The sequence below is a fragment of the Azospirillum sp. ST 5-10 genome, assembly GCF_051225715.1.
Lineage (GTDB): Bacteria > Pseudomonadota > Alphaproteobacteria > Azospirillales > Azospirillaceae > Azospirillum.
In genome coordinates, this window is sequence record NZ_JBPJSP010000017.1 from 54,992 (window position 1) to 142,519 (window position 87,528).

The window sequence follows — 87,528 nt, forward strand, 5'->3', positions numbered from 1 at the left end:
GGTGGCCGATGATCGCCGTGCTCGGCACTTTCTCCGCCGGCAAGTCGACCTTCATCAACAGCTACCTGGGGCACCCGCTGCAGGGCACCGGCAACCAGGCGGTCGACGACAAGTTCACGGTGATCTGCTACGGCGCCGACACCAAGCACGAGGCGCTGCCGGGCACCGCCCTCAACGCGGACCCCCGCTTTCCCTTCTACCGGATCTCCGACGAGGTCGAGAAGGTGGCGGCCGGCGAGGGCAAGCGCATCGACAGCTACCTGCAGCTGAAGACGCTGAAGAGCGACCGGGTGCGCGGCAAGATCATCATCGATTCGCCGGGCTTCGACGCCGACGACCAGCGCCGTTCGGTGCTGCGCCTGGTCGACCACATCATCGACCTGTCGGACCTCGTGCTGGTGTTCTTCGACGCCCGCCATCCCGAGCCGGGGGCCATGCAGGACACCCTGCGCCTGCTCGTCTCGAAGACGGTGCGCCGGGCCGACGCCCGCAAGTTCCTCTACATCCTCAACCAGATCGACACGACCGCCAAGGAGGACAACGCGGAGGCGGTGTTCGGCGCGTGGCAGCGGGCGGTCGCCCAGGCCGGTCTGGTGAGCGGCCGCTTCTACGGCACCTACGACCGCCGGTCCGCCGGCGCCATCGAGGACGAGGCGAAGCGGGCCCGCTACGAGGCCAAGGCCGACGCCGACCTCGCCGAGATCTACGGCCGCATCTCCGAAGTGGAGATCGGCCGCGGCTACCGCATCGTCGGCATGCTCGACGCCCTCACCAAGGAGGTGGAGGGCGAGCTGGTGCCCTACGTCCAGGCCGCCGTGGCGCGCTGGCGCCGCCTCGTCCTGTGGGGCGACGCCGTGTGGGCCGGCCTGCTGGCGCTGCTGGCCGGCCTCGTCGTCTATCTCGCCGGCGCCGACGCGCTGCCCGCCTTCGGCTCCTGGCTGGTGGAGGAGCAGCCGATGTGGGCCGGCGGCCTGCCGGTCCGGCTGCTGGTGGCCGCCGTCCTGGTCGCCGCGATCTTCCTTGCCGGACACGTCTGGCTGCGGCGGGTGGTGGCCCGGCGCATCGCCGCCGGCCTGCCCGACCGCATGGGTGAAGCCGACCTCAACCCCCGCAACGCCTTCCTCAGGAACACCGGCCTGTTCCGGTCGCTGTTCCGCAAGACCCCGGTCGGCTGGGGAGCACGGGCGCGCAAGCGGATCTTCGGCATCCGCCAGGCGGTGGCCGGGCACGTCCAGCGACTGAACGACCTTTACACCGACCCGGCCGGCCGCCGCCGTCCGACCGAAGGGCCGGGGGCGCCGCTGACGGCCGGCGCGCCGGCGGCGGAGTAGGCGGAGGCGGCCGGCACCACACGGCGACGCGTCAGGAGACAGCAGCGATGACCGATCCGAACCGGGACGACAGCAAGGCCGGATCAGCCACCCAGGCTGACGAGTCCGCCAAGGGCTTTCCGCAGTTCATCATAGCCCCGCCGGGAGCCGAGCGCATCGGCGCGCCGTTCGAGCCCGCCGGCCCCTACGCCGTCGCTCCCGAGCCGCCGCCGCCGCCCCCGCCGGCCGCGCCGCCGCGCCGGGACGCGCGTCGCGAGGCGCCGCCGCGGGCGCGCGGCGGCCGGCTCGCGGTGCTGGCGGCGCTGGTCGCCCTGGCGGCGGCGGGCGCCGCCATCGCCGCTCCGAGCCTGCGGCCGCTGCTCGCGGAATCCCTGCGTCAGCAGTTCGGCGACCACCGGCTGATCGCCGTCCTCACCGGCACCGCCGACACCAGGCCGCCCGGCGTCGTCGAGCTGGACCTCCAGGCCTTCGACCAGCGGCTGGAGACGTTGGCGGCGGCCCTGCGCGACACCCCCGCGGGACAGCCGGTCGATGCCGCGACCCTGGAGCGGTTCGTCGCCGCCACCAGCGACGGCCGTCGCGTCGCCGACCTCGAGGCCGCCCTGCGCCGCGCCGAGACGCAGGTGACGACCCTGTCCGACGCGCTGGGCACCCTGGAGGGCCGGCTCGCCGAGATCGGCACCCGGACCGAGCGGCTGGAGGCGACGGACGGCACCTTGACCGGCCGCATCGAGGCGGCGGAGGGCGCCGCGGGCGCCCTGGAGCCGAGGGTCGCCGCCGTCGAACAGGCGGGCGTTGCCACCGCCGCCAAGGCCGACGCGGCGGCCGCCCAGGCCGGGACGCTGGCCGGCCTGCTCGACACGCTGGGCGCCACCGCCGCCGATCTCGGCGGCCGTCTCGCCGCCGTCGAGGCGCGGATGGCCGAGCTGGCGACGGCGATCCAGGGCAACGCCGATGCCGCCGCCGCGGCGGCCGAGGCGGCCAGGACCAACGCCGCCGCCATCCAGTCCGCGGCCACCGAAACGGCCACCACGACGCAGGGGCTGACCGAACGCCTCGCCGCGACGGAAAGCGCCGCCGGCGCGCTGACCGACCGTCTCGCCGCCGCGGAAGGCGCCGCCGGGACGCTGGCCGGGCGGGTCGACGCGGCGGATGCGGAGCGGGCCGCCGCCGCCGAGCGCCTCGCGCAGCTCGGGCAGGCGCTCGACGGCACCCGCGGCGAGCTGGCCGAGACCGGGAAGGCGGTGGCCGCGGCAACGACCGAGCTGGCCGCCCTGACGGCGCGGACCGGGGCGGTCGAGGACCATCTGGCACGGGTCAACGGCGGCACCGCCTCGGCGCTGCTCGCCCTGTCGAGCCGCATCCGCCAGGCCCTGGAGGACGGCGAGAGCTTCACCGGCGAGGTCGCCGCGGTGCGCGCGCTGGCCGGCGGCAACAGCGAGCTGACCGGCGCCATCGACACCCTGCAGCAATTGGCGTCGCGCGGCGGGCCGACGCTGACGCTGCTGCGCCGGGAGTTCAACCTGGCGGCGCAGAAGATCATCGAGGCGGAGGAGGCCGCGGGGCCGGCCTGGTACGTCCGCACCGTCTCGACCATGGGGGCGCAGGTGACCTCCTGGTTCGGCTGGGTGCAGCCGCCGATGCCGAGCCCCGGCGAGGAGGCGCGCGCCATCGTCACCGAGGCCGCCAAGAGCTTCACCCTCGGCCGGATCGACGACGCGGTGGCGGTGCTGAAGACCATCTCCGGACCCGGCGCCGCCGCGGCGGAACCGTGGATCCGCCTCGCCCAGGTGCGGGTCGACGCCGAACGGGCGCTGCGCGCGCTCAGCGACGCCGCCCTCGAGCGCCTGTCCCACGCCCCTTGAGCCGTCGGGAAGCATGACGGCCGCGCGCCTCTCCCCTGCGAAAGGGGTGAACAACGCGCAGGCCTGTCGACGGTAAGATGAGCAACGCACCGGGGCCGGCGCGGCCGGTGCCGGTGCCGGTGCGTTTGCGGAGGCGGCCATGCTGGCGACGGGGTCGGCACGTCTTCGGCGCTGGATCATCGCGTACGCCGCCGCGGCGATGGCGGTGATGAGCGTCGCGGTCACCGCGGTGGTCGCCCTGCCCATGCAGCGGCACATGGCGGCGGCGGCCGACCGCGGGCTCGCCCACAGCCTCGATCTCCAGGTTCTTGCCATCGGCGAGGCGCTGTCGCGCCTGCGCGACCTGGCGTCCCAGGTGACCAGCCGTTCGGCGATCCGCGACGCGCTGGGCGCCTTCAACCGCGGCGCCATGACGGGCGGGGCGCTGCGCGCGTTCACCGAAGAGAAGCTGGCGGACGCGTTGCGCCTGGCTCCGGAAATGCGCGGCATCGTCCGCCTCGACCGCGACGGCCGCGCCGTCGCCGCGGTCGGCGAGTCGCCGCCCCCGGAGGCCCTGCGGCCGGGCGACGGCGACGCGCCGCGGATCGGCGCCCTTTTCGCCGCCGCCGACGGCCGGCCCCGCCTGACCGTCGCCGCGCCGATCCTGGCCGCCGGGGGCGGGCGCGAGGGCACCGACGTGATCCTGTTCGACGCGTCGGCGATCGCGACGCTGGTGCGCGACGGCGCGCGGATGGGCGAGACCTGGCAGAGCGCCCTGCTGGTCGACGGCGGCGGCCGGCGACGCGCCGTCGTGCCGGCCGACCGCCCCTTCGCCGAGGCGGTGGACGGGACGGTGACCATGGCCAGGGAGGTTCCAGGAACGGACTGGCTGGTGACGGTCCGGATGGATGCGGCGGAGCTGTACTACGACGTCGACCGCCTGCTGGTGCGGGTGGGCGGGGCCGCCCTTGCCCTGACCGGCCTCGGCACCCTGGGCATGGTGCTTGTGCTCCGGCCGCTCACCGGGCGCCTGCTGGTGCGGGCCGACACGCTGGCCCGCCAGGTGGAGGAGCAGGGCCGCACCCTCGCCAGCCTGCAGCGCGCGCAGCGCACGCTGCGGACGCTGTCCGGCGGCAATCAGGCGCTGATCCACGCCGAGCGCGAGGAGGGGCTGCTCGACGAGATGTGCCGGATCATCGTCGAGGTCGGCGGCTATCCCCGCGCCTGGGTAGCGCTCGCCACCGGCGACGGGGTGGCGATGGCGGCGCACCGGGGACGGGACGGGGCGGCGGCCGCCGCCGACCTTTCCCGGCTGGCGCCGCTGATCGCCGCCGGCGCGGCGCCTCCCGCGCCGGCCGCCGGCGCGGCGGGTCTCCTGCTGTTGCCGCTGCTCGACCCGCAGGGCGCTCCGCTGGGGGCGGTGGGTATCCAGCCGCGGGACGCTGGCGGCTTCGACGACCAGGAGCGGGCGCTGCTCGGCGAGATGGCCGGCGACCTCGCCTTCGGCATCCGCGGCCTGCGCGTGCGCGCCGCCTGGCGGGCCGACCAGGAGCGGCTCGAGCGGGCGCTGGAACGCACGATCCAGGCGATCGCCGCCGTCACCGAGGTGCGCGACCCCTTCACCGCCGGTCACCAGCGGCGCGTCGGCGAACTGGCCGCGGCGATCGCCCGCGAGCTCGGCATGGGCGAGGAGCGGGTCAAGGGCATCTTCGTCGCCGGCATCATCCACGACATCGGCAAGATCGCCGTGCCCGCCGAGGTCCTCAGCCGCCCCGGCCGGCTCAACGGGCTGGAGTTCGAACTGGTGAAGGCCCATCCCGAAGCCGGCGCCGCCATCGTCGCCGGGGTGGAGTTTCCCTGGCCGATCGCCGACGCCATCGCCCAGCACCACGAGCGGCTCGACGGTTCCGGCTATCCCCGGGGTCTCGCCGGCGACGCCATCGTTCCGGAGGCGCGAATCCTCGCCGTCGCCGACGTGGTCGACGCCATGAGCGCCCATCGCCCGCACCGGCCCGCCGCCGGCCTGGACGAGGCGCTGGCGGAGATCCGCCGGCACCGCGGTGCGCTCTACGACGCGGCGGCCGTCGACGCCTGCCTGGCGCTCGCGGCGCGGGGGGCGTTGCCGGCCGTCGCCGCGCCGCCGCAGCGCGCCGACGGGACCGTTCGGTGAGCGAGCGGACGAATACGGATTGCGGCAGCCCGCGGCCTTGCCCTCCCGCAACAGCGTGCTATAAACGCGCGTCTTGACCCCGGAAGAGAGCGAGGGCAGCGGCCCGTGGCGAGCGACGCGTCGATCCTGGTCCTCAACGGACCCAACCTGAACATGCTGGGCATGCGCGAGCCGCACATCTACGGTGCGACGACGCTCGACGACCTGGAGACGATCTGCCAGGAGCATGCCGAGCCGCTCGGGCTGTCCGTCGACTTCCGGCAGTCGAACCACGAGGGCGAGCTGGTCTCCTGGATCCAGGAGGCGCGCACCGACCACGACGGCATCGTCATCAACGCCGGGGCCTACACCCACACCTCCATCGCCATCCTCGACGCTCTGAGCGCGGCGGAGCGGCCGGTGGTCGAGGTGCATCTTTCGAACATCTTCAAGCGCGAGTCCTTCCGTCACCACTCCTACATCTCGGCGGTGGCGCAGGGCGTGATCTGCGGCTTCGGTCCGCACGGCTACCGCATGGCGCTCGACGCCATGGCGCAGATCCTCGACCGCGACTGAGCAAGCACAGGATTCCAGGAGACATGGCGAGCTTCGACATCGACGGCGACCTGATTCGCAAGCTGGCGGACCTGTTGCGCGAGACGGGCCTCAGCGAGATCGAGTTCGCCGAGGGCGAAAAGCGCATCCGCGTGACCCGTGGCGCCGCGGCGGCGGCACTGGCGGTGCCCGCGGCGCCGCTCCCGGCGGCGCCGGCCGCCGCTCCGGCGCCGGCCGCGCCGGCCAAGGGGGCGCCGGCGGCCAACCATCCCGGGGCGGTGACCTCGCCGATGGTCGGCACCGCCTACGTGGCGGCCGAGCCGGGCACGCCGCCGTTCGTGCGGGTCGGCGACACGGTGAAGGCGGGGCAGACCCTGCTGATCATCGAGGCGATGAAGGTGATGAACCCGATCAAGGCGCCGCGCGGCGGCACCGTCACCGAGGTGCTGGTGTCCGACGCCCAGCCGGTGGAGTTCGGCGAAGTCCTGATGATCGTCGAGTGAGAGGGGCAGCCCGTTGGCGATGTTCGAAAAGGTCCTGATCGCGAACCGCGGTGAGATCGCGCTGCGCATCCACCGCGCCTGCCGCGAGATGGGCATCCAGACCGTGGCGGTGCACTCCACCGCCGACGCCGACGCCATGCACGTGCGGCTCGCCGACGAGAGCGTGTGCATCGGCCCGCCGTCGGCGCGCGAGAGCTATCTCAACATCCCGGCGATCCTGTCGGCGGCGGCCATCACCGGCGCCGACGCCATCCACCCCGGCATCGGCTTCCTGGCCGAGAACGCCCAGTTCGCCGAGATGGTGGAGGAGCACGGCTTCTGCTTCATCGGCCCGACGCCCGAGCACATCCGCATCATGGGCGACAAGGTCACCGCCAAGAAGACGGTGAGCGATCTCGGCCTGCCGGTGGTGCCGGGCTCCGACGGACCGGTGACGTCGCTGGAGGAGGCGCAGGCGATCGCCCGCGACGTCGGCTACCCCGTGCTGATCAAGGCCGCCGCCGGCGGCGGCGGCAAGGGCATGAAGGTGGCCCGCAACCCCGAGCAGCTGCGCGAGGCCTACCAGCTCGCCCGCGGCGAGGCGCGCGCCGCCTTCGGCAACGACGAGGTCTATCTCGAGAAATACCTGGGCCGGCCGCGCCACATCGAGATCCAGCTCCTGGCCGACCTGCACGGCAACGCCGTCCATTTCGGCGAGCGCGACTGCTCGGTGCAGCGCCGCCACCAGAAGGTGATCGAGGAGGCGCCGTCGCCGGCCCTCAACGCCGCCCAGCGCGACTTCATCGGCGACCTCGCCGCCCGCACCACCCGCGGCATCGGCTACCGCGGCGTCGGCACCATGGAGTTCCTGTTCGAGGACGGGCAGTTCTACTTCATCGAGATGAACACCCGCCTGCAGGTCGAGCACACGATCAGCGAGATGATCACCGGCATCGACCTGGTGCGCGAGCAGATCCGCGTCGCCACCGGCGCGCCGCTCGGCTACACCCAGGCGGACATCCGCTTCCAGGGCCACGCCATCGAGTGCCGGGTCAACGCCGAGAATCCGGAGACCTTCATGCCGTCGCCGGGCCGGATCGACGGCTATCACGCGCCGGGCGGCCTCGGCATCCGCGTCGATTCGGCGCTCTACGACGGCTACCGCGTGCCGCCGCACTACGACAGCCTGATCGCCAAGCTGGTGGTGCACGGCTCGACCCGCAACGAGTGCCTGATGCGCCTGCGCCGGGCGCTCGACGAGTACGTCATCGGCGGCATCGACACCTCGCTGCCGCTGCACCAGAGGATCATCGCCGAGCCGGACTTCATCAACGGCGCCTACGACATCCACTGGCTCGAGCACCTCATGGGGATGCGCAAGTAGGCCGCGCCGCCCGGCCCCCCGTCACCCCCGTCGGCCCGGTCCGTTCTCCCTCGGACCGGTGGCCCCCGGGCGCCCGGGTCCGCGAAAGTTGTTCCTCCGGAAATCGTTGCGATTTAGAATGAGTCGACGACCATCGCAGCGACCGACGAGGAGAGCACCCGAATGAGCCGGCTCCGCGACGTGAGGATCGCCACCCGCCTGATGGCGGGGTTCGGCGGGGCGCTCGCCCTGCTGATCGTCCTCACGGTGATCGCGGTGGGGGAGGTTGACCGCATCAACGCCAGCCTCACCACCGTCAACGACGTCAACGCGGTCAAGCAGCGCCACGCCATCGACTTCCGTGGCAGCGTCCACGACCGGGCCATCAGCCTGCGCGACGTGACGCTGCTGGCGCAGCCGGACGCGCTGGCCGCCGAACTGGCCCTGATCGAGCGCTTGGCGGCCAGCTACCGCTCCGCCGCCGCGGCCCTCGACGCGATGTTCGCCAACCGCACCGACATCAAGCCGGAGGAGCGGCGCATCCTTGCCGGCATCAAGGAGATCGAGGCCCGCACCCTGCCGCTGATGGCCGACGTCATCGGCCGTCGCCAGTCCGGCGACGTCGAGGGCGCGCGCCGCGTGCTGGTCGCCGAGGCGCGCCCCGCCTTCGTCGAATGGCTGAAGCGCATCAACGCCTTCATCGACTTCCAGGAGGCCGAGAACGGGGCCATCGCCGCCGAGACGCGGGCGGTGGCGCAGCGCTTCAAGCGGCTGATGATCGGGGTGTGCGCGGCGGCGCTGGCGTTCGGCGCGGCGCTGGCCTGGTGGTCGGTCGCCTCGGTCCGTCCCCTGCGCCGCCTGACCGGCACGATGCTGCGGCTGGCCGAAGGCGACCTCGCGGTGGAGCTGCCGGCCGCCCGCGGCCGCGACGAGGTCGGCGAGATCGTCGGCGCGGTGCGGGTCTTCCGGGACAACATGATGCGCAGCCGGCAGCTCGAGGCCGAGGCGGCCGAGGCCGAGCAGCGGGCCGAGGAGGCGAAGCGGCAGACCCTGACCGGTCTGGCCGACGGGTTCGAGCACAGCGTCGGCGCCATCGTCGGCCGGGTGGCCGCCGCCGCCACCGGGCTCGAGGACACCGCCCAGGGACTGAGCGCCGCCATGGGCGTCACCAACAGCCAGGCGAGCGCCGTCGCCACCGCCGCCGGACAGGCGACCGGCAACGTGGAGACGGTGGCGCGCGCGTGCGAAGAGTTGGCCGCCTCGATCCGCGGCATCGGCGACAAGGTCCGGCAGTCCCTGGAGATCTCCGGCCGGGCCGTCCATCGCGCCGAGGACACCCAGGGCACCGCCGAGGGCCTCGTCAACTCGGCCCAGAAGATCGGTGAGGTGGTGAACCTGATCAACGACATCGCCCAGCAGACCAACCTTCTGGCGCTGAACGCGACGATCGAGGCGGCGCGCGCCGGCGAGGCGGGGAAGGGGTTCGCCGTGGTCGCGGCGGAGGTCAAGAACCTCGCCAACCAGACGGCCAAGGCCACCGAGGACATCACCCTGCAGATCGACGACATCCAGGCGGTGATCCGGCGCACGGTGGACGCGATCAAGGAGATCGCCGGCGTCATCGGCGAGAGCAGCGACGTCGCCGCCACCATCGCCGCCGCGGTGGACGAGCAGAACGACGCCACCCAGGCGATCGCCCGCAACGTCCAGCAGGCGTCGGCCGGCACCTCGGAGGTGTCGGACGCGATCCTGGCGGTTTCCCGCGCGTCGGCCGACGGCGGCGCCGCCGCCGACCGGGTGCTGGCCAGCGCCCGCGACCTGTCCGGCACCGCCGCCGCGCTGCGCCGGGAGATGGAAGGCTTCCTGCGCACGGTGCGGGCGGCGTAGAGTGAGGCGCCCGGCGCCTCCGGCGCCGGTGTCCGCAACCGCCATGGCCGGCTCATGATCGAACTCAACGCCCAGCTCCTCCTGCGGGCCTATGCGGCCGGCATCTTCCCGATGGCGGAGAGCGCGGAGTCGACCGACCTCTACTGGTTCGATCCGGAACTGCGCGGGGTGCTGCCCCTCGAGCGGTTCCATGTGCCGCGGCGGCTGCGCCGGACGGTGCGCCGCGGCCTCTTCGAGGTGCGGGTCGACGGTGACTTCGGCGCCGTCATCCGCGCCTGCGCCGAAGCGACCGCCGACCGGCCGAAGACGTGGATCAACGGCGACATCGTCCGGCTCTACGGCGAGCTTCACGACGCCGGCTTCGCCCACAGCGTGGAGTGCTGGCGGGACGGGGAGCTGGCCGGCGGCCTCTACGGCGTGTCGCTGGCCGGCGCCTTCTTCGGCGAGAGCATGTTCAGCCGCGCCACCGACGCCAGCAAGGTGGCGCTGGTGCACCTGGTGGCGCGCCTGCGCGCCGGCGGCTACACCCTGCTCGACACGCAGTTCGTCACCGAGCATCTGAGCCAGTTCGGCGCCCTGGAGATCCCGCGCGCCGAGTACCGCCGCCGTCTCGCCGACGCCCTCGGCCGGCCCGCCGATTTCCGCGGCGTCGACCAGGTGTCGGCGATCGCCGACCTGCTGGGCGCCGACCTGCTGGGCGCCGACCCGCCGGGTGCCGACCTTCCGAGCCGGGGCGACGCCGATCAGGCCGGGTCGTCGCCGCCGCGGCAGGACAGGACCCAGACGTCGTAGATCGCGTTCTCCATCGCCGACAGGGCCGGGCTGGAGGCGAACATCCAGCCGCTGAACACCGTCGCCGGCGGCTCGCCCGGGCGCACCTCCTCGACCTCCAGGAAGGCGGCCGATTCCGGCGGCTCGATCGGCGGGTTCTCCTTGCAGGCGCGCAGGGTCACGCGCAGACCGCCGAACAGCTTGGTCTCGCCGACGGCGATGTCGAAGGTCGAGGTGCGGGCGGTGACCTTGTCCAGCCCCTGCAGGCGGGCCACCGGCCGGTCGATCATCTGCTCGGGAGCCGGCGCCGCCAGGACCGGCCCGCCGACCGCCGCCAGGGCGGCGACCAGCGCGGCACGAAGGAATGGGATGTTCGTCACGTCGATGGGTTTCCCATGCCGGGCGTCATTGCCATGCCTTCCCTTACCTCGGAACGGCGCGGCGCGTCCAGTGGGGCAGGGCCGGCGATGGCGCGGCGCGGCGGCGCCGCTGGCGTCAGCGGGCTTCCGGGCTCGGGAAATCGCACCGACCAGCGCGCCCCCGGTGCCGCGTTCGCCACCGCGAGCTCGCCGCCGAGCTGGCGGGCGAGCGTGACGATCACCCGCATGCCGAGGCTGCCGCCGGCGCGGTGCGGGTCGAAGCCGTCCGGCACGCCCCGGCCGTAGTCCCGCACGACGAGTTCCAGGACGCCGGGCGCCACCGTCGTCAGGGCGACGTCGATGATCCGTCCCGCCCCGGCGGCGCCGGCGTGCTTCACCGCGTTGGTCACCAGCTCGGTGGCGATCAGGCCGAGCGACACCGCGGTGTCGGTGGGCAGGCGCAGGGGCGGCACCTCGATCCGGCAGACGTGGTCGGGATTGGTCGCGGTCAGGTCGCCGCACAGCGCGCGCAGATAGGAGGCGGCGTCGATGCCGGTGACGTCGTCGGTCTTGTAGAGGCGCTCGTGCACCTGAGACACCGCCTGGATGCGCCCGACCGCCTCGGTGAAGGCGTCCTTGGCCTCGGCGTCGGCGATGCGGCGGGCTTGCATGGTGAAGAGGCTGGCGACGAGCTGCAGCGAGTTCTTGACGCGGTGGTTGATCTCCTTCAGCAGCAGGTCCTTGCGCTCGTTGGCGGCGCGCAGCCGCGCCTCGGCCTCGCCCCGCGCCGCCACCTCGCGCCGCAGGCGTCCCGTGGCGCGGGCGACCAGGACGAGGTAGCCGATCGCCGACGCCGTCAGCAGCAGCCCGAAGAGCAGCGCCCACAGCGCCTCGCCCGCCATCGGAGCGGGCAGGGCCGCGGCGGTCGGCGTGAAGGCCAGCACCCAGGGCCGTCCTCCCCAGGTCACGGTGCGGCGCGGGGCGCCGGCGGGAACGGCCGCCTCCGGCGCCTCGGCGTCCGACGCGGCGACGGTGAGGACCGGGCCGGCGGCGTCCGGTGCCGCGGGGTCGAGGAGGTGGACGTGGAACAGCCCGGTGGGGTAGGGCGCGAACGCCGCCCGCGCCACCGCGTCGAGGCGGAAGACCGTGGCGATGTACCCGCGCAGGGCCGACCGGTCGCCGTGCACCGGCGCCACCAGCACCACCTCGGATGCGGCGCCGGGCGCGGTCAGCGCCAGCGGGCCGCTGGCCGCCACGCGCTGGTCCGCCGCCGCCCGCCGGAGGACGGCGCCGAGGCCGTAAACGGACGCGGCGTCGAGCCCCATCAGCGCCTTGCCGGCGGCGGCGGGCTCGACGGCGACCACGGGGTAGAGGTCGTGGTCGAACAGGGTGGTGTCGATCCGCCCGCCGCCCGGCGCCAGGATGCCGGCGATCGCCGGATCGAAGGCGCGCAGGGCGTCGGCGACCTGCCCCGCCTGGGGCGGCGTGGTCCTGGGAAGCCAGGCCAGCGCAACCATCCCCGACTGGTCCGAGGCGATGAGGTCGGCGTAGTTGCGCAGGCTTCCGCGGTTGACCACGCTGCTCGCGCTGTACATCCCGGCCACCGCGCCGGTCACCGCCTCGCGCCGGGCGAACTGGTCGCGCAGCAGGCCGGCGTAGAGGTCGGCCGAGCGGCCGAGCAGGCTCAGGTGCTCGCGCTCCTCGTACCGGGCGACGGTGTGATAGGCCAGCAGCGACAGAACGATGCCCACCGCCGCGACGGCCAGCACCTGGAAGCCTCCCGCCAAGCGCCGCGCCGTCTGGCATTTGACTCGCATGCGTCCTTTTAGCATGTCCGGCCGGTCGGCGCACCCTCGGAAGCACATGATCTTTGGAGGGCATTGGCGGTGCATGCGGCCATCGCCGCCCCGGGGTTGAACATCGGTGGCGCCGTGGGCAGGATGGCGCCGGCCGGCCGGCGCATCGGCTCGGCACGAAGGGAGGGAGCGCATGGTCGGAACACGCGTGGCGCGCCTGTGCGGCGCGTCGATGATCCTCCTGGCCGCGGCCGGCGCCGCGGCGGCCGAACGCTGTCCCAAGCCGCCGCTGCCCGCCATGGAAGGCCGCTGGGCGCTGGCGGTCAACTGGCAGGCCGGCTTCTGCCAGACCTTCGGCCGGAATCGGACGCTCCCGGCGGAATGCCCGGAGGCGTCGCGGCTCGACCGCTTCACCCTGCACGGCCTGTGGCCGCAATGGCAGGAGTACTGCGTCGATACCCTGCCGGCCGAGACGCTGGCCGCGGCACCCGCCCTGGCGCACGCTCCCTGCCGCGTCCGCTGGTCGGAGCTGCCGGAACTGCCCCTGCCGGCGGCGCTGCGGGAGTCGCTCGCCGCGGCGATGCCGGGCGTGCGGTCGCGGCTCGACCGGCACGAGTACGTCAAGCACGGCACCTGCTCCGGCATGCCGCCGGGCGAGTATTTCACCGTCGCGATCGCCTTGCTGGAGTCCCTGAACGCCACCGCGCTGCCGCGGTTCGTCGCCGCCAACCAGGGCCGGGAGGTCACCTTCCGCCGGTTCTGCGAGGCCGTCGGCGAGGCGCTGGGCGGGGCGGCGGCGGCGGCGGTGGAGGCCGACAGCAAGCGTTTCCGGGGCCCCGACGGGAAGCAGCGCCACTACCTCACCGAACTGCGGTTCTGGTTGCGGCCGGTGGATGGCCGACTGGCTCTGGCGGCGGACAACTTCGTTCCCGTCCCGGCAGGCGCGCGGACGCTCGGCCCTGAGCGGGCCGACCCGCTGTGCGACGACCATCTCGACGACCGCACCCTGTACATCGACCGGCTCGGCATGGAGGAGTGAGGGGAACGCCGGACGACACCGGCCGCTTGACTTTCGTCAAGGGCCGGAGGGCCCGCCACAGCGGTGCTTCTGCGACTCCGTTGCAATCGCATCGGCGGTCTCCGGCGGCAGTTCCGCGCCGGGGACGCCCGATCCGGAGGACTCCGCCGATGGAACGTCTGTCCCGCCGGACCGCTCTCGCCGGCCTGGCCGCCGCCCAGCGGCTGCCGGAGCTGGTGCTGCGGGGGCCGCCCGCCGGCCCGTCGATCACCCTCGTGCACGGCGTCCGCTCGCGGTCGCTGCACGCCCTGGCCGACCGGGTGGCGTTCCGGGCCTGGCGCAATCCCGACGCACTGCGGGCCGGGCTCACCTCCTGGACGATGGAGCTGTTCGCCCTGCCGACGGTGGTGGCGGCCAACCCCCACGACAGGGGGCTTGGGGTGCGGCTCGTCAACGTGCTGACCGAGAGGCTGCTCCACCTGCCCTCGCCCGACCGCTCCCTCGGCACCGTCGCCGCGCTGAAGGGGCGGTCGGTGGCGGTTCCCTTCCGCAACGATCCCGTGGAACTCGTCCTCCACCGTCTGCTGGCGGCGGCCGGCCTGACGGCCGACGTCAGCAGACGGCCGCGGTTCACGGGCACGCCGATGGAGGCGGGGCAGCTGCTGTTCGCCAGCCGGGTCGACGCGGCGCCGCTGCCGGAGCCGGCGATGACCGCGGCGATCCTGTGGGCCGGCGAGGCCGGGCGGGAGGTCTTCCGGACCCTCGACGTGCAGCGGGCCTGGGGGGAGGCGACGGGGCTCCCCGCCGTCCTGCCGCAGGCCGGCCTCGGCGTGTCGGCCGCGTTCCTCGGCGCCCGCCGCCCGGCCGTCGCGGCCGTGCACCGCGCGCTCGTCGAGGCGGCGGCGGTGGTCGCCGATCCGGTGCGGGTGGCGCGGCCGCTCCTCACCGTGTTCCTCGGCGTGCCGCCGGTCGCCCGGATCGTGCTGACGACGCTCGGGCTCCGCCACGCCGCGGCGTTCCTCTTCCCGGCCCTGACGGTGGCCCTGGGCACCGCCTCAAGGTCGCCGTGGTGGCCCGAGCTGCTCGCCAACACCGGCGGCACTGGCGGCGCCCTGGCGACCGCCCGGGCCAACCTCGCCGTCGCCGGGGCGCTGGCGTGGGTGCTGATCGCCGTCGCCGGCCTCGCCGTCGTGAAATACGCGCTGATGCATCCCGTCCGTGCCGAGGTCGAGCGGTGGCGCGACGCCGCCCGGCCGCGGGGCGTCAACCGATGACCCGCCCCGGTTTCGGTGCCGCCGACCAGGCGTGCCGGCGCGGGGTGCCGCTCCTCGCCGGACTCGGCGATGCCGAGCTCCGCGCCTTCGTCCGTCCGGGTCGGGCGGAGGTCCACGACGCGGGCCGCCGCCCAGCCACCGCATATGGGAAACCAAGTCGCATTCGCTAACATGCGCGCGGCGTCCCGCCCGCGCTCCGGAGACACGCTCCATGACCACCGCCTTCGGCCGCCTCCGCCGCCCCGGCGCCGCCGTCCTTCGGTCCGACGGCGGCACGCCGCCCCTGGCGCTGTGGGGCGGCGTCGCCGCGACGCTCGCCGTGCTGGCCCCGGCGTCGGGCCATTCCCAGTCGGCCGCGCCGGGGGCGGCGGTCGTTCTCGACCCGGTCACCGTCGAGGGGGCGGCCGACACCGCCGAAGGCGAGGCGCGCCGCCGGCTGGAGGCGACCCCCGGCGGCACCGCCGTGGTCGCCGGGGAGGATCTCGCCGGCGTGGCGGACGTCACCATCTCCGACGCGCTGAAGGGCGTGCCCGGCGTCGTCGTGCAGGACTTCTTCGGCGGCAACGACCAGCCGCGCGTCCAGATCCGCGGCTCCGGCCTGCAGCAGAATCCGGTGGAGCGGGGAATTCTCGCCCTGCAGAACGGGCTGCCGCTCAACCGCGCCGACGGGTCCTACGTGGTCGGCCTGGCAAACCCGCACCAGGCCGAGATCACCGAGATCTACCGCGGCTATGCCGCCAGCCGCCTGGGCGCCGCCGTGATGGGCGGCGCCATCAACCTGGTGTCGCCGACGGGGTCGTCGGCGCCCGGCGTGGCGCTGGGACTCGAGGGCGGCAGCTTCGGTCAGTTCACCACCACCGCCCAGGCGGGCGGGCGGTGGGGCGACGCCGACGCTCTGCTCCAGCTCCACCGCAGCCGGCGCGACGGCTTCCGCGACTACAACGGCTCCGAGCGCACGGGCTTCGACGCCAACGCCGGCGTGGCGCTGACGGAGACCATCAGCACCCGGTTCTCCGCCGGCTACGCCGATCTCGCCTTCGACGTCGCCGGCCCGCTCACCGAGGCGCTGCTGGAGAGCCGGCCGGAGAGCGTCTACGGCGGGCCGACGGTCGTCGGCGGCGGCGCGGTCGGGCCCGGCCCCAACGTGCTGCGCGACCGGCCGCAGCGGGAGACCCGCCAGGTTCGCGTCGGCAACCGCACCACCGCGCGGTTCGGCAGCAGCCTGGTCGACGTCGCGCTGGGCTACACCCGCACCGACGACCGCTTCCGCTTCCCCATCTCCGTCGGCATCCGCGACACCGAGGGCGGCGACCTCACGGCGGTCGCCCGCTACGCCTACCGTCCGGACGCCGGGCGGCCGCTGCCGCTGTTCGAGACGACCGTCATGTACGTCGTCGGCTCGGCCGACCGGGAGGATTATCTCAACGCTGCCGGCCGCCGCGGCGCCCTGTTCGGCCGCAGCGAACTGGACGCCTCGACGCTGTCGGTCCACAGCGGCTTCAACGTGCCGCTCGGCGGCGGCGTCACCGTGTCGCCGGCGCTGGCCGTGGCCCACGCGACGCGCGACAACGACGACACCTACGGCGCGGCGACGCGGCCGACCATCGCCTTCAACCCGGCCAACCCGACGCGGGCGCTGCCGGCCGGCGCCGTCCCCGCCGGCGACACCAGCTACGACCGCTCCTACACCGGCTTCAGCCCGAGCCTCGGCCTGAGCTGGCGCCCCGCCGACGACCACATGGTGTTCGCGGCGGTCAGCCGCAGCTTTGAGCCGCCCACCCACGACGACCTGCTGGCCGCCGTCAACGGCACGCCCAACAGCAGCGCCGGCCGCCCCAACCCGGCCAATCCGGCGCTCGCCGCCGCGGCCTACCGGACGCCCGACCTGGAGGCGCAGACGGCGACCACCGTCGAGGCCGGTTGGCGCGGACGGGTCGGCCCGGCGGCGGTGGACGCCGTCACCTACTATTCCTGGGTCGAGGACGAGCTGCTCAGCCTGCGCGACGAGACCGGCGCCTCCCTCGGCGCGGTCAACGCCGACCAGACGCGCCATTTCGGCGTGGAACTCGGCGTGGCCGCCTTCCTCACCGACGCGCTCAACGGCCGTCTCGCCTACACCTTCCAGGATTTTCGCTTCCGCGACGATGCGGTGCGCGGAAACAACCGCCTCGCCGGCGCGCCGCGCCACGTCATCAACGCCACCGCGCGCTACGACGTCACCCCGGCCTTCTCCGTCCAGGCGGCCGTCGACTGGTACCCGACCAGGACTCCCGTCGACAACATGAACACGCTCCACGCCGATCCCTTCGTGACGGTCGACCTGCGCGCCAGCTACGCCGTCGACGAGCGGATCAGCCTCTATGGCGAGGCCCGCAACCTGTTCGACGCGACCTACGCCTCCTCGGCCCTGATCGTCGACCAGGCGGCGCCGAATCAGGCGGTGTTCCTCCCGGCGGACGGGCGCGCCGTCTACGTCGGCGTCAAGGCCACGTTCTGAAACGGAGACCCCGCCATGCCCCTCAGCGATCCCTGCCTGTCCCTGGAGCAGGTCGGCCATGCCTATCTCGGGCGCGCCGTGCTCGACGGCATCGCCGTCGCCGTGCCGGCCGGCGCCGTGGTCGCCCCGGTGGGGCCGTCGGGCTGCGGCAAGAGCACGCTCGCCCACATCGCCGTCGTCCTGTGGGCGGCCGCCTTCCTGGTCTGGCTGCGCGCCTACTGGCCGATCCTGTCGCGCCTTCCCGGCGACGGTCCGGCGGAGGGGTGAGGGAGCGCGACCGACGGGGGCATCGGGGCCGCGTTGCGCCGCCCCGGCGCCGATTCTACCATGGGACGGCCGGCGGGTGTCACCAGGCCGGGGCCCGATGACGATGCGGCAGGGAGGGTGTGGAATGCACACGCGGTCGATCGAGCGTTGGCGGCACGATCACAGCTTCGGCCAGGACGCCACGCGCCCGGGGGAGAGGCGCACCCGCGTGGTGGTGGCGCTCACCGGGGCGACCATGGTCGTCGAGGTGGCTGCGGGCTGGTGGACGGGCTCGATGGCGCTGCTGGCGGACGGCGTGCACATGGCGTCGCACATGCTGGCGCTGGGCATCGCCATCTTCGCCTACGCCTTCGCCCGCCGGCACGCGCACGATCCGGCCTTCTCCTTCGGCACCGGGAAGGTGACGGCGCTCGGCGGCTTCGCCGGCGCCCTGATGCTGGCGGTGGTGGCCGCCGGCATGGCGTGGCACAGCGTCGCGCGCCTGCTGCAGCCCGAGGCCATCGCCGTCGACGAGGCCGTCGCCGTCGCCGTCCTCGGCCTGATCGTCAACGCCGCGAGCGTCGTCGTCCTCGGCGGCCACGGTCACGCGCACGGTCACGCGCATGACGACGATCACGACCACCAGGGCGAGCACCATCATGATCACCACCATGGCCACGAGGACCACAATCTCCGTTCGGCCTATCTGCACGTGCTCGCCGACGCGCTGACGTCGGTGCTGGCGATCGTCGCGCTGCTCGGCGCGAAGTACGCCGATGCGGGATGGCTGGACCCGGCGATGGGGATCGTCGGCAGCCTGCTGATCGCCCAATGGTCGCGCGGGCTGCTGCGCGACACAGCGCACGTCCTGCTCGACCGGCAGCTCCCCGAAGCCCTTCAGGCGGCCATGCGCGCGGCGCTGGAGCAGGGAGACGATCGGGTGGCCGACCTGCACGTGTGGTCGATCGCCCCCGGCGGGCATGCGGCGATCGTCTCCATCGTCACTTCGGACCCGCGTCCGGTGGAGGAGTATCGCCGCCGGGTGCCAGCGGGCCTCAACATCCTCCACCTCAGCGTCGAGGTGCATCGCTGCGGCTGAGGGGCGGTAATCAGCCGTTCCGCTCCGGCAGCCGGACGTCGATCGCGCCGCGCAGGTCCGCGTCCCTGAGGTCGGCGTCCCGCAGGTCGGCCATGGTCATCACGGCGTCGGTCAGGCTGGCGCCGCGCAGGATGGCGTCCCGCAGGTTCGCCTGCGTCAGGTCGCCGAAGGTCAGCAGCGCGCCGGTCAGATCGGCGGCCGTCGCGTTGGTGCGCACCAGGCGCGCCTTGCTGAAGTTGGTCGGCCAGCCCTGGCCGCTGCGCAGCTCCATGGGGCAGGCCACCACGTTGGTGAGGTTGGCCTCGTTCAGGGCCGCGCGTTCGAGGGACGCTCCCCGCAGGTCGGCTCCCGACAGATGGGCCCCGCGCAGGTCGGCCATCGACAGGTCGGCCATCGCCAGCACCGTGCCCGACAGGTTCGCGCCCTTCAGCACCGCCTGCTTGAGGATGGCGCCGGACAGGTTGAGGTTGGCCAGGTTCTGGCCACTCAGGTCGAGCGCCGAGAGGTCGCCGCGCTGGCCTTTGCGGCCGTTGCTGAGGATCCACTGGCGGTGGCCGCGCAGCGTCTCGCCGACCACGCCGCCGATGTCGTCGAGGCGGCGGACCATCTCGGCGCCGCTCAGGTTGGCGAACGACAGGTCGACCTCGTCGAGGAGCGCCCCGAGGAGGCTGGCCCTGGACAGATCGGTGTTGCGCAGCACGGCCCGGGTCAGGATGCTGCCTTCGAGCTTCGCCCCGGAGAGGTTCGCCTCGGAGAGGTCGGCGCCCTCAAGGTTGCAGCCGGTCAGGTCGGAGCCGCTGAGGTCGGCCCGCACGAAGACGGCGCCGCGCAGGTCGGTGTCGCGCAGGTCGGTCTGCACGATGAAGGCGTTGGACAGCTTGGCGCGGCTGAGATCGGCCCGGGTCAGCGTGGCCTCGGAGAGTTCGGCGCCGCTGTGGCCGGGGGCCATCGGGGCGAGCTCGCCGTTCTTGGCCCGGATCAGGTACCCGTCGCGCAGGTCGGCCTCGGTCAGGACGGCGCGCGGCAGGCTGGCGCCGCGCAGGGCGGCGCCGCGCAGGTCGGCCTTGGTGAGGTTCGCCCGGGCGAGGCTGGCGCCGCGCAGATCGCTCCCGAACAGGTAGGCGCCGCGCAGGTCGGCGCCGTTCAGGTTGGCCCCCGCCAGCTTGGCGCCCGTCAGGTCGGCGCCGATGAGGACGCGCCCGGCGAGCGCGGCATGGGCGAGGTCGACGAACTTCAGGCTTGCCCGGGCGCCGCCCCGCTGCCCCAGGGCATAGCGGTGGTGCAGGTCCAGGACCCGCTCCAGATCCGCGGCCGCGAGCTTGCGGTGTTCGATGGGGCAGCGGTCGATCGTCTGCCGCGCCGCCGCGCCGTGACTGCCCGCACCCGGGGTGGCGGCGCTCATGCGAACGCACCCGGCCGGCGGCGGCCTCGCCGAACGGTCCACGCTCGCCGCCCCGGCGGCGCCATCCCTTCGGCAGACTTGCCGGCCATCCGATCCGTTGCTCCAATGTTCGTGATGGAAATATTTAGAACAAGAAAGATCATCGCGGGCGCCTGTCGTCGAGGCAGCGAGATTTTTTTAGTGAAGCAAGAAATTACTAACAGAGTATTTAGAGAGTGGAATGGTCGGTAACTGCAGTTTGCATTCGGATTTGCAGTCGACCGCGCGCGCTTTGCGGGCGCGACCGTTGGCGCAATGGGCATCGGGGGAATGGGGCATGGGGCCGTGTCGCGATGGGGCCGGGACCGGGAGGCCGATGTCCCGGCGGAGGCGGCTGATGCCGGGCCGCGCCGGAGGCTCGCGATCGCCAATTCGCTGGTCCCTTTCGGGATGACGTTTCCGACCCGGCCGGTCGGCGCCGGATGGGCCATCGCCGGCATCGAGCCGACGCTGTCGTGGACCTCCGCGAGGTTGCCGACGGCGACCTCCAGCCGCGCCAAGGATGGCGTCGGGACGGCTCACCGGCCTGCGTTCACGCACGAATGGCGCGTCGACGTCGTAACCGGCGGCGCCAGACCCAGGTGTGATGCCGCAGGGCAAGATGACAGCGACGACGCACCGGGCCGCTCCCAGGGTCGGGGAGGCGGTGCGTTGCAGCCCTGGGCCACAGGTCCGGGCTACAGCGCCGCGCCTCCCGCACGAAGCACGGGGGAACGCGATCCAAAATGTTGATTCCGAAGCGAAATCTGGAGAGATGGACGACGGGTGGACCCCACAACCAAATCCGGTAACATATTGGTCTCGTTCGCTTTACGCTTCGTGATCGTCAACGTGTGGTGGGTCTGTGGTGTAGGCAGGGGCGAGCAGAACGGGCTTACGTTCGAACGAGCCAAGCTGACACAGTGCGCCCCCCGCTGCAAACCACATTGCCTCAGAGAATTTCGGGTCGGTTCACCACAAACTGACCGCCAAAAAACCTGTTTATACTCCGCCGCGGCGCGGCAGAACGTCTGACTCGGCACGTGGAAGGCCACCGGCGCGCCGCTCCGTCGGATCGTCGTGTACACCGGCCTGAACATCTTCTACGGTGCTCGTCGCGCGGTCTGGCCAACGCCAATTTTCTTCGGAGCTCAAATTGCGGTTGAGCGATGTGCAACGTCCCTATGATCTGTTCGTAAGCCTGGGAAGTGCCTGCGATCCGGCGGCGTACTTGCGGAATCATCACCTCCGACGGTTCAGCATGCCGCTGGACTGGGTGTACGCGGGAAACCTTGGCGACGTGGCGCGGCTGCTGAGAAACCGCTTCTCCGGGTTCATGGACCGCGCGACGCTGCGCCCGGTCGACGGATTCGCGACCCATTTCGACGAAGAAGCCTTCGAAGACGGACGTACGAGCGAACACAGTTCCTATTTCATCGAGGACACAACCTACAACATATTGTCCGTGCACGATTTTCCTGTGGTGGACGGCCAGCCTTGGGACGAGACGTACCCGGCGTTCAAGGACAGGCTCGAACGCCGCACGAGCCGGCTGTTGACGGCGTTCGCGGAAGCCTCGTCGATTCTGCTGGTGCGCTGGAGCGGCGATGTCTCCGCTGCCGTCGACGCCCGCTCGGCCGTCTCCCTCAGCACGGCCGGACAGGTCGACGTGCTGCTGCTCCAACCCTCCGACGACGCGCCGGATGTGCGGGACCGCGAAGACGACACGGCCGGCGTCTGCTGCGTCGAGGTGCCGAACCGGCCCGGCGATCCGGAGATCTGGCAGCGGGTGCTTCAGGGAATGTCGCTGCGGCCGGCCCCGACGGAGCGGTGGGCCGACAGCCGGACGGACATCTGATGCGCATCCTTTGCATTGCCGTCTACCGCAGCAACCATTGCGACCGCCACGTGAACCTGCTGGCGCGCCATGGCCACGACGTCCACCTGGCCGTCTTGTGCGGTGGCGCGGACGAGGTGCCGCTGCACGCCGGTGTCACTGTGCACGCCGGGGCGGCGGGGCGTCCGCCCGAAGCGGATGGCCCCGTCGCGGCGGACGGGGGGCTGGCCGACCCGGCCATGCTGGAGGTCGCCAAACGGGCGATGTTCAACCGCGATGCCGGGGAGGCCGCCGCGTGGCTCGCCGGCGTCATCGACACGCTGCGGCCCGACGTGCTGCACAGCTTTTCCCTCCATCAGACGAGCTTCCTGACGCTCGCCGCCCGGCAGCTCTGCCGTCAGCCCTTTCCCCCCTGGATCGTCAGCAACTGGGGCTGCGACATCCATTTCTTCGGCCGCGAACCCGACTATCGCGCCGCCATAGAGGAGACCTTGCGGGTGGCCGACGGCTACTTCGCGGAATGCGCGCGCGATGTGGCCCTGGCGCGTCGCCACGGATTCCGCGGCGCCACCTTGGCGGTGCAGCCCATTGGCGGCGGATTCGATCTGGAGTGGTTCCAGGCGCTGCGCAGCCCGGGAGCGACGTCGCGGCGGCGCCTGGTGATGGTGAAGGGCTACCAGTCGTCGGTCGGCCGCGCCGACACGGCGCTGGAAGCGTTGCGCCGGGTCGGCACCGCGCTGTCCGAATACCGCGTTGCGGTCTACGCGCGCAGCCCGTCCTTGTCCGACGCGCTCGACGCCTTCGAGCGCGAAACCGGGGTTCCGGTGGTCAGGCTGCCGTATCTCTCCTTTTCCGACCTGATGCGTCTGCACGGCATGGCGCGCTGTTCCGTCGGGGTCAGCCTGAGCGACGGCATCTGCACCTCGGCCATGGAGGCGGTGCTGATGGGAAGCCTGCCGATCCAGTCGGACACGAGTTGCCTGACGGAATGGACCGGCAGCCGATCCGTGCTCACCGCGCCGGCGGAGGATGTCGACGCCCTGGCGGATGCCGTGCGGCGCGCCGTCACCGACGACAGTCTGGTGGACGGAGCCGTCGCCCGCAATGACGCGGTGTTGCGGGAGCGGCTGTCCGAAGCGGTCGTCAACCCCAGGATACTCGCGATGTACGAGCGTGCCGCCGCCATTCGGCGCTGACCGAGGCGGCGTACCGTGGCGCCGCGACGGGCACCGCCCGGCCCAGCCCCTACACGCTCCGGTTCTTCAGCGAGCGTTCCAGATGCCGCAGGATGAGATCGGGATCGTAGGCACTGTTCTGCCGGACGAGAAGCTCCCAATGGCCAAGAAACGGGATGCGCACGGGGTTTTTGTGCAGCAGGTCCCGCTTGATGAAAGGGAACTCCATGTTCGCGATCATCACGTCCCAGAAATAGTGGCTGCCGTTCAGAGGGATGCCGGACAGAAGGCAGGAGAGCACGCGCCCCAGATACGCCTTGCGCGCGTGGTCCAGATTGTCGTCATCGAGAAGCCGCTGGTCGAGCACCGTATCGGTGATGCGGGTGGCGATCTCGCGGTAGCGGAACAGGGCGCGGCAGCGGAATCCGCCGCGCTGCAGATGCCGCGTCAGGCCCACCTCGTACCGGCGCACCGCCCAGGTCTTGGACTGGACGCACCGCACCGTCCGCCAGAACGCGGCGAAGCTCTCCGACGCCAGCGCCTTGTGGTGGAGGAGGAGGAAATAGCTCTGGAGATGGAAACTGATCTCCCAGCTGTCGGTGGCGCCCCAGACATCGGCGACGCCGCTGTCCATCTTCTCGATCATGCGGCCGAGATCGTGGATCGGGCCGTAGACGCTGTCGTTGGCGAGGATCAGTGCGTCGAGCGACCGCAAATCGGGAATGGCCGCGATCCCGTCCTTGTACGCGGCGAAATCCAAGCCGACGTTGTCGCGAACGAGGATCAGGGCGCACAGGCTCTTGAGCCGCTCGAGGTCCGGCAGCCGGATCGCCCGTGAATTGCTGACGAGGACGATCCGGAACCCCGCGTCGACGATCGACCTGAGGTAATAGAACACATAGTCGTCCACAACGCCGTGGCGGTCATAGTGAACGAACACGGCGACCCGCCGCGCCTCCTTCAGGCCGGCCGCGCCGGCATGGCGGGCGACGACGTGGCTGCTGGAGCGGAAGAAGCTGGACCAGTACAGTGCATAGGATGCGGCGATCCGCATCCAGGTCAGCACGCGAAAGACCGCCTGGCTGAGAAACCTGACGACATTCACACCGAGCGGAATCTGCATTCTGGCGACTTTGTTCAGGCGAGGTGATGGGCTTGGGCGAGGGCGCGCATCTTGTCCTCGACCGACCGAGGCAGGGGCGGCAGGTCGTCCCGGCCCGACAGGCGTGCCAGTTCCGAAGCCGCCGACGAGGCTTGGCGGGCGTCGCCCGCCAGCACCCAGGCGAGGGCCTGGTGGTACAGCGACTCCCAGACCAACGCGCCACCGCCGTCGCGTCCGCTCCGGACGAGCCCGCGGCAGATCCGGTGGGCGCGGGCGAACTCCGCGGCCGCTCGCGCATACGAGCGGTGCGCGTTCAGCCCGAGGATGCCGCGGACGAAGCTCACCAAGGCGTCGGTCAGGCCGCACATCTCCTCCGGCACCGTCACGACGGCGGCCGACATTCGCGTCGCGTGCTCGTACTGGCCGCGGTTGACCAGCGTAACCAGCACCTCGCCGGCGGTTTCGTGGACGAGGTCGGGCGGAACGGGCTCGTCGAGCAGCGGTCCGCGCGACCGGCCGAACGCTTCCGCCAGCTCCACCGCCTCCGCCGGGGCGGTCCAGGCGGCGAGCCGGACCAGGTTGGACCGCGCCCGCCACACCAGGTGATCGGTTTCGCCGTCGTCGCTGCCGATCCGGCGCAGCAGCGCCCGGAGGCGCTCCCCCGTCCGCGCCGCCGCTGCGAAGCACGCGCGCGCCGCCGCGAGATCGCCGGCGTGCTGCCACGCCAGAATGCCGAGGTGGTAGGCCGCGCTTGCCGCGCAGAACGGCACCTCGCGGTGGAGGGCGGCGAGGCCGTCGGGCAGCGGCGATCCCTCAGGTGCCAGCGTCGCCGGGTCGGCCGGGTCGGATGGCCAGCCCCGTTGCCAGGCCTCCCGCAGATCGGCGGCGGCGACGGCCGCGTCGGCGTAGGCGCCGGCATTGACGAGTTCCTTGACGTGGCGCGCCCGCAGGCCGATGCCGAGGGGCGTGGCGCCATCGACCTCGGCGCACCGTTTCGCCAGGTAGGATCGGAAGAGCCCTCGGTCGAGCGGGCGTTGGAGCCTCGGCGTTCCTCCGGCACTGGCGACGAGCGTCGACCCGCGTTCGGTCACCGTCACGGCGTCGAAGCCCGCACGGCGCAGCACCAGCTCGAGACCGCGCGGGCTGTACAGGATGACGTGATAGCCGGGGCTGAGCACGGGAAGGAGCACGCCCGGCGGCGTGTCGGGGCGCACCGCCTCCACGCTGGGCGTGGTCAGGAGCAGCGTGCCGTCCGCGGCCAGGGCGGCGCGCAGCGTGGCGAGAAAGGCATCGGGGTCGCCGATGTGCTCGATCACCTCGGAACAGAGGATCAGGTCCGGGCGCTCGGCGTCGGGCAGGGCGTCGCTCAGGTACTCCGACCGGATGTCCAGGCCGAGCAGATCACGCCCGGCGCGGGCGTTGCCACCGGGATCGATTCCGCACACCCGCCAGCCGTACGCCACCCGCGCGAAATCGAGCGAGAAGCCGAACCCGCACCCGATCTCCAGGTAGCGCGCGACCGTCGTCGGATCGACCGCGGCCAGGGGCGCCACCATGACGTCGATGCCGGCGCCCTGTTCGAGATAGAACGCCAGGGCGGTCGGGTCGGCGGCGTCGACCGCGTACTCCACCGCGGGGGCATCGGCGAAATAGCCGGTGCCGCAGGCCGGGCAGCGGCGCAGCGACAGCGGTCGGTCCGCGGGGCCCGCCGCCACGTCCAGCACATGGTGCTTGGGCGTATCGTCCTTGCACACGGGACAGAGGTCCGGCCCGGTTGGGCCGTTGTGCCAATTGATGTCCATCACCGCGTTCCGAAGTCCAGGCACAACCTAAGGTTAAAGCAGACTGCCCCCAAAGAGGATCGAAAAGGAGGTAATCAATGCAACTAACATTCTAATGGCAAGGTGCCGGACGATACAATGGCAGAATGCTATGGCGCGGCGCGCTCGCGTCGTTGTCGGAGGGGCATCGCGCAAGGTCGTTCTGCCCGGCTTGCGGGAATGAATTTGGTCGACGACCAGAATAACCGGCCCTGCGCCATGGGCGCTTCCGACACGGTGCCCGAAGTCTGGGTGACCGCGGCGTGCATTTGTCATACGACCACCCCGGGAGCCAGACGAAATACCCGACCGACATCCATAAATCCCTACAGCCAGTAGGCGATTTTGCCGCGCAGGCGGACGTACACGGCGAAGGTCACCGCGCTGCCGAGAACCGCGGCTCCCACGGTCACGCTCCAGTTCAAGGCGCTCGGTGCGGCGCCGAGGAGCGGCGCACGGCAGGTTTCGAGAACGTGGTACAGTGGATTGGCGGTGATCAGGTGGCGCTTCTGGCCCAGCGTCTCCGGCTTCCACATGATCGGGGTGACCAGGAAGAACAGCTGCAGCAGGTTGGTCATGATTGGGGGAATGTCGCGGAAGCGTGTGCAGGCCGCCGCGAGGAGAAGGCTCATCCAGGCGATGTTGACCAGCAGCAGCGCCATGCCCGGAACGAACAGCAGGGCAACGGAGCCTGGCCAATTCCCGAACAGCGCCATGACCGCGATGAACACGACGATGTTGTGGAAGAAGACGATGATGTTGCGCCACATCGAGCGGAGGATGTAGGCGAAGTAGGGGATCTTCACCTGTTTGATCGTGTGCTCGGCACCGAGAAAGGCCGTGCAGCCGTCGGTCAGCGACGACGACACCAGCGACCACACGGCAAGGCTGATGCAGAGATAGCCGAGGTAGTCCCGGACGCTGATGTTGAAGAGGCTGCCGTAGACCAGTGCCAGGCTTCCGGCGAGAATGGCGGTGCTCAACGTCAGCCAGAGCGGGCCGAGCAGCGAGCGCCGGTAGCGGTTGCGGACATCCTGCCAGGCCATGGCGCCCCACAGGCGCCAACAGCCGATCCCGTCCACGAGGTCGTCCCAGGCGAGACGCCGGTGGCTCGAACGGTGGGAGTCGAATTCGACGAGCATTGGCGGTCCTGGTCAGGCTGCGGGCCGGGGCGCGTCGCCCTGACGGCCCCCGGCGGCCGCAGCGGGCGCGAAGGTCGGCGCGAGGTAGGCGTCGATCGACAGGGGCCGCGGCGATGGCGCCGCTGCGCCGGAGCTGTGCGGCGGCGGTCGCTCGTCGGAGGCGGCCACGCCGTCGGCGTGAAGCGCAAGGAAGCGGCTTAGCCACGCCTCGGCCGGGCTGTCCGCCGGCAGCAGCCAGGTGTGGGGCCGGCCCCCGCACTGGCGTGCCACCACGGGCAGGTCGGTGGTGACCAGCGGAAGGCCGAGATCCATGGCGAAGCAAAGCTCCGCCGTCCACGCGTCGGCGCGGCGGAAGGGCAGCCAGGCGGCGTGCGGGGCCACCGCGGCCACCGCCTCGATCAGGGGGGCGGTGCCGCCCGGCTCGGGGATGACGACCCGGTTGCCGGCCCCGTCCTTCCGCTGCGTCATCGAGGCGATGCCGCCGAACAGGTGAAAGCGGATGGGCAAGCCGCGTTCGGCGACGGCATCGGCCACCTCGGCGATCGCCCGGGCGTCCTGCCCGTCGCCGGCGTCGCCGAGCAGCAGAACCCGCAAGGTCTCGCCGGTCCAAACGCGCGGCCGGAAGGTATGCCGCGCCGCCGTCCCCCAATGGCCGTGGGCTTCGGCACGCACCGCCCCGGCCATGCCATTGACCCGGTCGGCGATGTCGGGCGAGAAGGCGATCACCCGCTGCGCGCGCCGCAGGTGGAACGGCGGCGCGGCGGCGGACGGCGGCGGGACGAGCTGGGTCACGTCGAACGGAAGGGCGAGTGTGGCAAGAACCGTTTCGGCCACGACCCCCAGTCGCACGGTGGCCAGGACGTCGACCCGTGTGACGCCGACCCCGGCCACGAGGGCCCGCAGCGCATCCGCCTCGTGCGGAAGGGCCAGCGTGAGGCCGGGGTGCTTGCCGGTGTGCCCCGCGCTGATGCGCAGGCGCTTGTCGCCGTCGGCGCGCGCCACCACGCACCGCACCCGGCCGTCGATCCGGGCGGCGAGCCGGTCGAGATGGATGCGCCCGCGGACGCTGTCGGCATCGACCAGCAGCAGCAGGGCCGGGCCGCGACCGGCCCACGCCCGGACGGCGGCGGCGACCGCGTCGTCGTCGCCGTGGTTCTCGTCGTGGCCGACGGCCGGCCCGTCGTCGACCGGCATCGGCGCCCCGTGGGCGCCCGCCGGCGTGCGGAGGTGGAGGCGGCCCCAGTCGACGGCGCCGTCGGGATCGACGGCGCCCGCCAGCGCGGGAAGCGCACTCCAGCGCATCAGCAGGCCGCCCAACGGCCAGTCGCCGCCGGGCCGGGCCGGGGGCAGCACCATGTCCGCGCTGCCTCCGACCACGTTTGCCATGGCCTGGTGCAGGGTGTCGAGGCAGGGCGTGCCGTCGCCGGCGACCCAGAGCACCGCATCCGATGGATCGGGCGGCGTCACGCCGGCCGGCATCGGCCACCCGCGCCACGTCCCGGCGCCGCGCAGCTCCGCCAAGCGGGCAATCTGATCCCTTGCCCGTTCGGCGCGGGACAAGGTGTGGACGTCGACGTGGGGCGAGAGCCCGGCGAGACGCGTGCGCAGGTCGGCGGCCCGCGCCGGCCCGTCCGGCCCGTCGGGGATCACCGCGGTGATCCGCACGTCGCGCAAACGCATGGCGATGCGGAAGTCGACGTACGCCAGCGCGGCCGGATAGACGGCCATGTTGGCGCGCAGCCGCGACAGGAAGGCCAGTTCGCTGCCCTCGTAGGCACACATCGTCGCCGCGGGTGTGCGGTCGAGCAACTCGGCATAGAGGCGCCCAGCCTCATCGAGGTGGGCATGCTGGCGCGAGCCCTGCCCGGGGTGGATACGCTGGCGCACGCCGACCCCGGGGCAGTGGAGGAACGGAACCTCCCGGGCCATGCGGTACCAGAGTTCGTAGTCCTGGGTCGTCGGCAGGTCCGGACGGAAGGTGCCGACGCGGCGGAACAGATGCCGGGGAACGAGCAGCGTGCAGCCGTTGATCAACCCCCGGAACACGGCGTCGAGCGGCCGGGCGACGAGGTTCCATCCGGCCAGGGAATGGGTGTGCAAGGCGTTGCCGCCGGCATCCATCAAGGCGAAATCGCCGATGACGATGCAGGGCCCGCCGAACGACCGCATGGCCTCCACCTGGCGTTCGATCTTGTCGGGCATGTAGAGGTCGTCGTGGCTGAGCCAGCTGAACAACTGGCCCCGCATGGCGTCGATGCCGCGGTTGAGGGCGGTGGCGACGCCGCCGTTCGCCTTGCGTATGCACCGTATGCGCTCGCCATAGCCGCGGACCACCGCGTCCGTCGCGCCATCGTCGTCCGAACCGTCGTCGATCACGAGGATCTCGACGGCCGGATAGGTCTGGGCCAACGCGCTGTCGATCGCCGCGGCCAGGTAATCGGCCCCGTTGTAGACGGGAATGACGATGCTCACCAGCGGGCGTTCCATCAGCCCGCCCCGCCGCCGTGCAGATCGGAGCGCCGCCCGCGCCACCACGCGACGGTCCGGCGCAGACCGTCGTCGAGCGTCACCCGCGGCGCCCACCCGAGAAGCGACCGGGCCAGGCCGCAGTCGAGGCAGAACCGGTCGCCATCGCCGACCGGAACCTCCGGCGCGTCCTGCTCGCGTCCGCACAGGCTCAGGATCCGTCCCGCGAGCTCGGCGATGGAGACCGCCGTGCCCGAACCGATGTTGAGGGTGCGTCCCGCCGCCTGCGGCAGCCGAGCGGCCAACACCAGGGCGTCGACCACGTCGTCGGCGAAAACGAAATCGCGGCGCGGCCGCAACGACCGCACCGCAACCTCGGCGTCGACGAGCGATTGCCGCACGATGGTGGGAATGATGGTGTCGGCCGTCTGTCGGGGGCCGTAGATGTTGGCGGGCCGGACGATGGTGACCGCCGGCCCGTGCGCGGCCTCGTAGGCCCGCGCCAGCGCTTCCGCCGCGACCTTCGTTGCCGCATACGCCGACCGCGGCGCGAGCGGGGCGTCCTCCGGCACGGGCAGGCGGTCGGTATACCCGTAGACGTGGCTCGACGACACCAGGACGATCCGGGCGGCACCCCCGCGCCGGGCCGCCTCGAGAGTGTTCAGCGTGCCGACAATGTTGGTGATAATCGCGGCGCCGATCCTCTGCGGATCGTGGTCGGCCGCGGGAAGGGCGGCGAGGTGATAGATGGTGTGCACCCCGTCCACGGCGCGGCCGATGCTCTCGGCGTCGTCGAGGTCGACCACCCACCGCTCGATCAGCGGCGAGGCGGGCAGCGGCGCGTCGGCGCGACGGACCAGGCAGCGGGTCCGGTGCCCCAGCGCCACCAGACGCTCCACCAGATGGGACCCCAGGAATCCTGCGGCTCCGGTGACCAGGACGGTGTCGGCGGGAGCCGCCGCTCCGGCCATCTTGGCCGCCGTCATCGCGCGGCACGTCGCGGGTGCGCCGCGGCGCCATCGGGCGTCCCGCCGTTCCACGCGGCGTAGCGTTCGAGAACGTCGTCGACCGGACCGAACGCGACGGCCTGGCCATGATCGAGCCAGAGGGCCTTGTTGCACATCCCCCGCTGCACCGTCTCCAGATGCGAGGCGACGACGAATATGCGCGTGCGACCGACGAACGACTGGGCACGCTGCTGGGCGCGCTCCACGAAGCGCGCGTCGCCGACGCCGATCCACTCGTCCATCAGCAGGATTTCCGGGTCGAAGGCGGTGGCGGTGGCAAACGCCAGGCGAAGCTTCATCCCTTCCGAATAGGTCCGCATCGGCCGGTCGATGTGGTCGCCGAGCTCGGCGAACTCCACGATTTCCCCGATCCGGCGGTCGACGTCCGCCGGCGGCACGCCGAGATACGCGGCGCGGATGCGTACGTTGTCGAATCCCGTGGAGTCCCAGTCGAGGCCGAACCCGACGTCGAACAGCGACGTCGCGCGACCGGCGATCCGCACGCGCCCGCGCTGGGGCTCGTAGATCCGCGCCATCACGCGCAGCAGTGTGGTCTTGCCGGCACCGTTGCCGCCCACCAGGGCCAGGCGGTCGCCATCGCTCAGGTTCAATGAAAGGTTGTCCAACGCCCGGACGGGGACGCTGCGGGCGCCGGTGCGCCCGATGGGCGAGCCGATCATGCGCAGCACGGTCCGCCGCAGGGACTGCGCACCGTGCTGCTGCACGGTGAACGTCACGCTGACGTTGTCCAGGCGGATGTGTGCCATCGTCGGCTCGGCTCTTGTGCGGAAAACGGTTGCTACCATGGCGATTGGCTGGTGGTGCCGGCCGTCGCTGGGCAACCTCTTCCATAGCACAGTTTTCCAACGTGGTGCTATACGGCGCAGGAGGCGGTGCAACACCGCATTTACCGGGGGATCATACCCGAAAATCCCTAGAAAAAATCGGTATGTCTCGCGGTTGTTACTTATGGTATTGCGTCGTTCTCGGCTAGGATGGCGGCATGTCACTAGAGGCGCAGATCAGATGGATGTGTTGGTGCTGGGTGGGGATGGGATGCTCGGCCATCGGTTGGTGCTGCACTTGGCGCGGCGTCTCGGAGTATCCTACACGGTGCGCGAACACGCAGCCCATGAGAGACTTCCCTCTGAAGGATGCAACCCCGGGGTGGACATCCGGAGCCTCGGCGCGGTGGCAGGCGTTCTGGCGACCGTGCGGCCGGCGGTGGTCGTCAACTGCGCCGGCCTTGTGAAGCAGCGGCCGTCGGGACAGGCGGTTGTCGACGCCGCCGCCACCAACAGCATCGCCCCGCATCAGATCGCCGGACTGTGCCGCCTCGCCGGCGCCCGCTTCATCCACATCAGCACGGACTGCGTGTTCTCCGGGCGGCGCGGCCGATACACCGAGGACGACGCGCCGGACCCCGTGGACACCTACGGCATGACCAAGCTGCTGGGCGAGGTGACGGGGCCGCACTGCCTGACGTTGCGCACCTCGATCGTCGGCCGCGAGCTGAAGACCAAGCTCAGTCTTCTCGAGTGGTTCCTGGCGCAGCGGGCCGCGGTCAACGGGTATCCCAACGCCATCTTTTCGGGCGTGACCTCGGTCGAGCTGGCGCGGGTCATCGAGCGGCTCATCCTCGACCACCCCGACGCCTCCGGCCTCTATCATGTGTCGGCCGATCCCATCGGCAAATTCGAGCTGCTGCAGCTGTTCGCCCGCTACTACGATCACCCCATCCCCGTCCTGTGCGACGAATCCGTGGTCATCGATCGATCCCTGGATTCGACCCGGTTTCGCCGTACGTTCGCCTACCAACCGCCCGCATGGCATGAAATGTTGGCGGTCGCCCGCGACGAGGAGCAGGACCTATGGGGCTGACGGGCAAGGCCGTGCTGATCACGGGCGGGACGGGCTCCCTGGGGAAGACCCTGGTCGACCGGATGCTCGCAGGGGGGGCGGGGCTTCCCCGCAAGGTGATCGTGTTCTCCCGCGACGAGGCCAAGCAGCACGAGATGCGGCTGCGCTACTTCGGCGCCCGCCCGCCGGGCGACCCGGCAACGGCCAAGGCGGCCATCGGCAGGCTGGAGTTCCGGATCGGCGACGTGCGCGATCTGCACAGCATCGCGGCCGCCATGCGCGACGTCGACATCGTCGTCAACACGGCCGCGCTCAAGCAGGTCCCGAGCTGCGAGTACTTTCCGTCGGAAGCGATCGCCACGAACGTCGGCGGGGCCGAGAACATCATCCGCGCCATCCGCGACCTGGGCTGCCGCGTCGAGACGGTGGTCGCCGTCTCCACCGACAAGGCGGTCAAGCCCGTCAACGTGATGGGCATGACCAAATCGATGCAGGAGCGCCTGTTCATCGCGGCCAACCTCGGATGCCCGGCCACCCGGTTCGTCGTCGTGCGCTACGGCAACGTCCTGGCCTCGCGCGGGTCCGTCATTCCGCTGTTCCACCAGCAGATCCGCGACGGCGGCCCGGTGAGCATCACCAGCACGGACATGACGCGGTTCCTGCTCAGCCTCGACGACGCGGTGGACGTGGTCTTCGCCGCGCTCGCCGACGCCCGGCCGGGCGAGATCTACGTGCCACGCGTGCCTTCGGCCCGGGTGGTCGACATCGCCCAGCAGCTCATCGACGGGCGGCCGATCCCGACGGAGCTCATCGGCGTGCGCCCGGGGGAGAAGATCCACGAGATCCTGGTGTCCGAAGAGGAGGGGCATCGCGCGTACCGGCACGAGAACGGATACATCGCCGTGCGCCCCATGCTTCCCGAACTGTGCGACGACGGCGCGCCGGCGGCGGCGGCGTCCGGCGAATACAGCTCCGCCGACGGGGTGATGACGCCGGCCGAGGTGCGTGCTCTTCTGATCCGCCGCAACCTCCTCGTCGAGACCGCCCCGGAATTCGAACGCGAGCTTCTGCGATGAAGATCCTCACGCTGCTGGGCACCCGCCCGGAGATCATCCGTCTCAGCCTCATCATCGAGAAGCTGGACCGCCTGTGCGACCATGTCGTGGTGCACACCGGGCAGAATTTCGACGCGGCGCTCAGCGACGTGTTCTTCGCCGAACTCGGCGTGCGGGCACCCGACGTGTTCCTCGGCGTGCGCGGGACGTCGGCGGCCGACCAGATCGCGCAGATCCTGGTCGGCTGCGAGAGGGTCTTCGCCGAGCGGCGGCCCGACCGTCTGCTCATCCTGGGCGACACCAACTCCGCGCTCGGCGCCATCGTCGCCAAGCGGATGGGCATCCCGGTCATCCACATGGAGGCGGGCAACCGCTGCTTCGACGACCGGGTGCCCGAAGAGACCAACCGGCGCATCATCGACCACAGCAGCGACATCCTGCTGCCCTACACCGAGCACAGCCGGCGCCATCTTCTGCGCGAAGGCATCGCGGACCGCCGGATCTTCGTCACGGGCAACCCGATCACCGAGGTGATCGAGCGCTGGCGGCCGCGCATCGCCGAGGCGCCGGTGCTGGCGACGCTCGGCTTGGAACCGCGGCGCTACCTCCTCGTCACCATGCACCGCGCGGAGAACGTCGACAGCGAGGAGAGGCTGCGCATCCTGGTGGAGTCCGTCGTCGCGCTGCAGGCGCGCCTGGGCGTGCCGGCGATCGTCAGCACCCACCCGCGCACCCGGGCCCGCATGGAGGCCTGCGGCCTGGCGCCCGACGCGGGGGACGTCCGCTTCCTCTCCCCGTTCGGCTTCGTCGACTTCGTGGCCCTGGAGGGCAACGCCCTGTGCGTCCTGAGCGACAGCGGCACCGTCCAGGAGGAGTGCGCGATCCTGGGCACCCCGAACGTCACCATCCGCGACACCACGGAGCGGCCGGAAACCGTCGACTGCGGCAGCAACATGATCAGCGGGGTGAGCCGCGACGGCATCCTCGCCGCCGCCCATGTCGCGCTGACCCTGGAGCCGGACTGGCAGGCACCGGAGCTCTACCGGAAGACCAACGTCAGCGGCACGGTCGCGCGGATCGTGCTCGGCCACCACGACGGCCTTCCGGGCCCGCGGCCGGCCGGAGCCGCCCCGTCGCCGCGATGATCCACCTGTGCGCACCGTGCCCCCGTCGGCCGGCGCGGCGACTTCCGGCGGGCCCATGACACAGCCGCAACCGTGCGTGTCGGTCGTCATCCCCGTCTACAACGGCGCCGCGTTCCTGGCGGAGGCGATCGACAGCGTCCTGGCCCAGACCCACGGCGCGGTGGAGCTGATCGTCGTCGACGACGGCTCCACCGACGGCGGGGCGACGGCGGCGATCGCCGCCGCCTTCGGCGACCGCATCCGCTATTTTTGGCAGCCGAACGCCGGGGTGGCGGCGGCGCTCAACCGCGGCATCGCCGAAATGCGCGGCGAGGCGTTCAGCTGGCTGAGCCACGACGACCTGTACAAGCCCGAGAAGATCGCGGTGCAGGTCGCGGCTTGGCAGCGCTTCGGACGGACCTGCGTGGTCTGCGGCGACTACGAGATCATCGACGAGACGGGCGCCCCGCAGGGCGTCGTCTCGGCCGGCGATTGCGATCTGCTGGCGCGCCCCCTCGACGGCGTCTACACCGGCGTCCTCAATGGCTGCGCCATGCTCATCCCCCGCGAGGTGTTCGAGCGGGTCGGCACGTTCGCCACCGGCCTGCCGGTCACCCAGGATTACGAGCTGTGGTTCCGCATGGCCCGGGCCGTCCCGTTCGTCCGCAGCCCCGGCGTCCTGGTCAGTTACCGCAGCCATCCCGCACAGGGGTCGCGCCGGCGCAGCCACGCCGACCAGACCTCCCGCCTGTTCGCCCACCTGGTCGACCAGACCACCGACGCGGAGATGGCGGCCTACGACGGCTCGCCGCTGCGCTTCCTGCTGCGGGTGAAGAGGCACTGGCAGGCCCTCGACGGGCTGGCGGACTTCCTCTCGGGGCGCGCGGCCCCGCTGCTGGAGCACGAGGCCGTCGCCGCGGTGCTGTTCGCGCCCGGCGCCGCCTCGTTCCGCACGGCGACGGATGCGCTGCTGGCCGCCCGACCGCGGCCCCACGCCGTCGTCCACATCGCCTTCCGCCCGGCGGTGCCGCTGGACGGCGCGGAGTGGGCGACCCTGGTCGAGCAGGCGGCGGTGGCGGCCAGCCAGCCGGTGCTGGCGTTCCACGCCGCCGAGGACGGCGGCGCGCCGGCCCTCCTGCGGGCCGGGCTGGAGGAGCTGGTGCGGAGCGGGGCCGCCGTGGTGCGCCCCGGCGATCACGCCCGCAGGCTGTCCCTGCTGGACGGTCTGGTGATGCGGCGCGCCGCCGTTCCCGCCGTGTGCGCGGCGTTGCGCGCCGGCGACCTCGCCCTGTCCGGCCTCGCCGGCGGGGACTACACCCCTCCTGCGGGTGCCGGCGCCGCGGTCGCCGCGGCGCTAAGGGGCATCGGCGCGTCGCGCTTCGACCGGATGGACCGGCACGACGCCGTCGCGGTCACTCGCACCCTTCTCGGCGGCACCCTGCCGGTCGTTCTGGTGGTCGGTTCGTTCGGCAACCCGGACCGCGCCGTCGACGCCCGCGCCCTGGCCGCCGCCGTGGCCGGCCGGGCGGCCTGCCTGTTCCTGCAGTCGCAGGGCGGCGGCCACGTCACCCTGTCGGCGGTGCCCTGCGAGGACGGCCGGGGGCTCCGCTTCGACCTTCCCGCCCGGTTCGACGGGCTGGTCGAGGTGCTGCGGGAGGTCGGCGTCGTCCGCGCCGACGTGCGCGACGCGGCCGGCTTCGAGGACGTCGTCGAGGCGCTGCTCGACGCCCTCGGCGTTCCCTACGACGTCACCCTCGCCGACTACGGACTGGTGGCCGGCGACCGCAATCTGTGCGACCGCGACGGCCGCTACGTGGGGCCGGGGGGCGGCATGGCCCGGGCGCTGCTGCCCCGTCTGCTCCGCACGGCCGGCCGGGTCATCGCCGGCTCCCACGCGCTGGCGCAGACGGTGGCGGCGATGCACCCCCACCTGGCGGTGCACCCCGCCCCGCCGGTGCCGCGCCCGGCGTCGCGCACCCGGCACGTCTTCGTGCCGCGCCTCGACGGCGGGGACCGGCTGCGCGTGGCGGTCGTCGGGCCGGTGGGCCGGCGGGAAGGGCGGGACGTGGTGCTGGCGGTGGCCCGCACGGTCCGCGACCGCGGGCTGCCCGTGCAGATCCACGTCCTCGGCGACCTGGTGATCCCGGCGGCGGAGTGGCGGGCCTACGGCGACGCCCTGGTGCCGCACGGGACGGTCGAGGACGACCACCTGGGCGAGACCCTGATCGGGCTTGCCCCGCACCTCGCCTGGTGCCCCGTCCAGGCGCCCGAGGTCGGCCTCCACGCCCTGGATCGCATCCAGGACTTCAGCTATCCGCTGGCCGCGTCGGCCATCGGCTCCCTGCCCGAGCGCTGCGCGGGGCGTGCGGCCACCTGGCTGCTGCCGTGGGACAGCCCGGCGGACGCCTGGATCTCGCTGTTCCTGACGCTCCACGCGTCAGGCCTGCGCGACCCGCCGGCCCGGGTGCCGCCGGCGGCGCCCGGGTTCTATCCCGACGCATATCTTGAGCCGGTGACGGGGGGGCGGCCAACGCGGCCCGGCCAGAGCGATCCCGCACCTTCATTCAGCCGAGCCTGAGGCGAATCCATGGCAGACGTCAGCGCCGACCCCACCCTGTGCCCGGAGACCGACGAGGACGTCAAGCGTTCGGTCCTGGTCGCGCTGCAGCTCGTCGCGCGCGAGCACGGGATCGATCTCTCGCCGGCCCAGATCGAACGGGACAACGCGCTCGAGTCCACCGACCTGTCGACGGCCAAGCTGGTCCGCATCGCCAACGAGAACGGCCTGGTCGCCCGCGCCACCCGGCTCACCTGGCGCCAGCTCGCCCGGGTCAACCAGGCGGTGCCGATCCTTTTGAGGCTGCGCAACGGCAGCGCGGTGGTGCTGGTGAAGCACCAGCCCGGCGACGCCGGGCGCGGCGACACCGTCCTCCTGCGCAGCCCGCACCAACCGGACGACACCTGCATCACCGTGGACGAGGCGCGGCTGGCCGCCGCCTGGGACGGCGAGGCGGTCTTCGTCAAGCGCCGCCACAAGCTGGACCTGGACGATCGGCCCTTCGGCTTCCCCTGGCTGTTCCTGCAGATCTACCGGGATCGCACCATCTTCCGGTCGGTGTTCATCGCCGCCATGATGATGAGCATCTTCGCCATCGTTCCGCCCTTCCTGTACCTGATGGTCGTCGACCGCGTGCTGGTGTACCAGCGGGTGTCGACGCTGGAGGTGCTCGTCGGCGGCGTCTTCGTCCTCGTCCTGTTCGACACGCTCTTCGGGTTCTTTCGCCGCGAGCTTCTTGCGGTCGGCACGGCGCGCGTCGACGCGCGCATCAACACGGCCGTGTTCAACCGTCTCGTGCGCCTGCCGATGGACTTCTTCGAGCAGACGCCGACCGGCATGATCAACTACAAGATCAACGAGATCTGGCGCGTCCGCACCTTCATCACCGAGCAACTGTTCGGCGTCCTGCTGGACCTCATGACGCTCCTGGTGATCATCCCCGCCATGTTCTTCCTGAGCCCCAGCCTGACGGCCATCGTGCTGGGGATCGGCGCGCTGATGTGCCTGGTGGTGGTGCTCTATTTCCGCCCGCTCGGCATGGCCCAGCAGAGGGTCATCGCGGCGGAGGTGGAGAAGGGCAGTTTCCTCATCGAGGTGCTGCACGGCATGCGCACCGTGAAGTCCCTGGCGCTGGAGGGGCGCAAGCAGCGGGGCTGGGACGTCCGGGTCGCCGAGGCCGTGCGCGCCAAGACCGCCTTCATGAGGCTGGGCAACCAGCCGCAGACCATCCTGCAGCCGCTGGAGAAGCTGATCTACACCGGCGTGCTGATGATCGGCGCCCACATGGCCATCACCGAGCAGTCGACCATCCTGGCCGGCACGCTGGTGGCCTTCTCCATGCTGGCGTCGCGCGCGACCGCGCCGCTGGTGCAGATCGTCGCCCTGCTGCAGCAGATCGAGGAGGTCCGCGGCGCCATGGCGGAGGTGGCGTCGGTGGTCAACCGCCGCCCCGAGCAGGTCGCCGGTGCCGGCGTGCGCCCCTCCATCGCCGGCGCCATCAGCCTGAGCGACGTGCGCTTCCGCTATCCCGGGGCCGTGCCGTTCGCGCTGGACGGCGTCTCGCTGACCATCGAATCCGGCAGCCTGGTGGGGATCATGGGGCGCAGCGGTTCCGGCAAGACGACGATCACCCGGCTGCTGCAGGGCCTGCACCAGTCCTACGACGGGCTGATCAAGCTCAACGGCATCGACCTGCGCCAGTTCGACCTCAACCATCTGCGGTCCAACCTGGGGGTCGTGCTCCAGGACAACTTCCTGTTCCGCGGCACGATCCGTGACAACATCCGCATCGCGCGGCCCAGCGCCACCTTCGACGAGGTGGTGGAGGCGGCGCGCCTCAGCGGTGCGGAGGAGTTCATCGACCGGCTGCCGCGCGGCTACGACACCCCGATCGAGGAGGGCGGCACCAACATGTCCGGCGGCCAGCGCCAGCGCCTGGCCATCGCGCGCGCCCTGATCGGCAACCCGGCCCTGCTGATCTTCGACGAGGCGACCAGCGCCCTCGACCCCGACAGCGAGGCCATCATCAACAACAACCTGCGGCGCATCGCCCGCGGCCGCACGGTCATCGTCATCTCCCACCGCCTGGCCTCGCTCATCGAATGCGACCAGATCGTCGTGCTGGAGCAGGGCAGGGTGCACGCCTCCGGCCGCCACGACGACCTGTTGAAGAGCTGCGACATCTACCGCCACCTGTGGCTCCAGCAGAACCGTCACCTCGTCGCCGACACCGCCGGCCACGGCGGCGGCCATCCGGTCAAGGTGCTCCATGGCTAAGTCGCATTCCGAACAGACGATCGGCGATTTCCAGTCGGAGACGGCCGAGATCACCGGCGGCTCCGACCCGCTGGCGGCGCGGCTGACCGTGCTCGCCCTGGCGGTGCTGCTGATCGGCCTGATCGCGCTGGCCAGCGTCGCCACCCTGGAGCGCGTCGTGGTGGCCCGCGGGCAGGTGGTGTCGCAGAGCGCGGCGCTGAGCCTGCAACCGCTGGAGACCTCCATCGTCCGCGACATCCGGGTGAGGGAGGGGCAGGTCGTCCACAAGGGCGAGCTCCTGGCCTCCCTCGATCCCACCTTCTCGGCGGCCGACGTGGCCCAGTTCGAGCGGCAGCGGTCGAGCCTGGACGCCGAGATCGAGCGGCTGGAGATGGAGCTCCAGGACAAGGAGTACCGGGCGACCGAGGGGAACCCGGACTCCGTGCTGCAGGCCGCCATCTGGAAGGCGCGCAAGTCGGAGTACGGCTCGCGCATGATGAGCCTGAGCCAGAAGCAGGACGTGGCGCGCGCCACCCTGCACCAGAGCCGTGCCGACGTGGAGCACTACAAGCGGCGCCTGCAGCTCCTGACCGCGGTGGAGGACATGCGCCAGGAGCTGGAGCAGAACAAGGTGGGCAGCCGCCTCAACTCCCTGCTCGCCAGCGACGCCCGGGTCGAGGCCTCGCGCAACCTGGCGGCCAGCGAGTCCAGCGTGCTGACCGCGACCCACGACCTGGAGGCGCTGAAGGCCGAGGAGGACGTCTACATCCAGCAGTGGCGCTCGCAGCTCATCCGCCAGCTGGCGGACAAGAAGGTGGAGCGCGACCGCATCAACGAGGAGCTGATCAAGGCGATCAAGCGGCGCGAGCTGGTGGAGATGCGCGCCGCCGAGGACGCCGTCGTGCTCGACGTGGCGCCGCTCTCCGTCGGTTCGGTGGTGCAGACGGCGGACAAGATCATGACCCTGGTCCCGCTCAACACCAAGCTGCAGGTCGAGGCCAACATCGACGCCCGCGACCAGGGCTTCGTCAAGCCGGGCGACACCGTCCAGCTGAAGTTCGACGCGTACCGCTACGTGGAACACGGCATGGGCCGGGGCGAGGTCGCGACCATCAGCGAGGACTCCTTCACTCAGAAGGACGGCGTCCGCTCCTCGGAGCCGTTCTACCGCGCCCGCATCGACCTGGAGGACGTGAACCTGCGCAACGTGCCCAAGGATTTCCGGCTGGTGCCCGGCATGCCGGTGACCGCCGACATCGTCGTCGGCCGGCGGACCATCATGTCCTATCTGGTGGAGCGCGCGCTGGTCAGCTCCCAGGAAGGCCTGCGTGAGCCGTGACGGGCGCAGCGTCGGGGCGGGCCCGGCGACGGTGCCGCGGGTGGTGCGCCGGCTGCTGCGTCTGGCCGTCGACCGGCTGTGGCCCTTCGCGCCCGCCTGGCGTCACGCCCGCGGCCTGCGGCTGCACGCCAAGGGCAACCACCGCGCCGCGTTCCGCCAGTGGCGGGCCGCCGCCGCCGCCGGCCACGGCGACGCGCAGTACCGGCTGGGCCAGCTCTACGAGAGCGGCCAGGGGGCGATCGCCAGCGCCATCGACGCCCTGGCCTGGTACCGGCGGGCGGCCGAGCGCGGCCACGCCGCCGCCCAGGAGCGGCTGGCCATCCTGCACGCCGAGGGGCGGGTGGCGCCGGCCGGGCTGAACGACGGCGACCCGGCGCTGCGCTCCCTGTTTCCCGAGGGGCTGCGAATAGCACCGGACCGTGCGGAGTTCCTGCGCTGGTCGATGGCGGCGGCGGAGCAGGGGCGCCCGCTGGCCCAGGCGCTGGTCGGCAACCATTTCGCCTGCGCCGACCCGGCGGAGGCCGACTACGCCACCGCCGCGCACTGGTACCGCCGGGCCGCCGCGGTGGGCAACCCGCAGGGTCAGCTCGGCCTCGGCACCCTGCTGGCCGGCGGCTATCTGGGCGAGCCCGACTACGACGAGGCCTACGCCTGGTTCGAGAAGGCGGCGGACCAGGGCAACGCCACCGCCTGGGTCTACCTCGGCCGGCTCTGGTCGCACGGGCTGGGCCGGCCGGCGTCGGCCGAGCAGGCGGCGATCTGCTTCGGCAAGGCCGCCGTCCTCGGCAGCGTCGCCGGCCAGCGCCACCTCGGCCACTGCCTGCTGACCGGGACCGGCGTCCTGCCCAACCCCGTCCAGGGGGAGAGCTGGCTGCGCAAGGCGGCGCTCCAGGGCGACCCCGCCGCCATGATGATCCTGGCAGCCCACCACGAGCGCGGCCCGGCGGGCGGCCTGCCCAATGCCATGGAAGCCGCCCACTGGTACCGCGCCGCCGCCGAGGCCGGCGACGTCGTCGCCCAGCGCGTCTTCGGCCGGCTCTGCGTGACCGGCCGGGGGGTGGCGGCCGATCCCGTGGAAGCCTTGCGGTGGAGCCTGCGGGCGGCCGAGCAGGGCGACGTCGCGGCGCAGCTCGCCGTCGGCACCCATTATTCGACCGGCCATGGCGTGGAGCGCTCCGCCGAGCGGGCGCTGCACTGGTTCCGGGCGGCGGCGGCCCAGGGCAGCACCGACGCCCTGCACAACATGGGCGAGCTGTTCCTGTCCGGCGCCGACGGCCCGCCCGACCGGGACGCCGCGCTGGCCTGCTTCCGCGAGGCCGCCGAGGCCGGCAACGCCGCCGCCCAGTTCCGCCTGAGCGCGCTGCACGCCACCGGCGAGGCGACGGGCGAGCCGGATTATGGCGCGGCCGCGCGGTGGGCGCTGGCGGCGGCGCGGCAGGGGGTGGTCGGCGCCCAGGTCAACCTCGGCCGCTTCTACATGCAGGGGCTGGGGGTGGCGCGCGACGACGCCGAGGCGGAGCGCTGGCTGGCCGCGGGGCTGCAGGCCGGCGATGTCCGCGCGGCGACCGCGCTGGGGGAGCTCTACAGCGTGTACGGCGCCACCCCGCGCCTGGAGGACGCCCGCCGCCTGTTCGCCATGGCCGCCGCCGGCGGCGACGAGCGGGCGCGGGAGCTGCTGGAGCGGCTGGGAGGGTAGGGATGGGGCCCCCAAGGGGGCGCGCCTGATTTAGGCCAGAAGTGGATGCCGATGACCGGCCGCTTCTGGCGCATAGCGGACCTCTCCCTCTCCCCCTTCCCCCCAACCGCCTACCCCTCCGTCCGGTCGAGGCCGTTGAGGTGGAGGGGCAGGCGGGCCGCGCGCAGGGCGCGCTGCACGGCGCTGTCGGGGCTGGCGCCCTCGACCGTGGCGGCGCGCCGGCAGCGCAGGGCGGCGATCAGCGCCTGCAGCACCGCGGTGTCCTCGGGCAGGCGCAGGCGCAGGGTGCACGGGGCGGCGGGGTGGACGCTGCCCAGGCGGGCGGCCCCGTCGCCGTCGTCGGCGAGGATCAGCGCCGCCTCGTCCAGCGGCAGCACGCGCGATGCCGCCACCGCGGCGCGGCGCGACGCCTCCGACCGGCCGTCGACATGGATGAGCACCGGCACCGCCTCCTCCGGGTAGCCGCGGCGCAGCAACACCGGCCAGAGGTCGGCGTCGGCCTCGCGCCAGGGCAGGGGGCCGGAGCGGGCGTCGGCCTCGAAGGCCAGCATGCGGGCGAGCAGGGCCGGCCGCCGCTCCGCCGGCGCCTCCCGCAGGGCTTGGCGCACCGACGGGTGGTCGAGGAACGGCGCCGGCACCGCGCCGGCCGCCAAGCCGACGGTCAGGAAGTGCACCAGCGCCTCGGCGCTCGGCGGGGCACCGGCGAGATGGCGGGCGCTGTACCAGCCGAGGTCGAACCCGGGATGGGGCCGCCGCCCCTGCGCCGCGCCGTGGTCGAGGAAATGCAGCAGCGGGCAGAGGTTGTTCCGGGCGACCTCGGGATTCGCCGCCTGGTAGGAGCGGCCGTCGAACCAGGGGTTGGGGTCGCGCCCCTCGCGCCAGCCGTAGGTCAGGTAATGGGACAGCGGGTCGACGTTCGCCGCGGCGACGTCCGGGTGCTCCGCCCGGTACCAGTCGGCATCGACCAGCGCGGCCAGCCGCGCCTCCCGCACCCGCGCCCGGGCGATGAGCCGCCGCATCCGCTCCGCGCGCTGCCCGGCGGGGAGCGCCGCCAGCTCCTGCGCCGCCGCCGGGGTGTCCAGGACGGGGTCGGGAACGCAGCCCGCGGCCTCGCCCACGGTCAGGAAATGGTGCAGCGCCCGGGCCGTCGGGGTGTCGGCCCCGAGGTAGCGGCGCGAATACCAGGCGACGTCGAACTGCGGCGAGGGGCGCCGCCCCCGCGCCGCGCCGGCGACGATGAAATGGTCCAGCGGGCAGCGCCCGGCCTCCACGCAGTCGGGATTCTCGCGGACGTAATGGGTGGTCGAGAACCAGGCGTTGGGGTCCCGGCTCTCCCGCCAGCCGACGGTCCAGTAATGCTCGGTCGGGTCGATCCCGGCGGTCGCCACGTCCGGGTACTGCTCCCGGTACCACGCGTGGTCCACCAGGTGGCCGATGCCGGCCGCCGCCCCCGCCGTTGCCTCCGCCGGTCCGGTCGCGCCGGCCCCGCGCGGCGCCGGCAGCGCCCCCACCCGCCCCAGCCGGCGGAACGCCGTCCAGAAGCGGGCCTCGCCGTTGGCGAGCTCGGCGGCGGCGACCTCCAGCGGCGACCGGCGGAACAGGCAGCCGGTCACGGTCGAGCCGCCCTCGCCCGGGGGAAGGGGGGCGTCGTCGCCGCCGGCCAGGCAGGCGTCGAGGTTGAAGGCCTCCGCGTGCAGCACCAGCTCGGCGAGGCCGCCCGGCGGCGGCGGGGCCGCCCCGTCGATCAGCACCAGGCGGGAGGCCGTCGCCCGTGCCATCAGCTCGGCGGCGGCCGAGGCCATGCGGCGGCGGTCGGCGGCGATGGCGAGAACGGCGGCGCGGGGAACGCCCAGGCGGGAGGCGAGGCTCGCGTCCGGCGGGCGGCCGGCCCCGGCCAGCACGCCGACGGCGAGGTCGGCCGGCCCCAGCCGCTCGGCCGCCAGCCGCACCAGACGGTCGCGCGCCGCCGGCACCGGCCGCTCCAGCAGGCAGCGCCAGGCCCGGCCGAACGCGGTCAGCGCAAAGGAGGCCTGGGCGTGGATCGCCTCCGGCCCGGCGGAGTCGAGCAGGCGCTCCCAGATCCGTTCCAGCTCCGCCGTGGCGGGGCCGGCCGCCGCGGACCGCGGCGCGGCGCGGCGCAGCAGCGGCGCCTCGACCGCCCGGAAGGGATGGCGGGCGGCGAGCCGGACCGCCAGCTCCAGCTCATGAAGCTGCGCAAACCGCGGATCGACCGGGCCGACCGCGTCGAGCAGGCGGCGCGGCACCAGCAAGGTCGCCGGGTCGATGCCGCCCGCCAGGAGGCTCCACAGGGCCGAGCCGCCGACCGCGCCCAGCGGGCTGGTGCCGGTCACCCGGCCGTCGCCGTCCACGGCCTGGGTGCTGCAGCAGGCGACCGCCATCCCGCCGTCGGCCGCCAGGGCGGCATGCTGCGCCTCGAAGCGGCGCGGGGCGCAGGCGTCGCCGGGCGCCAGCCAGGCCACGTGGGTGCCCCGGCATTCGGCCAGGCCGAGGGCCAGCGGCGCGGCGGGGCCGGCCGTGTCGGGAACCGTGAGATGGCGGACCCGGTGGCGGTGGGCGGAAAGCCGGGCCTTCGCCGCCTCGGCCACCGACTCCGGCGTGACCACCACGACCTCGGGCGCGCCGAGGGTCTGGGCCTGCAGGCTGTCGACGGCCCGCGCCAGGTGCGACGGGTCGTCCAGCACCGGAATCACCACGGAAACGAGAACCTCGGGCATGGATCGGCAGTCTCGGCAGGGGTGGCAGGGTGGTCGGCGGGCGGCGGGTCAGGGATCGGCGAACACGGCTCCGGCGCCCTGGGCCAGCAGGGTGCGGTAGGCGTCGGCCATCGCCGCCCCGTTGACGGCGGCGTTCCACCGCGCCTCCACGGTGCGCCGGTTGACGGGCGCCGCGGTGTCGACGAGGTCGTCGTCGGTCATGGCGCGGACGATGGCGTCGGCCAGCCCGGCGACGTCGTGGGGCGAGACGAGGAGGCCCGTGCGGCCGCGGGCGACCCACTCGCACCCGCACGACGTGTCGCTCTGGATCGGCAGGGCGCCCATGGTCATGGCTTCCAGCAGCGTCGTGGAGATGCCGTCGGAGATGCTGAGGCCGACCACCGCCCGCGCCTGGCCGAGCCGGAGCATCGCCTCGGCGTGGGAGGGCAGGTAGGGGTCGCAGGCGACGTCGATGCCGTCCCACTCGGCCAGGCGCTCCGCCATCGCCGCGACGGCGGGCTCGGTCAGGGTGATGCGGACGCGGCTGCCCTTCAGGGCGGGGGCCGCCAGATGCAGCGCGTTGAGGACGTGCAGCGCCCGGCCGGCCCAGCCATGGTAGCCCTTGACCAGGATCTCGCGCCGGCGCGACGGCCGCGGCAGCTCCTCCAGCCGGGGCAGCCGGTCGAAGTCCATGCCGCCCGAGGCGGGAACCACCGGCAGGACGGGCCCGCGGTAGCCGAGGCTGCGGATGATGCCGACGTCGCGCCGGCACTCGGCCAGGTAGGCGTCGATCGCGCCGGCCACCGCGGCCAGGCGCGGCTGGTGGTCGGGCAGCTTGCGGTAGAGGTAGAGGTCGCTGCCCCAGTTCGACAGCAGCCAGAACGGGAAGTCCGGCCCCATCCACCGCTTGGTGGCGGCGCAGAGATAGCCGGCGTACTGCACCTCCATGGAATGCACCAGCGCCGGCCCCAGACGGCGGATGGCGGCGCCGAGATGGGCGGGCCGGACCAGGGCGTGCTCGGGCATCGAGGACGCGTGCCACGCCGCGTAGCCGATGGCCTCGTCGGTCCGCTCCACCTCCCGGCGGTCCACCGAGCGCAGGTCGAACACGCCGAGCTCGTCGTCGCCCAGCCGGTCGAGATCGGCGGCGTCGCGGACCAGGGGGCCCCGCAGCCCCTCCACCAGAGTCTCCCGGAACACGGGGACCAGCACGAAGCGCAGGCCGCGGCCGCGCAGCATGGTCAGCCAGCGCGCGGTGTGGACGCTGCCGCCCATGGCGACGACCAGGATCAGAGGGCCGGGGCGGGCGGGGGACGTCGTCATGTGGGGAGCGCATCGCGGAGATGGGCGGCGAACCGCCGGGGGTCGAAGGCCGCGTCCTCGAGCAGGACGACGGAGCGGGAGCACCAGGACGGGTCCGGAAATTGCACCGCCAGCAGCACGGGAACCGACAGTGCCGCCGCCTCGGCGAGCCGCATGTGCTCCGCCGAACGGAAGGCGATGCCGGCGTACAAGGACGCGTCGGCCAGGGACGGACCGTCGCGCGCACCGGCCGGCGGCACCACCTCGATCTCCACGCCGAGGTCCCAATGCAGCGCTTGGCAGGCCAGCGCCACGTTCTCGTCGGTCACGTCGAGGAAGCGGGGCCGGAACAGCGGCAGCCAGTCGGCGCACCAGTGCAGCGCGGACACCGTCAGAAGGGCCCGCCCGGTCACCGACTCGGTGCCGTCGAAGGCGATGACGGGGCGTTGGCTGGGGGCGAGCACGATGGGGCGGGCCTGCTGTGGCGGGGGAGGGCGAACGGATAGCGGAATTCCGCCCGGCTGTCATGGTCCGGCGCCACCGCCGGCCCAGGCGCGTTCCGGCCAGCCGAAGGACGCCTGCAGCAGGGTCAGCGGCACCGTCGCCCACGCCGCCCGCGTGTCCGCCGCCGCCGCCTCGGCCGCGGCCCGGGCGGCCGGCAGGAGATCGGCGCAGCCGCCGGCGGTCCGCGGATCGCGGGCGAACCGCTCGACGAGCGTCAGGCGCTCCGCCGCGAGGCGGGCGAGGGTGTCCGGTCCGGCGGCGGCGCGGCCGGCCAGGTGGCGCCATGCGGCGACCCCCGGCGTACGCAGGACCGTCCCCTCGGCACTGACGCGCAGCCACAGGTCGAAGGCCGCGAGGTGGCGGAACGCCGGATCGAGCCCGCCCAGGCGCAGCAGCGTGGCGCGGCGCACGACCGCACCCGGGCCGGGCAGGCAGCGGTGCCCGCTCAGCATCCGCTCGCGGCTGAACGGCTCGTCGGGAGCCGCGGCGATCGGCGCTCCCGCCTCGTCGAGGAGGGTCCATCCGGGGTAGACGGCGACCGCGTCCGGCGCCGCGTCCAGCGCCTGGACCGCGGTGGCGAGCCAGTGCGGCGCCAGCCGGTCGCCGGCGTCCACCAGCAGCACGAGATCGCCCGCGGCTTCGTCCAGCCCGTGGTTGACGCGGCCGCGGCCCGCCGGCGTGCAGAGGACCCGGGCGCCCGGCCAGCACTCGTGCACGGCGTCGCGGAGCGCGCGAAAGCGGTCGGCGCCGCGGTCGACCACGAGGAGCTCGACGTCGGCCAGCGTCTGCCGGGCAAGGTTGGCGAGAAGAGGGGGCAGCCGGCCGGCGTCGGCGGGCGCCAGGACGACCAGCGACACCCGGGCCGCCCGCCGGGGCGGCCGCGCCGGGCGCCAGGCGGCGACCGCGGCGGTGGCGAGCGGCACCGGCTGCGCCACGGCGGCCGCCAGCGCCACGGCCGGGCCGCGCGACGACGGCGCCGCGGCGGGCGGGGCGGTGTAGATGGCGTCCATGAACATGGTGCGCGGGGCCGGCAGCGGCCGCGCGCGCAGGGCCTGCCGCAGCGCCGCGGCCGCGCGCGGGAAGTCCTCCAACAGCCCCCGGAGCGATGCCGCGGCGGCGTCCAGATCGTCGGGATCCATCAGCGGCGGCCGCAGGTGGGGGTGGTTGGCGGCCAGAAACTCGCTCGCCCCGGTGCGGCGCGACAGCAGGATGGGGCAGCCGTTCATGACCGCCTCCAGTGCCACGTAGTTGAAGGCGTCGGTGCGCGACGGCACGACCAGCACGACCCGGCCGCCGTACACACGCCGGCGGATCTCCTCGTCCGACGGCGTCCCGGCGTAGACGGCGTCCAGCCCGCGCTCGGCCGCCAGGGCCGCCAGGTGCTCCGACCACCGGGTCATCGGCAGGCGTTCGTTGTCCGGCCCGGCGTAGAAGCACCGCCGGAACAGGTGCCGCGGCATCCGCGCCGCAAGCTCGAGGAACAGGTCCGGCCCCTTCGCGCCGTCGAGCCGGCCGACGTACCACAGGTCGGGGGGGCCCTCCCCAGGGGGATGTGCGGACACCGGGGGGAACGACTCGACCGTGTCGTGCATGTCCAGGACGGTGATCGGCAGCCCCACCGCGAAGTCCTCGGCCCGCGCCGTGTGCGAGATCGTGTAGCGCTGGTCGGCGGCGGCGAGGCTGTGGGTCTCCAGCGCCGTCATGCGCGGCAGCGCGTCGTCGAAGCTCGCCCGCTCCTCCGGCGTCGTGACGTACGCCGCCTGCAGCGACCGGCTGGGCCATCCCACCAGGCCGAGGGCGACCTGCCCGACGACGATGCCGAAGGCCGCCGCCACCGGCCGCACCAGATGGGCCGAGGGGCGGAACGACGGAACGTCCACGGCGTCGAAGACCATGCCCTGCAGAGGCGCCAGCAGGCGCGCCATCTCGCGCAGGCCGATCACACCCAGCCAGTCCCTGTCCGATTCGGCGGCCGAGAGGAAGGCGACGTCCATGGCCGCGTCCTGGGGATACGGGTGGGCGTTCGGGGGGAGACGGTGGCGCACAGCCGGCGCCAGATCGCGCCCGTTCGACGGATAATAGAACTCAATGTCCGGGTTTCGTTCGACAACCCGCCGGTAGAGTACTTGCCCACCGCCCAATGTCGTGTGGAAATCATAGTCGCAAATCAGCACCCTCCGGTTTCGCACCGTGTATCTCCGTCGATTGCTATTCCGGAAACCCGTGAAAAAATGTGTGTTTGCGGTGCCGGCAGGTGACGAAATTGTTAGTGTCCGTGCTTCTGTGCCCCACTGGCTACCCCGCCGGGTTGAACGAACGGCCAGTGATTTTGTCCATACTGCGAATTTCCTACTGGTATTTGGCGCGGAACACAATATAGTGTCCGAGATGGCGCGGAACTGCCATCCTTGGTTGTGTCGCTTGCAGGAGATATGGGAACCATGGCAGTCGACGTCACACTCTCTGGAGGCTCCGTCTCCAACCCGTCCACCATCGGTGTGTCCTCGACTGTTGTCGGCTCCGTCCTTTCCGACCCGAGCCTGGTGAACCAGCAGAGCATCGCCACGATCTTCACTGCGGTCGGTCAGGGAAGCGTGCAGGCGTCGGGCGTCGACAACTCCGCCTTCATCGTGCTGGACCAGAACCAAGCGGTGACGGTGGTCGGCGCGGGCGCCCAGAACCAGTTGATCGCGGGCAACGACGTCACCGGAACGACCATCAACACCACCACCGGGACGGGAACGGTGGTCGCCGGCAACGCCGGCACGGTGATCGGCCTGCTGGGCGACCAGGGAACGGGCGGCAGCTACCAGGTGTTCGGCGGACCGCAGAACGACACCATCGTCGCGACGTCCGGCTCCAACACCATCACGGGCGGGGCCGGCTCGAACCTCGTCGGCCTGAGCGGCGGCAACAACGCGCTCTACTCCGCGGGCAACGACACGGTGTTCGCGACCGGTGGCAACAACGTCATCGGCACCGGCAGCGGCTCCTCGACGGTCGTCGCGTCGTCGGGCAGCAACACCATCATCGGCGGGTCGGGCCAGAGCAACATCTTCGTGTCCGGCGGCCAATCGACGGTGTTCGGCGGGTCCGGAACGAACAGCATCTTCGCCGTGGAGCAGGGGGCGCTCTACGCGGTCGGCGGCAACCAGGGCGGCGGCTCGACCAACCTGATCGGCGCCGGGGCGGCGGACACCCTGTTCGGCGGCACCGGCTCGACCGGCATGCTGGGCGGCGCCGGCGACAACCTCTTCGTGTTCAGCACGGTGTTCGGCGGCGGCTCGACCACCATCGGCGATTTCGGCGCGGCCGGCAGCAACAACCGCATCCTCGTGCAGGGGTATTCCGGGGTGACCGCCGAGTCGCTCGTCCAGAACGCCCAGGTCAGCGGCGGCAACACCGTCATCACGCTGCCCGACAACACCACCATCCTGCTGAGCGGCATCACCAATCTGTCCGCCAATTCGATCGTCGTCCAGTAAGGCTCTGCGCACCCGCCGGCGTGCACGCGCGGGGGAGGGGACGGTCGTGTGGGCATGGCCTTCGGCGAACGCCCGGCCGGCCGCGGCCGCGCCGGGGCGTCGCGTGCGAATTCGGTTCGGGGACGACGGTGCTCGAGTTTGAGCGGGTTTTCGAGCAGGGCGATCGGGCCAGGGCCGAAGCCCTGGCCCGGACCGCTCTGGGCGACGAAGAGGATCACGATGCCGCGCTCGTGATCCTCGCGCAGTGCGCGGTCATCCGCGGCGACCGGCCCGAGGCCATCCGCTGGGCCGAGCGGGCCCATCGGCGGTCCCCCGACCTGCAATCGGTCGCCGCCCTGTTGGCCGCCCTTCACCTGGCCGACGGCAACCCCGCGCGTGCGCTTGCGGTCGTGGCCGACTTCGCCGAGGACGATCTCTTGCCGGAGACGGCCATCGCGCGCAGCCACGCGCTGGCCTCCGCCGGCCGGCTGGACGAGGCCATCGCCGGCGCCGTGCGGGCCCTGGCGCGCTTCCCCGTCGAACAGACCCCTCATCTGGCCGCCCTGCTCGGCCGGCTTGTCGGTTTGGCCGAGGCCCCTGGTTGGGTGTCCATCGGCCCGGATGGCCGGCTGGTCGGCGCGGTGCGCCCGCCGGCCCCCGGGCGGGCGGCCCCGCGCCTCCGGATCGCGGCCGACGGAGAAGCCGCGCGCCGGCTGGACGTCGAGGTCGGCGAGCCGCCACCGGACTCGCCGCTCCTGCCGGTCGCGGCGGCGGTCGGCGCCCTGGCCGACGGCCGGGCGCTGCACGTCTGCGCCGACGGCCGTCCCCTGATCGGCTCCGGCCAACCGCCCCGCCCGGCGCCGGCGATCGAGGGCGACGCCATCCTTGCCGACGACACGCTTGAGGGGTGGGCCTGGGTGCCCGCCCTGCCGCAGCTTCGCGTCACCATCCGCGTCACCGACGGGCACGGTGCCGGCGCGACGGTCACGGCCGATCGCTTCGATCCGGTGCTGCGCCACGCGCAGGTCGGGGATGGACGGCACGGGTTCTCCCTCGACCTCGCCGCGACCGCGTTGCGCCCCGGCCGGCTGCGCGTGTGCGCCGAAGCCGAGGCGCCGGCGGTGGCCGGCGCCGATCTGACGGGCGGCCCGGTCCTGTGGACCGACCGGGGCGAAGCGTTCCGGCAGGTGCTGCGGATCGCCGACGCCGTCGCGGGCGGCGGGGATGGAGGCTGGCGCGAGGCGGAGCCCATGACCGGAACCGTTCGCGACGGGGTCGCCGCGCTGCTGCGGCGGCTGCCGTCGCCGGTCTCGGCGGGCGCACGCCGGCCAGCCAGCACGCCGCATCGGGCGGCCGGTGTCGACGTCGTGATTCCCGTCTACCGCGGGCTGGACGAGACGATGGCGTGCATCGGGGCGGTGCTCGACACCGTCGGCGCCGACGCCGACGTGGTGGTGGTGGACGACGCCAGCCCGGACCCCGCCCTGTCCGCCGCGCTGGCCCGGCTGGCGTCGCGCGGACTGATCCAGCTCCTGGTCAACCCGGAGAACCTCGGTTTCCCGGGAGCGGCCAATCGGGGGCTCGCGCGCCATCCCGGACGCGACGTCGTGCTGCTGAACAGCGACGCGCTGGTGCACGGCGACTGGTTGGCGCGGCTGCGCAACGCCGCCTACTCGGCCGCCGACATCGGCACCGTCACGCCCCTGTCGAACGATGGGGAGATCGTCAGCTATCCCGGCGACGGGGCGAACCGCACGCCCCCCGCCGCCGCCGACGCCGCACGGATCGACGCCCTGGCGCGCCGCTGCAACGGAGCGGTGCGGGTCGAGATCCCGACGGCGGTCGGATTCTGCACCTACATCCGCCATGACTGCCTGGCGGAGACCGGTCTGCTGGACGCCGCGCTGTTCGGCCGCGGATACGGCGAGGAGAACGACTTCTCCCTGCGCGCCCGCCGGCTCGGCTGGCGCCACGTGGCGGCGGCCGACGTCTTCGTGACCCACGTCGGCGGGCGCTCGTTCGGACGGCGCAAGGCGGTCCAGACACGGCGCAACCTGCGGACCGTCAACCGCATCCACCCGGGCTACGAGGATCTGATACGCCGCTTCCGCGCCGAGGATCCGCTGGCGCCGGCACGGCGCCGGCTCGACCTGGCCCTGTGGGCGGCCCGGAACGACCGGCGCCCGGCGCTTCTGGTGATCGCGTTCGGCCGCGCCGGCGGGGTGGCGCGGTTCGTGGAGGAGCGCGTCGCGGCGCTGCTGGCCGCCGGGCGGCGGGTGCTCCTTCTGACACCGCACTCCGAAGCGGACGACGCGGTGCCGCGCTGCCGGGTCAGCGATGCCCGGCGGCCGGACACCGGCGATCTGGTGTTCCGGACCGGCGACGAGATCGACGCGCTCGTTGCGATGCTGGCGGCGGTGCCGGTCGCCGAGGTCGAGATCCAGCACGTTCTCGACCACGACCCCGCGGTGCTGACGTTGCCGCAGCGCCTGGGCGTGCCCTACGACGTGTTCGTGCACGACTACGTGTGGATCTGCCCGCAGGTGTGCCTGGTCGATGCCGGCAACCGGTACTGCGGCGAGCCGGACCTGGACGGCTGCGACCGGTGCGTGCGGGAAACGCCGCCGGCATCGGGGGAGACGCTTTCGGTCGCCGACCTGAGGGCGCGGTCGCGCCGTGTTCTCGGCGAAGCCCGGAGGGTCGTCGTTCCCACCCGCGATGTGGCCGAGCGCCTGACGCGCCATCTCGGGGCGATCGCCGCGGAGGTCGTGCCCTGGGACGACACCCCGGCGCCGCCGCCGGCACGCACGGGCCGTCCCGCCGCCGGTGCGCGCCGGCGGGTCTGCGTGATCGGCGCCATCGGGCACAACAAGGGCTACGGCGTCCTGCTCGACTGCGCCCGCGACGCGGCGCGCCGCGACCTGCCGCTGGAGTTCGTGGTGGTCGGCCACAGCCGCGACGACGCGGCCCTCTTCGCGACCGGGCGCGTCTTTCTCACCGGGCGGTACGACGAGGACGAGGCGGTGGCGCTGGTCCGGCGTCAGGCGGCGGACGCCGCCTTCCTTCCCTCGGTCTGCCCGGAAACCTGGAGTTACGCGCTGTCGCTCGCCTGGCAGGCCGGCTTGGAGGTTGTCGCCTTCGACCTCGGCAGCGTCGCCGAGCGCATCCGCGCCCGGGGCGGCGGCCAACTCCTGCCGCCCGACACCCCGGCGCGGGCCATCAATGACCGATTGCTCGCCGTCGGCGCGGTGCCCGACGCCGTGCCGACGGCGACCACCCGACACGGCGTGGGCTCGTCGCCCGTGCCCGCCTTTCCCACCAGCAGAGGTCTCTCCACCATGCTTCCGTCCGTAACGGCTCCCCCCGCCCAGGAGCGGTCGCTGAGTGCGGTCGCCCAGGCCCTCTCCTTGCAGCCGGGCATCTATTCGTTCGCCGTCGTCCGCGGGGACGGCGGCGGGTCGCAAGGCGGGGTGGCCCTTCCCCTGCCCAGCATCTCGCTCGCCCCGGCTCCGTTCTGCGCCGGCGACGTCGAGATGCTGGGCGGCGGGGAACTCGGTTGGCTGTCCAAGCCGGGGGACACGGTGGTCGTCAAGGTGTCGCGCAAGCCCTGCGAGATGATCCTGACGTCCTACCAGCCCCAGAATTTCACCGGACAGGCCCTGGGCATCCAGATGACCCGCCTCGACGCGCCGCCGGGGCAGGCGCAGCCGGCCGCGGTCCCGGTGTCGGAGATCCGGCTGCGGTTCGTCGCCCATGTGCAGAACTTCGGCGACGTCTCGGCGCAGAGCGGGGAATGGGCGGGGTCGCCCGACCGCAAGCTGTGGATCGAGGGGTTGTCGATCGCCCCGCTCGACCACCTGCCCGCCGACGGCATCGAGTACAAGGGCCTGAGCGCCAAGGGGGTGGAGACGCCGTGGGTGACGGGGGGCGGCTACTGCGGGTCGCGGGGCGAAGGGACGCCGCTGACCGGCTTGGCGGTCCGCCTGCGGGAGCCCTACGCCGACCGCTTCGACTGCGTGTACGAGGTGATGTGCCTGAGCGGTGCCCGCAGCCCCGTCCTGGCCAACGGGCGCCCCTACCGCTCCGACGCGGTGGGCGACCCGATCCAGGCCTTCACCGTCCGCGTCGTGCCGAGCGGGACCGTCGCCGCCGCGCGTGGGCGCTGATGCGGCGCCGCCCCCGCCGCCGGTGGCGGCGATGACGGCCGAGCGCGCGGACGCGCCGCGATGCCGGACGGTGCTCAACGTCGGGTGCGGGCCGAGCGCGCCGGCCCGCGTCCACACGTTGTTCCCGGCCCCGGCGTGGCGGGAGGTCCGCATGGACCTCGACCGCCGCGTCGCCCCGGACATCGTGGGCTCGATCACCGACCTGTCGATGCTTCCCGACGCGAGCGTCGACGCGGTGTGGTCGTCGCACATGCTGGAGCATCTGCACCGCCACGAGGTCGGTCCGGCGCTGCGCGAGGTGTGGCGGGTTCTGGTGCCCGGCGGTGCCCTGGTGGCGGTGGTCCCCGATCTGCAGCGGGTGTGCCGGTACGTGGCCGAGGATCGCCTCGACGAGGTGCTGTACACGGCGCCGGCCGGCGCGGTGACGGCGTGCGACATCATCTTCGGGTTCGGCGAGGCGATCGCCGCCGGGAATCCGTTCATGGCCCACCGCACCGGTTTCACGCCCAGCGTCCTGCTGCGCGACCTCCAGGGTGCGGGCTTCGATCCCATCCTGTTGCGCCGGCGCGAGGTGCTGGAGCTGGAGGCGATCGCCCACCGTCCGTTCCCGGATGGGCGGCCGATTCCGGAGATCCTCTTCCAGGCACCCGCACCGCGATGAACGTTCTCTTCCTGCACCAGAACTGCCCCGGGCAGTTCCTGCACCTCGTCCGCCACCTCTCCGGCGTCGCCGGGAACCGGGTGGTGTTCATCACCCAGCACCAGTCGGGCCGGCTCGCGAACGTCGAGGTGATCGGCTACACCCCCTTCCGGGAGGTGGCCCGCGGCACGCACCACTACATCGCGGACCTGGAAAAGGGCGTGATCGCCGGGCAATGCGTCTATGAGATCTGCCTGGACCTGAAACGCCGGGGATTCCGGCCGGACATCGTCATCGGCCACACCGGCTGGGGCGAGACCCTGTACATCAAGGACGTCTGGTCCGACGTGCCGGTGCTCGGCTACTTCGAATTCTATTACCGGATGCATGGCGCCGACGTGGGGTTCGACCGGGACGAGCGGGTCACCCTGGACGACCCGCCGCGCATCCGCACCAAGAACGCGATCACCCATCTGAGCTGCGACGGCGCCGATTGGGGCGTCACGCCGACGCAGTGGCAATGGTCGCTGTTTCCCGAACGGATGCGGCAGCGGATCAGCGTCGTCCACGAGGGCGTCGATACCGCCGTCATCCGGCCGAACCCCGACGCATGGCTCCAGCTTCCGACGGGGCGGCGGGTGACGCGGCGCGACGAGGTCGTCACCTACGTGGCCCGCAACCTCGAGCCCTACCGCGGATTCCACATCTTCATGCGCGCGCTTCCCGAACTGCTGCGCCGCCGGCCGGAGGCGCAGGTGCTGGTCGTCGGCGGCGACGGCGTCAGCTACGGGCCGCCGCCGCCCTCGGGAACCTTCCGCGAGATCCTGTTGCGCGAACTCGACGGGGTGGACCTGTCGCGCGTGCACTTTCTCGGACACCTCAACTACGCGCTCTATCTCAACGTGCTGCAGGTGTCGGCGGCGCACGTCTACCTCACCTATCCGTTCGTCCTGTCCTGGTCGTTCCTCGAAGCCCTGGCGGCCGGTTGCGCGGTCATCGGCGCGGCCACCCAGCCGGTCGAGGAGTATCTGCGGGACGGGGAGAACGGACTTCTGGTGGATTTCTTCGACCCGGCCGCTGTGGCCGGTCGGATCTGCGAGGTGCTCGGCCACGCCGACCGCATGCAGGCGATGCGCGGGCGCGCCCGCGCGATGGTCGTCCGCGACTTGGATGTGGCCACGGTCACGCTGCCGCGCCAACTCGACCTCATTGAAACGGTGATGAACAGAGTGCAGGGCTCCAAGAAAATCTCTACAGTTCTCCTGTAATTGTCATGTCGATTTGGTTGAATGAGGGTCTGATGAATCATCTCAAAGGGGTGAAGTGCCTGGTCACCGGGGCCGGCGGATTCATCGGCAGCCATCTCGCCGAGGCGCTGGTGCGCGAGGGTGCGGCCGTCACGGCGATGGTCCGCTACAACGGCCAGGGGGCGACGGGTAACCTCGCGCTGGCCGATCCGGCGCTGACCCGCGAGATGCGCCTCGTGTTCGGCGACGTGCGGGACGTCGAGCACGTCGACCGCCTGGTGCAGGAGGCGGAGGTCGTCTTCCATCTGGCCGCGCTGATCGGCATCCCCTATTCCTACGTGGCGCCTCGCAGCTACCTGGAGACCAACGTCGCGGGAACGCTGAACGTGCTGGAGGCGGTGCGGCGGCACGGCGTGGGCCGCATGGTCCACACCAGCACGTCCGAGGTCTACGGCTCCGCGATCCGGACGCCCATCGACGAAGCCCATCCCCTGCAGGGGCAGTCGCCCTATTCGGCGTCGAAGATCGCCGCCGACCGGTTCGCCGAAAGCTATTTCCGGTCCTTCGGCGTGCCGGTCGTGACGGTCCGCCCCTTCAACACGTACGGCCCGCGCCAGTCGGCGCGCGCCTTCATCCCCTCGGTGGCGGCCCAGGCGCTGGGCGGCCGGGGCGAGATCCGCGTCGGGTCGCTCGACCCCGTCCGCGACATGACGTACGTGGCCGACACGGTCGGCGGCTTCATCGCCGCCGCCAAGGCCAGCGGCGTGGAGGGGGAGGAGATCAACCTCGGCACGGGAACGGCGCACACCATGCGCGCCATGGCCGGGCGCATCCTCGCCCTGGCGGGGCGCGACCCCGGCGCCCTGGTCGAGGACGCCGCGCGCGTCCGGCCCGCCGCCAGCGAGGTCGCCTGCCTGATCTCCGACAACACCAAGGCACGCGAGCGGCTGGGATGGTCGCCGACCACGACCCTGGACGAGGGGCTCGGCCATACGCTGGACGCCATCCGCGCGCACCCGGACCTCTACGCCATCGACCGCTATGCGGTCTGATCCACCCATCTTTCCCCCATCGGTGTCGATCCTCACATGCATGCCGTGATCCTGGCCGGAGGGCGGGGCTCCCGCCTCGCCCCCTACACGACCATTCTCCCGAAACCGCTGATGCCGGTCGGCCATATGCCGATCCTGGAACTGATCCTCCGGCAGTTGCGGTCCTATGGCTTCAGCGACGTCACCCTGGCGGTGGGCTATCTGCAGCACCTCATCCGTGCCTATTTCGGCGAGGGCGAGCGCGTCGGGCTGCAGCTGCGATACAGCGAGGAGGAGGTGGTGCTGGGAACGGCCGGTCCGCTGGCCCGCATCGTCGACTCCCTGCCGGAGGACTTCCTGGTGATGAACGGCGATGTCCTCAGCGACATCAACTACGACGATCTGATCCGCGCCCACGCCGAGCGCGGCGCCGCGGCCACCATCGCCAGCCATGAGCGGGAGGTGAAGATCGAGTTCGGCGTTCTGATGACCGACGAGGAGGACCGGCTGCTCGGCTACCAGGAGAAGCCCGTGCTGCGGCATCTGGTCAGCATGGGCATCTACATGCTGCGGCGCGACGCGGTGCGGCCGTTGCTCAGCGAGGGGCAGTATCTCGACATGCCCGACCTCATCCGCACGCTCGCCGAGCGCGGGGAGCAGGTCCACTGCCACCGCTCCAGCGGACTCTGGCTGGACATCGGGCGTTCGGAGGATTACGTCACGGCGCAGACCCTCGTCGAGCAACTGCCGTAGCCCGAACCCGGGCGCCGTCGGTCACGCCTCGTCGCCGCGCCCGGCGTCCGCGTGCCACTGCAGGAACAGGTCCACCCAGTCCTCCGCCGCCGTTCCGGGGGGACAGAGGCGTGTGAGGCGACGGCCGCGGCAACGCTCGATCATGCCGGCGACGGCCGTCCCGGCGACCGGCAGCATCGACCACATGGCGACGTCCAGTTCCCACAGCCAGTCGCGGTCCCGTTCGTAGGGCAGCCAGGCGAGATGGGGGGCGATGCCGGCGATCGCGTCCCAGGCCTCGTTCGGCTCCACGGCGGGATGGGTCACCAGGGGCCCGCCGGCCGACGCGCCGTCGACCCGGCCCAGCGCATGGACCCGGATGGGAAGGCCGCGGCGCTCGACGAGGGCCACCAGCCGGGCCATGGTCGCGCTGCCCTCCGCCGGCCCGGCGTCGCCGATGACCAGGACCCGCAACGGCTCTCCGCTCCGCCGTACGAAGGGCCGGACGCTCCGCCGTTCGAGAGGGTAGCGCAGCGTCGGGGGCTCGCACGCCACCGCCGCCCCCGGAACATGCCGGCCGATGGCCCCCGCCAGGGCCGGCGACGCCGCGACCACCCGCCGGGCCTGGCGCAGCAACGCTTCGGACGGAACCAGGCTGCGGTCGGCCACCACCACCTCGTAAGGGCGCTGCAGGCGTCCGGCCAGTGCCGGCACCAGCGCCTCGACCGACCGGACGTCGTGGATCTCGAGGGCGGCGACACCGAGGAGGGCAGTTGCGTCCCGCAACGGGGCCAGCCCGTCGGGCACGTGGAACCGGAAGCGCAGCGGCGCGCGCCGGCCCGCGGGGTAGACCAGCAGCGATGATGCCCGCTCGTCCTCAATGGCTGCCATCACCGCGTTGACCGGCCCGCGGGCGGCCTCGAACCGGCGCGCCAGGAAGGAGCGGACCAGCGGGCTCTCCAGCCGGGTCACGATCAGATGCACGGGGTGGCCGGGCGTGAACCCGTGGCGCCACTCGTTCAGCCGGGCGATGTCCTCGTCGGAGCCGGAGAAGGCGTCGATGCGCACCGGCAGGGACGCCGGCGCGACGAAGGACGTGGTCTGCGGCTCGGGCGCCGGATAGGTGGTCGTCGGCAGCGCGGCGACTCCGTCGGCCGGAGCGCCCGCCAGGGCGGCGGCGACCCCGGGGATGGCGGCGCGACGGAACGCCCAGCCCTCGATCGGCAGCAGCGCCGGCGTCGGCGCGCCGGGGCGGGCGACCGGCGCCCCGCCGCTCAGCACCGCCGCCAGGGCCTGTGCCAGCCGGTCCTCCTCCGGCACGGCGCCGGCGATCACGACGATGTCCTCGCGCGCGGCCGCCGCGGCGGTGAGGAGGTCGGCGACGCCGGGAGACGCGGTCGCGACGACCACCCCCCCGTCCCACGCCGCGAGGGCCCGGTCCAGGGCGTCGCGGTCGCCGGTGATGCCAAGGTCGACCACCAGCACCTGGCGCGGCCGGATCCGGCGGTCCTCCAGCGCGCCGAGGCGCTGGACGATCGCGGCCGCCGGCCCGCCGCCGACCAGCGCCAGGGTGAACGGCTGGCGTTCCAGCGCGGCGGCCATGCGCCCGCGCAGATAGCGCGCCACGCCGGGATAGGGCAGCGGCAGCCCCAATGCCCACCACAGGAATCCCGATTCGGAGCCGCCATAGGCCTCCATGACCGCCGGGGACACCTTGTCGAGGGCTCGGACGAAGCACATGCCCGCCTCGTCGAACATCACCAGCTCGCGCGACCCCTGGGCCGGATGCTGGCGGTTGACGACCCCCAGCGTCGCGCAGCGGACGAACGGGACACGGCCGATCAGTTGGAACCACAGGAAATTGTCCTGCGTCCTCGGCAGCCCGGGGTCGAAGCCATGGTCCAGCAGCACCGAGCGCGGAATGAGCATGGCGCAGCCGTTGAAGGCGACATGGAAGTAGGCCTCGAGAGGGCGGTTCGTCAGATCGAGGTGCGTGCAGTCGTTGATGCCGTCCGGGATCGGCGTCCCCTTGTCGTCCATGACGTCCCAGTCGCTGACGACGATGCAGGGGCGGCCGAACCGACGCCATGCGGCGATCTGCGTTTCGATCTTGTTCGGCCGGTACACGTCGTCGTGGCTGAGCCAGCAGAAGAAGGCACCCCGCATCGTCGCGATGCCGGCGTTCAGCGCCGTGGACACCCCGCCGTTCGGTTTGTGGACGTAGCGGATCCGATCGCCGTAGCGCATGGCCACGGCGCGCGTGGCCCCGCCGTCGTCGGACCCGTCGTCGACCACGATGACCTCGATGGCCCGGTATGTCTGGGCCAGGGCGCTGTCGATCGCCTCGCCCAGGAAATCGGCGCCGTTGAAGACGGGAATCACGATGGAAACGAGGGGATCGGCGGTCATGTTCGGGGAGCCCGGCGGCGGAGGGGACGGGGGGTCACAGGCTGTTCCGGTTGGTGACGGGGGTCAGCCGGGCGTTGCGCAGCGCCGCGCCGGCCGGACCGGTCAGCAATCCGGGATCGATGGCGGCGATCCGGGTGCAGCGCAGGGCACGCACCAGGCGGAACGCGCCGTCCAGCGGGGCACCGACGGCGACCGCGTCGTCGCCCAGGCGGTCACGGATCTCGGCGCGGTCGGCGCCGTGCAGCAGCATGAACAGTGCGGTTTCCTCGGCGGGAAGCGCCGCCGCCGCCGCCGCCGCGCGGACCGTATGATGCGGGTCGCCGGGATCGAGCAGCAGCAGCACCGTGCCGGTGGCGACGGGCTTGCGACGCAGCAGCAGCAGCGCCCAGTCCTCCTCGTCCGCCTCGCCGACCATCGCAACCCGTCCGCACGCGCCGGTGCGCAGGGCCCACAGCCTGCGGATCAGCGGGAGCCGGTCCGCGGGCGGCGTCCGCCGGAGGACCGCGCTCATCTCCGGCCCGTCCAGGATCGCGTCGGGCGCGCATCCGGCGGCCAGTCCGACGGTCAGGAAATGGCGCAGGGCCTCGGCGCTGGGATGGCGGCTGCCGAGATGGCGCTCCATGTACCAGGCCGTGGCGAACTCGCGCACCGGACGGCATCCCGCGGCCGCTCCGGTCACCACGAAATGCTCCAGGGGCGAGAGGCCGGCATCCTCCCCTGCCATCGCCGTCCGGCGATACCAGGACGGGTCGAACCAGGGGTTGGGCGACCGCTCCTCGCGCCAGCCGTGGTGCAGGTAGTGCCAGCGTGGATCCACCTGCGCCGCGGCGACGTCGGGATAGCGGACGCGGTACCAGTCGGCGTCGACCAAACCCGTCATGGTCTCCACGGCGTCCCGCACCCGGCTCTCCCGCAGGCGCGCAAAGGTCTCGCCGGTGCGCGCCGCCACGGGAAGGCCGCGCAGCGTCCGGCGGGTCGACGGATCGTCCAGCAGCGGCTCCGGCACCGCGCCGGCAGCGACGCCCGATTGCAGAAAGTGCAGGAGCGCGCGGTGGCTGGGGGCGGCGCCGAGGTGCCGACGGGCATACCACACGAGGTCGAAATGAGGGTGCGGCCGCCGCCCCTGTGCGCCGCCGGTCCGGATGAAATGCAGCAGCGGGCAACCGTCACCCACCTCGTCGCGGTTCGCCTGCGCGTACCAGCGCGTCTGGAACCAGGGATTCGGGTCGCACCCTTCCTTCCAGCCGACCGACAGGTAATGGGAGACCGGACCGAGATCCGGCCGCGATCGCTCGGGATAGCGGTCGCGATACCACGCCGCGTCGATGAAGGGTGCGGCCTCGGCCTCCCCGCCGTAAGGCGGCGTCGCATCCCGGTCGCCGTCCGTGATCGCCGGGAGGGACACGAGCGGCCCGGTGCGCTGCAGGGCGTACCAGAACGGCCCTTCTCCCGCGCGCAGACGACCGAGGAGTGCGGGGGTGAGAGAGCCGGTTCGGAAGAGCGTCCCGACGATCGGGGAGGCCGCGACCGCCGTCCGGCCGGGCGCCTGCGGCCCGAAGCAGGCGGCGCCGTCCAGGGCCACCAGGTGGAGCAGCTGCGCCGCCAGCAGGGGGGCGGGAGGCGGATGCCAACCGTCGACGGCCACGCCGTGGGCCGATCCGCTCGCCGCAAGGGCCGTCAGCAGGCCGGCGGGATCGTCCGGTGCGCGGATGACCCGGGCGCCCGGCACGCCCAGATCCGCGGCGCTGCGCTCCGGCCCGCCGACCACCGCGACCGTCAGGTCGCCCGCCCCGATCAGGTCGGCCATGAGCGTGGCGAGCCGCGTCGCCAGGGCGGGGCAGGGGGACGTCGCGAAGCCGCGGTGCGTCTCGACCACCAGAGCGCGCCGTTCCGCGAGCGGTGCCCCGCCGTCCGTGGGGAGGCGCGCGAGCAGCCCGTCGGCGATCGCCGCGCGGTCGCTGCGGCCGGCGGGGAGGCCCCGGTGCGCGGCCGCATCCGCCACGCCCGCACGCTCCGGGGGCCGTGCAGGGTGCAGGCGTGCCGCCGCGACTTGCCGGAGAGGGTGACGGGGAACCAGGCCCGCCAGCAGGTCGAGTTCGGGAAGGGGGCTGTCCCCGCTGAATCCGCCGGCCGTGACGACGCCGTCGCGCGGCAGGAGGACGCCGGTCACCGGGGCCGATCCGCCCAGCATGCGGCCCAGCAGCGCCATGGCTCCGGCGTCCGTTCCGTGGTCCGGCGCCTCGCCCGCGCCGTCCGTGGCATCCTGCGGCACCAGCAGCGCGGCCGCCGCGGGCAGCGCCTCGACCGCGTCCCAGGGAACCGGGACCTGGAGGCGGTCGCCCGCCCGCAACCAACCGACCCGCCGCCCCGACGTCGCGTCGAACCCGCGCCGCAGCGTGGCGCCCCAGGGCTCCCCGTCGGCGCCGTGCACCCGGCGCAGCCGGTCATCCCAGGACCGGGCCGCGCCTGATGCGGCGTGGTGGGCGGCCGGCGAGCCGCACACCAGCACCACCTCGACCGCCTGGCCGGGGCTTGCCAGCAGGCAGTCGAGCGTTGCCGCCACGGCGCCGTCGGCGGCGCCGGCGCCGTCACTGACAAGGACCATGATCGAAACGTTGGGCGGGGTCATGTGGCGCTCTTCAGGGGAACATCGGCCGCGTCGCGGACCGACAGGGCGGTGCGATAGGCGCCGACGGCCCGTGGGCCGTTGATGCGGGCGTTCCAGCGTTCCTCGACGACACGCCGGTTGGCGGCGACGCAGCCATCCACCAGCGCGTCGTCCGTCGCCGCGCGGACGATCATCCGGGCGAGCCCGGCGACGTCGTGGGGCGAGACCAGGAATCCGGTCTTCCCCGGCACCAGCCATTCGTCGGCCGCCGAGGTGTCGCTCTGGATCGGAAAGGTGCCGACGCTCATCGCTTCCAGCATGACCGTCGGGGTGCCGTCGGAGATGCCCACGCCCACCACGGCGCGGGCGCCGGCGATTCGCCGGATCACGTCCCGGTAGGTGGCGAGGTGGGGAACGCGGTCGATCGCCAGGCCGTCCCATTCGCTCAGGGTGCGGGCCGTGTCGGCGACCACCGGCGCGGGGCTGAGCAGGCCGATGGTGAACCCCGTCAGGGCGGGGGCCGCCAGATGGATGGCGGCGAGGGTGCTGAGCGCCCGCCCGGACCAGCCGTGCAGGCCCTTGACGAGGATCTCGCGGCGGCGCGAGGGGGGCGGCAGGCTGTCGAGGGACGGCAGCATGTCGATGTCGATGCCGCCCGATGCCGGCATCACCGGGAGCGTCGGTCCGGTGTAGCCGAGATCCCGGAACAGCGCGACGTCGCGTTCGCTGTCCGACAGGTAGGCGTCGACGGATCGGGCGATCTCGCGCAGCCGTGCGGGCTCGTCCGGGACCTTTCGGTAGAGGTACACGTCACTCCCCCAACTCGACAGCATCCATGGCGGCATCGCCGGGCCGAGGAGACGCTTGACCGCCATGCAGAGGTAGCCGGCGAACTGGGTCTCCAGGGAATGGACGAGCGCCGGGCGGAGCCGGGTGATCGCCTCGAGCAGATGGGCCGGCCGGGAGAGCCCGTCGGCGTTGTCCATGAAGCTCGGCAACCATGGCGCGTAGCCGAGGAACGTGTCGAGCCCGGCCACCCGCGCGGCATCGACGCACTCCGGCGGGAACACCGACACTTGGTCGGCGGGCAGCGCGTCGACGTCCGCCCGGTCGCGCACGACCGGCAGTCCGGACAGCTCGTGGCAGAATCCGCCGGCGGCGACCGGCAACAGGACGAAGGAGATCCCGCGCCCGCGGACCACGTCGAGCCAGCGTGCCGTGTGCACGCTGTTGGACATGGCGACCACCAGGACCACGGGCCGGCGCGGCGGCGTGGCGGCGGCGTGCGGCGTGCTCATGCGACACCCCTTCGATCGAAAGCACCGCCGCCCTCCGCCGGGAGGTCCGCAACGGCCCGGACCAGCCGCGCGCCGAACGCTTCGGGATCGAACGCGGCGTCGCCCAGCGAGAGGACGGCGGGGCTCACCCATTCGGGATCGGGAAACTGGATGGCGACCAGCGTCGGCACGCCCAGCCGTTCGGCCGCATCGAGGCGGAGGTGCGCGGCGGAGCGGAAGGCGATCCCCGCATAGAGCGCCGCACCCTGGAGTCCCTCGCCGTCCGGCTGCGCCGTCACGTCGAGGCCGGTGTCCCAGCGCAGTGCGTCAAGCGCCAGCCCGACGTCGCGTTGGCGCACGTCGAGGAAGCGCAGCCGGCAGTCCGCGAGGGCCTCGGCGCACCAGTACAAGGCGGACACCACGAGGAAGGCGCGGCCGAACGACGACTCCGCGCCGTCGAGCGCGATGATCGGGCCCTGGCCGGCGCCGCGGTTGCCCGTCACGGGGAGACGGGGTGGCCGCCGGTGCCGCGGTGGCGCGGCCGGCGGCGACGGCGCCCCCCCCGGGCCGGGCCCGACCTGGGGGCGGCCCAGAGCGGCCAGCTTGGCCCGGGCGTCGTAACCCAGGTCCTCGATGGCGACGAGGTCGTCCAGGACCGCGAGGGCGAGCTGACGGGCACCGGATGCCGCGGCCCCGTCGACCAGCGCGTCGATCAGCCGGCCGCGCAAGTCGCCCGGCGGCGCCGAGGCGATCACCGCGCGTCCGGCCTGCAGTGCGGCGTCGAGGTCGTCGAGCAGACCGCTCAGGCGGCCGATCTCGCGCAGGTCGGGGGCGTCCGGCGCGCCGGCGCACAACCCCTGGCACCGCGCGGCGAGCGCACCGTCCGCATCGCCGCGGCGCAGCCGGATGTCGGCGAGCAGGCCGGCCCATTCCCGGCCGGGCAACGGGCGCTGCCGCAGCACCGCCTCCGCCTCGTCGAGCGCGCCGCCCGCCAGATGGATGCGCGCGAGGTCCACTCGAAGCGCCGGCATCAGGCCGGCCGGCCCCGCCTCGCCCTCGCGCAGGACGGCCTCGACGTGCCCGACGGCGCCCGCATGGTCGCCCGCCGCCAAGCGGGCTCGCGCCTCGACCAGCGACCAGAAGGGCGTGCCGTGGAGCGCGCCGCAGGCCGGCCGGTCGGCGGCGCGCTGCGGCGGTTCGGCGGCCGCGGCAGGGTCGGTGTCGTATCCGAACAGTTCGAAGTCCCGCCGGAACAGGCGCTCGACGGCGGCGCGCGTGGCCCCGGTGCACGGGACACCGTCCTGGCCGGGGAAGGGATCGCCGGGGCCGGCATCGTCGGGGGCGCCCAGGCGCGCCGTGACGGCCGTGTAGTCGGCACCGTACCGTTCCAGGGCGCCGACGAGATGGTATGGGAACCCGTCGGCCAGCAGCCAGTCGGCCTGGGGTGCCAGGTCCGCGGGGCGGCGCTCGTCGGGCAGGGCGTCCAGCAGCGCCACGAAAGCGTCGAAATCGAGCGGCTCGGTCATGGGGCGGACGGCGGCCAGCCGGAACCGCCGGCCGGCGACCGTGTCCACCGCGATGTCGGCGCGGTGGGCGGCCAGCAGGCGCCGGTAGGGATTGGCGACGAAGGCGAATCGCAGCGCGTCCTCACACCGTCGCGCGAAGCGGTCGGGGTCGCCGTCGGCGATGCCGAACCAGGGGCGCGCGTCGGCAGCGCTGGCCGCCCATGCCCTGGTCGGAGCCTCCGCCAGCCCGTAGCGATGCTCGAGCGCCCACAGGCGGCGCCGCGTATCTGCGGCGCCCGTGTGGGGTGCCGACGCGTACAGATAGGGGGCCGACCGGCTGGCGTGGAAGCCTGCGCCGAGGTGCGCATAGCCGAGGAGGGCGGGAATGTGCATCGTCGTGCCTCGCTGCAGCGCCGGGCGCCGGGGTGGGGACGGGTACCGCGTGGTGTGCCGGCGTCAGGATGTCACGGACGACACGCTGGACAGGCGCGCGTGCCCGAGGCTCGGGCGGGCGGCTGTCGGCGAGACGGCGCAGGGCGATGCCGCGACCGCGGTCGACCATTTGGGCCCGGACCGCGCTCGTCGGCGTGGTGGACGCCACCCGGGAAGCTTGGTAGTCATGGGGCGTGGCGCCGGAGGCAGGCGCGGTGTACGCCCTGGCGTGCGCGGCGTTCGCTCGGCCTGGACGCGCCGGATGTCTGGCGGAACGTTCATTGTGTTTCGCGATCGCGCGGGAGCTGGCTTCTGGGACGGATACGGTACCGAGCGGCGGCGATGACGCCCACCGCGGGGGAAGGTAGCGGGATTCCACTCCGCTTGTCACCCGTCTCCGCCGGCCGCGGGGGGGCGTGCCGACACCCCGCCGGCCCCCGCCGTACGTCTGCGTGCGGGCGGCCCGCACCCATGGCGGGGCAAGGCATCGGCAATCGGAAGGCACGGGGATGACCGGGGCGGACCGTCGACCGAACGCCCACGATGGACCGGGCGCCGCGGCGGACGGCTGGTCGGCGGCGACCATCCTCGTTTCGGTCATCCTGCCGGTCGGGCCGGACACCTTTCCCGGTCGCGCCCTCCGCTCAGCACTCGGACAAAGCCACGCGCGCCTGGACGTGGTGCTGGTGGGCGATCCCGGCGTGCCGCCATCGCCGTCCGACGCGGCGCTCCTCGCCGATCCGCGCGTCCGGCTGGTGGCGGCCGGCGATGGCGACCACCTGCTCAACACGGGGATGGCGCACGCGCGCGGGCGGTATTTCGCATTCCTCGACCCGCGGGACGCCTTCGCACCGGACAAGCTGGCCCTCCAGGTCGCCGCCATGGCGAGGGCGGGGCGTGCCGTGTCGCACACCTCCTACGCGCTTGCCGGTGGCGGTGGGGCCGGAGACCCGGCGGTGGTGCCGTCGGGCCGCTTGAACGGTGTGCTCTACCCCGGGATCCTCGCGGACTGTCCGGTGGCCGTGTCGACCCTCATGATCCACCGCACCGTGTTTCTCTCCGGTTTTCGCGTGCACGGTCGCGGCACACCCGCCGACGACGCGCTGACGGTCATCTGGCTCGCCCAACGCCATGAATTCCTGGGCCTCGACGCGGCCTTGGCGTCGCTCGATCCGAGCCATGCGCCGGCGTCGCTGGACCCGCGGGCCGCCCTGGCGCGGCTCGACGCGCTGTGGAGGGCGGTCGCCGCCGATCCCAACCATGCGCGCTGCACCGCCGAATTGGCGCGGCTCGACGAGGCCCGCCGGTCGCTGGCCGAGGCCGACGAAGTGATGGCGGTGGTGACCGCCCACCGCCGCACGGGCGACTCCGGGCCGGTGCGTGCGGCGATCCGGCGGCTCATCGAAAAGGGCGAGTGGGAGCGGGCGCAGGAGCTTTTCGAGCTGTTGCCGTCGGACGATCCGGAGGACACCGACCTGCCGGCGACGTTCAGCCGGCACGCGGAGGAGGCCGGCGACGTCGCGACGGCCGTCGCCTGGATGGAGCGGCGTTTGGAGGCGCCGAACCCGCCGGCGCAGGCCTTCACCCGGTGCATGTACCTCCACAGAGCGCTCGGCGACTGGGACAAGGCGATCCAAACCATTTTCCATGGCCGTGCGCACCACCCCGACGCCGAGGATCTGCGGCTCCAAACGCTCAGCCTGCTCATCGAGCGCGGCGCGCGGGGGTGGGCGCGGGCCGAGGCCGAGGGCACGCTCGCCCTCGGCATCACCCTGCCGATTCTCGCCCGTCTGGCGACCATGGCGTTGATCGACGGCGACGCGCCGGCCGAGGTGCTGGCGCGCGCGGACGCCGCCATTCGCCCCTTGGCCGATGCCGAGCCCGGCCTGGCGGCGCTGTGCCGGTTCCAGCTCCTGACGAAGGCCGGGCGCGGCGACGAGGCGGCCGAAGTGCTGATGGGTGGACTGATCCGGGCGCCCGGCCATGTGGAGCTGGCCCTCGCCGCGCTCTTCGCGCCGCAGCTTCAGCCCAGCCTGCCGGCGTACGCGGCGGCCTTCCGCGACGCCGCCGCCACCGCACCCGCGGTGGAGCGCAGCGATCTCGCGGAGCTGGCGAGCCTCTTCGAGGCCGTCGGCGGCGAGACGCCGCTGCCCTACACGTGGGTCGACGTGGAGGTGCTGGAACGCGTCGCCCGGGACACCCCGCCCCCCGTCCCCCGGCCCGGCGGCCCGGTGATGGTCGTCTGCGGGTCGTTGGCGCGGGGTGGTGCGGAGCGCCTGCTGGCGTTGGCCTTCGACGGGCTCCGCCGCCGCCTCCACCCCCGTCCGGTGGACCTTGTGGTGCTCGACTGCAGCGAGGAGCGGGGCACCGCCTTCTACCTGCCGCAGACCGGTCTGTCGCGCGATGCGATCCTGTCACCGCGCGATGTCCCGCGGATCGAAGCCCCCTACAAGTGGCTCCAGCGTCCCGACCTGTACCAGTGGCTGATCGACCTGATGGAGGAGCGCAGGCCCGCCGCGGTCTACGCCGGACTTGAAGGCACCAACCAGATCGCCGGGCTGGCCGCGGTCCGCACCGGCGTCCCGCGCATCGTGCTGGGCACCTTCAACATGCGCCCTTCCGACACCATCGACGACACGGCCGCATGCCACTGGTACCGGGAGGGCTACCGCAGCCTGCTTCGGCGGCCGGAGGTGCATCTCACCAGCCTGTCGCCGACCTGCGTCGACGACTACGTGGCGTGGCTCGACGTGGACCTCGCCACACGGGCGACCATCGTGCCCAGCGGGTTCGATATGGCGGGTTTCCGCTCCGCCCTGGATGCCTGCGACCGTGCGCAGGCGCGCCGGCACCTCGGGATCGACCCCGGCGTCCCCGTTGTCGGCGTGGTCATGAGGATCGCGCCGCCCAAGGCGCCGCTGCTCTGGGTGGACGTGGCCGCAGCGGTCGCGCGCCGGCGTCCCGACGCGCTGTTCGTCGTCATCGGCGACGGGGAGCTGCGCGCCGCCATGCAGGACGCGGCGGCGACGCGCGGCCTGGCAGGCGCCTTCCGCTTCGTCGGGGCGGTTGCGGACGTCTACGCCGCCTTTCCCGCCTTCGACGTGTTCCTGCTGACCTCGTCGAGCGAGGGCGTGCCGAACGTCCTCGTCGAGGCTCAGGCGAGCGGCCTGCCCGTGGTGGCGCGGCGGGTCGGCGCCGTGGCGGATGCCATGGTGCCGGGCCGCAGCGGCCAGGCCGTCGCCGGCGACGAGGCCGGCCCGTTGGCCGACGCGGTTCTCGCCTACCTCGACGACCCGGCGCTGGCCCGTCGGGCCGGAGCGGAGGGGAAGGCGTTCGCGCGCGAGCGGTTCGACCTCGAGCGAATGCTCGACCGGCTCCAGACGCTGGTCGGCGCATGACCGCCACACGCCCGCTCGCGGCTGCGGCACAGCGCGCCCCTCGCACCGTCGACCGGCGGGGTGGCTGATGCGGGTGGTCGTCACGGGCGCTCACGGCTTCATCGGCCGACGGGTGTCGCCGGAGCTCCGGCGGCGAGGCCACGAGGTGCTGTCGCTGGGGTTCCGCGTCGGCGCCCCGGCGCCGCGGCCGGCGGAGCGATACGACGGCCGCCTTTCGTCGGCCGATGCGGTCGACGAGTTGGTCGCCCTTCTGATGGAGTGGCAGCCGGATGCCGTTCTCCATCTCGCGGGCACGACCAACGCCGACCACCCGGACACCCTGTTCGCCCTCAACGCGGGGTTTGCGTCCACCCTCATGGCGGCGATGCGCGGTGCCGGTTTCAGTGACCGTCCGGTTCTCCTGATGGGAAGTGCGGCAGAGTACGGCCCGTTCCCCCGCCGTTTGCAGCCGTTGGACGAGACCGCACGCACCGAGCCCACGGGGCTGTACGGTCTCAGCAAACTGGCGCAGACGCGGGCCGGCCTCGCGGCCTCAGAGCTGGGGCAGGCGGTCATCGTGGCGCGGGTGTTCAACGCCATCGGCACCGGCATGCCGGCGCACCTCAGCCTGCCCAGCTTCGCGCGCCGTCTTGCGGCGTCCGCCCGACCCGGCGACGGTCCGTTAGCTACCGGCAACCTCAACGCCGTGCGCGACTTCGTGCCCGTCCAAAGCATCGCGACGGCCTTGGCGGATCTGCTGCAGTGTCCAGCCGCGCGAGGGCGCGTGGTGAACGTCTGCAGCGGCCACCCCTACCGGGTCGGCGACGTGCTGGCGCGCATGATCCGCCTCGCCGGATCGGTGGTCGCCGTCGACCAGGCGCAGACGGCGGCCGGTTTCACCGACGTGGCATTCGGTGACCCCAGCCTTCTCGCCCGTCTCACCGGATGGCAGCCGCCGCGGCTGCGCAATGCCGATCTTCGGGAGATCCTGGAAGAGGCCGGATGCCCCGTGCGCGACAAAGACGGCGAGCGCACCGTGCCGATCGTCGGCCCGATCGAACGCGCCGACGAGCGCTGAACGGCACTGGGGGGCCGTGATTGTATCCGGTGACCTCTCCACTGCGGGATCGTGCTCCAAGGTGTGGTGTAGGAGCTGTGGACAACCGGTCCGCCGCAGCGCTCCCAGAACTGGTGCAGGCGAGCCGGTTATCCACAGCAGGTCGGGCAGTCACCACACCTCAGCCTGACCGAAGGGTGACCGCTCCAGGCCGGCATTGGTGCCGTGAGCCTCAGCCAAAGCGCCAAGAGCCAGACGCTCGAGCACCGCGCAAGCGCTGCCCGTCGGCGTCGAGTTCCAACGCCTGCGGGGGCCGATCACGGGACACCGCCAATGGCGACCGGAGCGCCGAGCGGATCGATGCCGGCGTTGCGGTTTCCGCGTCGGCGTCGGTGCCGCACAGGGTTTCGATGGCCGCGGGGTCATCCCCCTCATCGATCAGATCATCATCGGAGACGGCCACGGGGCCATGAGCCGCGAGGGCGCCGAGCACCTCCGCGAGCGCGGCCTGTTTCTCGTCCGGTGTTGCGTCCACGACGGTCCGGTCGGCGCGTGCCGTGTAGCCCAGGTCCGCCGGGCGCGCGGCGCGGCGCGCTGCGCCTTTCTCCAGGGCGTCGTCCCGGACCTTGGCCAGCACCCGGGCCATCGTCTCCGCGTCCATACCATCCTCGGCCAGCAGCTCTTCGTACGCCGCATCGAGAGCGGCCGCGACCCGCGAGGCTGCTCGCAGATCGCTCGTCTTCAGCGACAGCACGAGTCTACCGCGGCCCGGCGGTCGGGCGATAGCCGGCGGCAGCCGGCGGCGCCAGACCCAGGTGTGATGCCGCAGGGCAAGATGACACGGACGACGCGCCGGACCGCTCCCAGGGTCGGGGAGGCGGTGGGCTACAGCCCTGGGCTACAGGTCCGGGCTACAGCTGCGCGCCTCCCGCACGAAGCACGGGGGAACGCGTTCCAAGACATTGATTCTAAAGCGAAATCGGGAGAGATGGTTGGGGGACTAGGATTCGAACCTAGGCTGGCGGAGTCAGAGTCCGCTGTCCTACCGCTAGACGATCCCCCAATCCGGAGCGCCGGCCCGCACGGGCCGGAGCGGCGTATCGCCGCGTCCTTGCCGGTGGGCAGGCTTCTAGCACCGCGGTTGCGGCTTGTGAAGCCCTTTTTTCCCGGCGTCCGCCGGCCCTGCCGGGGCGCCTCCATCGAAAGCAGGTCTTCGCCGGGCCGCCGGATGGGGCTACACTGGACCGCTTGGCAGTGCGGGCGGACGGTCCGCAGCGAACCGGCGGGACCGGCCGCCGCAGCGGCTAGGGCTACGGCTGCGGCTACGGGGATGGGCGGGAGGGGTGGTGAGTCTGTTCGTGCACGGCGAAGGGCGGAAGGACCTCGGGCTGCTCGGCAGCCCGGCCCTCATGCCGGCGCCGGCGCTGCGGCCGACCGCGGCGGGACGGGCGGTGTTCGCCGCGCTCGACCTCGGGACCAACAATTGCCGGCTGCTGATCGCCCGCCCCGCGCCCACCGGCTTCCGGGTCATCGACGCCTTCTCCCGCATCGTCCGCCTGGGCGAGGGGCTGAGCCGCAGCGAGCGGCTGTCGCCCCAGGCCATGGAGCGCACCCTGGAGGCGCTGCGGGTCTGCGGCTCCAAGATCGAACGGCGCGGCGTCACCGCCGCCCGCGCCGTCGGCACCGAGGCCTGCCGGCGCGCCCGCAACTGCGGCGAGTTCATCGACGCCGTCGAGCGCGAGACCGGCATCGCCATCGAGATCATCTCCAGCCAGGAGGAGGGGCGACTCGCCATCGCCGGCTGCGCCGCCCTGCTCGACCCCTCGGTGCCCTTCGCGCTCGTCTTCGACATCGGCGGCGGCTCCACCGAGCTGATGTGGCTGGCGGTCGAGCCGGGGCGCCAGCCGCGCCTGCTCGACCAGATCTCGATCCGCTGCGGCGTCATCGGCCTCGCCGAGCGCTACGGCGGCGACCGCCTTGCGGCGGACCGTTACCGCGCCATGGTGGAGGAGGTGGTCGACCTCGTCGCCCCCTTCACCGAGCGCAACGGCATCGCCGACCGCCATGCCGCCGGCCGGGTGCAGATGCTGGGCACCTCCGGCACCGTGACGACCCTGGCCGGCGTCCATCTCGGCCTGCCGCGCTACGACCGGCGGGCGGTCGACGGCAGCTTCCTGCGCCTCGACCACGCGCGGAGCATCATCGCCAAGCTGGTGGCGCTGGACTTCGCCGGCCGGGCAGGGCATCCCTGCATCGGGCCCGAACGCGCCGACCTGGTGGTCGCCGGCTGCGCCGTGCTGGAAGCGATCTGCGACTGTTGCCCCGTGCAGCGCCTGCGCATCGCCGACCGCGGCCTGCGGGAAGGGATCCTCGTCGACCTCATCGGCGCGGCTCAGGCCTGACGGCGGGGCTCCGCCGCACGACCGACCGGCGGGCAGCAAGGAACGAAGGACGATGCCACAGAAACCGACCGACACGCGACCCGGCGGGCGCCGCGCCGCGGTGCGCGTCAAGACCGCCGCAAAGCGCTCGCTCTCCTCCACGCGCTGGCTGGAGCGGCAGCTCAACGACCCCTACGTCGCCGAGGCGCGCAAGCGCGGCTACCGCTCGCGCGCCGCCTTCAAGCTGCTGCAGCTCGACGAGAAGTTCCACCTGCTGGCGCCGGGCAAGCGGGTCGTCGACCTCGGCGCCGCCCCCGGCGGCTGGACCCAGGTGGCGGTCGCCCGCGTCCGCCCGTCGCAGACCGGCGCCAAGGTGGTCGGCCTCGACATCCTGCCCATGGAGCCGCTGCCCGAGGCGACCACCATGCAGGCCGACTTCCTGGAGGCCGGCGCGGCCGAGCGCTTGAAGGAGGCGCTCGGCGGCCCCGCCGACCTCGTGCTGAGCGACATGGCGGCGCCGACCACCGGCCATCACCAGACCGACCATCTCCGCATCATGGCCCTGGCCGAAGCCGCCTACGACTTCGCCGAGGAGGTCCTGGTGCCGGGCGGGGCGTTCGTCTGCAAGCTGTTCCAGGGCGGCGCCGAACGCTCCCTGCTCGACCGCCTGAAGCGCGACTTCGCCACGGTGCGCCACGCCAAGCCGCCGGCCAGCCGCGCCGACTCCTCGGAGACCTACATCGTCGCCACCGGCTTCCGCGGCGCCCGGGAGGCGTAGCCGGCGCCGGCCTCCGCCCCGGCCGACGGGGCGGCCGGCAGCGTCGCCTCCAGCCAGTCGTGGACGGCCCCCGCCACCTCCTCCCAGCCGGGCTCCAGCATCATCGCGTGCCCCATGCCGGGGAACATCCGCGGGTCGGTGCGCAGCAGGCGGGCGGTGCTGCGCACCTGGTCCGGCGGGATCAGCACGTCCTTCCCGGCGCCCATCACCAGCACCGGGATCGCCGGGTCGGGAACGGCGGGGAAGGGGTTCCACACCGCCGTCTCGAACAGCACGCGCTGGCTCTCCTCCTGCAGCAGCGGCTCGTAGCGCCGTGCCTCGGCGGCCGACACCCGGTCGGAGAACATGGCGCGCCGGATGCCCTCGGGATCGACGCAGCGGGAGCCGCAGGCCATCAGCAGGCCCATCTGGTGCGCCGCGTAGGGATCGCGCCAGAACAGCCCCATGGCCGCCTCCAGAACGCCGTGCGGCGGCGCCGAGGCCATCAGCACGGCGGCCGGCGCCGGCCGGCGCAGCAGGGCGCGCTGCACCACCAGGCCGCCCATGGAATGGCCGATCAGCACCGGCGCCGCCGCGAGCCGCTCGACCGTCGCCAGCACGTCGTCGACATAGTCGTCCAGGCCGTGCCAGCGCAGGCGCTCGCGCCCGTCACTGTTGCCGTGACCGCGCAGGCTGACGGCGTGCGCCTCCCAGCCGTGCGCCGCGAACCAGTCGAGGAACGTGGCGTCCCAGATCCAGGCGCCGGAGAAGGCGCCGTGGACGAACAGCAGGGGCGGGCGGTCGCCGGCCAGGGTGGGCGCGGGGGCGGCGGGGCGCCGCGACAGGAGTTCGAGAGTCATCATGCCAGGAACATATGCTGCATCGCAGCATTGTCCAGCGCGACCCTGTCGCGGCGGCGCCCTCGCGCGTCAGCCGCCGGCGTGGCCGGCCGGCAGGTGGGTGGAGAACCAGGCGCGGGCCGAGGCGACGGCGACGTCGAGGGTGGCCCCCTCCTCGAACAGGTGGCCGGCGCCGGGCACGATCTCCAGGGCCTTGATGCCGTGCAGGCGGTCGAGGGCCTGCTGGTTCAGGGCGATCACCGGCCCGTCGTTGCCGCCGACGATCAGCAGCGTCGGGGCGCTGACGCCGTCGAGCCAGACCTCGGCCAGGTCGGGGCGGCCGCCACGCGACACCACGGCGCCGACATGGTCGTGCTCGGCGGCGCGCGCCGCCGCGATCAGCGCCGCCGCGGCGCCGGTCGACGCGCCGAAATAGCCGATCGGGAGATCGGCGCGGCCGGTGCGCTCGTGGACGAAGCGGGTGGCGAGGATCAGCCGCTCGGCCAGGAGGTGGACGTCGAACACGTTGGCGCGGTCGTGCCCCTCCTCTTCGGTCAGCAGGTCGAACAGCAGCGTGCCGAAGCCGGCCTCCTGGAAGGCGGCGGCGGCCCGGCGGTTGCGCGGGCTGTGACGGCCGCTGCCGCTGCCGTGCGCGAAGACGATCACCGCTGCGGCCTGCGCCGGCAGCGTCAGGGTTCCCTCCAGCCCGACGGGGAGAATGCGGACCTCCTGTTCCATGCCGTCCTCCTTTCTTCGTCGTCACCAACAGGCCGGCCGTCGCAAGCGTCCCCGCGTTTGACGGTCCCGCCGGCGGCCGGCATCCTGTGAACCATGCTGCGCCTCGTGCCGTCCGCAGAGAAGAGGGAACGCCATGCCGACCGATGCGTCCAATCCGCCCGTCCTCGACGCCGCCCCGCTGCGCGGGCCCATGGGAGCCACCGGCTACCCCGAACCGTACCGCCACCGCGTCGCCGGACGGGCCAGGGCGAGGCTGGGCGACCGTTTCGGGCTGACCAACTTCGGGGTGAACGTGACCCGCCTGGAACCCGGTGCGGAGTCGGCGCTGCGCCACTGGCACACCCGGCAGGACGAGTTCGTCTACGTGCTCGAAGGCGAGCTGGTGCTGGTGACCGATGCCGGCGAGCACGTGCTGCGTCCGGGCATGTGCGCCGGCTTCCCCGCCGGGGCGGAGAACGGCCACCACCTCGTCAACCGCGGCACCGTCGCCGCGGTCTATCTGGAGGTCGGCGACCGCACCGCCGGCGACGAGGCGCGCTACCCCGACGACGACCTGCTGTACCGCGACGGCGGCTATTTCCACCGCGACGGCACGCCCTGGTGAGGCCGCCGGCTACTCCGCCGCGGCGCGCAGCGCCCGGCCGCCGAGCAGCGTGTCGAAGTGGGCGATGGTGCGCTTCAGGCCCTGCTCCAGCGGCACCTTCGGCTGCCAGCCCAGCACCTCGCGGGCGGCGGCGATGTCGGGACGGCGCTGCTTGGGGTCGTCGCGCGGCAAGGGCCGGTGGACGAGCCGCGAGCGCGAGCCGGTGAGGGCGATCACCGTCTCGGCCAGCTCGCGGATGGTGAACTCCCCGGGATTGCCGATGTTGATCGGCCCGGTCACCGCCGCCGGGCTGGCCATCAGCGCCAGGAATCCGTCGATCAGGTCGTCGACGTAGCAGAAGGAGCGGGTCTGCGAGCCGTCGCCGTAGATGGTGATGGGCTCGCCGCGCAGCGCCTGCATGATGAAGTTGGACACCACGCGGCCGTCGTTGGGGTGCATGCGCGGGCCGTAGGTGTTGAAGATCCGCACCACCTTGATCTCCAGCCCGTGCTGGCGATGGTAGTCGAAGAACAGCGTCTCGGCGCAGCGCTTGCCCTCGTCGTAGCAGGCGCGCGGGCCGATCGGGTTGACGTGCCCCCAGTAGCCCTCCGGCTGCGGATGGACGAAGGGATCGCCGTAGACCTCGCTGGTGGAGGCCTGGAGGATGCGCGCCTTCAGCCGCTTGGCAAGTCCCAGCATGTTGATGGCGCCGAGCACCGAGGTCTTGGTGGTCTGCACCGGGTCGTGCTGGTAGTGCACCGGCGAGGCCGGGCAGGCGAGGTTGTAGATCTCGTCCACCTCGACGTAGAGCGGGAACGTCACGTCGTGGCGCATCGTCTCGAAGCGCGGATGGTCCAGGAGGTGGGCGACGTTGCTCCGAGAGCCCGTGAAGTAGTTGTCGACGCACAGGACTTCGCAGCCCTCGGCCAGAAGGCGCTCGCAGAGGTGCGAGCCGAGGAAGCCGGCCCCGCCGGTCACCAGTACGCGCTTGGACGCTGTCTGTCTCACGGTGATCCCTCGTCGGATGGTCGCGGCCGCTTTGCGGGTGGACCGCGTGGGCGTGGATAGTCCGGGAATACTCCCGTCCCGTTGTCCAACACTTCAGGATCACGTGGGGTTCAATGTACCTATGGTCTAGCCCGGTTGCGCCGCCGCGGCCGGGGCGGCTGCCGCCGCCCGGACGACCGGCTTGGCCGGCGCGCCGCGGCGTCCTTGCCTCTTGGCAAGCCCGGCCGCCTGGGCTAAAGCTCCGTCCGACGGTTTCCGCGCGAGCGGATGAAAAGGGAACGCGGTGAAGCCCCGGGCGGGGCCGATTCCGTGGCTGCCCCCGCAACTGTAAGCGCAGAGCGCCCCGCCAGACAGGCCACTGGGAAACTGGGAAGGCGGCCGGGGTGCAGCGACGCGCGAGCCAGGAGACCTGCCGTCGAAGCGCGTCACGCGACCGTCGGACGGGGTGTTCCGGTGGGACGGGAATCGCCGCTTGAGCGGTCCGTTGTGCGGTGGCGCCACCCGGGGGGTGGATCGCGGCATCGGATCTCGTCCGAGCGCACGCGTGCGGCGTGGTCCCTCCCTGGACCGTGTAACACCGTGTCAGGGAAAGCCCCGTCGCATGACGTCTCGTCTCTTCCGTTCCGCCGGGCTGTCCGGCGTCTCCGTCGCGGCCCTGTTCGCCACCCTTCCCGCCGCCGCCCAGGATGTGGCGGAGCCCGTGGTGGTGCCGGACGTGGTGGTCAGCGCCACCCGCCTCGCCACCGCCCCCGACAAGGTGGGCAGCTCGGTGACCGTGATCTCCGGCGAGTCCATCGAGGAGGGCGGCAAGCCGGAGCTGTTCGACGCGCTGCAGGGTGTGCCCGGCGTCAGCCTGTCGCGCAACGGCGGGATGGGCGCCACCTCGACGGTGCGCCTGCGCGGCGCCGAATCGGCGCAGACCCAGGTGCTGATCGACGGCGTGCTGGTCAACGACCCGGCCAACGCCAACGGCGAGTTCGACTTCGACGCCCTCGCCGTCACCGGCATCGACCGGATCGAGGTGCTGCGCGGGCCGCAGAGCGCGCTCTACGGCAACGACGCCATGGGCGGCGTCATCAGCGTCGTCACCAAGCGCGGGCGCGGGCCGCTGAAGGTCAGCGGCCTGGCCGAGGCCGGCAGCCACAACACCTGGCGGCTGTCGGCCGGGGCGAGCGGCGGCACCGAGCGCTTCGGCTACGCCGTCAACGCCACGAGCCTCGGCACCGACGGCTTCTCCGCCTTCCCGGGCGGGGACGAGGCGGACGGTGCGCGCAACCGCGCCCTCACGGCGAAGGTCGGCGCCGACCTCACCGACACCTGGACGGTGGACGTCGCCGCCGGCATCTTCGACCTGCGCAGCGACTACGACGAGACCAGCCGCGACGCGCCCTACGTCAAGGAGAAGACGCTGCGCTACGGCAAGATCGACAACACCGTCTTCCTGCTGGACGGCCGGCTGGAGAACGTGTTCACCCTGTCCGGCACCTCCACCGACCGCTCCTTCGACGAGCCCGGCGGCTACATCCCCCACAGCAACTACAGCGGCAGCCGCTGGACCGCGGAGTACCGGGCCAACTATCAGGTCGACGACACCGACGTGCTGACCGTCGGCGCCCTGCACGAGGTGGAGAGTGCGCGCATCGTCAACGAGGACGGCGGCGTGCGCACCGTCGGCGTCGACGACAGCGTCGACACCAACGCGGTCTACGGCCAGTACCTCCTGGGGCTGTGGGACGACCTGTCGCTGACCTTCGGCGTCCGCCACGACCGCAACGAGGAGTTCGGGCCCAAGACCACCGTCCGCACCGCCGCCGCCTACGCCATCGACGGAACCGGTACGACCCTGCGCGCCAGCATCGGCACGGCCGGCAAGGCGCCGACCCTGTTCCAGCTCTACGACCCGACCTACGGCAACCCCGGCCTGTCGCCGGAGAGCAGCGTCGGCGCCGACGCCGGGGTCGAGCAGACCTTCCTGGGCAAGCGGGCGACGGTCAGCGCCACCGTGTTCTGGAACCGCTTCAGCGACCTGATCGCCTTCGACGACACCTACCAGAACATCGAGGACGCCCGCACCTGGGGCGTCGAGAGCGCCGCCGCCCTTAAGGTGTCGGACGCGCTGCGGCTCACCGCCTCCTACACCTTCCTGCGCGCCGAGAACCTGTCCACCGGCCGCGAGCTGCCGCGCCGGCCGCACCATCAGGCGAGCCTCGGCGCGGTCTGGCAGGTGACCGACGCGGCGCGGGTCGGCGGCACCCTGCGCTTCGTCGGCGAGCAGCTCGACAGCACCTACACCAACATCCGCAACGACGCCTACACCGTCGTCGACCTGCAGGCGAGCTACGCGGTGACCCCGGCGGTGTCGGCGTTCGGCCGCATCGAGAACCTGTTCGACGCCGACTACCAGGAGGTGGCGCGCTACAATTCGTCGGGCCGCGCCTTCTACGCCGGCATCAAGGCCAGCTTCTGAGGCGCGGCGGAACCGGGGGAGGGAGGGCATGGCGCGCATCGAGGCCGACGGCGTCCGCGTCGCGCTCGGCGGCCGGCCGGTGCTGCGGGGCGTCTGCGTCGCCGCGGCGGCGGGCGAGGTGGTCGGGCTGATCGGCCCGAACGGCAGCGGCAAGACGACGCTGCTGGGCACCCTGGCCGGCCTGGTCGAGCGCGGCGGCGGCGCCGTCCGCCTGGACGGCCGCGACGTCGCCGCCCTGCCGCCCGAGGAGCGCGGGCGGCGCATCGGCTATCTCGAGCAGAACCCCGGCGCCCATTGGCCGCTGGCGGTCGAGCGGGTGGTGATGCTGGGCCGGGCGCCGCACCGCGCCGGCCTGGGCGGCGAGAGCGACGCCGACCGGGCGGCGGTGGCGGCGGCGCTGGAGCGCTGCGGCGCGGCACCCTTCGCCGGCCGGCCGGTCACCACCCTGTCGGGCGGCGAGCGGGCCCGGGTCATGCTGGCCCGGGTCCTTGCCGGACAGCCCGAGGTGCTGCTGGCCGACGAGCCGGTGGCCGGCCTCGACCCCTACCACATGCTGCACGTGATGGAGCTGCTGCGGACGCTGTCGCGGGAGGGGATGGCGGTCGTCGTGGTGCTGCACGACCTGGCGCTGGCGATCCGCTTCTGCGACCGGCTGTGCCTGCTGGAGGACGGAACGGTGGCGGCGTCCGGTCCGCCCCACGCGGTGCTCGACACCGGCGACGCCGAACGGGTGTTCGGCGTCCACCTGCTGCGCGGGCCCGACTGGGCGATCCCCTGGACCCGCAGGGAGGAGGGACGATGAGCGCCGAGGTCACGCTGGTGCTGGGCGGCGCGCGCTCGGGCAAGAGCCGCCATGCCGAGGGGCTGGTCACCGCCGCCCCGCCGCCCTGGATCTATCTCGCCACCGCCGAGGCGCTGGACGAGGAGATGCGCGCGCGCATCCGTCTCCACCGGGCGCAGCGGGCGCCCGGCTGGACCACGGTGGAGGAGCCGCTGGACCTGCCCGGCACCCTGCGCCGCCACGGCGGAGAAGACGCCTGCGTGCTGGTCGACTGCCTGACCCTGTGGGTGTCCAACCTGATGGGGGCGGGGCGGGACGTCGGTGCGGCGACCGCCGATCTGCTGGCCGCCCTCGACGCCGTGGACGGCCGGGTGGTGATGGTCGCCAACGAGGTCGGGCTCGGCATCGTTCCCGACAACCCGCTGGCCCGCGCCTTCCGCGACGCCGCCGGGCGCCTCAACCAGGCGGTGGCGGCCCGGGCGGAGCGGGTGCTGTTCCTGGTGGCCGGCCTGCCGATCACCGTGAAATGACGAGAACCGCGAAGGGAGAGGGACGATGACCGACGCGAGCGACGAGGAGGTCAACCGCCGCCACGCCGAAAAGATGAAAAAGGCGAAGGCGGTGCACGACCGGCGGGTGGCCGGGAAGACGGTGGAGAAGGGCCTCCTGATGGTCCACACCGGCAACGGCAAGGGCAAGTCGACGGCCGCCTTCGGCCTGACGATGCGCGCGCTCGGCCGCGGCTTCCCGGTGGGGATCGTGCAGTTCGTCAAGGGCGCCTGGGAGACCGGCGAGGCGTTGGCGCTGCAGCGCTTCGCCGACCTGGTGGAGGTGCACACGCTCGGCGAAGGCTTCACCTGGGACACCCAGGACCGCGCCCGCGACATCGCCGCGGCGCGCCGCGCCTGGGACAAGGCGCAGGCCCTGATGGCCGATCCGCGCTTCCGGCTGATCGTGCTCGACGAGCTGAACATCGTGCTGCGCTACGACTATCTGCCGGCCGCCGAGGTGGTGGCGGCGCTGGCGGCGCGCCGGCCCGACCTGCACGTCGTGGTGACCGGCCGCCACGCCCGGCCGGAGCTGGTCGAGGCGGCCGACCTCGTCACCGAGATGACCCTGGTCAAGCATCCCTTCCAGGCCGGTGTGAAGGCGCAGGAAGGGATCGAGTACTGATGGCGGCCCGCGCGCTGATGCTGCAGGGCACCGGCTCCGACGTCGGCAAGTCGCTGCTGGTGGCCGGGCTGTGCCGGGCGCTGACGCGGCGCGGGCTCTCGGTGCGGCCGTTCAAGCCGCAGAACATGTCCAACAACGCTGCCGTCACCGCCGACGGCGGCGAGATCGGCCGGGCCCAGGCGCTGCAGGCGCGCGCCTGCGGCGTGCTGCCCGACGTCCACATGAACCCGGTGCTGCTGAAGCCGCAGTCCGACATCGGCGCCCAGGTGGTGGTGCGGGGGCGCGTCGTCGGCTCCGCCCGCGCCGCCGACTACCAGGCCCGCAAGGGGGATCTGCTGGCCGCCGTGCTCGACAGCTTCGCCCGCCTGCGGGCGCAGGCCGACGTCGTGGTGGTCGAGGGGGCGGGCAGCCCGGCGGAGGTCAACCTGCGCGCCGGCGACATCGCCAACATGGGTTTCGCGCAGGCGGCCCGGGTGCCGGTGGTGCTGGTCGGCGACATCGACCGCGGCGGCGTCATCGCCAGCCTGGTCGGCACCCACGCCCTGCTCGATCCGGCCGACCGCGCCCTGGTGCGCGGCTTCCTCATCAACAAGTTCCGCGGCGACGTGCGGCTGTTCGACGGCGGCCTCGCCACCATCGTCGAGCGCACGGGCTGGCGCGGCTTCGGCGTCGTGCCGTGGCTCGCCGACGCGGCCCGCCTGCCGGCCGAGGACGCCGTGGCGCTGGACACCTGGGCGGCGCGGGCCGGCGGTTCCCTGCGGGTCACCGTGCCAATGCTGTCGCGCATCGCCAACTTCGACGACTTCGACCCGCTGGCGCTGGAGCCGGAGGTGTCGCTGACGATGGTCCCGCCGGGGCGGCCGCTGCCCGAAGCCGACCTGGTGATCCTGCCGGGGACCAAGGCGACCATCGCCGACCTCGCCTTCCTGCGCGCGCAGGGCTGGGACATCGACGTGCTGGCCCACCGGCGCCGCGGCGGCCGGGTGCTCGGCATCTGCGGCGGCTACCAGATGCTGGGCCGCCGCATCGCCGATCCCGGCGGCATCGAGGGGCCGCCGGGCGAGGCGGCCGGCCTCGGCCTGCTCGACGTCGAGACGGTGCTCAGCGGCCCCAAGGTGCTGACCGAGGCCGCCGGCATCGACGTGGCGACGGGCGCCGCGGTGGCCGGCTACGAGATGCACATGGGCCGCACCGCCGGCGCCGACTGCCGCCGCCCGGCGCTGCGCCTCGGCGGCGGGCGCGACGACGGGGCGGTCTCGGCGGACGGCCGGGTGTCGGGCTGCTACCTCCACGGCCTGTTCGCCGCCGACGCCTTCCGCGCCGCCTTCCTGAAGGGGCTGGGCGGCGGCGGGGCCGGCGGCCTCGCCTACGGGGCCGCCGTCGAGGCCGCCCTCGACGGGATCGCCGACGGCCTGGAGGAGCACGTGGACGTGGCCGGGCTGCTGGCGGCGGCGGCCTAGGGTTCGGTGCGTTTGCTGAGAAACGCACCGAACTCCATGTCCTTGTCTGACGAGCGAATTCGCGCTTCCAATCGATTCCGATTTCACGCGATCCGCTCCAGCGGACGCGTCGCCCGGCCGGGCTACGGCCGGCCCTGGCCGGACGCCAGCGCCCGCGCCAGCGTGGCGATCTCGTTGGTCCAGATGCCGCCGGCGTAGCCCGGCGGGAGGCGCGCCAGGTCCTCCGGCGTGTCGATGCCCGTGGTGAAGCCGCCGGCGTAGGGGCCGACCGCGAAGACGTGGCTGTCCGCCGCCCGCATGCGCGCGACGAAACGGTCCGGCCAGCCCCACAGCCAGGGGGCCAGGTTGATCGGCACGAGGACGACCCGGGTCCGGCAGGCGTCGGGGACCGTGCCGCTCCAGCCCACGGCGAGGTAGCGCAGCAGACAGCCCCTGAGCGAGCCGCGCGACGCCGTGGGGACGTCGGGAAGCCGCTGCCGGAAGGCGGCCACCGGCTCGTCGCCGCCGTACACCATGAGGAGCCGGCGCCGGTCCGGCGGCAGGCGGGCCAGGGCGTCGGCGAGCATCGTCCCCTCCGCGGGGTCGCGGCTCTTGACGTTGATGAGGAAGCGTCCCTCGGGAAACGCCGCCAGCATCTCGTCAAGCGAGGGGATCAGCCTGACCCCGCGGCCGCGGAACGGGAAGGTCCGGCCGCCGTCGGCGGTGTACCCGTAGCCCGCGTCGAGGGCCTTCAACTCGGCCATCGTGTGCTCCCGGGTGACGCCGTGGCCGTCGGTGCGGCAGTCCAGGGTCCAGTCGTGGAACACGGCGAAGTGGCCGTCGGTGGTCGGGTGGACGTCGATCTCCACCACGTCGGCCCCGGCCGCGAAGCCGGCGGCCGCCGAGGGCAGCGTGTTCTCCAGATGGCCGTGGGTCGGCGGCAGCATGCGCGTCGCCGTGCAGGTGTCGTTGCCGACGCCGGTCATGTCGTAGCGCTGCGCCACGCCGCGGTGCGCCAGCAGGGTCGGCCGCCCCTCCGCGGAAGGAGGCGGGGCGGGAGCGACGGCCACGGTGGCGGCGATCGTGGCGACCGTGGCGACGACGGCGGCGGCGATGGCGGCGGCGAGAAGGCGGGCAGGGCGGCGCATGGGAGTCCCGGGCAAAGCGGCCGGCAGGGCCGCGCTCACGTCGCCAGGATCGCCCAGCCATGCGGCGGAACCTGGGCACGCTCGCCGTCGAGCGTGGCGGCGCCGTCGAGGACGGCGGTGGCCCCCGGTGCCGGCAGGGCGACGGCCTGGTCGGCGACGTTCAGCACCACCACGAGCCGCCCGCCATCGCCCCGGGTTTCGTAGGACAGTGCGGCGTTGGCGGAGTGGAGCGGCTGGACGCGGGCCCGGTGCAGCCAGGGATGGCGGCGGCGCAGGCCGATCAGGCGCTGGTGGAGCCGGTAGACCGGCCAGCCCTCCGCGGCGAGCCCGGCCGGGGTCGCCGGGAACGGCGGGCGGATCGCGTCGTCGCCGCCCGGGCGGTTTTCCTTGACGCCGCGGAACGCCTGCTCGTCGCCGGCATAGACCGACGGCGTGCCGCCGCAGGTGAGGAGGACGACCAGCGCGTGCGGCAGGTGGCGCGGATCGGCGAGGCGGCTGGCGAGGCGGGTGACGTCGTGATTGCCGACGAAGGTGAGGGGCACGAAGGTGTCGAGGAGACCGTCGTGGCGCTTCAGCGCCCACGTCAGCTCGAAGAAGTTCCGGTCGTTGAGCGCGCTCCAGATCGCTTTCCAGAGCTCGTACTGCGTCACCGCGTCGACGCCACTGTCGCGGACGAAAGCGGCGTGGTCGCCGTGGATGACCTCGCCGACGAGATAGGCGTCGGGGAAGGCGGCGCGGACGCGCGGCAGCACCGTCGCCCAGAACCGCGTGGGGACGGCGTAGGCGGCGTCGAGCCGCCAGCCGTCGGCGCCGCGCCCGAGCCAATGGGTCATCACCCGCACCACATGCTCGGCCACCGCCGGCTCGTCGTGGTTGAGGGCGACGAGCTGACGATGGCCTTCGAAGGTGGCGTAGTCGGGTTCCTCGCCCGGCCCCCGCCAGGTCAGGCGGAACCACGCGGCGGCCGGCTCCGCCGGGCCTCGGTCGAGAACGGCGCGGAACGCCGGGAAGTCGCGTCCGACATGATTGAAGACGCCGTCCAGAAGCACCCGGAGGCCGCGGTCGTGCGCCGCCCGGAACAGCGCCACCGCGTCGGCCTCGTCGCCGAGGCGGGGATCGATGCGGAACGGGTCCACGGTGTCGTATCCGTGCGTCGACGCGGCGAAGATGGGGCCGAGCGCCAGGCCCGAGGCGCCGAGCTCGACCGCGTAGTCGAGCCACGCCGCGATGTGCGCCAGGCGGTGCACGGTCCCCGTCGCGGCGGCGGCGCACGGTTCGGCCCCGACGAAGCCGAGGGGAAAGACCTGCCACCACACCGCGTGGCGAATCCAGTCCGGCATGTCGTCTCCTATTCCGGCTCGGCCGCGCTGTCGGCGAGGCGGTCCATCAGCGCCGCGGCGATCCGCAGCAGGCTGCGCTCGGCCTCCGTCAGCCCGCCCAGCGCCGCCGCCAGCCAGCGGTCGCGCACCGCGGCGTCGCGCTCCAGGGCGGCCCGCCCGGCGGCCGTGATGGCGAGCACGGCCTGGCGGGAGTCGCGGTCGTTGCGGCTGCGGGTCAGCAGCCCGTCGCGTTCCAGCTCGGCGAACACCCGGGTCAGGGATTGCGGCAACTGGTGCTCCGCCGCGGCGACGTCGCCCGGGGTGGCGGGGCCGTGGCGGTAGAGATGCCCGAGCACCCCGAGCTTGCCGGCGCTCAGCCCGTCGGCGCCGCGCTCGGCTCGGAGCCGGCGGGCGAGGCGCACGGTCGCCCGCCGCAGCACGGCGGCGCCGCCGAGGGAGTGGTCCGCGGAATCGATGTCGTTTTTCATAAGTATGTGCTTACGATATATCGACCGACGCCGTTCTAATCGACGGGACCATGATGGTCAATATGCTAAGCATTGTGAAACATATGAGTGCCCGCTGCCGCGCTTGGCGGCACGGCGCCCGAAGCGCCGCCGCGGCGGCGGCCGCCGGCTTGGCCGTGCCGATCCTGGCCGCGGCGGCGGCCGATGTGCCCGCGCTCGGCACGGCGGCGGCGGTGGGGGCGCTGGCCGTCGCTGGCGGTGGCCGACCGGCTTGGCGTGACGTGGCGGCGGCGACGGCCGGCGGGCTGGCGGGCGGCGCGCTGGCGGGCGATCCGTGGACGGCCCACGCGGGCCCGGTGGCGCTGGCGGCCGTGGCGGCGGCCGTCGGCGGGTACAGCCGGGAGTTGGCGGTGGCGGCGGCCCGCTTCGTGGTGGTGCTGCTGCTCGTCCTCAACCTGGCCGAGGCCCGGCCGCTGACACCCGCCGTCCTCGCCGCCATGGCGGCCGGGGCGCTGTGGATGGCGGCGCTGGCCGGCATCGCCGGACGGACGTCGGTGGGCGAGGCCGCCGCCCCGCCACCCCGCGGCACCGCCGCGCAAAGGCAGGCGCGCTGGCGTCGCACGCTGGCGACGGCCGAGGGGTGGCGGTTTCCCATCCGCCTCGCCGGCTGCCTGGCCATTGCCGAGGTCGTGGCCGCCCTGTGGTCCGGCCACCATGGGCAGTGGATCGCCTTGACGGTCGCCATCCTGTCGCGGCGTGAGGCCGCCGGCGGGCTTCGCGGCGCCGGCCGGCGTCTTCTGGGGACGGCGGCCGGCCTCGCCGTGGCCTTCCTCCTTCTCGCCCGGCCTCTGCCGTCCTGGGGCATCGCGCTGGCGGCCGGAGCGCTTGCCGCCGCGCGGTCGGCGGCCGGCCGCGGCGACCCGCTCCGCCACGCCGCCGCGACGACGCCGCTGGTCCTCCTGCTGATGTCGGCCGATGCCGGAACGTTCGTTGACCGGGCCGTGGCGACCGCGCTGGGCGCCGCCCTGGTGGTGGCGTCGACCGTCCTCGTCGGCGGCCGGACGGGAACGGCGTCTGGTTAGCCCGGATCATTCATGAGGTTCCGGCGGCCGGCACGTTTTGGTCGAGCTGAAGGGGGGCGCCGGGGGGCGCCGTGGCCGGCCTGTTGGTTGCGGGGATGGGCGCGATCCCGGGCAGATACCCCGGCGTTCAAGGAGGGATTTTCGTAGCGCGCTCGGCCTGTGGAGCGACGCTGCTACGGTATGCGAAGCTGGACGGAAGGGACGCTTTGATGCGGGTCACCATGTCGGTGACGCGGGCGGCGACCTTGATCAGGGCGACACGGACGGTGGCGAACTCGTAATTGCTCACGGGGTTGGCGCGAGCTGTTGTTCAGGCGATAGCGAAGTCGCCGTCGATGAGGCTGCGGACAGCGG

Annotated in this window: 63 protein-coding genes, 1 tRNA gene and 1 riboswitch (1 of these 65 running past the window's edge); of the genes, 39 read left to right on the plus strand and 25 right to left on the minus strand. The window is 72.9% G+C overall.

Translation table 11 applies throughout. The features are described from left to right. The 8 genes from ACSBPG_RS18900 to aat all read left to right on the plus strand — a co-directional run. Positions 1–1,331, plus strand: the 3' portion of a protein-coding gene (locus ACSBPG_RS18900; protein ID WP_435538750.1) for a dynamin family protein. Its footprint begins 130 nt before the window's first position; only the last 1,331 of its 1,461 coding nucleotides appear in the window; its start codon lies off the left edge, out of view; its stop codon occupies positions 1,329–1,331. 47 nt (positions 1,332–1,378) lie between these two features. Further along, the gene (locus ACSBPG_RS18905; RefSeq protein ID WP_435538751.1) at positions 1,379–3,196 is read left to right on the plus strand and encodes a COG4223 family protein; all 1,818 of its coding nucleotides are present in this window, start codon (positions 1,379–1,381) and stop codon (positions 3,194–3,196) included. 139 nt (positions 3,197–3,335) lie between these two features. Continuing rightward, the gene (locus ACSBPG_RS18910) at positions 3,336–5,345 is read left to right on the plus strand and encodes an HD domain-containing phosphohydrolase (RefSeq protein ID WP_435538752.1); all 2,010 of its coding nucleotides are present in this window, start codon (positions 3,336–3,338) and stop codon (positions 5,343–5,345) included. 105 nt (positions 5,346–5,450) lie between these two features. Next, on the plus strand, positions 5,451–5,900 hold the full coding sequence (aroQ, locus tag ACSBPG_RS18915; RefSeq protein ID WP_435538753.1) for a type II 3-dehydroquinate dehydratase: 450 nt from the start codon (positions 5,451–5,453) through the stop codon (positions 5,898–5,900). Between the two features lie 23 nt (positions 5,901–5,923). Then, a complete protein-coding gene (gene accB, locus ACSBPG_RS18920; protein ID WP_435538754.1) occupies positions 5,924–6,382 on the plus strand; it encodes an acetyl-CoA carboxylase biotin carboxyl carrier protein in 459 nt (152 codons plus the stop codon). 19 nt (positions 6,383–6,401) lie between these two features. Then, a complete protein-coding gene (accC, locus tag ACSBPG_RS18925) occupies positions 6,402–7,745 on the plus strand; it encodes an acetyl-CoA carboxylase biotin carboxylase subunit (protein WP_435538755.1) in 1,344 nt (447 codons plus the stop codon). Positions 7,746–7,907: 162 nt separating this feature from the next. Next, entirely contained in the window at positions 7,908–9,611 is a 1,704-nt protein-coding gene (locus ACSBPG_RS18930) for a methyl-accepting chemotaxis protein (RefSeq protein ID WP_435538756.1), read from the plus strand. A 54-nt stretch (positions 9,612–9,665) separates the two neighbouring features. Then, a complete protein-coding gene (gene aat / locus ACSBPG_RS18935) occupies positions 9,666–10,403 on the plus strand; it encodes a leucyl/phenylalanyl-tRNA--protein transferase (protein ID WP_435538757.1) in 738 nt (245 codons plus the stop codon). Here the strand turns inward: aat and ACSBPG_RS18940 are convergent. After that, a complete protein-coding gene (locus ACSBPG_RS18940) occupies positions 10,355–10,762 on the minus strand; it encodes a DUF2155 domain-containing protein (RefSeq protein ID WP_435538758.1) in 408 nt (135 codons plus the stop codon). The genes aat and ACSBPG_RS18940 overlap by 49 nt on opposite strands. Next, positions 10,759–12,510, minus strand: a complete 1,752-nt coding sequence (locus ACSBPG_RS18945) for a sensor histidine kinase (protein ID WP_435538759.1) — start codon at positions 12,508–12,510, stop codon at positions 10,759–10,761. The genes ACSBPG_RS18940 and ACSBPG_RS18945 overlap by 4 nt, the downstream gene beginning before the upstream one ends. A gap of 220 nt (positions 12,511–12,730) precedes the next feature. On the opposite strand from ACSBPG_RS18945, the gene ACSBPG_RS18950 reads away from it, so the two are divergent. From ACSBPG_RS18950 to dmeF, 5 genes are all read left to right on the plus strand, one after another. Further along, positions 12,731–13,576, plus strand: coding sequence for a ribonuclease T2 family protein (locus tag ACSBPG_RS18950; protein WP_435538760.1), 846 nt, complete (start codon positions 12,731–12,733; stop codon positions 13,574–13,576). 149 nt (positions 13,577–13,725) lie between these two features. Further along, positions 13,726–14,829, plus strand: a complete 1,104-nt coding sequence (locus ACSBPG_RS18955) for a hypothetical protein (protein WP_435538761.1) — start codon at positions 13,726–13,728, stop codon at positions 14,827–14,829. Between the two features lie 211 nt (positions 14,830–15,040). Continuing rightward, positions 15,041–17,326 carry a TonB-dependent receptor family protein gene (locus tag ACSBPG_RS18960; protein WP_435538762.1) on the plus strand — a complete coding sequence of 762 codons (2,286 nt, stop codon included), beginning with the start codon at positions 15,041–15,043 and terminating at the stop codon, positions 17,324–17,326. A 15-nt stretch (positions 17,327–17,341) separates the two neighbouring features. Further along, entirely contained in the window at positions 17,342–17,593 is a 252-nt protein-coding gene (locus ACSBPG_RS18965) for a hypothetical protein (RefSeq protein WP_435538763.1), read from the plus strand. A gap of 124 nt (positions 17,594–17,717) precedes the next feature. Continuing rightward, on the plus strand, positions 17,718–18,671 hold the full coding sequence (gene dmeF / locus ACSBPG_RS18970) for a CDF family Co(II)/Ni(II) efflux transporter DmeF (RefSeq protein ID WP_435538764.1): 954 nt from the start codon (positions 17,718–17,720) through the stop codon (positions 18,669–18,671). Positions 18,672–18,681: 10 nt separating this feature from the next. Here the strand turns inward: dmeF and ACSBPG_RS18975 are convergent, their stop codons facing one another. Further along, positions 18,682–20,073, minus strand: a complete 1,392-nt coding sequence (locus tag ACSBPG_RS18975) for a pentapeptide repeat-containing protein (protein WP_435538765.1) — start codon at positions 20,071–20,073, stop codon at positions 18,682–18,684. A 1,189-nt stretch (positions 20,074–21,262) separates the two neighbouring features. Here ACSBPG_RS18975 and ACSBPG_RS18980 point away from each other — a divergent pair. After that, positions 21,263–21,949: a DUF1796 family putative cysteine peptidase gene (locus tag ACSBPG_RS18980; RefSeq protein ID WP_435538812.1), complete on the plus strand. Its 687-nt coding sequence runs from the start codon at positions 21,263–21,265 to the stop codon at positions 21,947–21,949. After that, on the plus strand, positions 21,949–23,124 hold the full coding sequence (locus ACSBPG_RS18985) for a glycosyltransferase (RefSeq protein ID WP_435538766.1): 1,176 nt from the start codon (positions 21,949–21,951) through the stop codon (positions 23,122–23,124). The genes ACSBPG_RS18980 and ACSBPG_RS18985 overlap by 1 nt, the downstream gene beginning before the upstream one ends. Positions 23,125–23,173: 49 nt before the next feature. Here ACSBPG_RS18985 and ACSBPG_RS18990 read toward each other — a convergent pair whose 3' ends face one another. The 6 genes from ACSBPG_RS18990 to ACSBPG_RS19015 form a co-directional block, all read right to left on the minus strand. Beyond that, positions 23,174–24,226 (minus strand): rhamnan synthesis F family protein, encoded by a 1,053-nt coding sequence (locus ACSBPG_RS18990; protein ID WP_435538767.1) that lies wholly within the window; start codon positions 24,224–24,226, stop codon positions 23,174–23,176. A 14-nt stretch (positions 24,227–24,240) separates the two neighbouring features. Beyond that, positions 24,241–25,959 carry a class I SAM-dependent methyltransferase gene (locus tag ACSBPG_RS18995; protein WP_435538768.1) on the minus strand — a complete coding sequence of 573 codons (1,719 nt, stop codon included), beginning with the start codon at positions 25,957–25,959 and terminating at the stop codon, positions 24,241–24,243. A gap of 392 nt (positions 25,960–26,351) precedes the next feature. After that, the gene (locus ACSBPG_RS19000; RefSeq protein ID WP_435538769.1) at positions 26,352–27,167 is read right to left on the minus strand and encodes an ABC transporter permease; all 816 of its coding nucleotides are present in this window, start codon (positions 27,165–27,167) and stop codon (positions 26,352–26,354) included. A 12-nt stretch (positions 27,168–27,179) separates the two neighbouring features. Next, entirely contained in the window at positions 27,180–29,654 is a 2,475-nt protein-coding gene (locus ACSBPG_RS19005; RefSeq protein ID WP_435538770.1) for a glycosyltransferase, read from the minus strand. Then, on the minus strand, positions 29,654–30,604 hold the full coding sequence (locus ACSBPG_RS19010; protein ID WP_435538771.1) for an NAD-dependent epimerase/dehydratase family protein: 951 nt from the start codon (positions 30,602–30,604) through the stop codon (positions 29,654–29,656). Before ACSBPG_RS19010 ends, ACSBPG_RS19005 begins: the two co-directional genes overlap by 1 nt. An 11-nt stretch (positions 30,605–30,615) precedes the next feature. Further along, positions 30,616–31,407: an ABC transporter ATP-binding protein gene (locus ACSBPG_RS19015; protein ID WP_435538772.1), complete on the minus strand. Its 792-nt coding sequence runs from the start codon at positions 31,405–31,407 to the stop codon at positions 30,616–30,618. A gap of 259 nt (positions 31,408–31,666) precedes the next feature. Here ACSBPG_RS19015 and ACSBPG_RS19020 point away from each other — a divergent pair, with 259 nt between their 5' ends. The 7 genes from ACSBPG_RS19020 to ACSBPG_RS19050 are packed head-to-tail and all read left to right on the plus strand — an operon-like array spanning position 31,667 to position 42,527. After that, positions 31,667–32,521: a dTDP-4-dehydrorhamnose reductase family protein gene (locus ACSBPG_RS19020; RefSeq protein WP_435538773.1), complete on the plus strand. Its 855-nt coding sequence runs from the start codon at positions 31,667–31,669 to the stop codon at positions 32,519–32,521. Continuing rightward, positions 32,512–33,576 carry a polysaccharide biosynthesis protein gene (locus ACSBPG_RS19025; RefSeq protein WP_435538774.1) on the plus strand — a complete coding sequence of 355 codons (1,065 nt, stop codon included), beginning with the start codon at positions 32,512–32,514 and terminating at the stop codon, positions 33,574–33,576. The genes ACSBPG_RS19020 and ACSBPG_RS19025 overlap by 10 nt, the downstream gene beginning before the upstream one ends. Next, positions 33,573–34,700, plus strand: a complete 1,128-nt coding sequence (wecB, locus tag ACSBPG_RS19030) for a non-hydrolyzing UDP-N-acetylglucosamine 2-epimerase (protein ID WP_435538775.1) — start codon at positions 33,573–33,575, stop codon at positions 34,698–34,700. The genes ACSBPG_RS19025 and wecB overlap by 4 nt, the downstream gene beginning before the upstream one ends. Before the next feature lie 55 nt (positions 34,701–34,755). After that, positions 34,756–37,257 carry a glycosyltransferase gene (locus tag ACSBPG_RS19035; protein ID WP_435538776.1) on the plus strand — a complete coding sequence of 834 codons (2,502 nt, stop codon included), beginning with the start codon at positions 34,756–34,758 and terminating at the stop codon, positions 37,255–37,257. 9 nt (positions 37,258–37,266) lie between these two features. Beyond that, positions 37,267–39,513: a peptidase domain-containing ABC transporter gene (locus ACSBPG_RS19040; protein ID WP_435538777.1), complete on the plus strand. Its 2,247-nt coding sequence runs from the start codon at positions 37,267–37,269 to the stop codon at positions 39,511–39,513. Further along, positions 39,506–40,831 carry an HlyD family type I secretion periplasmic adaptor subunit gene (locus ACSBPG_RS19045; RefSeq protein ID WP_435538778.1) on the plus strand — a complete coding sequence of 442 codons (1,326 nt, stop codon included), beginning with the start codon at positions 39,506–39,508 and terminating at the stop codon, positions 40,829–40,831. The genes ACSBPG_RS19040 and ACSBPG_RS19045 overlap by 8 nt, the downstream gene beginning before the upstream one ends. After that, entirely contained in the window at positions 40,821–42,527 is a 1,707-nt protein-coding gene (locus ACSBPG_RS19050; protein WP_435538779.1) for an SEL1-like repeat protein, read from the plus strand. The genes ACSBPG_RS19045 and ACSBPG_RS19050 overlap by 11 nt, the downstream gene beginning before the upstream one ends. 110 nt (positions 42,528–42,637) lie before the next feature. On the opposite strand, the gene ACSBPG_RS19055 is transcribed toward ACSBPG_RS19050, so the two are convergent. Genes ACSBPG_RS19055 through ACSBPG_RS19070 form a run of 4 tightly spaced genes read right to left on the minus strand, consistent with a single transcriptional unit; the run spans position 42,638 to position 49,041 of the window. Then, on the minus strand, positions 42,638–45,262 hold the full coding sequence (locus tag ACSBPG_RS19055; RefSeq protein WP_435538780.1) for a glycosyltransferase: 2,625 nt from the start codon (positions 45,260–45,262) through the stop codon (positions 42,638–42,640). Between the two features lie 48 nt (positions 45,263–45,310). Next, positions 45,311–46,564 (minus strand): glycosyltransferase, encoded by a 1,254-nt coding sequence (locus ACSBPG_RS19060; protein ID WP_435538781.1) that lies wholly within the window; start codon positions 46,562–46,564, stop codon positions 45,311–45,313. After that, positions 46,561–47,007, minus strand: coding sequence for a hypothetical protein (locus tag ACSBPG_RS19065; protein WP_435538782.1), 447 nt, complete (start codon positions 47,005–47,007; stop codon positions 46,561–46,563). Before ACSBPG_RS19065 ends, ACSBPG_RS19060 begins: the two co-directional genes overlap by 4 nt. 60 nt (positions 47,008–47,067) lie before the next feature. Then, positions 47,068–49,041, minus strand: coding sequence for a glycosyltransferase (locus ACSBPG_RS19070; protein WP_435538783.1), 1,974 nt, complete (start codon positions 49,039–49,041; stop codon positions 47,068–47,070). Between the two features lie 447 nt (positions 49,042–49,488). On the opposite strand from ACSBPG_RS19070, the gene ACSBPG_RS19075 reads away from it, so the two are divergent. From ACSBPG_RS19075 to ACSBPG_RS19100, 6 genes are all read left to right on the plus strand, one after another. Further along, positions 49,489–50,532, plus strand: a complete 1,044-nt coding sequence (locus tag ACSBPG_RS19075) for a hypothetical protein (protein WP_435538784.1) — start codon at positions 49,489–49,491, stop codon at positions 50,530–50,532. 128 nt (positions 50,533–50,660) lie between these two features. Next, positions 50,661–54,677, plus strand: a complete 4,017-nt coding sequence (locus tag ACSBPG_RS19080; RefSeq protein ID WP_435538785.1) for a glycosyltransferase — start codon at positions 50,661–50,663, stop codon at positions 54,675–54,677. Positions 54,678–54,708: 31 nt separating this feature from the next. Further along, entirely contained in the window at positions 54,709–55,338 is a 630-nt protein-coding gene (locus ACSBPG_RS19085; protein ID WP_435538786.1) for a class I SAM-dependent methyltransferase, read from the plus strand. Continuing rightward, positions 55,335–56,585 carry a glycosyltransferase family 4 protein gene (locus ACSBPG_RS19090; RefSeq protein WP_435538787.1) on the plus strand — a complete coding sequence of 417 codons (1,251 nt, stop codon included), beginning with the start codon at positions 55,335–55,337 and terminating at the stop codon, positions 56,583–56,585. Before ACSBPG_RS19085 ends, ACSBPG_RS19090 begins: the two co-directional genes overlap by 4 nt. Before the next feature lie 32 nt (positions 56,586–56,617). Then, the gene (locus tag ACSBPG_RS19095) at positions 56,618–57,616 is read left to right on the plus strand and encodes an SDR family NAD(P)-dependent oxidoreductase (protein ID WP_435538788.1); all 999 of its coding nucleotides are present in this window, start codon (positions 56,618–56,620) and stop codon (positions 57,614–57,616) included. Between the two features lie 36 nt (positions 57,617–57,652). After that, the gene (locus ACSBPG_RS19100; protein ID WP_435538789.1) at positions 57,653–58,348 is read left to right on the plus strand and encodes a nucleotidyltransferase family protein; all 696 of its coding nucleotides are present in this window, start codon (positions 57,653–57,655) and stop codon (positions 58,346–58,348) included. Between the two features lie 21 nt (positions 58,349–58,369). Here ACSBPG_RS19100 and ACSBPG_RS19105 read toward each other — a convergent pair whose 3' ends face one another. From ACSBPG_RS19105 to ACSBPG_RS19120, 4 genes are read right to left on the minus strand one after another with little or no spacing between them, the layout of a single operon-like run. Then, entirely contained in the window at positions 58,370–60,736 is a 2,367-nt protein-coding gene (locus ACSBPG_RS19105) for a glycosyltransferase (protein ID WP_435538790.1), read from the minus strand. 34 nt (positions 60,737–60,770) lie between these two features. Continuing rightward, positions 60,771–63,365 (minus strand): hypothetical protein, encoded by a 2,595-nt coding sequence (locus tag ACSBPG_RS19110; RefSeq protein WP_435538791.1) that lies wholly within the window; start codon positions 63,363–63,365, stop codon positions 60,771–60,773. Then, a complete protein-coding gene (locus ACSBPG_RS19115) occupies positions 63,362–64,642 on the minus strand; it encodes a glycosyltransferase (protein WP_435538792.1) in 1,281 nt (426 codons plus the stop codon). Before ACSBPG_RS19115 ends, ACSBPG_RS19110 begins: the two co-directional genes overlap by 4 nt. Continuing rightward, the gene (locus ACSBPG_RS19120) at positions 64,639–66,519 is read right to left on the minus strand and encodes a tetratricopeptide repeat protein (RefSeq protein ID WP_435538793.1); all 1,881 of its coding nucleotides are present in this window, start codon (positions 66,517–66,519) and stop codon (positions 64,639–64,641) included. The genes ACSBPG_RS19115 and ACSBPG_RS19120 overlap by 4 nt, the downstream gene beginning before the upstream one ends. Before the next feature lie 548 nt (positions 66,520–67,067). Between ACSBPG_RS19120 and ACSBPG_RS19125 the strand changes: the two genes are divergently transcribed. Beyond that, entirely contained in the window at positions 67,068–69,956 is a 2,889-nt protein-coding gene (locus ACSBPG_RS19125) for a glycosyltransferase (RefSeq protein ID WP_435538794.1), read from the plus strand. Positions 69,957–70,023: 67 nt separating this feature from the next. Next, a complete protein-coding gene (locus ACSBPG_RS19130) occupies positions 70,024–71,013 on the plus strand; it encodes an NAD-dependent epimerase/dehydratase family protein (protein WP_435538795.1) in 990 nt (329 codons plus the stop codon). Between the two features lie 211 nt (positions 71,014–71,224). Here ACSBPG_RS19130 and ACSBPG_RS19135 read toward each other — a convergent pair whose 3' ends face one another. Together ACSBPG_RS19135 and ACSBPG_RS19140 are read right to left on the minus strand one after the other, a co-directional pair. Next, on the minus strand, positions 71,225–71,821 hold the full coding sequence (locus ACSBPG_RS19135; RefSeq protein ID WP_435538813.1) for a DUF6538 domain-containing protein: 597 nt from the start codon (positions 71,819–71,821) through the stop codon (positions 71,225–71,227). A gap of 160 nt (positions 71,822–71,981) precedes the next feature. Continuing rightward, a tRNA-Gln gene (locus ACSBPG_RS19140) sits at positions 71,982–72,055 on the minus strand. A gap of 283 nt (positions 72,056–72,338) precedes the next feature. Here ACSBPG_RS19140 and ACSBPG_RS19145 point away from each other — a divergent pair. Together ACSBPG_RS19145 and ACSBPG_RS19150 are read left to right on the plus strand one after the other, a co-directional pair. Further along, on the plus strand, positions 72,339–73,394 hold the full coding sequence (locus tag ACSBPG_RS19145) for a Ppx/GppA phosphatase family protein (protein WP_435538796.1): 1,056 nt from the start codon (positions 72,339–72,341) through the stop codon (positions 73,392–73,394). A gap of 52 nt (positions 73,395–73,446) precedes the next feature. After that, complete coding sequence (locus ACSBPG_RS19150) at positions 73,447–74,151, plus strand: RlmE family RNA methyltransferase (RefSeq protein WP_435538797.1); 705 nt, start codon at positions 73,447–73,449, stop codon at positions 74,149–74,151. Here the strand turns inward: ACSBPG_RS19150 and ACSBPG_RS19155 are convergent. Then, the gene (locus ACSBPG_RS19155) at positions 74,109–74,993 is read right to left on the minus strand and encodes an alpha/beta hydrolase (RefSeq protein WP_435538798.1); all 885 of its coding nucleotides are present in this window, start codon (positions 74,991–74,993) and stop codon (positions 74,109–74,111) included. The genes ACSBPG_RS19150 and ACSBPG_RS19155 overlap by 43 nt on opposite strands. A 66-nt stretch (positions 74,994–75,059) precedes the next feature. Continuing rightward, complete coding sequence (locus ACSBPG_RS19160) at positions 75,060–75,707, minus strand: dienelactone hydrolase family protein (protein WP_435538799.1); 648 nt, start codon at positions 75,705–75,707, stop codon at positions 75,060–75,062. Between the two features lie 133 nt (positions 75,708–75,840). On the opposite strand from ACSBPG_RS19160, the gene ACSBPG_RS19165 reads away from it, so the two are divergent. Further along, positions 75,841–76,311, plus strand: a complete 471-nt coding sequence (locus tag ACSBPG_RS19165) for a cupin domain-containing protein (RefSeq protein WP_435538800.1) — start codon at positions 75,841–75,843, stop codon at positions 76,309–76,311. A gap of 9 nt (positions 76,312–76,320) precedes the next feature. Here the strand turns inward: ACSBPG_RS19165 and ACSBPG_RS19170 are convergent, their stop codons facing one another. Then, entirely contained in the window at positions 76,321–77,298 is a 978-nt protein-coding gene (locus ACSBPG_RS19170) for a UDP-glucuronic acid decarboxylase family protein (protein ID WP_435538801.1), read from the minus strand. A gap of 232 nt (positions 77,299–77,530) precedes the next feature. Beyond that, positions 77,531–77,729: riboswitch (cobalamin riboswitch) on the plus strand. A gap of 170 nt (positions 77,730–77,899) precedes the next feature. Between ACSBPG_RS19170 and ACSBPG_RS19175 the strand changes: the two genes are divergently transcribed. From ACSBPG_RS19175 to ACSBPG_RS19195, 5 genes are read left to right on the plus strand one after another with little or no spacing between them, the layout of a single operon-like run. Then, positions 77,900–79,765 carry a TonB-dependent receptor plug domain-containing protein gene (locus tag ACSBPG_RS19175; RefSeq protein ID WP_435538802.1) on the plus strand — a complete coding sequence of 622 codons (1,866 nt, stop codon included), beginning with the start codon at positions 77,900–77,902 and terminating at the stop codon, positions 79,763–79,765. A gap of 28 nt (positions 79,766–79,793) precedes the next feature. Further along, complete coding sequence (locus ACSBPG_RS19180; RefSeq protein ID WP_435538803.1) at positions 79,794–80,567, plus strand: ABC transporter ATP-binding protein; 774 nt, start codon at positions 79,794–79,796, stop codon at positions 80,565–80,567. After that, entirely contained in the window at positions 80,564–81,076 is a 513-nt protein-coding gene (gene cobU / locus ACSBPG_RS19185; RefSeq protein ID WP_435538804.1) for a bifunctional adenosylcobinamide kinase/adenosylcobinamide-phosphate guanylyltransferase, read from the plus strand. Before ACSBPG_RS19180 ends, cobU begins: the two co-directional genes overlap by 4 nt. 25 nt (positions 81,077–81,101) lie before the next feature. After that, positions 81,102–81,719 carry a cob(I)yrinic acid a,c-diamide adenosyltransferase gene (gene cobO / locus ACSBPG_RS19190; RefSeq protein WP_435538805.1) on the plus strand — a complete coding sequence of 206 codons (618 nt, stop codon included), beginning with the start codon at positions 81,102–81,104 and terminating at the stop codon, positions 81,717–81,719. After that, the gene (locus ACSBPG_RS19195; RefSeq protein WP_435538806.1) at positions 81,719–83,179 is read left to right on the plus strand and encodes a cobyric acid synthase; all 1,461 of its coding nucleotides are present in this window, start codon (positions 81,719–81,721) and stop codon (positions 83,177–83,179) included. Before cobO ends, ACSBPG_RS19195 begins: the two co-directional genes overlap by 1 nt. 122 nt (positions 83,180–83,301) lie before the next feature. On the opposite strand, the gene ACSBPG_RS19200 is transcribed toward ACSBPG_RS19195, so the two are convergent. Genes ACSBPG_RS19200 through ACSBPG_RS19210 form a run of 3 tightly spaced genes read right to left on the minus strand, consistent with a single transcriptional unit; the run spans position 83,302 to position 86,113 of the window. Next, positions 83,302–84,306: a glycerophosphodiester phosphodiesterase family protein gene (locus ACSBPG_RS19200; RefSeq protein WP_435538807.1), complete on the minus strand. Its 1,005-nt coding sequence runs from the start codon at positions 84,304–84,306 to the stop codon at positions 83,302–83,304. A gap of 35 nt (positions 84,307–84,341) precedes the next feature. Next, positions 84,342–85,646: an alpha-amylase family glycosyl hydrolase gene (locus tag ACSBPG_RS19205; protein WP_435538808.1), complete on the minus strand. Its 1,305-nt coding sequence runs from the start codon at positions 85,644–85,646 to the stop codon at positions 84,342–84,344. Between the two features lie 8 nt (positions 85,647–85,654). Next, positions 85,655–86,113 (minus strand): MarR family winged helix-turn-helix transcriptional regulator, encoded by a 459-nt coding sequence (locus ACSBPG_RS19210; RefSeq protein WP_435538809.1) that lies wholly within the window; start codon positions 86,111–86,113, stop codon positions 85,655–85,657. Between the two features lie 83 nt (positions 86,114–86,196). On the opposite strand from ACSBPG_RS19210, the gene ACSBPG_RS19215 reads away from it, so the two are divergent. Then, on the plus strand, positions 86,197–87,174 hold the full coding sequence (locus ACSBPG_RS19215; protein WP_435538810.1) for an FUSC family protein: 978 nt from the start codon (positions 86,197–86,199) through the stop codon (positions 87,172–87,174). The last annotated feature ends 354 nt before the right edge of the window (positions 87,175–87,528 follow it).

Coding starts and splice junctions, on each gene's coding strand:
- ACSBPG_RS18985 (WP_435538766.1), top strand. CDS start 21,949: ATGCGCATCCTTTGCATTGCCGTCTACCGCAGCAACCATTGCGACCGC.
- ACSBPG_RS19180 (WP_435538803.1), top strand. CDS start 79,794: ATGGCGCGCATCGAGGCCGACGGCGTCCGCGTCGCGCTCGGCGGCCGG.
- ACSBPG_RS19120 (WP_435538793.1), bottom strand. CDS start 66,519: ATGCACATTCCCGCCCTCCTCGGCTATGCGCACCTCGGCGCAGGCTTC.
- ACSBPG_RS19045 (WP_435538778.1), top strand. CDS start 39,506: ATGGCTAAGTCGCATTCCGAACAGACGATCGGCGATTTCCAGTCGGAG.
- aat (WP_435538757.1), top strand. CDS start 9,666: ATGATCGAACTCAACGCCCAGCTCCTCCTGCGGGCCTATGCGGCCGGC.
- dmeF (WP_435538764.1), top strand. CDS start 17,718: ATGCACACGCGGTCGATCGAGCGTTGGCGGCACGATCACAGCTTCGGC.
- ACSBPG_RS19200 (WP_435538807.1), bottom strand. CDS start 84,306: ATGCGCCGCCCTGCCCGCCTTCTCGCCGCCGCCATCGCCGCCGCCGTC.
- accB (WP_435538754.1), top strand. CDS start 5,924: ATGGCGAGCTTCGACATCGACGGCGACCTGATTCGCAAGCTGGCGGAC.
- ACSBPG_RS19075 (WP_435538784.1), top strand. CDS start 49,489: ATGGCAGTCGACGTCACACTCTCTGGAGGCTCCGTCTCCAACCCGTCC.
- accC (WP_435538755.1), top strand. CDS start 6,402: ATGTTCGAAAAGGTCCTGATCGCGAACCGCGGTGAGATCGCGCTGCGC.
- ACSBPG_RS19115 (WP_435538792.1), bottom strand. CDS start 64,642: ATGAGCACGCCGCACGCCGCCGCCACGCCGCCGCGCCGGCCCGTGGTC.
- cobU (WP_435538804.1), top strand. CDS start 80,564: ATGAGCGCCGAGGTCACGCTGGTGCTGGGCGGCGCGCGCTCGGGCAAG.
- ACSBPG_RS19070 (WP_435538783.1), bottom strand. CDS start 49,041: ATGGACGTCGCCTTCCTCTCGGCCGCCGAATCGGACAGGGACTGGCTG.
- ACSBPG_RS19095 (WP_435538788.1), top strand. CDS start 56,618: ATGAATCATCTCAAAGGGGTGAAGTGCCTGGTCACCGGGGCCGGCGGA.
- ACSBPG_RS19025 (WP_435538774.1), top strand. CDS start 32,512: ATGGGGCTGACGGGCAAGGCCGTGCTGATCACGGGCGGGACGGGCTCC.
- ACSBPG_RS19055 (WP_435538780.1), bottom strand. CDS start 45,262: ATGCCCGAGGTTCTCGTTTCCGTGGTGATTCCGGTGCTGGACGACCCG.
- ACSBPG_RS18950 (WP_435538760.1), top strand. CDS start 12,731: ATGGTCGGAACACGCGTGGCGCGCCTGTGCGGCGCGTCGATGATCCTC.
- ACSBPG_RS19005 (WP_435538770.1), bottom strand. CDS start 29,654: ATGGAACGCCCGCTGGTGAGCATCGTCATTCCCGTCTACAACGGGGCC.
- ACSBPG_RS18930 (WP_435538756.1), top strand. CDS start 7,908: ATGAGCCGGCTCCGCGACGTGAGGATCGCCACCCGCCTGATGGCGGGG.
- ACSBPG_RS18990 (WP_435538767.1), bottom strand. CDS start 24,226: ATGCAGATTCCGCTCGGTGTGAATGTCGTCAGGTTTCTCAGCCAGGCG.
- cobO (WP_435538805.1), top strand. CDS start 81,102: ATGACCGACGCGAGCGACGAGGAGGTCAACCGCCGCCACGCCGAAAAG.
- ACSBPG_RS19000 (WP_435538769.1), bottom strand. CDS start 27,167: ATGCTCGTCGAATTCGACTCCCACCGTTCGAGCCACCGGCGTCTCGCC.
- ACSBPG_RS19175 (WP_435538802.1), top strand. CDS start 77,900: ATGACGTCTCGTCTCTTCCGTTCCGCCGGGCTGTCCGGCGTCTCCGTC.
- ACSBPG_RS19105 (WP_435538790.1), bottom strand. CDS start 60,736: ATGACCGCCGATCCCCTCGTTTCCATCGTGATTCCCGTCTTCAACGGC.
- ACSBPG_RS19130 (WP_435538795.1), top strand. CDS start 70,024: ATGCGGGTGGTCGTCACGGGCGCTCACGGCTTCATCGGCCGACGGGTG.
- ACSBPG_RS19125 (WP_435538794.1), top strand. CDS start 67,068: ATGACCGGGGCGGACCGTCGACCGAACGCCCACGATGGACCGGGCGCC.
- ACSBPG_RS19110 (WP_435538791.1), bottom strand. CDS start 63,365: ATGACCCCGCCCAACGTTTCGATCATGGTCCTTGTCAGTGACGGCGCC.
- ACSBPG_RS19210 (WP_435538809.1), bottom strand. CDS start 86,113: ATGAAAAACGACATCGATTCCGCGGACCACTCCCTCGGCGGCGCCGCC.
- ACSBPG_RS18975 (WP_435538765.1), bottom strand. CDS start 20,073: ATGAGCGCCGCCACCCCGGGTGCGGGCAGTCACGGCGCGGCGGCGCGG.
- ACSBPG_RS19035 (WP_435538776.1), top strand. CDS start 34,756: ATGACACAGCCGCAACCGTGCGTGTCGGTCGTCATCCCCGTCTACAAC.
- ACSBPG_RS19010 (WP_435538771.1), bottom strand. CDS start 30,604: ATGGCCGGAGCGGCGGCTCCCGCCGACACCGTCCTGGTCACCGGAGCC.
- ACSBPG_RS19165 (WP_435538800.1), top strand. CDS start 75,841: ATGCCGACCGATGCGTCCAATCCGCCCGTCCTCGACGCCGCCCCGCTG.
- ACSBPG_RS18960 (WP_435538762.1), top strand. CDS start 15,041: ATGACCACCGCCTTCGGCCGCCTCCGCCGCCCCGGCGCCGCCGTCCTT.
- ACSBPG_RS18965 (WP_435538763.1), top strand. CDS start 17,342: ATGCCCCTCAGCGATCCCTGCCTGTCCCTGGAGCAGGTCGGCCATGCC.
- ACSBPG_RS19100 (WP_435538789.1), top strand. CDS start 57,653: ATGCATGCCGTGATCCTGGCCGGAGGGCGGGGCTCCCGCCTCGCCCCC.
- ACSBPG_RS19060 (WP_435538781.1), bottom strand. CDS start 46,564: ATGACGACGTCCCCCGCCCGCCCCGGCCCTCTGATCCTGGTCGTCGCC.
- ACSBPG_RS18955 (WP_435538761.1), top strand. CDS start 13,726: ATGGAACGTCTGTCCCGCCGGACCGCTCTCGCCGGCCTGGCCGCCGCC.
- wecB (WP_435538775.1), top strand. CDS start 33,573: ATGAAGATCCTCACGCTGCTGGGCACCCGCCCGGAGATCATCCGTCTC.
- ACSBPG_RS19015 (WP_435538772.1), bottom strand. CDS start 31,407: ATGGCACACATCCGCCTGGACAACGTCAGCGTGACGTTCACCGTGCAG.
- ACSBPG_RS19085 (WP_435538786.1), top strand. CDS start 54,709: ATGACGGCCGAGCGCGCGGACGCGCCGCGATGCCGGACGGTGCTCAAC.
- ACSBPG_RS19155 (WP_435538798.1), bottom strand. CDS start 74,993: ATGATGACTCTCGAACTCCTGTCGCGGCGCCCCGCCGCCCCCGCGCCC.
- ACSBPG_RS18905 (WP_435538751.1), top strand. CDS start 1,379: ATGACCGATCCGAACCGGGACGACAGCAAGGCCGGATCAGCCACCCAG.
- ACSBPG_RS19215 (WP_435538810.1), top strand. CDS start 86,197: ATGAGTGCCCGCTGCCGCGCTTGGCGGCACGGCGCCCGAAGCGCCGCC.
- ACSBPG_RS19020 (WP_435538773.1), top strand. CDS start 31,667: ATGGATGTGTTGGTGCTGGGTGGGGATGGGATGCTCGGCCATCGGTTG.
- ACSBPG_RS19160 (WP_435538799.1), bottom strand. CDS start 75,707: ATGGAACAGGAGGTCCGCATTCTCCCCGTCGGGCTGGAGGGAACCCTG.
- ACSBPG_RS19090 (WP_435538787.1), top strand. CDS start 55,335: ATGAACGTTCTCTTCCTGCACCAGAACTGCCCCGGGCAGTTCCTGCAC.
- ACSBPG_RS19040 (WP_435538777.1), top strand. CDS start 37,267: ATGGCAGACGTCAGCGCCGACCCCACCCTGTGCCCGGAGACCGACGAG.
- ACSBPG_RS19195 (WP_435538806.1), top strand. CDS start 81,719: ATGGCGGCCCGCGCGCTGATGCTGCAGGGCACCGGCTCCGACGTCGGC.
- ACSBPG_RS19205 (WP_435538808.1), bottom strand. CDS start 85,646: ATGCCGGACTGGATTCGCCACGCGGTGTGGTGGCAGGTCTTTCCCCTC.
- ACSBPG_RS18910 (WP_435538752.1), top strand. CDS start 3,336: ATGCTGGCGACGGGGTCGGCACGTCTTCGGCGCTGGATCATCGCGTAC.
- ACSBPG_RS19150 (WP_435538797.1), top strand. CDS start 73,447: ATGCCACAGAAACCGACCGACACGCGACCCGGCGGGCGCCGCGCCGCG.